Annotated in this window: 110 protein-coding genes, 1 tRNA gene and 1 riboswitch (1 of these 112 cut by a window edge); of the genes, 58 read left to right on the forward strand and 53 right to left on the reverse strand. The window is 58.7% G+C overall.

Annotated features, from left to right (window positions below):
* Positions 1 to 106: 106 nt before the first annotated feature.
* Both HCG46_RS00285 and HCG46_RS00290 read right to left on the reverse strand, forming a co-directional pair.
* The gene (locus HCG46_RS00285) at positions 107 to 1,282 is read right to left on the reverse strand and encodes an alpha-D-ribose 1-methylphosphonate 5-triphosphate diphosphatase (RefSeq protein ID WP_168684009.1); all 1,176 of its coding nucleotides are present in this window, start codon (positions 1,280 to 1,282) and stop codon (positions 107 to 109) included.
* Positions 1,283 to 1,644: 362 nt separating this feature from the next.
* Positions 1,645 to 1,730 (reverse strand) — tRNA-Leu (locus HCG46_RS00290).
* A 220-nt stretch (positions 1,731 to 1,950) separates the two neighbouring features.
* On the opposite strand from HCG46_RS00290, the gene map reads away from it, so the two are divergent.
* From map to HCG46_RS00305, 3 genes are all read left to right on the forward strand, one after another.
* Positions 1,951 to 2,781, forward strand: a complete 831-nt coding sequence (gene map / locus HCG46_RS00295; RefSeq protein ID WP_023001049.1) for a type I methionyl aminopeptidase — start codon at positions 1,951 to 1,953, stop codon at positions 2,779 to 2,781.
* Between the two features lie 66 nt (positions 2,782 to 2,847).
* Positions 2,848 to 3,561, forward strand: coding sequence for a DNA repair protein RadC (radC, locus tag HCG46_RS00300; protein WP_023001048.1), 714 nt, complete (start codon positions 2,848 to 2,850; stop codon positions 3,559 to 3,561).
* Between the two features lie 172 nt (positions 3,562 to 3,733).
* Positions 3,734 to 6,013, forward strand: coding sequence for a bifunctional diguanylate cyclase/phosphodiesterase (locus tag HCG46_RS00305; protein ID WP_168684011.1), 2,280 nt, complete (start codon positions 3,734 to 3,736; stop codon positions 6,011 to 6,013).
* A 76-nt stretch (positions 6,014 to 6,089) separates the two neighbouring features.
* Here the strand turns inward: HCG46_RS00305 and HCG46_RS00310 are convergent, their stop codons facing one another.
* Both HCG46_RS00310 and ppdK read right to left on the reverse strand, forming a co-directional pair.
* Positions 6,090 to 7,046, reverse strand: coding sequence for a methylmalonyl Co-A mutase-associated GTPase MeaB (locus HCG46_RS00310; RefSeq protein ID WP_168684013.1), 957 nt, complete (start codon positions 7,044 to 7,046; stop codon positions 6,090 to 6,092).
* Positions 7,047 to 7,087: 41 nt separating this feature from the next.
* On the reverse strand, positions 7,088 to 9,760 hold the full coding sequence (ppdK, locus tag HCG46_RS00315) for a pyruvate, phosphate dikinase (protein WP_168684015.1): 2,673 nt from the start codon (positions 9,758 to 9,760) through the stop codon (positions 7,088 to 7,090).
* Between the two features lie 326 nt (positions 9,761 to 10,086).
* On the opposite strand from ppdK, the gene HCG46_RS00320 reads away from it, so the two are divergent.
* Both HCG46_RS00320 and HCG46_RS00325 read left to right on the forward strand, forming a co-directional pair.
* Positions 10,087 to 11,874 (forward strand): tetratricopeptide repeat protein, encoded by a 1,788-nt coding sequence (locus HCG46_RS00320; protein WP_168684017.1) that lies wholly within the window; start codon positions 10,087 to 10,089, stop codon positions 11,872 to 11,874.
* Between the two features lie 12 nt (positions 11,875 to 11,886).
* A complete protein-coding gene (locus HCG46_RS00325) occupies positions 11,887 to 12,768 on the forward strand; it encodes a 4-(cytidine 5'-diphospho)-2-C-methyl-D-erythritol kinase (protein WP_168684019.1) in 882 nt (293 codons plus the stop codon).
* Between the two features lie 96 nt (positions 12,769 to 12,864).
* Here HCG46_RS00325 and HCG46_RS00330 read toward each other — a convergent pair whose 3' ends face one another.
* Entirely contained in the window at positions 12,865 to 13,800 is a 936-nt protein-coding gene (locus HCG46_RS00330) for a polyprenyl synthetase family protein (RefSeq protein WP_205838387.1), read from the reverse strand.
* Positions 13,801 to 14,055: 255 nt separating this feature from the next.
* Between HCG46_RS00330 and HCG46_RS00335 the strand changes: the two genes are divergently transcribed.
* Entirely contained in the window at positions 14,056 to 14,292 is a 237-nt protein-coding gene (locus HCG46_RS00335) for a DUF2007 domain-containing protein (protein WP_055654874.1), read from the forward strand.
* Between the two features lies 1 nt (position 14,293).
* The gene (locus HCG46_RS00340; RefSeq protein ID WP_077292631.1) at positions 14,294 to 15,103 is read left to right on the forward strand and encodes a methyltransferase; all 810 of its coding nucleotides are present in this window, start codon (positions 14,294 to 14,296) and stop codon (positions 15,101 to 15,103) included.
* Positions 15,104 to 15,120: 17 nt separating this feature from the next.
* Here the strand turns inward: HCG46_RS00340 and HCG46_RS00345 are convergent, their stop codons facing one another.
* Together HCG46_RS00345 and HCG46_RS00350 are read right to left on the reverse strand one after the other, a co-directional pair.
* Entirely contained in the window at positions 15,121 to 15,393 is a 273-nt protein-coding gene (locus HCG46_RS00345) for a Usg family protein (protein WP_031269297.1), read from the reverse strand.
* 147 nt (positions 15,394 to 15,540) lie between these two features.
* Positions 15,541 to 15,888: a cytochrome c gene (locus tag HCG46_RS00350; RefSeq protein WP_168684021.1), complete on the reverse strand. Its 348-nt coding sequence runs from the start codon at positions 15,886 to 15,888 to the stop codon at positions 15,541 to 15,543.
* A 163-nt stretch (positions 15,889 to 16,051) separates the two neighbouring features.
* On the opposite strand from HCG46_RS00350, the gene HCG46_RS00355 reads away from it, so the two are divergent.
* The 3 genes from HCG46_RS00355 to HCG46_RS00365 all read left to right on the forward strand — a co-directional run bounded on the left by HCG46_RS00355 (position 16,052) and on the right by HCG46_RS00365 (position 19,488).
* Positions 16,052 to 16,984, forward strand: coding sequence for a MoxR family ATPase (locus HCG46_RS00355; RefSeq protein ID WP_023001036.1), 933 nt, complete (start codon positions 16,052 to 16,054; stop codon positions 16,982 to 16,984).
* A 50-nt stretch (positions 16,985 to 17,034) separates the two neighbouring features.
* Positions 17,035 to 18,249, forward strand: a complete 1,215-nt coding sequence (locus HCG46_RS00360; RefSeq protein WP_031269296.1) for a VWA domain-containing protein — start codon at positions 17,035 to 17,037, stop codon at positions 18,247 to 18,249.
* A gap of 360 nt (positions 18,250 to 18,609) precedes the next feature.
* Complete coding sequence (locus tag HCG46_RS00365) at positions 18,610 to 19,488, forward strand: hypothetical protein (protein WP_168684023.1); 879 nt, start codon at positions 18,610 to 18,612, stop codon at positions 19,486 to 19,488.
* 51 nt (positions 19,489 to 19,539) lie between these two features.
* On the opposite strand, the gene HCG46_RS00370 is transcribed toward HCG46_RS00365, so the two are convergent.
* Positions 19,540 to 20,019, reverse strand: coding sequence for a L,D-transpeptidase (locus tag HCG46_RS00370; protein ID WP_168685512.1), 480 nt, complete (start codon positions 20,017 to 20,019; stop codon positions 19,540 to 19,542).
* Between the two features lie 351 nt (positions 20,020 to 20,370).
* On the opposite strand from HCG46_RS00370, the gene HCG46_RS00375 reads away from it, so the two are divergent.
* Positions 20,371 to 20,985 carry a YceI family protein gene (locus HCG46_RS00375; protein WP_023001032.1) on the forward strand — a complete coding sequence of 205 codons (615 nt, stop codon included), beginning with the start codon at positions 20,371 to 20,373 and terminating at the stop codon, positions 20,983 to 20,985.
* A 77-nt stretch (positions 20,986 to 21,062) separates the two neighbouring features.
* Here HCG46_RS00375 and HCG46_RS00380 read toward each other — a convergent pair whose 3' ends face one another.
* A complete protein-coding gene (locus HCG46_RS00380; protein WP_168684025.1) occupies positions 21,063 to 22,166 on the reverse strand; it encodes a branched-chain amino acid ABC transporter substrate-binding protein in 1,104 nt (367 codons plus the stop codon).
* A gap of 323 nt (positions 22,167 to 22,489) precedes the next feature.
* Here HCG46_RS00380 and HCG46_RS00385 point away from each other — a divergent pair, with 323 nt between their 5' ends.
* From HCG46_RS00385 to HCG46_RS00400, 4 genes are all read left to right on the forward strand, one after another.
* On the forward strand, positions 22,490 to 23,017 hold the full coding sequence (locus tag HCG46_RS00385) for a flavin reductase (RefSeq protein WP_023001030.1): 528 nt from the start codon (positions 22,490 to 22,492) through the stop codon (positions 23,015 to 23,017).
* A 48-nt stretch (positions 23,018 to 23,065) separates the two neighbouring features.
* On the forward strand, positions 23,066 to 24,076 hold the full coding sequence (locus HCG46_RS00390) for a P1 family peptidase (protein ID WP_189640135.1): 1,011 nt from the start codon (positions 23,066 to 23,068) through the stop codon (positions 24,074 to 24,076).
* A 68-nt stretch (positions 24,077 to 24,144) separates the two neighbouring features.
* Positions 24,145 to 24,663 (forward strand): DUF3833 family protein, encoded by a 519-nt coding sequence (locus HCG46_RS00395; RefSeq protein ID WP_168684027.1) that lies wholly within the window; start codon positions 24,145 to 24,147, stop codon positions 24,661 to 24,663.
* 88 nt (positions 24,664 to 24,751) lie between these two features.
* On the forward strand, positions 24,752 to 26,239 hold the full coding sequence (locus tag HCG46_RS00400; protein WP_168684030.1) for a transporter substrate-binding domain-containing protein: 1,488 nt from the start codon (positions 24,752 to 24,754) through the stop codon (positions 26,237 to 26,239).
* Between the two features lie 73 nt (positions 26,240 to 26,312).
* Here the strand turns inward: HCG46_RS00400 and HCG46_RS00405 are convergent, their stop codons facing one another.
* Positions 26,313 to 26,894, reverse strand: coding sequence for an NAD(P)H-dependent oxidoreductase (locus tag HCG46_RS00405; protein ID WP_168684032.1), 582 nt, complete (start codon positions 26,892 to 26,894; stop codon positions 26,313 to 26,315).
* Positions 26,895 to 27,011: 117 nt separating this feature from the next.
* On the opposite strand from HCG46_RS00405, the gene HCG46_RS00410 reads away from it, so the two are divergent.
* Positions 27,012 to 27,629, forward strand: a complete 618-nt coding sequence (locus HCG46_RS00410; RefSeq protein ID WP_168684034.1) for a TetR/AcrR family transcriptional regulator — start codon at positions 27,012 to 27,014, stop codon at positions 27,627 to 27,629.
* Positions 27,630 to 27,684: 55 nt separating this feature from the next.
* On the opposite strand, the gene HCG46_RS00415 is transcribed toward HCG46_RS00410, so the two are convergent.
* A complete protein-coding gene (locus tag HCG46_RS00415; RefSeq protein WP_168684036.1) occupies positions 27,685 to 28,170 on the reverse strand; it encodes a YcgN family cysteine cluster protein in 486 nt (161 codons plus the stop codon).
* Positions 28,171 to 28,390: 220 nt separating this feature from the next.
* Between HCG46_RS00415 and HCG46_RS00420 the strand changes: the two genes are divergently transcribed.
* From HCG46_RS00420 to HCG46_RS00430, 3 genes are read left to right on the forward strand one after another with little or no spacing between them, the layout of a single operon-like run.
* Complete coding sequence (locus HCG46_RS00420) at positions 28,391 to 30,604, forward strand: PBP1A family penicillin-binding protein (protein ID WP_168684038.1); 2,214 nt, start codon at positions 28,391 to 28,393, stop codon at positions 30,602 to 30,604.
* Positions 30,601 to 31,281 carry a DUF1214 domain-containing protein gene (locus HCG46_RS00425; RefSeq protein WP_023001022.1) on the forward strand — a complete coding sequence of 227 codons (681 nt, stop codon included), beginning with the start codon at positions 30,601 to 30,603 and terminating at the stop codon, positions 31,279 to 31,281. Before HCG46_RS00420 ends, HCG46_RS00425 begins: the two co-directional genes overlap by 4 nt.
* Positions 31,278 to 31,841 carry an N- anchored protein gene (locus HCG46_RS00430; RefSeq protein ID WP_023001021.1) on the forward strand — a complete coding sequence of 188 codons (564 nt, stop codon included), beginning with the start codon at positions 31,278 to 31,280 and terminating at the stop codon, positions 31,839 to 31,841. Before HCG46_RS00425 ends, HCG46_RS00430 begins: the two co-directional genes overlap by 4 nt.
* Before the next feature lie 63 nt (positions 31,842 to 31,904).
* Here the strand turns inward: HCG46_RS00430 and HCG46_RS00435 are convergent, their stop codons facing one another.
* From HCG46_RS00435 to HCG46_RS00445, 3 genes are all read right to left on the reverse strand, one after another.
* Positions 31,905 to 33,587 carry a tetratricopeptide repeat-containing sulfotransferase family protein gene (locus HCG46_RS00435; RefSeq protein WP_168684040.1) on the reverse strand — a complete coding sequence of 561 codons (1,683 nt, stop codon included), beginning with the start codon at positions 33,585 to 33,587 and terminating at the stop codon, positions 31,905 to 31,907.
* A 549-nt stretch (positions 33,588 to 34,136) separates the two neighbouring features.
* Complete coding sequence (locus HCG46_RS00440) at positions 34,137 to 35,000, reverse strand: hypothetical protein (protein ID WP_055654906.1); 864 nt, start codon at positions 34,998 to 35,000, stop codon at positions 34,137 to 34,139.
* 62 nt (positions 35,001 to 35,062) lie between these two features.
* Positions 35,063 to 35,272, reverse strand: a complete 210-nt coding sequence (locus tag HCG46_RS00445) for a hypothetical protein (protein ID WP_031269292.1) — start codon at positions 35,270 to 35,272, stop codon at positions 35,063 to 35,065.
* Positions 35,273 to 35,464: 192 nt separating this feature from the next.
* Between HCG46_RS00445 and HCG46_RS00450 the strand changes: the two genes are divergently transcribed.
* Complete coding sequence (locus tag HCG46_RS00450; protein WP_168684042.1) at positions 35,465 to 36,622, forward strand: DUF2336 domain-containing protein; 1,158 nt, start codon at positions 35,465 to 35,467, stop codon at positions 36,620 to 36,622.
* A 58-nt stretch (positions 36,623 to 36,680) separates the two neighbouring features.
* Here the strand turns inward: HCG46_RS00450 and HCG46_RS00455 are convergent, their stop codons facing one another.
* The 3 genes from HCG46_RS00455 to HCG46_RS00465 form a co-directional block, all read right to left on the reverse strand.
* Positions 36,681 to 37,052 (reverse strand): DUF1491 family protein, encoded by a 372-nt coding sequence (locus HCG46_RS00455; protein ID WP_031285039.1) that lies wholly within the window; start codon positions 37,050 to 37,052, stop codon positions 36,681 to 36,683.
* Between the two features lie 101 nt (positions 37,053 to 37,153).
* Positions 37,154 to 37,879, reverse strand: coding sequence for a peptidoglycan-binding domain-containing protein (locus HCG46_RS00460; RefSeq protein ID WP_209009245.1), 726 nt, complete (start codon positions 37,877 to 37,879; stop codon positions 37,154 to 37,156).
* A 71-nt stretch (positions 37,880 to 37,950) separates the two neighbouring features.
* A complete protein-coding gene (locus tag HCG46_RS00465) occupies positions 37,951 to 39,651 on the reverse strand; it encodes a HAMP domain-containing histidine kinase (protein WP_168684046.1) in 1,701 nt (566 codons plus the stop codon).
* 297 nt (positions 39,652 to 39,948) lie between these two features.
* Here HCG46_RS00465 and HCG46_RS00470 point away from each other — a divergent pair, with 297 nt between their 5' ends.
* Positions 39,949 to 40,500 carry a DUF5330 domain-containing protein gene (locus HCG46_RS00470; protein WP_081713271.1) on the forward strand — a complete coding sequence of 184 codons (552 nt, stop codon included), beginning with the start codon at positions 39,949 to 39,951 and terminating at the stop codon, positions 40,498 to 40,500.
* A gap of 259 nt (positions 40,501 to 40,759) precedes the next feature.
* Positions 40,760 to 41,191 carry a SufE family protein gene (locus HCG46_RS00475; protein WP_168684048.1) on the forward strand — a complete coding sequence of 144 codons (432 nt, stop codon included), beginning with the start codon at positions 40,760 to 40,762 and terminating at the stop codon, positions 41,189 to 41,191.
* Positions 41,192 to 41,345: 154 nt separating this feature from the next.
* Here HCG46_RS00475 and HCG46_RS00480 read toward each other — a convergent pair whose 3' ends face one another.
* The 8 genes from HCG46_RS00480 to HCG46_RS00515 form a co-directional block, all read right to left on the reverse strand.
* Positions 41,346 to 41,762, reverse strand: a complete 417-nt coding sequence (locus HCG46_RS00480; RefSeq protein WP_006939826.1) for a MucR family transcriptional regulator — start codon at positions 41,760 to 41,762, stop codon at positions 41,346 to 41,348.
* Positions 41,763 to 42,078: 316 nt separating this feature from the next.
* Positions 42,079 to 42,423 carry a monovalent cation/H(+) antiporter subunit G gene (gene mnhG, locus HCG46_RS00485; RefSeq protein ID WP_023001011.1) on the reverse strand — a complete coding sequence of 115 codons (345 nt, stop codon included), beginning with the start codon at positions 42,421 to 42,423 and terminating at the stop codon, positions 42,079 to 42,081.
* The gene (locus tag HCG46_RS00490; RefSeq protein WP_023001010.1) at positions 42,420 to 42,776 is read right to left on the reverse strand and encodes a cation:proton antiporter; all 357 of its coding nucleotides are present in this window, start codon (positions 42,774 to 42,776) and stop codon (positions 42,420 to 42,422) included. The genes mnhG and HCG46_RS00490 overlap by 4 nt, the downstream gene beginning before the upstream one ends.
* Complete coding sequence (locus tag HCG46_RS00495; RefSeq protein WP_023001009.1) at positions 42,773 to 43,249, reverse strand: Na+/H+ antiporter subunit E; 477 nt, start codon at positions 43,247 to 43,249, stop codon at positions 42,773 to 42,775. The genes HCG46_RS00490 and HCG46_RS00495 overlap by 4 nt, the downstream gene beginning before the upstream one ends.
* Positions 43,246 to 44,835 carry a Na+/H+ antiporter subunit D gene (locus HCG46_RS00500; RefSeq protein ID WP_023001008.1) on the reverse strand — a complete coding sequence of 530 codons (1,590 nt, stop codon included), beginning with the start codon at positions 44,833 to 44,835 and terminating at the stop codon, positions 43,246 to 43,248. Before HCG46_RS00500 ends, HCG46_RS00495 begins: the two co-directional genes overlap by 4 nt.
* A gap of 5 nt (positions 44,836 to 44,840) precedes the next feature.
* A complete protein-coding gene (locus HCG46_RS00505) occupies positions 44,841 to 45,218 on the reverse strand; it encodes a Na+/H+ antiporter subunit C (RefSeq protein ID WP_023001007.1) in 378 nt (125 codons plus the stop codon).
* A complete protein-coding gene (locus HCG46_RS00510) occupies positions 45,218 to 45,637 on the reverse strand; it encodes a Na(+)/H(+) antiporter subunit B (protein WP_023001006.1) in 420 nt (139 codons plus the stop codon). Before HCG46_RS00510 ends, HCG46_RS00505 begins: the two co-directional genes overlap by 1 nt.
* On the reverse strand, positions 45,637 to 48,027 hold the full coding sequence (locus tag HCG46_RS00515; protein ID WP_168684050.1) for a putative monovalent cation/H+ antiporter subunit A: 2,391 nt from the start codon (positions 48,025 to 48,027) through the stop codon (positions 45,637 to 45,639). Before HCG46_RS00515 ends, HCG46_RS00510 begins: the two co-directional genes overlap by 1 nt.
* 417 nt (positions 48,028 to 48,444) lie before the next feature.
* Here HCG46_RS00515 and HCG46_RS00520 point away from each other — a divergent pair, with 417 nt between their 5' ends.
* The 3 genes from HCG46_RS00520 (at position 48,445) to HCG46_RS00530 (ending at position 50,953) form a co-directional block, all read left to right on the forward strand.
* Positions 48,445 to 49,422 (forward strand): diguanylate cyclase, encoded by a 978-nt coding sequence (locus tag HCG46_RS00520; protein ID WP_023001004.1) that lies wholly within the window; start codon positions 48,445 to 48,447, stop codon positions 49,420 to 49,422.
* A 166-nt stretch (positions 49,423 to 49,588) separates the two neighbouring features.
* A complete protein-coding gene (gene msrB, locus HCG46_RS00525; protein WP_062488456.1) occupies positions 49,589 to 50,038 on the forward strand; it encodes a peptide-methionine (R)-S-oxide reductase MsrB in 450 nt (149 codons plus the stop codon).
* A gap of 156 nt (positions 50,039 to 50,194) precedes the next feature.
* Positions 50,195 to 50,953: a transporter substrate-binding domain-containing protein gene (locus HCG46_RS00530; RefSeq protein ID WP_208984195.1), complete on the forward strand. Its 759-nt coding sequence runs from the start codon at positions 50,195 to 50,197 to the stop codon at positions 50,951 to 50,953.
* A gap of 43 nt (positions 50,954 to 50,996) precedes the next feature.
* Here the strand turns inward: HCG46_RS00530 and HCG46_RS00535 are convergent, their stop codons facing one another.
* Entirely contained in the window at positions 50,997 to 51,431 is a 435-nt protein-coding gene (locus tag HCG46_RS00535) for a helix-turn-helix domain-containing protein (RefSeq protein WP_023001001.1), read from the reverse strand.
* 140 nt (positions 51,432 to 51,571) lie between these two features.
* On the opposite strand from HCG46_RS00535, the gene HCG46_RS00540 reads away from it, so the two are divergent.
* Together HCG46_RS00540 and HCG46_RS00545 are read left to right on the forward strand one after the other, a co-directional pair.
* Positions 51,572 to 52,429, forward strand: a complete 858-nt coding sequence (locus tag HCG46_RS00540) for an SDR family oxidoreductase (RefSeq protein WP_168684052.1) — start codon at positions 51,572 to 51,574, stop codon at positions 52,427 to 52,429.
* Between the two features lie 151 nt (positions 52,430 to 52,580).
* Positions 52,581 to 53,816 carry an MFS transporter gene (locus HCG46_RS00545; RefSeq protein WP_168684054.1) on the forward strand — a complete coding sequence of 412 codons (1,236 nt, stop codon included), beginning with the start codon at positions 52,581 to 52,583 and terminating at the stop codon, positions 53,814 to 53,816.
* A 35-nt stretch (positions 53,817 to 53,851) separates the two neighbouring features.
* On the opposite strand, the gene HCG46_RS00550 is transcribed toward HCG46_RS00545, so the two are convergent.
* From HCG46_RS00550 to HCG46_RS00575, 6 genes are all read right to left on the reverse strand, one after another.
* Positions 53,852 to 54,442: a hypothetical protein gene (locus HCG46_RS00550; RefSeq protein ID WP_023000998.1), complete on the reverse strand. Its 591-nt coding sequence runs from the start codon at positions 54,440 to 54,442 to the stop codon at positions 53,852 to 53,854.
* Positions 54,443 to 54,595: 153 nt separating this feature from the next.
* On the reverse strand, positions 54,596 to 55,657 hold the full coding sequence (locus HCG46_RS00555) for an iron ABC transporter permease (RefSeq protein ID WP_168684056.1): 1,062 nt from the start codon (positions 55,655 to 55,657) through the stop codon (positions 54,596 to 54,598).
* A gap of 53 nt (positions 55,658 to 55,710) precedes the next feature.
* Positions 55,711 to 56,646, reverse strand: coding sequence for an ABC transporter substrate-binding protein (locus HCG46_RS00560; protein WP_168684058.1), 936 nt, complete (start codon positions 56,644 to 56,646; stop codon positions 55,711 to 55,713).
* 17 nt (positions 56,647 to 56,663) lie between these two features.
* Positions 56,664 to 57,437: an ABC transporter ATP-binding protein gene (locus HCG46_RS00565; protein ID WP_168684060.1), complete on the reverse strand. Its 774-nt coding sequence runs from the start codon at positions 57,435 to 57,437 to the stop codon at positions 56,664 to 56,666.
* On the reverse strand, positions 57,434 to 57,898 hold the full coding sequence (locus HCG46_RS00570) for a DUF1636 family protein (protein ID WP_353621802.1): 465 nt from the start codon (positions 57,896 to 57,898) through the stop codon (positions 57,434 to 57,436). Before HCG46_RS00570 ends, HCG46_RS00565 begins: the two co-directional genes overlap by 4 nt.
* Positions 57,828 to 58,106 carry a hypothetical protein gene (locus HCG46_RS00575; RefSeq protein WP_168684062.1) on the reverse strand — a complete coding sequence of 93 codons (279 nt, stop codon included), beginning with the start codon at positions 58,104 to 58,106 and terminating at the stop codon, positions 57,828 to 57,830. Before HCG46_RS00575 ends, HCG46_RS00570 begins: the two co-directional genes overlap by 71 nt.
* 106 nt (positions 58,107 to 58,212) lie before the next feature.
* A riboswitch (cobalamin riboswitch) is annotated at positions 58,213 to 58,426 on the reverse strand.
* 143 nt (positions 58,427 to 58,569) lie between these two features.
* Here HCG46_RS00575 and HCG46_RS00580 point away from each other — a divergent pair.
* On the forward strand, positions 58,570 to 60,654 hold the full coding sequence (locus HCG46_RS00580) for a S9 family peptidase (protein ID WP_168684064.1): 2,085 nt from the start codon (positions 58,570 to 58,572) through the stop codon (positions 60,652 to 60,654).
* Positions 60,655 to 60,858: 204 nt separating this feature from the next.
* Positions 60,859 to 61,257, forward strand: a complete 399-nt coding sequence (locus tag HCG46_RS00585; RefSeq protein ID WP_023000992.1) for a hypothetical protein — start codon at positions 60,859 to 60,861, stop codon at positions 61,255 to 61,257.
* Between the two features lie 4 nt (positions 61,258 to 61,261).
* Here HCG46_RS00585 and HCG46_RS00590 read toward each other — a convergent pair whose 3' ends face one another.
* Positions 61,262 to 62,188, reverse strand: a complete 927-nt coding sequence (locus HCG46_RS00590) for a LysR family transcriptional regulator (protein ID WP_168684066.1) — start codon at positions 62,186 to 62,188, stop codon at positions 61,262 to 61,264.
* Positions 62,189 to 62,287: 99 nt separating this feature from the next.
* On the opposite strand from HCG46_RS00590, the gene HCG46_RS00595 reads away from it, so the two are divergent.
* From HCG46_RS00595 to HCG46_RS00605, 3 genes are read left to right on the forward strand one after another with little or no spacing between them, the layout of a single operon-like run.
* Positions 62,288 to 62,596, forward strand: a complete 309-nt coding sequence (locus tag HCG46_RS00595) for a putative quinol monooxygenase (RefSeq protein ID WP_023000990.1) — start codon at positions 62,288 to 62,290, stop codon at positions 62,594 to 62,596.
* A gap of 6 nt (positions 62,597 to 62,602) precedes the next feature.
* Positions 62,603 to 62,821: a DUF2798 domain-containing protein gene (locus HCG46_RS00600; RefSeq protein WP_055654933.1), complete on the forward strand. Its 219-nt coding sequence runs from the start codon at positions 62,603 to 62,605 to the stop codon at positions 62,819 to 62,821.
* A 17-nt stretch (positions 62,822 to 62,838) separates the two neighbouring features.
* Positions 62,839 to 63,213 (forward strand): RidA family protein, encoded by a 375-nt coding sequence (locus HCG46_RS00605; protein WP_023000988.1) that lies wholly within the window; start codon positions 62,839 to 62,841, stop codon positions 63,211 to 63,213.
* Between the two features lie 195 nt (positions 63,214 to 63,408).
* On the opposite strand, the gene HCG46_RS28410 is transcribed toward HCG46_RS00605, so the two are convergent.
* From HCG46_RS28410 to HCG46_RS00625, 5 genes are all read right to left on the reverse strand, one after another.
* Entirely contained in the window at positions 63,409 to 63,720 is a 312-nt protein-coding gene (locus tag HCG46_RS28410; protein WP_209009360.1) for a GNAT family N-acetyltransferase, read from the reverse strand.
* Positions 63,642 to 63,899, reverse strand: a complete 258-nt coding sequence (locus HCG46_RS28415; protein WP_209009247.1) for a hypothetical protein — start codon at positions 63,897 to 63,899, stop codon at positions 63,642 to 63,644. The genes HCG46_RS28410 and HCG46_RS28415 overlap by 79 nt, the downstream gene beginning before the upstream one ends.
* Positions 63,900 to 63,927: 28 nt before the next feature.
* Complete coding sequence (locus HCG46_RS00615; protein ID WP_168684068.1) at positions 63,928 to 64,860, reverse strand: cytochrome c; 933 nt, start codon at positions 64,858 to 64,860, stop codon at positions 63,928 to 63,930.
* A gap of 143 nt (positions 64,861 to 65,003) precedes the next feature.
* Positions 65,004 to 65,459: a cytochrome c gene (locus HCG46_RS00620; protein ID WP_168685514.1), complete on the reverse strand. Its 456-nt coding sequence runs from the start codon at positions 65,457 to 65,459 to the stop codon at positions 65,004 to 65,006.
* A 206-nt stretch (positions 65,460 to 65,665) separates the two neighbouring features.
* Positions 65,666 to 66,268, reverse strand: coding sequence for a superoxide dismutase (locus tag HCG46_RS00625; RefSeq protein ID WP_023000984.1), 603 nt, complete (start codon positions 66,266 to 66,268; stop codon positions 65,666 to 65,668).
* 793 nt (positions 66,269 to 67,061) lie between these two features.
* On the opposite strand from HCG46_RS00625, the gene HCG46_RS00630 reads away from it, so the two are divergent.
* Positions 67,062 to 68,252: a YbfB/YjiJ family MFS transporter gene (locus tag HCG46_RS00630; protein WP_209009249.1), complete on the forward strand. Its 1,191-nt coding sequence runs from the start codon at positions 67,062 to 67,064 to the stop codon at positions 68,250 to 68,252.
* A 10-nt stretch (positions 68,253 to 68,262) separates the two neighbouring features.
* Here the strand turns inward: HCG46_RS00630 and HCG46_RS00635 are convergent, their stop codons facing one another.
* A complete protein-coding gene (locus HCG46_RS00635; protein WP_055656627.1) occupies positions 68,263 to 69,120 on the reverse strand; it encodes a branched-chain amino acid aminotransferase in 858 nt (285 codons plus the stop codon).
* 314 nt (positions 69,121 to 69,434) lie between these two features.
* On the opposite strand from HCG46_RS00635, the gene HCG46_RS00640 reads away from it, so the two are divergent.
* The 5 genes from HCG46_RS00640 to HCG46_RS00660 all read left to right on the forward strand — a co-directional run bounded on the left by HCG46_RS00640 (position 69,435) and on the right by HCG46_RS00660 (position 74,872).
* Positions 69,435 to 69,869 (forward strand): VOC family protein, encoded by a 435-nt coding sequence (locus HCG46_RS00640; RefSeq protein ID WP_168684070.1) that lies wholly within the window; start codon positions 69,435 to 69,437, stop codon positions 69,867 to 69,869.
* Between the two features lie 121 nt (positions 69,870 to 69,990).
* Positions 69,991 to 70,653 (forward strand): haloacid dehalogenase type II, encoded by a 663-nt coding sequence (locus HCG46_RS00645; RefSeq protein ID WP_023000980.1) that lies wholly within the window; start codon positions 69,991 to 69,993, stop codon positions 70,651 to 70,653.
* A 322-nt stretch (positions 70,654 to 70,975) separates the two neighbouring features.
* Positions 70,976 to 72,082, forward strand: coding sequence for a TRAP transporter substrate-binding protein DctP (dctP, locus tag HCG46_RS00650; RefSeq protein WP_023000978.1), 1,107 nt, complete (start codon positions 70,976 to 70,978; stop codon positions 72,080 to 72,082).
* 96 nt (positions 72,083 to 72,178) lie between these two features.
* Entirely contained in the window at positions 72,179 to 73,513 is a 1,335-nt protein-coding gene (locus HCG46_RS00655; protein WP_168684072.1) for a TRAP transporter small permease subunit, read from the forward strand.
* Positions 73,514 to 73,516: 3 nt separating this feature from the next.
* Positions 73,517 to 74,872, forward strand: coding sequence for a TRAP transporter large permease subunit (locus tag HCG46_RS00660; protein ID WP_023000976.1), 1,356 nt, complete (start codon positions 73,517 to 73,519; stop codon positions 74,870 to 74,872).
* A gap of 108 nt (positions 74,873 to 74,980) precedes the next feature.
* On the opposite strand, the gene HCG46_RS00665 is transcribed toward HCG46_RS00660, so the two are convergent.
* Positions 74,981 to 75,736 (reverse strand): outer membrane beta-barrel protein, encoded by a 756-nt coding sequence (locus HCG46_RS00665; RefSeq protein ID WP_168684074.1) that lies wholly within the window; start codon positions 75,734 to 75,736, stop codon positions 74,981 to 74,983.
* A gap of 180 nt (positions 75,737 to 75,916) precedes the next feature.
* On the opposite strand from HCG46_RS00665, the gene HCG46_RS00670 reads away from it, so the two are divergent.
* The gene (locus tag HCG46_RS00670; RefSeq protein WP_023000974.1) at positions 75,917 to 76,498 is read left to right on the forward strand and encodes a hypothetical protein; all 582 of its coding nucleotides are present in this window, start codon (positions 75,917 to 75,919) and stop codon (positions 76,496 to 76,498) included.
* A gap of 346 nt (positions 76,499 to 76,844) precedes the next feature.
* A complete protein-coding gene (locus HCG46_RS00675) occupies positions 76,845 to 77,066 on the forward strand; it encodes a helix-turn-helix transcriptional regulator (protein WP_023000973.1) in 222 nt (73 codons plus the stop codon).
* Here the strand turns inward: HCG46_RS00675 and HCG46_RS00680 are convergent.
* Positions 77,063 to 77,449, reverse strand: a complete 387-nt coding sequence (locus HCG46_RS00680; protein ID WP_055654947.1) for a YkvA family protein — start codon at positions 77,447 to 77,449, stop codon at positions 77,063 to 77,065. The two genes, HCG46_RS00675 and HCG46_RS00680, sit on opposite strands and share 4 nt — an antisense overlap.
* Positions 77,450 to 77,651: 202 nt before the next feature.
* On the opposite strand from HCG46_RS00680, the gene HCG46_RS00685 reads away from it, so the two are divergent.
* Entirely contained in the window at positions 77,652 to 77,921 is a 270-nt protein-coding gene (locus tag HCG46_RS00685) for a hypothetical protein (protein ID WP_077292599.1), read from the forward strand.
* An 18-nt stretch (positions 77,922 to 77,939) separates the two neighbouring features.
* On the opposite strand, the gene scpA is transcribed toward HCG46_RS00685, so the two are convergent.
* Positions 77,940 to 80,105, reverse strand: a complete 2,166-nt coding sequence (gene scpA / locus HCG46_RS00690) for a methylmalonyl-CoA mutase (RefSeq protein ID WP_075282405.1) — start codon at positions 80,103 to 80,105, stop codon at positions 77,940 to 77,942.
* Positions 80,102 to 82,114 carry a methylmalonyl-CoA mutase subunit beta gene (locus tag HCG46_RS00695; protein WP_168684076.1) on the reverse strand — a complete coding sequence of 671 codons (2,013 nt, stop codon included), beginning with the start codon at positions 82,112 to 82,114 and terminating at the stop codon, positions 80,102 to 80,104. The genes scpA and HCG46_RS00695 overlap by 4 nt, the downstream gene beginning before the upstream one ends.
* Before the next feature lie 509 nt (positions 82,115 to 82,623).
* On the opposite strand from HCG46_RS00695, the gene HCG46_RS28485 reads away from it, so the two are divergent.
* Complete coding sequence (locus HCG46_RS28485; protein ID WP_006939443.1) at positions 82,624 to 83,325, forward strand: helix-turn-helix domain-containing protein; 702 nt, start codon at positions 82,624 to 82,626, stop codon at positions 83,323 to 83,325.
* Between the two features lie 213 nt (positions 83,326 to 83,538).
* Here HCG46_RS28485 and HCG46_RS00705 read toward each other — a convergent pair whose 3' ends face one another.
* A complete protein-coding gene (locus tag HCG46_RS00705) occupies positions 83,539 to 83,946 on the reverse strand; it encodes a DUF4332 domain-containing protein (protein WP_023000968.1) in 408 nt (135 codons plus the stop codon).
* 44 nt (positions 83,947 to 83,990) lie between these two features.
* On the reverse strand, positions 83,991 to 84,383 hold the full coding sequence (locus HCG46_RS00710) for a DUF2780 domain-containing protein (protein ID WP_055656631.1): 393 nt from the start codon (positions 84,381 to 84,383) through the stop codon (positions 83,991 to 83,993).
* Between the two features lie 220 nt (positions 84,384 to 84,603).
* On the opposite strand from HCG46_RS00710, the gene HCG46_RS00715 reads away from it, so the two are divergent.
* The 6 genes from HCG46_RS00715 (at position 84,604) to HCG46_RS00740 (ending at position 92,122) form a co-directional block, all read left to right on the forward strand.
* A complete protein-coding gene (locus tag HCG46_RS00715) occupies positions 84,604 to 86,163 on the forward strand; it encodes a helicase HerA-like domain-containing protein (RefSeq protein WP_023000966.1) in 1,560 nt (519 codons plus the stop codon).
* Between the two features lie 8 nt (positions 86,164 to 86,171).
* Positions 86,172 to 87,119 (forward strand): cation transporter, encoded by a 948-nt coding sequence (locus tag HCG46_RS00720; RefSeq protein ID WP_168684078.1) that lies wholly within the window; start codon positions 86,172 to 86,174, stop codon positions 87,117 to 87,119.
* A gap of 132 nt (positions 87,120 to 87,251) precedes the next feature.
* Positions 87,252 to 89,144, forward strand: a complete 1,893-nt coding sequence (locus tag HCG46_RS00725; RefSeq protein ID WP_209009250.1) for a mechanosensitive ion channel family protein — start codon at positions 87,252 to 87,254, stop codon at positions 89,142 to 89,144.
* Positions 89,145 to 89,293: 149 nt separating this feature from the next.
* Positions 89,294 to 90,682 carry a dipeptidase gene (locus HCG46_RS00730; protein ID WP_168684082.1) on the forward strand — a complete coding sequence of 463 codons (1,389 nt, stop codon included), beginning with the start codon at positions 89,294 to 89,296 and terminating at the stop codon, positions 90,680 to 90,682.
* Between the two features lie 103 nt (positions 90,683 to 90,785).
* A complete protein-coding gene (locus HCG46_RS00735; protein ID WP_023000962.1) occupies positions 90,786 to 91,367 on the forward strand; it encodes a TIGR00730 family Rossman fold protein in 582 nt (193 codons plus the stop codon).
* Positions 91,368 to 91,531: 164 nt separating this feature from the next.
* Positions 91,532 to 92,122, forward strand: coding sequence for a DUF1131 family protein (locus HCG46_RS00740; protein WP_023000961.1), 591 nt, complete (start codon positions 91,532 to 91,534; stop codon positions 92,120 to 92,122).
* Positions 92,123 to 92,342: 220 nt separating this feature from the next.
* Here the strand turns inward: HCG46_RS00740 and HCG46_RS00745 are convergent, their stop codons facing one another.
* Positions 92,343 to 93,380 carry a phytanoyl-CoA dioxygenase family protein gene (locus HCG46_RS00745; protein WP_168684084.1) on the reverse strand — a complete coding sequence of 346 codons (1,038 nt, stop codon included), beginning with the start codon at positions 93,378 to 93,380 and terminating at the stop codon, positions 92,343 to 92,345.
* A 176-nt stretch (positions 93,381 to 93,556) separates the two neighbouring features.
* On the opposite strand from HCG46_RS00745, the gene meaB reads away from it, so the two are divergent.
* Both meaB and HCG46_RS00755 read left to right on the forward strand, forming a co-directional pair.
* Positions 93,557 to 94,555, forward strand: coding sequence for a methylmalonyl Co-A mutase-associated GTPase MeaB (gene meaB, locus HCG46_RS00750; protein WP_145903473.1), 999 nt, complete (start codon positions 93,557 to 93,559; stop codon positions 94,553 to 94,555).
* Complete coding sequence (locus HCG46_RS00755; RefSeq protein WP_168684086.1) at positions 94,552 to 95,163, forward strand: peptidase C15; 612 nt, start codon at positions 94,552 to 94,554, stop codon at positions 95,161 to 95,163. The genes meaB and HCG46_RS00755 overlap by 4 nt, the downstream gene beginning before the upstream one ends.
* A gap of 231 nt (positions 95,164 to 95,394) precedes the next feature.
* Here the strand turns inward: HCG46_RS00755 and HCG46_RS00760 are convergent, their stop codons facing one another.
* Entirely contained in the window at positions 95,395 to 95,973 is a 579-nt protein-coding gene (locus tag HCG46_RS00760; RefSeq protein ID WP_023000957.1) for a TetR/AcrR family transcriptional regulator, read from the reverse strand.
* 203 nt (positions 95,974 to 96,176) lie between these two features.
* Between HCG46_RS00760 and HCG46_RS00765 the strand changes: the two genes are divergently transcribed.
* Together HCG46_RS00765 and HCG46_RS00770 are read left to right on the forward strand one after the other, a co-directional pair.
* Entirely contained in the window at positions 96,177 to 96,650 is a 474-nt protein-coding gene (locus HCG46_RS00765; protein ID WP_023000956.1) for a YHS domain-containing (seleno)protein, read from the forward strand.
* A 199-nt stretch (positions 96,651 to 96,849) separates the two neighbouring features.
* Positions 96,850 to 98,220 carry a TIGR03808 family TAT-translocated repetitive protein gene (locus HCG46_RS00770; protein ID WP_209009252.1) on the forward strand — a complete coding sequence of 457 codons (1,371 nt, stop codon included), beginning with the start codon at positions 96,850 to 96,852 and terminating at the stop codon, positions 98,218 to 98,220.
* Between the two features lie 239 nt (positions 98,221 to 98,459).
* Here HCG46_RS00770 and HCG46_RS00775 read toward each other — a convergent pair whose 3' ends face one another.
* Positions 98,460 to 99,260 (reverse strand): arginine deiminase-related protein, encoded by an 801-nt coding sequence (locus tag HCG46_RS00775; RefSeq protein ID WP_168684088.1) that lies wholly within the window; start codon positions 99,258 to 99,260, stop codon positions 98,460 to 98,462.
* 45 nt (positions 99,261 to 99,305) lie between these two features.
* Between HCG46_RS00775 and HCG46_RS00780 the strand changes: the two genes are divergently transcribed.
* The gene (locus tag HCG46_RS00780) at positions 99,306 to 99,722 is read left to right on the forward strand and encodes a GNAT family N-acetyltransferase (RefSeq protein ID WP_209009254.1); all 417 of its coding nucleotides are present in this window, start codon (positions 99,306 to 99,308) and stop codon (positions 99,720 to 99,722) included.
* Between the two features lie 115 nt (positions 99,723 to 99,837).
* On the opposite strand, the gene HCG46_RS00785 is transcribed toward HCG46_RS00780, so the two are convergent.
* A complete protein-coding gene (locus HCG46_RS00785; protein ID WP_062488426.1) occupies positions 99,838 to 100,866 on the reverse strand; it encodes an asparaginase in 1,029 nt (342 codons plus the stop codon).
* Positions 100,867 to 100,901: 35 nt separating this feature from the next.
* Positions 100,902 to 102,080, reverse strand: coding sequence for an aminotransferase (locus tag HCG46_RS00790; protein ID WP_168684090.1), 1,179 nt, complete (start codon positions 102,078 to 102,080; stop codon positions 100,902 to 100,904).
* A gap of 179 nt (positions 102,081 to 102,259) precedes the next feature.
* Here HCG46_RS00790 and HCG46_RS00795 point away from each other — a divergent pair, with 179 nt between their 5' ends.
* Positions 102,260 to 104,044, forward strand: a complete 1,785-nt coding sequence (locus HCG46_RS00795) for an SPFH domain-containing protein (protein ID WP_023000950.1) — start codon at positions 102,260 to 102,262, stop codon at positions 104,042 to 104,044.
* A gap of 23 nt (positions 104,045 to 104,067) precedes the next feature.
* Here the strand turns inward: HCG46_RS00795 and HCG46_RS00800 are convergent, their stop codons facing one another.
* From HCG46_RS00800 to HCG46_RS00810, 3 genes are all read right to left on the reverse strand, one after another.
* Complete coding sequence (locus HCG46_RS00800; RefSeq protein ID WP_168684092.1) at positions 104,068 to 104,760, reverse strand: transporter substrate-binding domain-containing protein; 693 nt, start codon at positions 104,758 to 104,760, stop codon at positions 104,068 to 104,070.
* A 46-nt stretch (positions 104,761 to 104,806) separates the two neighbouring features.
* Positions 104,807 to 105,550 carry a hypothetical protein gene (locus tag HCG46_RS00805; RefSeq protein WP_152506248.1) on the reverse strand — a complete coding sequence of 248 codons (744 nt, stop codon included), beginning with the start codon at positions 105,548 to 105,550 and terminating at the stop codon, positions 104,807 to 104,809.
* A 237-nt stretch (positions 105,551 to 105,787) separates the two neighbouring features.
* Positions 105,788 to 106,456, reverse strand: coding sequence for an ABC transporter substrate-binding protein (locus HCG46_RS00810; protein WP_209009256.1), 669 nt, complete (start codon positions 106,454 to 106,456; stop codon positions 105,788 to 105,790).
* On the opposite strand from HCG46_RS00810, the gene HCG46_RS00815 reads away from it, so the two are divergent.
* The 4 genes from HCG46_RS00815 to HCG46_RS00830 all read left to right on the forward strand — a co-directional run.
* On the forward strand, positions 106,449 to 106,853 hold the full coding sequence (locus HCG46_RS00815) for a hypothetical protein (RefSeq protein ID WP_145903475.1): 405 nt from the start codon (positions 106,449 to 106,451) through the stop codon (positions 106,851 to 106,853). The two genes, HCG46_RS00810 and HCG46_RS00815, sit on opposite strands and share 8 nt — an antisense overlap.
* 74 nt (positions 106,854 to 106,927) lie before the next feature.
* Positions 106,928 to 108,466, forward strand: a complete 1,539-nt coding sequence (locus HCG46_RS00820; RefSeq protein ID WP_077293569.1) for a SulP family inorganic anion transporter — start codon at positions 106,928 to 106,930, stop codon at positions 108,464 to 108,466.
* A 172-nt stretch (positions 108,467 to 108,638) separates the two neighbouring features.
* Complete coding sequence (locus HCG46_RS00825; RefSeq protein ID WP_168684097.1) at positions 108,639 to 110,453, forward strand: adenylate/guanylate cyclase domain-containing protein; 1,815 nt, start codon at positions 108,639 to 108,641, stop codon at positions 110,451 to 110,453.
* A gap of 116 nt (positions 110,454 to 110,569) precedes the next feature.
* Positions 110,570 to 111,635, forward strand: partial view of an adenylate/guanylate cyclase domain-containing protein gene (locus HCG46_RS00830; protein ID WP_209009258.1) — the 5' portion only. Its footprint extends 761 nt past the window's final position; 1,066 of the gene's 1,827 nt are visible here — the first part of the coding sequence; the start codon lies at positions 110,570 to 110,572; its stop codon lies beyond the right edge, outside the window.

Consider the following 111,635-nt stretch of genomic DNA (forward strand, 5'->3'; position numbering starts at 1 on the left):
CACCCCACCCCGTCCATCATGCCATGGCTTGATCATGGCATCCAGGCCGTGACCTCACCACACGATCAGTCCCCCAAAAGGCAACGCACATCGAACAGTCGAATGATCAGAGCACCCGCTGTCCGTTCCGCCAGGCCTGCTTGATGAAGGGATGTCCGTTGAGGACGCCGACGTGAAGCAGGTCGGCGCGTTTTCCTTCTGCGATCTCGCCTCTGTCTGACAGTCCGGCAACTTCGGCCGGCGTTTTTGAAACCATCCGGATAGCTGCCGGAAGGTCGGCGTGGAACGCATCGTCCAGCCCCACAAGAAACGCACAGTCGAGCAGCGAGCGCGGGACGTAGTCCGAAGCCAGGATGTCGACGAGATCTTCCGCCAACAGTGCGCTGACCGCGATGTTGCCCGACTGGGATCCGCCGCGAATGACGTTGGGCGCACCACCGACGACGTGCATTGCGTGGCTCTTGGCCTTGCGGGCTGCCTCCAGTGTGCACGGAAACTCCGAAACGCTGATACCCTCGCCGAGGGCTTCGTCGATGTGTTCCAGTTCCGTATCGTCGTGACTGAGCAGCGGCAGCTTGTATGCATGCGCCAGCGCGACCACAGCCGGACGAACCTTCGAGCTGATTTCATCGGAGAAGTTCAACAGTTCCTGCGTCTCACGCTCGGCAACGGCACGTGTTTCGCCCGTGTCGGCCATGCGGCGGTGAATATAGGCCTCGACGTCCTTGCTCTGGCGTCGGCCCGGCAGGTGTTCCATCACCGACACCATGCGCACGATGTCCTTGCCGATGTTTTCTTCCGTCAGACGCGTGGTCTCGCCATCTGTAATCTCGCAGCGCAGGTGCACCAGATGCTCCGACTTGAGCATGCCTCCGGACTGAAGCGTTTCCAGGGCGTCGATCATTGGCGCCAGGATTTCGCGGCGCTCCGGGTTCTTGATCGTCGCCCCCACGCAGAGGCTGTCGAACACGGTGGTGATGCCGCTGCCGATGATCTGAGCATCATGGGCCATCGCCGCTCTGAGCGGATCCCAGCGCACATGTGCACGCGGAAAGACATGCTTTTCGAAGTGGTCGGTGTGAATGTCGACCAACCCCGGCAGCAGGTAATCAGCCTCGAGATCGAACCCGGCTTGCGGCGCGCTGCCCTGATCCACCGAGACGATCCCGCTTTCGGAAAAGGCAATGTGACCGTCGACGACTTCATCGGCGAGCACCAGCCGGGCGTTTTTCAGAACTGTCAGGGCACTGCCGGAGGGCACGCGATTGTCGGCATAAGTCATGGAAACTCCTTCCGGCGAGCAGGTCGAACGAATTCAAGGATGGCCCGGTAGCGGACCGCAATGAGATATGACTCCGCGAGAGCGGGAGTGAACTGGGGCCGGAAGCAAACGCGTTTCCGGTTGATCGACCGATGATCTAGCGCTCTTTCGGGCGCAAATTGTGACAGTCGTTCAACGGATCCGTGACAATCCGGAAAAATCTGCAGATTGCAGGCGAAGGGATGGATTAGCAGGGTCGGACACAAAATCTGCGCTCAACCGGCTGGAAAGGCAAGAGCACAGGGAAGAATGACAGGTCAGAAAGGGAACCTCGAACCAGGCCGCCGCTCAAGTGGGCCAAAGGCCGGTAGCGCAACAAACCATGGTGCGGGCGACGGGACTCGAACCCGTACAGCCTAGGGCCGAGGGATTTTAAGTCCCTTGTGTCTACCAATTCCACCACGCCCGCTTTTCCCTTCCCCTAGCTCTCCTGCCCGAAAAGCGCAAGAAGGCACTGCCGCTTTTCAGCGCACAGGCGGGAAGTTTCCACGTCAGCCTGATTTTGCGGGAACAGAAGCTGGAAAATAGACGCTTTGGGCGGTATGAGAACAGGTAACGGATAATTGGTGCCGAACAGGGCCTTGTGGGCTTAGAATGGCACCGGATAATTGTGAGACACGGTAAACCCCATGGTCAGCTATATCGACGCTTCGGAAGCCCCTTTGAAAAACACGGGTCAGGTACGTTTGTACGGCCCTGAAGATTTTGAAGGCATGATGCGCGCCGGACAGCTGACCGCAGCCTGTCTGGACGAGCTGGCCGACATCGTCAAACCGGGCACGACCACCCAGGAAATCGACGACTTCGTCTACCAGTACGGCATGGATCACAACGCCATTCCGGCGACGCTGAACTATCGCGGCTACACCAAGTCCTCCTGTACGTCGATCAACCATGTCGTCTGTCACGGCATTCCCAACGACAAGGCTCTGCGCGAGGGCGACATCGTCAACATCGACGTGACCTTCATTCTGGACGGATGGCACGGTGATTCCAGCCGCATGTATCCGGTCGGCCAGTTGAAGCGCGCTGCTGAGCGCCTGATCGATGTGACCTATGAATCGCTGATGCGCGGTATCGAGGCTGCCAAGCCGGGCAACACCACCGGGGACATCGGCGCTGCCATCCAGACCTTTGTCGAGGCTGAACGCTGTTCGGTCGTACGCGATTTCTGCGGACACGGTCTTGGTCTTCTGTTCCACGACACCCCCAACATCCTGCATTACGGGCGTCCTGGCGAAGGTGTTGAACTGAAGCCGGGCATGATCTTCACCATCGAACCGATGGTCAATCTGGGCCGCCCGCACGTGAAGGTTCTCAGCGACGGCTGGACGGCCGTCACGCGGGACAGGTCCCTGTCCGCCCAGTTCGAACATTCTATTGGCATCACGCCTGAAGGCTGCCAGATCTTCACCACGTCCCCCAAAGGCATCCACAAGCCGGGCCTGCAGACGGACTGATTGTTCGGCCTGAGGTCCGTTTACCGGCGATGCACCGTCATCTGACAGCGGCTGACGCAGGAGCTCATGAAAGAGACGACGACCGCCAGTGAAGCACCGGCCGCAACCGGCAGCGACCACAAGGGACACCGCCAGCGGCTGCGGGAACGATTTCGTAAAACGGGCGAGCAAGGTCTCGCCGATTATGAACTCCTGGAATTCCTGTTATTTTCCGCCCTGCCCCGCCAGGATACAAAGCCGATCGCCAAAGCGCTGCTTCAGCGCTTCGGTTCCTTTCCGGCAGCCCTTGCCGCCCCCCGGGAACGGCTCAAGGAAATCCCGGGGTTGTCCGACATCAGCATAGATGCGCTTCAGGCGGTGCATGCATCGGTCATCCGCTTTCACAAGGCCGGGCTGGAAAAACGGCAAGTGCTCGACAGCTGGCAGAAGGTCATGGACTACCTGCAGGTTTCCATGGGGCTGGCCCCGGTAGAGCAGTTCAGGATCCTGTTTCTCGACAAGAAAAATGCGCTTATCGCTGATGAGGTTCAGCAGACAGGCACGGTCGATCACACCCCGGTCTATCCACGCGAAGTGATCCGGCGCGCCCTGGAGCTTTCGGCAACGGCCCTGATCCTTGTCCACAACCACCCGTCGGGCGATCCGACCCCATCACGCGCCGACATACAGATGACCAAGAAAATCGTCGACATTGCCGGCCCACTCGGGATCGAGGTGCATGACCATATCATCGTTGGCCTGCGTACAAACGTCAGCTTCCGCAGCTTACAGCTGATTTGAGTTGCCAGAGCAACGGACAGGCCAAGTCTTGGGGGCCGTACAGCTAAGCTCTTTAAGACTGTTTGCAAATCCGGATCGGGAGTTTTGAGACTTTACCCTTAATTTACTTAGAATTTGCGGCATTCCTTAACCCAGATCGACAATACTCGGGCCAAAGAAATCGGGCTCGTATATGTACAATTCGTCTAAAAACTCCGGCGGACAGATAGCAAACGCGATCATTATTCCGATGGTCGTGATCGTCATGATATCCGTTGTCGGTATTTTCGGCCTGTTGCACTGGTCTGCCCGCCTGTCGGACGAAACCGCCGTCGAATCCCAGAACAAGCTCATTTCCGGCGCTTTGCAGCTGACCCAGAATTACATGGTCAAGCAGCAGAACGGCGTCGTGATCTGGGACGAAGCCTATCACCGGGTCAATCAGATCAACCCCGACGAAGGCTGGATCTACAACAACCTGATGCACTGGCTGTTCCAGAACCACGGTTTTTCCAAGTCGATCCTGATCAACCGCGATTACGGCGTGCAATATGTCTACGCGCAGAACCACACCAACCAGTGGATGACGCAGGAGCTGCTTCAGGAACTGAAGCCGGCCGTTGCCAAGGTGCGCGCCCGCTACATCATTTCCTTCCGCCGCACACCATCCGGGCTCTACAGTTTCATTCCGCAAAGCAGCGACGCGCGCCGGTCGATTGCCGAAACCGGGCTCGTCTCCCTGGCGGGCGAACCATATCTCTTCAGTGCCGCCGCCATCATGCCGCAGATCCAGTCGATCTCCCGGGTCCGTTTCCCGCCGTCAGTGCTGGTAAGTCTGGTACCCTTGCGGGGTGAAAAGCTGACGGAAATCTCGGAAATGTCTCGCCTTGACGGGTTTGTTCTCGCCAACAACCAGACCCAGCGCGATGGCGTCGGCAGGTTTCAGCTGAAGTCCCCGCTTGGACAGGATGTCGGCCTGATCGCCTGGCAGACAACCGAGCCCGGCAGCCAGATGATACGCCGGATCAATCCGTTCCTGGCCTTGGCGGCGTTCATGATTGCCGCCGTGGTCATCGCCGTGACCATCTTCACCCGCCAGATGACCAAACGTCTTGCACGCAGCGAAGCCAAGGCAGTTCACTCCTCGCGTCATGATGCCCTGTCCGGCCTGCCGAACCGCGCGCGGTTCCATGCACTTTTGACGGACACGTTGGACGAAAGCGTTGCCAAGGGAACGAACACGGCCGTCGTCTACATCGACCTCGACCATTTCAAGGACATCAACGATACGCTTGGCCATTCCGCCGGCGACAAGGTGATCACTGCGGTCGCCCAGAGACTGCAGCGCGTCATTCCCGAAACCGGGATCGTTGCGCGCATCAGCGGCGACGAATTCGCGATGGTCATCAAGAACTGCGAAGACGATGTCTGGCTGGAATACATCCTCGACCAGGTGCAGGACGAAATCGGCCGTCCGATCATGATCGGGCGCCGTGAACTTCACGCCAGCCTCTCGATGGGCGCAGCCATTGCCCCGCGCGACGGCAACGATCCGGACGAGCTGCTGCGCAAGGCCGATATCGCGCTTTATGATGCCAAGGCAAACGGCCGGAACCGCCGTTCCTTCTTCGAACCGAACATGGAACATCACGTCCAGTCAAAGGACCGGCTGTCCCGCGAACTTCGGCTGGCACTCAAGAACGACGAACTGACACTTGCCTACCAACCGCAGTCCGACACATCGGCCAAGCGGATCGTCAGCGTTGAAGCGCTGGCCCGCTGGACCAAGGAAGACGGCACCGTCATTTCCCCGGCGCAGTTCATTCCGGTGGCCGAGGAAACCGGCCTGATCAACGAACTGGGTATCTGGGTGCTCAACAAGGCCTGCGCCAAGGCGCACGAATGGCCCGGCATCACCGTTTCGGTCAACGTTTCGCCAAACCAGTTCAAGCATCCGCGGTTCGTCGAAAAGGTGATGGCGATCCTTGCCGCCAACAACCTGCCGCCACAGCGCCTGGAAATTGAAGTCACCGAGAGTGTTTTTGCAGGCCGCAACGATTCGGTGCTGAAGGCCCTGCGCAGGCTGAAGAACCTGGGCGTGAAGGTTGCGCTCGATGACTTCGGCTCAGGTTATTCCAGCCTCAGTTACCTGCGCCGCTTCCCTTTCGACACGCTCAAGATCGACCGGGATTTCGTTTCCGACATGAACGGCAATGCCGAAGCCGAGGCCATTCTGGTATCGATCATCCAGCTCGGCAAAGCGCTTGGCATGACCATCGTTGCCGAAGGCATCGAGACGCTGGAACAGATCCGTTTCCTGCAGGCACACGACTGCAACCGAATGCAGGGCTACTACATTTCCCGGCCGCTGACGGACACCGCCCTGACGGCTTTCCTGGACGAATTTCACCGCGTCGGTACGCCCGGTTACGGTACAGACCTGAGCTACCAGGTACGCGCGGCGGAAGCTTGACGACACTTCGTACGGGCAAATGCCTGCCCGTCAGCCCTACGGTTTGTTCAGGAACGACCTGGAAACGCTACCAGGCTCAAAGACCGAGCAACGGACGGAGCCTGGCGGCAAACCCGTGAAAGCTCGCAAAGGGAGCCGTCTCGGCCAATGTCAGCCAGTCCTGCTCTACCCTGGCAGCCAGCTTCAGGCCAGCGTGACCGAATTCCGCACGCACCATATCCTTGAACCAGGCAACATGCTGCGCTTTGCGTTGGCGTTGCAAGGCCTCGCCTGACGCGATGTGCGCATGGTGGCGCGTCCAGTGGTCAACCAGATCATCAACACCGCTGAGGGTTTGCGCGGAGACTTCGCACACAGGCACCTTCCACCCTGCAGTGCTGTCGGTATCGCTCAATGACAGGGCGCCCGCGACATCCGAGGCAGCCCGACGGGCGAGCACACCCATATCTGCCTTGGTGACAGCCACGATATCCGGCAGCTCCATGATGCCGGCCTTCATGAACTGCAGACTGTCACCCGATCCGGGCTGGATACACAGAACAACCGTGTCGACAGCCTGCTTCAGGTCCCCTTCCGATTGTCCGATACCAACGGTTTCAACGATCACGCAGTCGCACACGCACCGGAGAACGGCAATTGCCGCAACTGCATGATCGGAGAGGCCCCCGAGGCGATCTCGCGCCGCCATGGAGCGGACGAAGACGCCATCGTCGGATGGATCGGTTTTCAGGCGGGTTCGGTCACCCAGAAGGGCACCACCGGTCACCGCGGAAGACGGATCAATCGCAAGTACAGCCACAGTCTGCCCTGCCGTCCGGCACGCGTTGATGAGCGCGTCGGTCAGACTTGATTTGCCGACGCCGGGCGGACCGGTGAGGCCCAACACTTTCGCGGTGGCTTCACCAGCGGCCGAGTCCAGAAAAGCCGCGGTTTCGGCATCCTCCGCATGGCTTTCCAGCCGGCTGAGAACCCGCGCGAGCTGCCTCTTGCCACCCGCGCGCAAGGTGTCCAGCTTGGGGTAGGCATCGCTCACACCGCACTCCCCTTGGCCTCGACCGGAGTTTTCCGCCCCATTCAGCTTCCGGACTTGAACTTCAAGGCCGCCTGAGCTGCCGCCAGGCGGGCAATCGGCACACGGAACGGCGAGCAGGAGACGTAGTCCAGACCGACGCCTTCGCAGAAGGAGATCGAGGCCGGATCACCGCCATGCTCCCCGCAAATGCCAAGCTTGATGTCGGGACGGGTCGACCGGCCGCGTTCAACGCCGATCTTGATAAGCTCACCCACGCCTTCCTGATCGAGAGAGACGAACGGATCCTGCTCCAGCAGGCCGCGCGTCTGATACGTCCCCAGGAAGGAAGCCGCATCATCGCGCGAGATACCGAAGGTGGTCTGCGTAAGATCGTTGGTACCGAAGGAGAAGAACTCGGCAGACTGTGCGATTTCCGCCGCTTTCAGGGCGGCGCGCGGCAGTTCCACCATGGTGCCGATCTGGTATGTCAGTTCCGCTCCGGTTTCGCTCATCACGGCTTTTGCCATGACCTCGATGCTCTGGCGTACGAGGTCGAGTTCTCCCTTGAGGCCGACCAGCGGAACCATGATTTCCGGAACCACCGGTGCGCCGGTTATCTTGGCAGCCTCGACAGCCGCCTCGAAGATGGCCCGGGCCTGCATTTCGGCGATCTCCGGATAGGAAACCAGCAGACGGCAGCCGCGATGGCCGAGCATCGGGTTGAATTCTTCCAGTGCCAGCGCCCTGTCGCGAAGCAACTCCGGATCGGCACCCATGGCTTTTGCGACGTCCGCCAGTTCCTCTTCCGATTTCGGCAGGAATTCGTGCAGTGGCGGATCCAGCAGACGGATCGTTACCGGCAGGCCGTGCATGATTTCGAAGAGATCGGTAAAGTCCTGCCGCTGCATCGGCAAGAGTTTTGCAAGTGCTGTCCGGCGTCCGGCTTCGGTCTCGGCCAGAATCATCTCGCGCACGGCAATGATGCGCTCGCCTTCGAAGAACATGTGCTCGGTGCGGCAAAGGCCAATACCTTCAGCGCCGAACTCCCGCGCAACCTTGGCGTCTTGCGGCGTTTCCGCGTTGGTGCGCACGCGCATGCGGCGCACCTTGTCGGCCCAGCCCATCAACGTGCCGAAATCGCCGGAGAGCGTCGGCTGAAGCATCTCGACCTCACCAACCAGAACCTGTCCGGTGGCTCCATCGATGGTGATGATGTCACCTTCCTTCAACTGCCGTCCGGCAGCATTGATCACACCGTTGCGATAGTCGATCCGCAGCATCCCAGCCCCGGCGACACAAGGCTTGCCCATGCCGCGCGCCACCACGGCCGCGTGGCTTGTCATGCCGCCCCGGCTGGTCAGAATACCCTCGGCCGCATGCATGCCATGGATGTCTTCCGGGCTGGTTTCCACGCGAACAAGAATGACCTTGCGCCCTTCCGCCTTGGCTTTTTCCGCCTCGTCGGAGGAAAAGACGATGGCACCGGATGCAGCCCCGGGAGAGGCCGGCAGGCCGGTCGTGATCACATCGCGCTTTGCTTTCGGATCAATTGTCGGGTGCAGGAGCTGGTCGAGCGCAGCAGGCTCCACGCGGCCAATGGCCTCTTCCTCACCCAGCAGCCCTTCGGCAACCATGTCGACCGCGATCTTCAGCGCCGCCTTGGCGGTGCGCTTGCCCGACCGGGTCTGCAGCATCCAGAGCTTGCCCTTCTCGATCGTGAACTCCAGGTCCTGCATGTCCCTGTAATGGGCTTCCAGCTTGGCACAATAGGTCTGGAATTCGGCAAATGCCTCCGGCATCAGCGCTTCCAGCGACGGGCTGGAAGACCCGGCCCCGATGCGGGCCTTCTCGGTGATATCCTGCGGTGTCCGGATGCCGGCAACCACGTCCTCGCCCTGTGCATTGACCAGGAACTCGCCATAAAGGGCGTTTTCGCCAGTGGAAGGGTTCCGGGTAAAGGCGACGCCGGTCGCAGAGCTCTCGCCCATGTTGCCGAACACCATGGCCTGAACGTTGACGGCAGTTCCCCAGGAGGACGGCAGATCGTGCAGGCGGCGATACGTCACGGCACGCGGCACCATCCAGGAACTGAAGACCGCGCCAATCGCGCCCCAGAGCTGCTCTTGCGGATCCTGCGGGAACGGCTTTTCCAGTTCTTCTTCCACCAGCGCCTTGAACTTCTCGATGATGCCCAGCCAGGCATCCGCATCGATTTCGGTATCGAGCGTCAGTTCGTTGCGTTCCTTATACTCTTCCAGAATTTCTTCAAATTCATGGTGGTCGAGGCCCAGCACCACGTCGGAATACATCTGGATGAAGCGACGGTAGCTGTCGTAGGCGAAACGCCTGTCTCCCGCCTCTTGCGCGATCGCTTCGACTGTCTGGTCGTTAAGGCCGAGGTTCAGGACGGTATCCATCATGCCGGGCATGGAAACACGAGCGCCGGAGCGGACGGAAACCAGCAGCGGCCGTTCCGGGTCACCAAACTTGCGGTTGGTCGCCTCGCCGACCTTCTCGAGCGCTTCGGCAACCTGTGCCGTCAAAGCGTCCGGATAGGATTTTTCATGCTCGTAGTACCAGGTGCAGACTTCCGTGGTGATGGTGAAGCCCGGTGGCACGGGCAGACCCAGGCTGCTCATTTCGGCCAGGTTTGCGCCCTTCCCACCGAGAAGATTACGCATATTCGCTGCACCTTCTGCAGCGCCATTGCCGAAACTGTAGACCCACTTGGTCATCTGATACTCTCCTCGCCTAGTTCGGTCTGCGGCGTCTCGCGCGCAGCCAACTCGCATTATCATTCCGGCAGCAATCGGGCCGCACCGGCACCAGATCTTTTTGCACCGCACATTCCTGCTACGGCAACTGCTTGTCTTCAAGCCCTTTTTCAGCGAAACCGGTTATGATTGGTCGTAAGTCTTAGCATTTCCGACGTTGAGCAAAATCAAAAGGATTTAAACCCGCAGAAAGTTATCCCGGGCGCCTTGCCGGTCAGCCTTAAAGACGCCATTGTCAAAGGTAATAAGCAGTAAACCCACCAGATTCAGGGACAGAAGTGCGAACAATGATGACAAATCCGACCGGTGCCGTTTCGATCAGGGATCGCAGTCCTCTCCGCCGGAAACTGCTTGCGCTGGTCAGCGTGCTCGCCCTTCTTCCCGCTACCGCACTTGCCGAAACGAGCACCGAACCGGAAACACTTGGCACACCGTCCGATCTGCCGTTCACGCTGTCCGGCAGCTACCTTTCCGGCCGCCTCGCCGGTTTCCAGAAAGACTACGCCCAGGCAGCGGCGTTTTACGAAGAAACCCTGGCCGCCGACCCGAGCAATACGATGCTGCTCGAACGCACCTTCCTCCTGAAGTTGGCCAACGGCGATGTCGAACAGGCCGTTGTCTACTCCAAGGAGCTGGAAAGCGCCGGTCTGCAGAATTTCCTCGCACAGCTGACGCTCGGTGCGCAGGAGATGCTGGACGGCCGCTATGAAAAGGCCAACGAAGAACTTGAGCGGGGCCGCAACGGCCCGCTCGCGCAGCTTTCCATCGGCATCTCCCGCGCCTGGACGCTTTATGGCAGCGGCAAGATCGACGAAGCCGTCGCGATGATTGACGGACTTGAGGGACCGGACTGGTTCGAAGTGTTCAAGTCCACCCACAAGGCACATCTTCTGTTTGCCGCCGGGCGTAACCAGGAAGCACTGGAAGCCGCCGAGAGCGCCTATGCCATCGACCAGGGTGCCTTGCGCGTCGTGGACGCCTACACCCGCCTTCTGGCCGCCAACGGACGCCAGAAGGAAGCACTTGATGTACTCGATCAATACGATGCGCAATTCCGCGGTCACCCCAAGCTTGACCAGACCCGTGAGGCTATCAGCAGCGGTGAGATCATTCCGCCGCTCGTTACTGATCCGGCAGCCGGCATGGCGGAAATCCTCTATGGCCTTGGTGCCGTAATCGGCCGCGATGGCGGTGAAGAGCTTTCGACCTCCTATCTGCAGCTTGCGCTCTACCTCGATCCGAAGGCCGAATTTGCAGCCATTGCTCTCGGCAGTGTCTTTGAGCGGATGGAGCAGCCGGAACGGGCCATCGAAGCCCTGATGATGGTGCCCGATGACAGCGTGCTGAAGCGCGAAGCCGAAATCCAGGTTGGCATGAACTACAATGCCCTGGAGATGGTGGATGAAGCCCGCAGCCATCTGGAAGAGCTTATCAAACAGGATCCCTCGGATCTTGAAGCCGTGATCGCACTTGGCAACATCCTGCGTGCACACGAAATCTACGAGGACGCCGAGGCAACCTATACCAAGGGCATCGACACCATTTCCGAACTGCAAAGTCAGCATTGGCTGATGCTTTATTTCCGCGGTATCGCCCGGGAAAGACTGGGAAAATGGGAACTTGCCGAAGCCGACTTCCGCAAGGCGCTTGAACTCAACGAGGATCAGCCACTCGTGCTCAACTATCTCGGCTATTCCCTGGTCGACCAGGGTCTGAAGCTGGATGAAGCCCTGGGCATGATCAAGAAAGCCGTCGAACTGCGGCCAACAGACGGATACATCGTCGACAGCCTTGGCTGGGTTTATTTCCGTCTTGGTCGCTACGAAGAAGCGGTGAAGGAACTCGAGCGGGCTATCGAGCTTCGCCCGGCGGATCCGGTCATCAACGATCACCTGGGCGATGCCTACTGGATGGTCGGTCGTCGCAACGAGGCAAGGTTTCAGTGGAACCACGCCCGCGACCTGGGTCCGGACGCAGAGGAATTGCCGAAAATTCTGGAAAAGATTGCCGAAGGCCTGAAGGAGGTTCCGGGAACGGATGCCGCCAAAGCCGAGACCGGCAAAAACGGCGGCTAACCGGACACACCCATGGCCCTCGCCTCAAAGTCTTCCCCCCGGGTGGAGCTGGCCCGGGCCAAGGTGAATCTGGCACTGCATATTACAGGTCGGCAGCCGGACGGCTATCATCTGCTGGATTCGCTCGTGGTCTTCCCCCAGATCGGCGACAGACTGGCGATAGAAGCTGCCGGTGAGCTCGACCTGCAAGTTGAAGGCCCGTTTGCGCGAGACCTGACGGGCCCGGTCGAAGAGAACCTTATCCTGAAGGCCGTGCGCAGCTTCGCCGAAAAGGCCGGTATTGATGTTCCACAAGTTCGCCTGACACTGACCAAACGCCTGCCTGTCGCTTCCGGCATCGGTGGCGGCTCCAGCGATGCCGCTACCACCTTGCGCCTTCTGGAGGACTTCACCGGCACCTATCTAGCCGAGGAAGAATTGCACGCGCTGGCGCTGACGCTTGGGGCGGATGTACCGGTTTGTCTGTTCCCGGAACCCCAGATCATGCGCGGCATCGGCGGCGACCTGAGTGCCGGTCCGGACCTTCCGCCTTGCGGTATCGTGCTTGTAAACCCGAGGGTCGGCGTATCCACTCCGGAAGTCTTCAAGTCCATGGAACAGCGGGACAACGCTCCCATGGATCTCATGCCGGAAAAGTTTGAAACGCTGGCCTCGCTGGTCGCCTATCTGGCAAGCTGCCGAAACGATCTGCAGAACCCGGCGAAAGGTCTGTGTCCTGAAATCGGTCAGGTTCTGTCCGAACTTGAAGCCGATACCCGCATCGACCTTGCAAGGATGTCCGGCTCCGGTGCGACCTGCTTCGGCCTGTGTGAGTTGAATGCCGCCATGGACGTCGAACGTGCATTGCGCAGCAGCCATCCCGACTGGTGGATCGCCTCCGGGCCGCTCTCCTGACAAAACGCAGAGTTGGCTTTTAGAAAACAAAGAAAAAGCCGCCATTTCAAAAATGGCGGCGTTTCAATTTCGTCAGAAAACAAATACTTGTAAGCGTTAGCTCACACGCGAGATGCAGAAGGCAACAGCATCACCCAGCGCATCGCTGTGCGCACCGGACGGCAAAGTGTCCAGTGCAGCAAGAGCCTTGTTGCCGTAGTCCTTCGCCCGCTCGACCGTTTCAGACAAGGCGTCGTATTTCTTCAAAAGCTCGATGGCCTGTTCCAGATCACCATCCTGGATTTCTTCGCCTTCCAGGCAACGTCGCCAGAAGTCGCGGTCTGCATCAGTGCCACGGGCAACGGCCAACACCACCGGCAGTGTGATCTTGCCTTCTCGGAAATCGTCGCCGACATCCTTGCCGAGATCTGCGGAAGAGCCACCATAGTCGAGCGCGTCGTCAACTAGCTGGAACGCATAGCCGAGTTCCATGCCGTAGGTCCGCGCGGCCCGCTTCATTTCGACTGACTGCCCGGCAATCACGGGGCCGACTTCGGCAGCAGCGGCAAACAGAGCGGCGGTCTTGGCCTCGATCACCCGCAGATAGTCTGCTTCGGTCGTGGCGATGTTCTTTGCAGCGCCAAGCTGCAGCACTTCGCCTTCGGCAATGACTGCGGATGCCGTGGAGAGGATGCGCAGCGCTTCCAGCGAACCGACATCGACCATCATCTTGAAGGCCTGTCCGAGCAGATAGTCGCCGACAAGAACACTTGCCTGGTTCCCCCAGAGCTTGCGCGCTGCAAGCTTGCCCCGACGCATGTCGCTTTCGTCCACGACATCGTCATGCAACAGCGTGGCGGTATGCATGAATTCCACGCTGGCCGCCAGCGTGACATGACCATCGCCCTGGTAGCCGAACATCTCGGCACAGGCCAGCGTCAGCATCGGCCGGAGCCGCTTGCCGCCTGAGGAAATCAGGTGTTTGGCGATTTCCGGGATCAATTCAACATTCGATCCTGCCTTCGACAGGATCAGATCGTTGACCTCGCCCATGCCGCCGGACACCAGATCAACGAGCGACTGAATGCTCGGACGGCGCGGCTGATCGTCTGTATAAGTTGCAACAACGGCCACTAATGGCACTCCCTGAATATTTGTGCGGACAATATGTTGCGAACGCCTTCGGGGCAAGCCGCCAATCCATTGACAAACTGTTGAAATGCCGCAATCAGCTGGTTTTGCTGTAAACGGGTCGGATGAGGCTTTCTGTTCGACCGCAGGACATGGACTGCTAACGCCGGGAATCTTATGGAAGAACTAGTCAGAACAAACGATCCCGTCCTGATTTCCTTTCTGGAATCGATTCTTGAAGATGCCGGCATCAAACATTTTGTCGCAGACGGCAATATGAGCATTCTGGAAGGTTCGCTGGCCATGATCCCGCGCCGCATACTTGTCGATTCAGACCAGATCCAGATGGCGCGCAAGCTGGTGCGAGACGCCGGTCTGGAACATGAACTGCGCCCGGAAAGCGGCCGGGCCTGACATGACTTCGCCGACGGACAGCACCGAATGCACATCACAGGAAACGACGCATGACGCCTTTCTGGGTGGCAAGGTCTATGTGCATCAGCCCAAGCGTGGCCGGCACAGGGCAGGCCTCGACGCGGTCTATCTGGCGGCGGCCCTGCCGGATGGTACCCGGGGACATGTCATCGACCTTGGCGCGGGTGTCGGAACCGCCGGGTTTTGCGCTGCGGCGCGCTTGCCGGATATTCGGGTAACGCTGGTTGATATAGACGAGACCGTGCTCGCCCTCGCCCGTCGCGGCCTTGAAGACCCCGCCAATGGCGCGTTTTCCAGCCGTGTCTCCCTTCTGGAGGCTGATATTACGGCCAAGGGAAGTGCGCGCCACGCAGCCGGTCTTACCCCCGCAATGGCGGACCATGCCATCATGAACCCGCCCTACTATGAGGCGGACCGCTTCCGGGCATCGCCCAACAGTGCTCGTGCCGGCGCGCATATGCTCGATGACCGGGGACTGGAGCCATGGGCGAAAACAGCAACGGATATTGTCAAGGAAGGCGGCAGCCTGACCGTCATCTTTCGGGCAGACGGTCTGCAGGAACTGTTGAGCGTTCTCAAGGGCCGGTTCGGCGCAATTGAAGTGATTCCGCTTCGTCCGAGACAGGAAGCGGCAGCAACACGTGTTCTGCTGCGCGCCATTCGCGCCAGCAAGGCCCCCTTGCGGCTGATGCCGGGGTTCGTATTGCATGAGGGGGACGGATCCGAATTCACCCCTCAGTCAAAAGCTGTCATGCGTGATGGCAAAGGACTTGGCCTCAGCGCGCGCTGATTCCTGTCCCGCCTATCTCAGTGCACCACGATTTCTCCGTCCGCGTAGCGGAAATCAACCGGCGAGATCAGGGTCTGGTGAGCAACGCGAACGGAATGGATGCGACCTTCTATCTCCCGTTCCCAGAACACAAGAAACCTGGTCAATTCGGGAAATTTCGGCGCCAGGTCTTCCGTCTGCCACAGGAAACTCTGCAGCAACTTCGGATGATCAGGCAGACGGTAGAGGATTTCCGCCGTCATCAGTCCATAGCCGAGAAGGCGTTTTTCAAAGTCAGAGCTGGTTTTCATGCCAATCCTTTCTTCTGTGCAAAGAAAGATTGTCACGGAAATCTGGTTAACCAAACCCGACTTTTGGATATTTACTGTTTAAAAACAGCAATTTAGCAGCACTCGACAGGCACTGCTAACAACAGGAGCCTTGGGCCGAAAAAAGCATCATTTCACTTGGATGGTGGTCAGATACCCCAGAAAGGCGTCGATGTCATCCGGCTCCAGCGCGAATTCCGGCATGTTGTCATGTGCCGTCACGATGCCTTCCGCCAATGGTTCTTCCAGGCTTTCCAGCGGATACCGGCTGGAAAGATCACGAAAGGCGGGCGCACCGGCCTGTGCACTCTGGTCGTCCCGGCCGACTGCATGACAGGTAGCACAATGGATTTCCGCCAGCTCCCGGCCGCTCGCAACGCTCACCGGATCCGTCGGATAAGCTCCGTCAGAAGCCAGGGCAGACGATGCTGCAAACAGGATGACGGCGACACCAAAAAACGGTTTGCTGCGCAACACTCTACTTCCCTCCCTTGAATCAGTTTCGCTTTTATAGAAGGTTCGAAAACAGAAACCCATTAGGGGGAACACGGTGGCCACGAAAAATGTGCCTTCAACACCAATGTTCTCGACGCCAGTATCTCTATATAACCGGGATCACCACCCGTTCACCGGAGGAAACATGAACCAGCTGCCGGCTTCCATTGACGACACTCTCGCCCTGATGGATCAGGCGGGCTACGTGGCCGACCGGTCGCTTGCCACCGTTCTGCATCTGGCCCTGAAGATGAAACGCCCCCTGTTTCTGGAAGGCGAAGCCGGTGTCGGCAAGACGGAAATTGCCAAGGTCCTGTCGTCGACCCTCGGAAGAGACCTGATCCGCCTGCAATGCTATGAAGGCCTCGACGTCGCCTCAGCGGTCTATGAGTGGAACTACCCCGCTCAGATGGTCGAAATCCGTGTCGCGGAAGCAGCCGGCGACACTGACCACTCCGAGCTTTCCAAATCGATTTTCGACGAACGCTTCCTGATCAAGCGCCCCGTGCTGCAGGCGCTCGAACCTTCGCTGGCAGGCGCGCCGGTGTTTTTGATCGACGAACTCGACCGGGCGGATGAAGCGTTCGAAGCCTTTCTTCTGGAAGTTCTGGCCGATAACCAGGTGACGATTCCCGAGCTCGGCACCGTGAAGGCAGCAGAGCCGCCCATCGTCATCATCACCACCAACCGCACGCGTGAAATTCACGATGCCCTGAAGCGCCGCTGTCTCTACCACTGGGTCGACTACCCCGATGCCGAGCGCGAGCTGGAGATTGTCCGCCGCAAGGTTCCCGGCGCCGCCCAGCGCCTTGCAAGCGAAGTGGTTGCCTTCGTGCAGAAGCTGCGTGCCGACGAGGATCTTTTCAAGCAACCCGGTGTCGCCGAAACGCTGGACTGGGCGACAGCTCTTTCAGAACTCAACGAAATGGCGCTCGATCCGGACATGGCATCCGACACGCTTGGCGTTCTGTTGAAATACCAGGACGACATCGAACGCGTCCGCGGCTCCAAAGTGCGCCAGATGATCGACGACATCCGCAAGGACGCTCCGCACCAGCAATCCATGCCGGCGGTTTGAACAGGTGACAAGACAACAAGGGGCCCATCGCACTCATCCGGGAGGCTGCAATGACACCCTCTCCTGAGTTGCGATCGCGGATCACGGACAACATCGTCTATTTCGCGCGAACGCTGCGCAAGGCGGGCGTTCCCGTCGGCCCCGCCTCCGTGGTGGATGCAGTTGCGGCCGTGGAAGTCTCCGGCATCGAAAGCCGTGAGGACCTCTACTGGACACTGCATGCGGTCTTCGTGCGCAAACGCGAACAGAAGGTGCTGTTCGACGAGGCTTTCCGGATCTACTGGCAAAGCCGTGGATTGATCGAGAAGATGCTGGCGATCCTGTCGCCGGTCGCCCCGCCCAGAGGTGAGCCTGAAAAACCGAAGGCCGGCCAGACACGGGTCTCGCAGGCGTTTCAGGCAGCGCAAGAGCGGGTCGCAGAGGAAACCGTTCCCCAGATCGAAATCGATGCAAAGTTCACCGTCTCCGGCAAGGAATTGCTGCAGACCAAGGACTTCGCGCAGATGACGTCGGATGAAATTACCGAAGCCAAGCTGGCGCTCAGGGCCATGACAATGCCTTTGGACAAGATCAGGCTTCGTCGCCTCAAACCGGCGTCCAGAGGAAAAGTCGATCCACGCCGAACCTTGCGCGCCTCCATGCGGGCCGGTGGTGACATAATTGACCTGAAGTTCCGCAAGCCGGCGGAAAAACGGCCGCCGCTCGTCGCCCTTTGCGATATCTCCGGAAGCATGAGCCAGTACTCCAGGCTTCTGCTGCATTTTCTGCATGGTCTGACCGTGGAACGGCGGGATGTACACACATTCCTGTTTGGCACCCGTTTGACGAACGTCACGAGACAATTGCGCATGAAGGATCCTGACGAGGCCCTGGAAGCTTGCTCGTCAGGTGTCGAGGACTGGTCGGGTGGCACCCGCATCGCCTCTGCACTGCATGATTTCAACCGGCATTGGTCTCGCCGTGTCTTGTCGGGACAGCCGACCGTACTGCTGATCACCGACGGTTTGGAGCGCGATACGGACGAGGATCTTGAGCGGGAAATGGACCGGCTGCACCGCTCTTGCCGTCGACTAATCTGGCTTAATCCCCTGCTGCGCTTCGAAGGCTTCGAAGCAAAGGCAAAGGGTATCCGCGCGATGCTGCCGAATGTGGACGAATTCCGAGCGGTTCATTCACTCGACGCGGTTGCCGATCTTGTCGCTGCGTTGTCGGGTTCAGGCGGTCGCGACAGCAGTGCCAATCCGAAGCGTTGGCTGAAATCGTAAGTTTGGTAGCCCATTGCGCAGACGTGTCCAATTGACACTCAAAAGTCTGGAAGACGGCACCTGACTGGCCTGGTTTCATGCAGGCTGGAAGCAGGTGATTTTCTGCTTCAAAATGACGGCATGAACAAAGAGACCCTGCCAGCTTCGTGTTGGGGCACTAGAAGTTGACAGGGTCATTTGAGAGGTCGTTTGCAGGCCTCGGACCCACCATATATTCAATTTCATGAAACTAAATGCGACATGCTGCCTCTGCGGCAGGGTGTGCGCTGCCGCATGAACTTGACCTCGAAAACGCGATTAAACTGCGCTACACTTTTGTGGTGTGAAACAGACGTTACTTCTTGAATTTTCTGCCGCGTTATGACCAGGAACAATAATCAGGATCTCGACAAAACAGTCTACCATCAAGTGATTGGCTGTTCGCTTCTGCTCGTCATCCTGTTTGGTCTCGGACACAACGTCTATCTTTCTTCCGGCGATCCCTTTTCCGGCCCAAAGCCGTCTACTCATCCAATCACGGCACTTGGTTTTCTCATTCTGGCCGGAGCTATCTTCTTTCGTCTGCAATGGGCGCGCTCGGTCTGGCTCAGGGGTACCCTGTGCTGCCTGATGATCCTGCTCTCGGGCCTTCGTATTGCCGAGGCCCTGTTTCCGGATCAGATCACTCTATTTGCCGACAGCTGGCTGTCCCATTCCCTGGAATCGATCAATATGTACGGCCGGTTCTCGATTGAAACGGCTCTCTTCCTGTTTTGCTGCTTCAGTTTCGAGCTTTCCCAGGAACGGCATACTGTCGTCAGGCTGCTCCTGGTATCTGTTTGCCTGGCCGTATTGTCCTTCGGCTTTGCGGAAACAGTCTATGCGTTCTTTCTGTGGGGGAACGAACTGTCGATGATCACGCAATTCGGCATGTGGCTGGTGTCGGTAGACCTCCTGGTCCAGATGCGCAATCAGGCTCCTTTCCAGAGCGTGATGCAACCGGGTAGGTCAAATTTCTACCGCCAGTTCACCGCACTTGCTCTTTATCTGCTGCCCATGATCATCGGCACGGTCGTGCTTCATAAAATGCAGATTTCCCCCTCCGAGCAGGCCCCGTTCGAACTGTTCTTCGCGGGAACAAGCTGCCTGCTGCTGGGTGTCGTCCTGATGCTGGGAACCTATCTGGACCGGAAGAAACCCCCGGAAAATGCCTGGTCGGCACCGTCATCCGGACGCAATGGCAAGCGGCGGGACAGGTAAGACTGATCTCCTCGCCAGTTACCGGCTAGCCAGCGAATGCACCTGGCTGGTTCACGGCAATGCCACCACAGGCGTTCGAACCGTTACCCTTTGAAACAGGTCCTCGATGTCGTGGTTGGCCATCCGGATGCAGCCATACGAAACCGCGCGCCCGATGGAGCCCGGCCGGTTGGTGCCGTGAATGGCGTAGTTACCGTTGGACAGCGTCATGGCGGCAACGCCCATCGGGTTGTTGGGCGCGCCACCGCGAATGACCGTCGGCAAATGCGGAAAGTCTCGACGGACTTCGTCCGACGGCGCCCAGTCGGGCTTCACGTATTTAGCCGTTATGAATGCCTGTCCGGTCCAGGATTTTTGCCGTTTGCCGACTGCAACCCTGTAGCGGATCGCCCTGTTGGCGCCGAGCACAAGATAAAGCCGCTTTTCGGAATTCTTTATGACGATTGTTCCGGCGCGAAAGCGGGCATCCGAGAAGCCTACCACTTCGGCGGCATCAGCAGACTTTGGCGGAACACTGATTGCAACAAGCATCATCAAAGGAATGAAAACGCGGAACAAGGAGACCAGACGCATTACAAACTCCATGCAGTTGCGCCGAGATTACCTTGCCCCTTCCCTTGAAAGAACCGGGACAGGCCTATTTTCTTACCAAAAGGTTAATCAGCACTCCAACGTGAAGAGACAATACGGCCAGCCAACTGGTATCTGAGGGTGAGCGAATACCGGTCGAACAATCGCATCTTTGCCTGTGACAGGCGTCACCGCGTCTGACGGAGCCTCATGAGATAGTGCGTCCATGGCTCGAAGAGAGAGCCTGAGTTTAAAACTTGCGGAACATGGCCGCACCAGTTGCATCGTTGATCTTGTTCAAGGACCTGTCGAATGACCCAAACATCTGCCACGACACGCGGCTTCAAACGCCCCTTTCGAAAAACCGTCGCAACCTTCGCCTGTCTTGTCGCACTCGCCGCGGCACCTTTGCCTTCATTCGCCGGATCTTTGACTGGCACCTACCTGCTGTCACCGGCTCAACTGGCCACCGGCTTTTCTGTCCGGGTCCTCGGACGAGGCCCCGTCACGGGTGAATTCAAGACCGTATCCGGCAAGATGACACTGGACCAAAACCGCCCGGAAAAGAGCCAGGTGGTCGTGAAGGTCGACCTGAGAAGTGTTCACACGAACAACGACAAGGTCACAGGTTTTCTGAAGAGTTCGGCCATGTTTGATGTCGCCAACCACCCGGTGGCCACATTCCAGAGCACCCGGGTTCATATTACCGGCCAGAACACGGCGGAAGTTGAGGGTGTCTTGAACCTTCGCGGAAAGCAGAAACGCACCAAGCTTTCGGTGAAGATTACCGACAGCAAGGCCAACGGTCAGGTCGGATTCGAAGTGTCAGGCGGGTTTTTCCGCAGCCTCTACGGCATGGATGCCGGTTTGCCGATCTACGCCGACAAGGTCAATCTCGAGATCAGAGGCACCGGAAAACGTAGCTGACCTCCACCATTTGCCTTGTATTCCTGAGAAGCACGCGTGCCTGCAAGGGCCGCGTGCTCTTGCATTATGGGGCAGATCTAGCGGGTTAGTGGCACACCATTGCGCCACTCATAGACAATGTAGTCCGGCAGATTGCTGTCACCGTTGCCGTCGAAGGTTACATCTCCGAGCACCGTGTCGAAGGTTCCTTCCTGAAGAGCAGTCGCCACGCCTTGCAACGCCGTACCACCAGTGACCTCGACAGCCTGTGCCCAGGCCTGAATTGCGGCATAGGTCGTCAATGTGAAGCGATCCGCGGAACCTCCCGCCGCTTCCAGATCAGCAACCAGTTCCTGCGCTTCGGGGCGATCCCGGGGGATCTCCGGATAGGTCAGCAAGGTTCCATTCCCCGCCTCACCTGTTACGGACCAATAGTCTTCCGTCATCAGTGCATCACCGGCCACCAGCACCGCGCCCAACCGCTGACGGTCCATCTCCAGCTTTATCAGCCCCGCTTCCGGGTGATAACCGCCCAGGTAAACAACATCGACAGCCTGAAGCTTCAGTTGCGACACGAGGCTGCGGAAATCGTCACCGCCTGCGTCAAACCCCAGCGCCATGCTCTCGCTGGTTCCCAGCTCGTTCACGACCGCCTTGACCGCGTCAGCAAGACCTTTGCCGTAAGCTGTCTTGTCATGCAGAATTGCAATTCGTTTGTCGCCGAATTCATTCACCAGCAACTTGCCGGCCACGTCCGCCTGCCGGTCATCCCTCGGGGCGAGACGAAAAATGCCTTCGCCTTGCCGCTCATCGGTGAATTTCTGCAAGGTCGTTGCCGGTGACATCTGAACGATCCCCGCTCCGGCATAGACTTCAGAGGCTGCAATAGAGCTGCTGAAACAAAGATGGCCGGCAACAAAGACAACGTCTCTGCCGATCAACTGGTTGGCCACGGCCACAGCCTGGTCCGCATCACAACCATCGTCGACGGTTTCCAGCACCAGTGTCTCGCCGTTGACCCCGCCGGCCGCATTGAGGTCGGCAACCGCCTTTTCCGCGCCGATACGCATTTCTTCACCGAAAGCAGCAAACTGCCCTTTCATCGGCCCGGCAACAGCGATCCGGATGTCGGCGACAGCAGGTGTCGCAACGACGCTGTAAGCCAGGAGGCCAGCACTGGCCAGAAACTGCTGAAAGGTCATTCGTCTCCCCAAGATCCGGTGATCGCCCCCTACCCCTAGCGCGGCCCGGTCCGCAGCTCAATCCGCACTTGTGGCGTAAGTGGCAAATGCGGAACACCTGCCCCATATGAATTCATGAGCTTTCCGGCCCAAGACTTCGGTTGGATGGGTTTACGAGACCTTCCCACGCGCGTTCATAAGGTGTTGACCTTGAAATATCAGAAAAACCCGTCTGCCTCGTGTCGAGCACAGCATGGTCTAGGCATCCCTTCCGTGGCCGCCTAAACTCCCGTCCGCGTCCGACAGACGAATGATTCCCGCTGAGCCGCCCAGGAGCCGACTTGATGTCCCCAACCTCTTCAGAATCCGAAGACCAGGACAGGCTTCCCCTGGAGACCGCCATTTTTCGGGAAGCCATGAGCCGGATTGCTGCAGCCGTCCACGTGGTGACAACTGACGGCCCCGGCGGCCGCATGGGTGCAACCGTCTCGGCTGCCTGTTCGGTCAGCGACGAGCCCGCCAGCATTCTGATCTGCCTGAACAGGAAAACACGCATCCATGGCGCAGTTCTCGAAAACCGCTGCTTCTGTCTCAACACGCTCAGCGACGATCACGAGGAAATTTCCGACACCTTTGCCGGGCGAGACAAGCTGGACATGCCGCAACGGTTCGAGAAAGGTGACTGGACAAGTCTGGCCACAGGCTGCCCCGCCCTCGACAGCGCGCGTCTCAGCGTCGATTGCGAAGTCTATTCAGTCACCGAAATGGGGACGCATTCGATCATCGTCGGCACCGTGACCGACCTTCGGATGACCGATCCCGGCAAATCCCTTCTCTATGTCCGCCGCGGCTACAAAAGCCTCGACACCTGACACGCAGCCGATCACACTCCTTATCGTCCACCTTCAATCGAGGACCGTCTGCCCATGGCCGGTTTACGCAACCTGATCACCGATGTCCCGGGCCTCAAGGTCGGCAATGCTTCCGATCTCGAACTGAAATCCGGGGCGACCGTGCTCGTACCGGACGAACCCGCGGTCACCTCGGTGGCCATTCACGGCGGTGCACCTGGCACCCGTGAAATCGCGCTCCTGGAGCCGGAGCAGACCGTCGAGAAGATCGACGCCATCGTGCTGGCCGGTGGATCCGCCTTCGGTCTGGATGCCGGTGCAGGTGTCCAGGGACGCCTTGCCGAACTGGGTTACGGGTTCCAGGTCGGCCCGGTCCGCGTTCCGATCGTACCCACCGCCATCCTGTTCGACCTCCTGAACGGCGGTGACAAGAGCTGGGGACAGGCGGCGCCTTACCGCGATCTCGGCCGGTCTGCACTTGATGCAATCGGCCATGATTTTTCCCTTGGTTCCATCGGTGCCGGCACCGGAGCCACCACCGCAAATCTGAAAGGCGGCCTCGGGTCTGCCTCCCATGTACTGGAAAACGGCATCACGGTCGGCGCCATTGTCGCGGTGAACGCGCTTGGGCGGGCAACCGTGGGGGACAGCGCGCACTTCTGGGCGGCGCCGTTTGAAATCGGTGATGAGTTCGGTGGCCTGGGAATGGCGCATCCGCTGCCGCCGGACAGCATCACGGTCCGCACCAAACTTGACGGCCTCAAGGCCGGTGCCAACACCACGATCGCAGCTGTTGCGACCGATGCCATCCTGACCAAGGGCGAAGCGAAACGCCTCGCGGTCATGGCGCATGACGGTTTGGCGCGGGCTCTCTGGCCCGCCCACACTCCGCTTGATGGCGATCTCGTCTTCGCCCTCTCCACGGGCCAACGCCGAATGGAAAACGGACTGGAAGACATGGTTCAGCTCGGTGCGGCAGCCGCTTCGTGCCTGGCACGTGCCATCGCCCGCGGCGTCTATAATGCGTCCCCGGCAACCGACGATCCGGTCCCAACGTGGCGAGAGCGGTTCGGAAGCTAGTCACCAGATCCGGCGCGCGCCGACCTGCGTAAACTGGGCAGATTTTCCTGAAGGAGGTTCTGCCCATCATGACCCGCGTTCACCGTTTTCTGCTTCTCGCCATGTTCGCCACAGGTGTCGCTGCTTCTGTTCCGGCCGACGCCAAATCCCTGGTGCTGGAAGAATTCTTCCGCGGGAAAACGGTGGGCAAGGGCGTTTTTGAAAGCAAGATCGCCGGTGTCTACCGACCATTCACCGTCACGCTGACAGGAACCTGGAACAGCAAGACCTTTACGCTCCGGCTTCGCGAGGACTTCGTCTACGAAGACGGCGAACGTGATACCAAGACCTGGTTCTTCCAGAAGGTTGCCGAAGACCGATACATCGGCCAGAGAGCCGACGTGCTGGGTCCGGCAAACGTTCGTACAGATGAAAATGGAGACCTTCGTTTCTCCTACGTCGCGAGCCTGGAGACTGAGAACGGGCCATTGCTGCTGCGTTTTGACGACACGCTGACACAGGTCGACAGCAACACGGTCAGAAACACCGCCAAGGTCATGAAAGCCGGGATTACGGTCGGTACGGTTTCGCTGACATTTAAAAGGTAAAGCTTCCAGGGTTCAGGTACGACTTGGCGCTTGATCGGGAGTGATTTCAAGCTTTTACTCTGCGGATGAAATTGTCCGTGGGGGCTTCATGATACCGATCCGGCACTTCCTGCCACATCTCCTGAACCTGATGTTTTCAATGGCTCTTGTGGTAGCGAGCCTCGCAAGCCAGTCAACCTTGGCAAGCGCAATGGGCACGGGCCTTGCCGAAACGCTTGAGAACAAACTGCTTGAACCGTTCGACGGCGACTTCGACGCCTTGCTCAAGCGTGGCTACATTCGGGTCCTGATCCCGTTTTCAAAGACCGGTTACTTCATCGACAAGGGCGTTCAGCGCGGCAGCTCGGTTGATCTCATGACCGAGTTCGACAAATACCTGGACAAGATCCACGAGAAGAAGGCGAAGGATGCAAAGCTCGTACTTGTTCCGACCCCGAGAGATCACTTGTTTTCAGATCTTGCCGCGGGCAAAGGCGACATCGCGATCGGCAATCTGACCATTACCCGCGAACGGAAAGATCTGGTCGCCTTTTCCTCCCCTTTGCTGAAGGATGTGCACGAAGTACCGGTCACCGCCGCAGGGGTCGCCGACCTTCCCTCACCTGAAGCCCTGTCAGGTCAGACCATTCACGTCCGTGCTTCGTCTTCCTATTATCAGAGCCTCAAGGCACTTAACGATACACTCGGCCAAAAGGGCGCCAAGCCGGTCGACATTGTGACCGCTGACGAGCACATGGAAGACGAAGATCTTCTGGAAATGGTGTCAGCCGGCGCCATTTCCATGGTGATCGTGGACCAGCACAAGGCCAAGCTCTGGCTGGAAGTTCTGGACGGCCTGAAGATGCATCCCTCGGCAGCCGTGCGCACGGATGGAGAGATTGCCATAGCCGTTCGCAACAATGCGCCGGAGCTCCTGAAGGAAGTCGATGCCTTCGCCGCCACCGTGACAAAAGGCACCCTGCTCGGCAACATCATCCTCAAGCGATATCTGAAAGAGGCCGACTACCTCCGGGACATGCGCAGCGCGGACTACAAGAACGACCTCGCCAGTCTCCAAACCATTTTTCAAAAGTACGGCGACGAGTATGAGATCGACTGGCTTTTGATCGCCGCGCAAAGCTTTCAGGAATCACGTTTCGACCAGAAAGCGCACAGCCGCGCGGGTGCCGTTGGACTGATGCAGATCAAGCCGGCTACGGCCAAGGGCGACCCGATCAACATCAGCGGCATTGATGCAGATCCGGACAAGAACGTTCAGGCAGGCGTCAAATATCTTCGGTACCTTGCCAACCAGTATTTTGCCGGTCTTCAGACACGGGATGCCAACCAGACCTTCTTTGCGCTTGCAGCCTACAACGCCGGCCCCAGCCGGTTTGCCAAGCTGCGCGAGAAAGCCAAGCAACAGGGCTTTGACCCGGACAAGTGGTTTGACAACGTCGAATGGATCGTGGCTTCCGAAATCGGCCGGGAACCTGTCGATTACGTCGGCAACATCTACCAGTATTACGTCGTTTTCTTCAACGAACAGCAGCGTCGGCAAACGGAAGCCGCCGAGAAGGCGGCAGCCGGAAACTAGGATCTTTCGCGGGCCACATGAGGACGTTCAACGAAGGCCGTTTGAACGTCCACCGTGACCGATGCAAAACGCTTCAGGCAACCTTGCGACCAAGGGCAGCGGCCCGCGCCAGCATCTTCCGCTTTGCATCGTCGCTCGAGCCGCGGATCGGCGAGAACATATGGTAGCCTTTGGGCTTGAGACCGCAGAAATCGAGGATCTGCTTCTCGGTCTGCTTTTTGGCACCGGCACCGTAAATCCAGGTGAAGTACCAACCCGGTGTGTCGGAAGTCACCAGAACCTGCGCGGTACGGCCCTTGAGCAGTTTCTCAGGCAGAGGTTTGCCTTTCACGTATTGAAAGGACATGCCCGGCAGCAGGATCCGATCAAACAACCCCTTCAACCTGCCCGGCAGACCGCCCCACCACAGTGGGTGCGTGAGCACGAAATGTTCACACCACAGGATATCCTGCCACAGTGCTTCGAGGTCAGGCTCCAGAGGCTTCGCATCCTTGAAGGATGACACTCCGAAATCCGCGTCGAAGTTCAGGTCGGCCAGATGCCTGACCCGCACTTCGTTTCCACCCTTTTGCGCATGATTTGCATATTCCGCCGCGAGGGCGCCGCCAAACGTGTCCTTGGCCGGGTGTCCTTCCAATACCAGTACTCTTGCCATGTCCAACCTTGTGAGCTTGCAGGCGTCAAACGCCAAAATTGACCTTGGTCATTTTTTGACATTCCGCATCACATCCGTCAAGATATTTTTTGACCACGGTCATTTTAACGGAAAATCATGACACGCAAACCACAACAGCGGAGCATTGCCACAAGGGCACGGGTCCTGGCTGCCGCACGCGATCTCAGTCAAAAACACGGATTGGACCTGGTTACCGCGGAAGCGGTTGCTCAGGAGGCAGGTGTCGCAAAGGGGACCGTGTTCTCGCATTTCGGCGATATGGACGGCCTATTGTCCTACGTGCTGCTGGACCGGCTGAATGCCCTGCGTGCAGCAACGTCCGACGAAGCAGCAGAACCCGACCAATTGTCCGACCCTGTCGGACTGCTGACCCGGCGCATGATGGCGCTGATCGACGTCATCACCGACAGCCCGACAATCCTGCGGTTGTTCCTGGACAATATCGGCGTGACCAAACCCAATTGCGCTGCTGAATTTGTCGAAACTCTGGACGCCCTCGATGCGGAACTGGAGAATTTCCTGACGTTCTGGCAACAGGAGGCCAGCCTGAAGCCGGAGCTGAGGCAGGACCGGTCACCAAAGGAAATGGTCGATGGCCTGATTGCCTTCATGATCCATGGAGCCATCCTGGTCAAAAGCCATCAACTGACTGACCGGGCGGAACTGGAACACCGGCTCCGCCGCCATGTCGAGGCTTTCCTGATCAGACAATGAGAGTGATCAAAGCTGGCTCGAATAGTGTGACTGCATCTTGATCGGCAGGGTTAGCTCAACCCTTCCGGTCTTCCGGCATTTCCCCCGGCCAGAACACGACGTGGTTCTCGTAGTCTTCAAGGGCTATGCCGTCTTCGGGGATCGTCCGCCCGCGAACGGAAATGCCCGCCTGATGGACTGTTTCAGGATCTCCCGACACCAAAGGATGCCACCAGTAGAGATCCTTGCCTTCCCGCACCAGCCGATAGGCACAGGTTGGCGGTAGCCAGGTCAGTGTCCTCACCTCACCCGGTGTGAGCTGAATGCAGTCCGGCACGATGGTTGCCCTGTTGTCGTAATCCTTGCAGCGGCAGCTGGTGCCATCAAGCAACGTGCAGGCAACATCCGTCCAGACGATTTCGCCGGTGTCCCAGTCCTCAAGCTTGTTGAGACAGCAGCGTGCGCAGCCGTCGCAAAGCGATTCCCACTGGGACTGCGTCATGTCTTCCAGTGTGCGGGTTTTCCAGAACGGAAGCTCGCGTGAGGTATCGTCCACAATCATGAAGTCTTGTGCGCCTTTCTTGGGCCGGAACAATCGGCGCCTATCATGCTACAGGCTGTCGGGCAACCCGGGCGAAAAAACGGGCTGTTTTTCCTCAATGAAATTGCAAGAACTTTAGGTAAACTGTTCCAATGAAAGGGGCACGTTGGCAACCAGTTTGCACGACCTCGAAAAACGGCTAGTTTGGGCCGATCCTTTTTGATCCGGAGACCTTGTTCGCGTGACGGACAAACCGCAATCAGATGATGTCGAAACCGGCAATCCGCCGGCGCAGAAGCCGCCGAAAAAGCGCAATCGTATTCGCCGCTTTTTCCTGGCGGTCGATGCCCTTATCGACACGGCCCTGTGGAAGAGCGGAACAGCTATCCGCCGGGTATTCGAAGGCTATGACGCCTTCTTGCGGCGGTTCCGGGCCAAGGGAATCTGGCGCGTTCTTGCCGAGCTTTCGTCTGACGGTCTGACTTACGGTCTTGCCGGGTTCATCGTGGTACTGGCCTTCGCCCAGCCAGCCTTCGAGGCAACGCGCTATGCCGACTGGAAGACCACGGACGATTTCGCGGTGACCTTCCTGGATCGCTTCGGCAAGGAAATCGGCCGGCGCGGCATCGTTCTCAACGACAGCGTACCGCTTGAGGAAATTCCAGACTCCCTGATAAAGGCAACGCTCGCCACCGAAGATCGCCGTTTCTTCAGCCACTTCGGGATTGATTTTTTCGGCACCTTCCGGGCCATGGTCGAGAACGCGCGCGCAGGCGGTGTTGTCCAGGGCGGTTCGACGCTCACCCAGCAGCTGGCCAAAAACCTCTTCCTGACCAACGAGCGCAGTCTCAGCCGCAAGATCAAGGAAGCCTATCTGGCGCTGTGGCTGGAAGCGAACCTTTCCAAGCAGGAAATCCTGAAGCTCTATCTCGACCGCGCCTACATGGGCGGCGGCGTCTTCGGGGTGACGGCTGCTTCCGAATTCTATTTCAACAAGAATGTGCGTGAGCTGACGCTTGCCGAAAGTGCCATGCTGGCAGGTCTCTACAAGGCACCGACCAAATACGCCCCACACATCAACCTGCCTGCAGCCCGCGCGCGTGCCAACGAAGTCCTGTCCAACATGGTACAGGCCAGTTTCCTGACCGAAGGCCAGGTGATCGGCGCACGCCGTAATCCGGCCCTGGCTGTCGACAGGTCTCAGGAACAGTTGCCGGAATACTTCCTCGACTGGGCACTTGAAGAGGTCAAGAAGCTTGCACGCCGGTATCCGGCACTCGCCCGCGACCGCATTGTGACCGTACGCACCACACTGGACCCGGCGCTGCAGCGCCAGGCGGATCTGGCCGTGGAAACCGTGCTTCGGGAAAACGGAAATTTGCGCGACGCTCGCGAAGCGGCGATGGTTTCGATGATCCCGGACGGGGCCGTCGTTGCCATGGTCGGTGGCAGTTCCTATGGCGAAAGCCAGTTCAATCGTGCCGTCAACGCGCTGCGCCAGCCAGGATCCTCGTTCAAGCCTTTCGTCTACATGACGGCTTTCATGAACGGTTATACCTCGGACAGCGTGGTCTCCGACCGGCCGGTCTGGATCGGTAACTGGTCGCCCAAAAACTATTCCAGAAGCTACCGGGGCGCTGTCACGCTGAAAACCGCGCTCACCAAGTCCATCAACACCATTCCGGTGATCCTTTCCCTGGATTTCGGCCGGCAAAAAATCATCGATACGGCGTATCGCATGGGCCTGACCCACGAACTGGAAAACTCCGTATCGCTGCCTATCGGCTCTTCTGAAGTCTCCGTCATCGACATGGCATCGGCCTATTCCGTTTTCGCCAATGGCGGAACCAAGGCAGCGGCCTATGCGGTTCTGGAGATCAAGAACAGCGCCGGCAAGGTTCTCTACCGGCGTGAACGCGACGAGCCGCCTGCAGTTCGTGTCCTGCCGGAGGAGAAAGTGCAGGAAATGAACGAGATCCTGGTCAATGTGGTTGAGGCCGGCACGGCCCGCCGGGCGCAGATCGACGGTGTGGTCGCAGCCGGAAAGACCGGAACCACGAACGCTTACCGCGATGCCTGGTTTGTCGGCTACACCGGCAACTTTGCCACGGCCGTCTGGTTCGGCAACGACGATTTTACGTCCACGCGGCGTGTCACCGGCGGCAGCCTTCCTGCCATGGCCTGGCAGAAATACAACGCCTTTGCCCACAATGGCATCGAGCTTGCCCGGATGCCCGGTGTCGATCCGGAAAGCCTGCCGCGACTGGCCCGAACCGCACCGGCAAGGCTGGCTACAGACACCAGCGACACTGCGCAGCCACGGGTCCTGAAACGGCGCACCCAGGATCTCCTCTTGCAGATCGGTCAGGATCTGCGCCTGCTGCTTGAACAAAAGAGCGCCGATGCCGCCCCTGCTCAAGGGCCTGCCAACACCGATGTCGCGGCGGTGCAATGAGCGATACAGGATTCCGGCCCGCACATGGCGAGGCAGACTGGTATGACGAAAGGCTTCCCCGTGCCATCCGCTCGCATCGGGGAAATCCTTTTCGCACGCTCGCCACGGTGACGCTTGTCGTCGTCCTGGCCTCCTTGCTCGGCATAAGCTCCGCCTATCTGATCATCGAGCGGGAACAACCGCTCAATGCGGTCACCATCGGCCCGTGGCACGCCTATCCGAAAGCCGGCACCTCCGAAGCCGATCCCTATTCCGTGGCGATCTACACAAGAGGCGCCGTCATTCCCCTGGCATCGGGCGAAGGGCTTGCTCTGGTCGCGCGCGAAGACAGCAACGGCCACCAGCTTGATCCGACATGTGAGTACCGTATCGCAGGCCAGACCCCGTCTGCACGGCTCTGGACCATGACCGCGGTCGATGGCCACGGCCACCTGGTCAAGACGATGTCCGGCCGGGTGAACCTTGCAAGTGACGCCTTGCTGCGAAACGCGGATGGCACTTTCGAGATCGTCGCCGCCACCCGCCCCCACTCCGGCAACTGGCTGCCCCTGGCGAGCGATGCAAGGGCCGCCGACGGTCTGCGCTTCGTGCTCAGGGTCTATGACGCTCCGGTCACGACCGGTGCAGCCCTAGATGGCGTCAGCATGCCCACCATCGACAGGTTGGGCTGCCCATGACCCTTTCTTCACGTTTTTCCCTGTCGGTTGGCCTGCTGGCCACGCTGTGTCTTGCTGCTATCATTCACATCCTGGTGGTGCTGAGCATCCCCCAGAACGTTCTGCACAGTGCCTATGACAACATCGGCAACCACGGACCGGACCGGCAATTCAATCTGCTGCCGGATGTCCACCCCGGCGAGGAGGCCCTGCCCGATCTCGATCCGGCCATGAAACACGCTGCCTGCCGGTTTCAGCTCGCCGACGGGCCGGTTCTCTTCGATGCCAGCATTCCGGTACCCTTCTGGTCCATAGGACTGTTCAACGCGGCTGGAGAGGCCGTCTACAGTCTCAACAACCGCACCGCGGGTGCCGAGCGCCTGTCAATGCTGGTGCTGACCACCGAACAGCTGTCGATCCTGCGGGAGAACCCGCCGGAAAACCTGGAAGATCTCATCGTCATTGAAACGGAAGAGCCGCTAAGCGGTTTTGCGTTGTTGCGGGCCTATGTGCCCCACCCGACCCGGGCGGACAGCATCGACCGCGCTCTCAGGGCCGCAAGCTGCGGCTCCATTCGCTAAGATACCTGCAATGATGAAAAACGGTCAGGCCGGGACGCTGTCACGCCCCGACGCCGCAACTGGTCACGATATCGGAGAAACCGCGTTCCGCAGGTGAGAAATATCGTTGTCGGGCATACCGGTTGCAATCGTCTGCTGCTGACCGTAGCTGGAACTATTGCCGACCGGTGCAGCCTCATTGAGCGGTGACAGCGGACCGAGCGCCTCGAACAGATCTCCCAAAAGATCCTTGTGACGCTTCCACCGACCGATCGATGATCTGAACATCGGCTTCCGCACCTGGAGATTGGAGAACGTCGTCACGGGACTGTCGCCGTTATAGAACTCCAGGCATTGCTCTTCCCAGTCCATGCCTGTGCACGCCAGCAGCGCCTTGCTTTCCTTTTCCTGGTTATGAACCAGGTCTTCGTAGGAAAGCGTGTGGATGCGAACCGGCAGAACCTTTTCCCAATGTTTCATCAGACCGTCATAGGCAACGAAATAACTGCCCAGTGACTTCTGTGTCATGGCGTAGTTGTGCGCGGGCGAAAGCGAATGCGACAGGAGCGAAACGCATGTGTCCGCAGGACAGCGAACGCAATGGATGAAAGCCGCTTTCGGAAACAGAAGGCTCATAAGCCAGAGCACTTCGAAATTATGCGGCATCTTGTCGGTGACACGATCTGCCCGCCGATCGATTGAACTCAGTTCCGCAAGGTACTGCCGTGCAAACTGCTTGAACTCACGCGGCCCGAGGCTCTTCAACCGGTTTTCCAGGGCAGCACTTGGCGCCCCCCGCAAACCCAGGTCCTGCTGCAGCAAGCGGAAATACGGAATTTCCGCACCGCTGGCGATGCGCGAGTGCCGGCTCACGATCTGCTCGGCCAGGGTCGTGCCTGAACGCGGCATGCCGAAAATGAAAACCGGCCGCTCCGAGGGATCCTCAAATTCCGTCCGTTCGGCGAAAAATGCCTCGTTGAACACGTCCTTCATGAAGGCGATGCGCTCTTCATGGGCTTGCTGATCGAACGACTGGTAGCGCAACCGGCGAGCGGAGCGGTAATGCTGGGCAGCGCGCGCGGTGTCTCCCAGGTCGTAGTGGATCTTGCCGGCCGCCCAATGCAGGTGAGCGTGCTCCGGCGCAGGCAGTGCGCTTGCCTGTTTCAACAGGTCATCGATCTTGGCAAGTTCAGCCGGTTCTTCCCTGTAGGTGCGTGCCATCGCCAGGCAGTGAAGGGCCGAGGGCAGTTCCTTGCCCAATGCGATGGCTTTTTCGAACCAGGCGACAGCCTCGTCGATCTGGCCGACAGTGATATCGAGCTGGCCCATGCCGACAAGGGCATAACCATTTTCCGGATCGATCGCCAATGCACGCTGAAAGCTCTGTCGTGCCAGCACCGGCTGACGCTTGAGCGTGTAGAGGTCACCAAGATGGGCGTGGAAATCAGCGGCTTTAGGCGCAAGGGCCACGGCTTTTTTCAGCGATTTCAGCGCGCCGGCCAGATCGCCAGCGTTCATGAGGGCCAGACCGAGCAACTGATGCACCTGCGGGTGCTTGCCAGCCTTTCGCTCAGCCTTCCGCAGCATCTCGATAGCAAGCCCCACGTCACCGTTCTGGTAAGCAGCAATGCCCAGCGAAAAATTTGCCTGCGGATTTTTGGGGTCGAGCTTCAGTATCTCCTCAAACATGCTGAGCGCGATTCCAATGCGTCCGGCATGTTGATGGGAGAGCGCTTCTTTGACGAGAAGCGTGATGTTCGGACTCATTCGACCACCTTCAGGTTCCCGGGAGTGACTACCCTGTAAACTAAACGGTTTAGTTCGACGCCTGAAGAACGGCAAGCCACAAAACCCCTTCAAAGACATCCTTTTGCCGGAAAAACGACCAAAATTAGGCTAAGAGCTTGTGATCACGTCTCTTTTTTCAGTGTTCACATTTTTTTGCATTGCAATAAACAAAACTTATGCGCGCATGCCCTAAAGGCAAGTCAATTTGACAAAAAGTGAAGCAGATCAAGTAAAACGAGATTTTGGTTGTTGTGGTTTCGTAAAAAAATAACACTGAGCGGTATCGTTTAAAAATTTTGAATACGCTTAGCTTACGAAACAAATTCTCATCGGTTTCTTGTAAAAGAACCCGTCCAGAAGTCTTCTCAAAGATGTTTTTTCAGACCTTGAACGACCGCGCATCCAGCCTGTGGAAAAGCAGTACCGCCTTTACAGCCGAAAATGTATCCGCGCATCAGTAGATCTGACGTGGGCAGAATATAGCACTCAATAAAATGTCAGAATTCAGGCCTGAAATTCGGAAGCGGGCTATTTCACGACCGGCGCGCGTTCAGTTCCCCACCCGGTATAGATCCGGGACCTGCGAACAGGCTTGTCGTCCCCATAACGCTTGTCCGGATCGCAACCGGCTTCGGCAATGCGAACCTGGCCTTCCAGTTCCCGAATGGCGTTATTGACCTTCCAGACGCGATCGCGGGTCGGCGTTTCGATCTCCAGTCCGTCGAGCGCCTTCTTGTAGGCGATGATCCGATACCGCAGTGCCTGACCGACCCATTTGATCATCACCCGGTTTTCCCAGACGCGCGCCTTCGCGCCCTCATAGGTTTCCTCGGACTTCACCGGCTTGTTCTGCAGAACTCGCAGCCGTTCATCGTCAGCGGCCTTCACACGCAAAGCCACTTCGCAGAAAGGCATCACCAGCTCCGCATCGCCGGATGCGTCAGCGGCAATCTTGTCGTAGCGGGCATCGGAAGACTGGAATTTGTCTGAGCGCAGATAGATCAGATAGAGATCAGGCGGCACGCGCCCCTCAACTTCCGGAAGAACGCGTGTTCGCGACAGTTCAACCATGGTCCCACCGATCCAGTCCTTGGTCCATGGCGGACGGATCAGCGTCCAGCCGCGGTTGCGCATCAGCTTTTCGTCGTTCGTATAGTTGAACTTGGAAACCGGATCACCGCGCAGGCGCGCTGCTTCGTCGCCCGCCGCCGGCATCACCCTGTCATGAATGACGGAAGGCCTGGCACGATCAAAATCCCCTGTCGGGCGCGTACAGGCAGCAAGGCTGACGGCAATCAGCACGGCAGCGACGGCAATGGCGCCCTGCCCTGATCTGCGACCGCTCTCCGCGAGGGATGCGGTGGCGGATTGTTCCGCTTTGCCTTTGCCCATCGGGCGCTTCTCCAGGCCGCTAAAAAGAAACTTCTCCTGCGCGGCTGGAGAGGCTTGGACCGTCAGTCCTTGTCGGAGCCAGCAGGTCCGGCCGCTTTTCCGATGGTCGCGATTCGTGCGGCAAGATCAAGGTCATGGCGCTCGTACCGGACACCTGGGAAGAGGATAACTTCTCCAAAGGTCTCTCGGCTTGCCATACGGCGCTGATTGGAACGATAGCCCACACGTGCTGCGGGGCGTTGAGCTGATGTAAAGTCCAACAAGGTGCCCATCGTCTCCTCCTTCGGTTCCGATCTCCCCTGACGGCGTATTACCGGCGGGGAACGGTCAAACGGGCGACGCATTACTTCCTGCTCTTCATTAAGAAGCTGTCAGGGTTAACAGCATGCTAACGCTTTTCCTGCAATTTGAACGAAGCAAGTTCCTCCGGTGGTCCGGTCTTTCGTATTTTGTAGACGGGTGTCATGCGCCAAACCCAACATTTCAGTCAGTCTTTGCCGAATTCCGCTTCTCCGGACAAATCCGCGTCCACAAAGGGCGATGATCGTGGTGTCCTTCTGGCCGCAAGTGAGCTGTTTGCCGGACGCACTCGGCATGATGTTGAAGAAAAACGCATTTTTCTGGAGTTGGCGTCAAACTTCCTGCCTAAAACCTCACTGCCGGACAGGCGCCGGATCGCAAATCTGCTGGCTGCGCATCCGGAAATTCCCGACGACCTCCTGACGCAGCTCGCATCCGACGAAGACGAACTGACGGCCTATCCGGCCCTTCGTTACAGTCCGAGGCTTTCTGTGGATCTCCTTTTGAAGGTTGCGGAGGCTGGTCCGGATTCCCTCCGCAAAGCGGTCGCCAACCGGCCATCCTTGCGCGAATCGGTGATCACGACATTGTGCGAACACGCCGGAGCCCCTGTAATCCGTATCCTTCTCGACCGGGAAGACGTCACCCTGACACAAGCTCATCAGGCAAAACTCAGTTGTCGTAGTGACATCGTTGCCACTCTTGGTTTAGAATTGGCAGGTCAGGACGCATTAAACCCGGATGGACTTATGGGACAATTCCTGCATTTACCAGCTCCGCTCAAATCGAAAGCTATCGCCGCGGCGGAGATGACCAGCCTGGTCAAACAGGCACAAACCCCTGGTTCCGCAACTGACAGGCGCACGGACACCGCGCGCCTCAAATTGCGGGACGCACTGGTGAGCGAAGCCCTTTTCCAGCAGCGGTCCCGTTTTGCGGATCTCCTGGGCCAGGGGCTCGGACTGCCACAGACCACTTGCGATCTGCTGATGCATGACGATCAGGCCGAAGGTCTGACCGTTGCATTGAAAGCGCTTGGTATGTCGGCATCCGAAGTCACGACCGTGATGATCCGCATGCTGGGTGAAAACCTGTCACTGGAAAGACTGCGCGGCCTGCTGCGCCTCCATCGCACGCTCAGCCAGGGCGCTGCCGAGGTGCTGGTCGGACAGTGGATCCTGCATGACCAGGTCACTCAGCCCGTATCTGCACAGCTTGACTCGCAATATCAGGAAGGTTCGCGCCGCGATGCGGCGACAACGGACGGACAGAAGTTTGGTTTCGCTCAAGCCGAAACCACTCGCAAGTCGAACCGTTCCTGAGAATACCCGCTCAAGCACTGTGTTGCGGGAGGGCTGAACGCCCATAATTAAATCTGCACTAAAAGCGGAAGAGGTTTGTGTCGGGCTTCGGCTCATCCTGCACCAAGGGCAGGTCAATCCTGCCATCGCGTGCTTCGATGTCCACCAGCCAATAGTCCGGATCCATTCGCGCTTCGCTTGCCAGCCGCGCGTCTATCGTTTCCCTGTCCGCCCGTTCGAAGACACTTTCGAACAAGCGCCCCTGCGGCAGACTGCTGAACATGGCTTGCGGCGCCGGGCCATAGAAGTCGAAGCTACCGTCAAGACGGTCCACACAGATAAAGACCGCACCGGCTTCGGGAGCCCCTTTCCTGGAAACAGCTGCAAAGCCGCCCTCGCCGAATACGCGTCGGACCAATGCACTGACGAAAAACTCAGATGTAACCCGCATGCTGACCGCCTCTGCCGAACCCGCCGGCACTCCCGAAGATGGAGAAGGAAGGCCCTGCTCTACGACAGCTGCGCTTACGCGGCAACTCGCCGTCCGGCAATCTAGCCGGACAGCGACCGGCCACTGACCATTTCCAGGCGCTCGATGACCTTGGTGCCGGGTTCCCCCGTCAACGGCAGGCCCCTGTCAAATTCAAACCGCCGGATGGCAGCGGTGGTGTTGGCTCCCATCACGCCGTCCGCCTTCAGTGGACCATAGCCGAGTTCTGACAATGCCTGTTGGATCTTCATCAACTTCGGATCGGACTCTACACCGGCATCGGCACTGTCGTCGGCACCGGCATCAAGGACTTCAGCGCTGTCTTGTCTTGTCGTACCCGAGAACCCGGGCTTCGGACGAGGCACGGGACCATTCACGGACGTTACGGGGCTTTCTCCCTGCATCAGCACCAGAGCAAGCAGCGCTTCCGTTGCCTCTCCGGTCTCGATCTGTCCGGCGTGACGTTCAAAACCACGGATGGCACGCTCGGTCGCCGGGCCGTTCAGTCCGTCCAGTGGCCCTTCGTACAGGCCGATCTTGCGCAGGGAAATCTGCAGGTCGAGCACAAGGGTGGAGATCTCCTGCACCTGAAGCCCGGGACTTCTGCCATCCGGTTCCGGCAGCTGCATGGTATCCGGTCGATCTCGTGTCGTGAACAGCGGCGCGGGATGCCGGCCAGGCTGCAGGCCGACCGCATTGGCCACGATCAGGCATGCCGTCAGCCCCATCACCACAGTACCACCCGCTGCGACAGGATTGTCGAGCGCCATATGACCGGCTTTCGCCATCAGGGATTCCGACGACTTTGTTTGCTGCGCCTTGGTCTGCTTTGTCGTTTTCTTTGCTCTTGCCATTGCGCCTATGCCGATCTTGCCAATTGCTCGACACGGAGCACCTCGCCGGTCCGACCGGCGCTCTGCTGCGCTTGCGTCCGAAGCGGCAGGGTCACAGTCACGCTTTCCCCCTGCCCCAGAATGGTCTGAACAGTCAGGCTGCCGCCCATGCGCTCCAGAAGGGCCCTGGAAACGCCCAGCACGGTTGCCGCGGCCTCGGCACTCCAGCAAAGGCTGGACTGGCGGTTCTTCACCGAAAACACATAGTCGGTGTTGCCTGTACCGAGATCGACACCAACGCTCACCACGGCGCCAGCCTCGGAAGTTTCCACCATATCCACCAGCAGGAAACACAGCGCCTGCCGCAGCAATTTTCTGTCGGCAGCAACCAGCGGACTGTCCTGGCCGGGCTCCATTTCCAGAGCAACACCGCGACGCACGGCCACTCTTGCGACCATGTCCATGCATTGAACCAGACAGGCTTCGACATCAACACCGGTAATCTCCGGTTCGCCGGGAGATCTGTCGGCCGGAACCAGATCCAGAGCCGCAGTGAGCGAGGCCAGGCCCCGTTCGCCGGTTTGCCGCAGGGACTGTACCGCCAACTTGAGCACAGGATCGGAGGAATCACGCCCCAGGCGCTCGAGACGTTCGGATTGCGCCAGAATGTCCGACAGCGCCTGCGAAGCCTCAACGCCCGCCGTTTCAAGCATGTCCCGCGAAATTCGGTCCGCGCGTGCGCTTCCGTCTGTGGCGGATCCCGCGGTCTTGCCTGCCGACGGCTCGATGGGTTCAAGAGGACGAAGCGTCAGCAGAAGTGCCGCACCGTTTGCAGATGACGGGCTGTTCTGCCGGCTGGCACGCAGTTGTACTTCCAGACGCCGGTAGTCGGCCTGCCCTGCTTCTCCCGGACGATTTGCGCCAACCCTCAAACGTGCCTCGAAGGTTCTTGTGGCGCCACTCAAACGGGCTTCGGAAAGACAGGTCAGATAAAGCGGCCGGTCTGCAACGTGAAGGCGCGGAAACAGCCAGTCCTCCCCGCTTTCGACCGGCAGGTGCCCGAGCACATCCTTCACCGGACCACCAATGACCTTGAGGCCACCGTCAGGCCCGAGTTCACAATAGATGTCGGAGACACTCTGACTGATCTGGAGGCGTCTTTCCTCCGTTGCCCTCACAACTTTTTGCGCAAGAGACCGGTCAAGCGCGATCCGGAGCGACAGCAAACCGACATAAAGCAGAGCCGCCAGGGTCGCAAACGGCGTCGCCAGCCCTGGAAATCCGGAAGCCGGAAGGACAGGCAGCGGAAGAAACATCAGGGCAAGGACCAGGGCACCGCAAAGCCCCGTCACGGCGAGTGCCGTCCGCCGGCTTGCTGCGAGCGCAGCCTCCATCGGCGGCACCAGCAACCAAGCCAGCGCAAAGGACAGCGCACCACCGGTAACCGCGCAGACGCCGGCAACAAACACCGCGAACAGGGAAGCAGAAAGACCGGCAGCCTTGGACAGCGCCCCCGACTGGGACAGATAAAGCGCCAGAGGCCATTGGCTCAGCATCCAGGCGAGCGCGAGAAGAGTGGCTGCCTGAGGCGGCCCGGCCAGCGCCAGATGCAGTGGCAGTACCACCAGAGCCGCAGCGCCGCTGACGAAACAGCTGAGCAGAAACGAACGATGCAACGGTGCAAGAAAAGGATCGGAAGCAGCTTCGGGATGAATCATTCCATCCACGCGAGCCACCCAATGCCCCCAGATATTTTGCATGTTTTTCAGAAGGTTACGCAATCTACTCTACCACACAACAATCGCGGAAACATCCGCTCGCACCTTTTGTACGGCCATTGTCGGTTGCAGCACTTAAGGAACGATAAAGGATGAATCCAAATCGCGTTTTTTTCCGAAAAACCCATTGGCCTCAATATCTTGACCGGAATTAGCTAAAATTTGAATCAATATTTCAGAAAATACGATTTAAATACCTGATTTATTTTATGAAAATTGGCTTTTCCCGCTCAACCGGGGATTCTCATGTCGCTGGTAATGTGCCCTCATAACAAGCGTGCCAACGGCACAAAGGCACGCAAGACAGAACAGACTATGGGTAGCGACATGTTCTTTCTCTTGAGGACGGCCTTTTGGCTCACCTTGGTGCTCGTCCTGATTCCCCTCGGGTCAGATCAGGAAGACACTTCGACGGAAAACATCGATCCAGTGTCGGCCTTCCTGGCGGCACAGGCAACGATGTCGGACATCGGCGGCTTTTGCGGACGCAATCCGCAGGCCTGCGAAACGGGAGGCGATGCACTGACGGCAATCGGCAGCCGCGCACGCGACGGCGCTCGGATTGTCTATGAGTTTCTCGACACGCAGATTGCCGAGAAATCGGGAAGCGAACAGCTGGTGACCGGCTCGACGCCCGTACCGAGTGCTGGCACGACGTCCGGCCAGCCTTCAGGCCAGGAACCCCAGGTTTTCGCCGGCACACCATCTTGGCAGCCGGTCTTCGATAACGTCTCTTCCAAAGAGGCAGTGCTTGGGCCGGTGCCACGGCCCAAACCACGCTCAGGCCAAAAGACCTGAGCACACTGGTCGTTCAAGATCCTACGACCTCCTGGATCTGAAAACGGCCGATTGCGCCCCCGCTGGAGCGCTGCTGCACGGCAGCAACGCAAAGACGGCTTCACTTCAGCGGATTGTTCCGCTGCGCCGCAGATGGAAAGCTGCCCATTTCATCTGCGGCGTATCTTTATTCTCCCCCCCTCTCTCGCACCTGCCGGCATTTGCACTTTGCCGCTCACGAGTTATATGAAGGCGGACAAGACCTTCAAAGACCGGTGCCATGACCACAACCTTGAGCGAAATCCTTGAGACGTTTGATTTTCTCGACGACTGGGAAGATCGCTACAAATACCTCATCGACCTTGGCAAGGAGATGCCTGATCTTGCCGACGCCGAAAAGACCGATGCCAACAAGGTGCGCGGTTGTGTGTCGCAGGTCTGGCTGATCACCTCTATAGACAAGACAGGCGACGGCACACCTGTGCTCACCTTCCGGGGGGACAGCGATGCGCTTATCGTGCAAGGGCTCGTGGCCATCGTCACCTCGTTGTTCAGCGGCAAGACCGCGCAGGACATTCTTGACACCGATGTCGAAGGTATTTTTGCCAAACTGGGTCTGCAGGAGCACCTGACACCGCAGCGCTCCAACGGTCTCAAATCGATGGTCGGACGGATCCGCAGCGACGCGCAAGGAGCTCTGGCAGCAGCCTGAGAGCCCTTCAATTTGATCACTCTGTTCTTTCGGCAAGTGCTTCAGTTGCGCTCACACCGAGCGCCATCCGCAATCAGCTGAAGATCTCCATCACAAAACAAAAAAAGAGCTGCCCATGGGCAGCTCTTTTGTACTTCGACCTGGGCCGAAGGATTTACTTGGAGCGCTTGCGCTGCTGGCCGAGGCCCATCTTCTTGGCCAGTTCCGAACGGGCAGCCGCATAGTTCGGTGCAACCATCGGGTAATCGGCACCCAGGTCCCACTTCTCGCGGTACTCTTCCGGGGTCATGTTGTAGTGCGTGCGCAGGTGGCGCTTCAGCGACTTGAACTTCTTGCCGTCTTCCAGGCAGATGATGTAGTCCGGCATGACCGACTTCTTCACCGGCACAGCGGGCTTCAGCGGCTCCGGCTCCGGCTCGGTGGAAGTGCTGGCAGTTCTTTGCAGCGCGCCGTAAACTTCGTTGATCAGGCCTGGCAGATCTGTTGACGCAACGGTGTTGTTGCTCACATAGGCTGAGACGATGTCTGCCGTAAGATCAATCAGATTCGCATCCACCGGACTGTCAGTCATATTTCACCCGTTCTCTACTGATTTCAAAATTAGCTTTGTGGTTTACCTGCAAAAAATGTCTGCCGAAAGCGGAACTAGAAATTCAGTTACTTGCGGGCCCAGAAATCAAAAACGATTCTACTTTGCAGGCAATCGTCACAGCCTTATATCGCCGCTTTCGTTGAACGACAACCCCGTAATTCAAATAAAAATCGATCAGAAGCAATAAAAATCAAATTGTACAAATATTGGCTATACCTAACGCACCTATTTCGACAATGAACCGATAGTATTGTCAGGAAATCTGTCTTTCAGGACCATTGCCGCACACCATGCCTCAGCTTTTCGGCCGGACAGTTTTTGCAAGGGCATCTTCCTTGGTATCGGCACAGGGACGGTAGCCGGCTGCGTATGCAGCTTTTGCCAACAAATGAGCCGAAATTGGGGCGGTGAGCAGGAAGAATACGACTCCGGCGATTGCCCGTGTGACAACGGCCAGATCGCCAGCATGAACTGCCAGCGCAAGCAACATCACGCCCGACCCCAGAGTACCCGCCTTGGAGGCCGCATGCATTCGCATGTAAACATCTTTCAGACGGATGATGCCGATCGATGCGACCAGTGCGAAGGAAGCACCGACGACCAGCATGATACCGGTGATGATTTCAACGGCAGCATTCATTGTCCCGCCTCCCTGCGCTTAATGCTCTCTTCGACTTCGTCCATGATCGTCTTGTCGCCGGCAAGGCCGCGGTTCAGGACGAAGCGTGCGAAAGCGACGGTTGCCAGGAAGCCGACGAGGCCGAGCGTAATCGCAATGTCGATGTAAAGATAAAAGCCGGTGGAAACGCCGATGGCCGCGATAAAGCCGATCCCCACCGCGACCAGCATGTCCAGGGCGACAACACGGTCCGGAAGGCTCGGTCCCTTGACCGTCCGCACGACGATGATGATGAAGGAAATCGTCAACAGAGCCAGCGCGATCTTGACGCTGATTTCGAGGAAACCGGAAGAAAAGGTCTCAAACGGTGTCATCTGAACACCTCCAGGATCTTGCGTTCAAAACCGTTCTTGATGTCGTCGATCGTGGCTTGCGGGTCAGGCACGTCGATACAGTGCACATAAAGCGTCTTCCGGTCGTCGGAGACATCAACGGACAATGTGCCCGGCGTCAGGGTGATCAGATTGGCCAGCATCGTGATTTCAAAATCCCTGTCCACTGTCAGCGGAAACGCGATGATGCCCGGCTGCAACTTGATCTTCGGCTTGAGCACGATGATCGCAACCCGCCAGGCCGACAGCACCAGTTCATAGACGAAGAGCACAGCCAGACCGAAGCCCTTGGAGACCCGCTGGAAATAGGCGGCAGTACCGACCTGTTCCCGGATCAGGTAAAGCGCGCCGAAACTGAGCACGAAACCGAAGGCCAGATTGACTTCAGAGAAGCTGCCCGTGACAGCTCCCCAAGCCAGCATCAGAAGAATGTTGATGAGAAAGAGACTGGTCATCCCTGGCCCCCAAAGACTGAACGCAGGTAGCCGAGCGGTTCAACAATGCCGCTTGCCCCTCGCGTTGAAAGCTCCAGCATCCATTCCGGCTGCAGGCCGAAATAGACAACAAGCGCAGTCAGAATGCCGAGTGGCAACCAGACTGCGGCTCCAGAAAGTTGCGCGCCGCCCTCGCCCGTCACGGCAACTGCCTGCCCGTCAGTAGTGCCTTCAGGTCCACCACGCCAGAAGGCGAAGATCCAGACCCGGCCCATCGCCATGGTCGTCAGGAACCCGCTGACAAGAATGGCAGCACCCAGCCAGGTCCGGCCGTCTGCGAAGGCCGCATCCACAAGAATGACCTTGGGCCAGAAACCGGAGAATGGTGGCAGACCCGAAACGGCAAAACCAAGTACCAGGAATACGGCTGCGAACACCGCACTCTTTTGATAGAGCCCACCCAGCTGCCTCAGGTCGTAAGAACCACCCATCATGTTCATGATGCCCGCTGCCATATAAAGCGCCGTCATGACGATGATCGAATGGACCGCGTAGAAAATGGCACCCGAGACTGCCAGCGTCGAACCAACGGCAACACCGGCGAGCATCGACCCAATACCGGCAATGACCACATAGCCGAGCAGCCGCCGTACTTCACTCTGCGCCAGAGCTCCGATCGCCCCTGTCAGCAGGGTGGCGATGGCAACCAGCGCGATCACATCGGCCATATAGCCGCGGGAGGCCGGCAGGATCAGAACAAAGATGCGGATCAGCGCATAAACGCCGACCTTGGTCAGAAGGCCTGCAAATACCGCCGACACCACCACATTGGGCGTGTGGTAGGACGCAGGCAGCCAGAAATTGACCGGGAACGCGGCCGCTTTCATGGCAAAGGCGAGGAAATAGAGCGCGGCAACCGTTGCCAGTGTGCCGGAAGCCGGATTTTCCAGGGCGGCAACCTTCATGGCAAGGTCTGCCATGTTGAGCGTGCCGAAAATTCCGTAAAGCAGACCTGTCGCGATCAGGAAAAGGTTCGTGCCGATCAGGTTCAGGACACCGTATTTGACCGCGCCGTCAAGCTGGATCCTGTCGTTACCGAGGACCAGAAGCCCGTAGGACGAAATCAGCAGAACTTCGAACCAGACATAGAGGTTGAACACATCCCCGGTCAGGAACGCGCCGCAAACGCCTGTCATCAGCAGTAGCAGGAATGGATAAAAACCATATCTGCGTCCTGTGCTGTCAACGGTGGCAGCGCCGAAAACACCCGCACAGAAGGCCACGATTGAGCCGATCAGTGACAGCGTGACACCAAGCGTATCCACTGTGAAGGCAATGCCGAACGGCGGCAGCCAGCTGCCCATCACCATGGTAATGACACCATGATCGAGCACCCGGATCAGCAGGGCAAGGTTAGCCAGCACCAGCAGTGCCAGGAAACCTATGCCGACTTTCGGCTGCAGATCGGTGTTCTTGCGCAGCATAAGGCACAACGCACCGCCCAGGATTGTGATCAGCGAAGGCGCGACCACCAGCCAGTCACCCGCCGCAACGGGCGTAGTGACCATGGCCTGGGAAAGATCGACGGAAACGGAAGAACCGGCCATGTAGCTTAGTACCCTTGCGGCGGAGTTTGGTCGTGTTCGGGTTCGGCGATGCGCATTTCGTTGACTTCATCGGTGCCAAGTTCCTGGTAGGCCCGGAAGGCCAGCACCAGCAGGAACGCAAAGAACGAGAAGGAAATGACGATTGCCGTCAGCACCAGCGCCTGCGGCAGCGGATTGGCTGTCGCGGTTTCCGGAGCATAGAGATGTTCCGGAATGAGCGGCGGAACCTCGCGCGTCAGGCGCCCGTTGGTGAAGATGAGCATGTTCACGGCATTGCCCAGAATGGCGATACCCAGAAGAATGCGCACAAGCTGCTTGGACAGCATCAGGTAGACGGCCACGGTGAAGAACAGGCCAATCAGGATGACAACGCCGGTTTCCATCAGTCGGCCTCCCTTTCTTCAAGCGCCAATGCAATGGAGCCGATGGCACCCACCACCACCAGGTAAACGCCAATGTCGAAGAACAACGGCGTCGACAAGGCGATCTCCACGCCGAAAACATGTACCTCCAGCCACTGGCTGGTCATGAAGGCCTGCGCCTTGAATATCGACGGGATGCCTGCCACAGCCGCCAGGAACAGTCCGAAACCGGAAACCCCCATCGGGTGGAACACGATGGCGCGGCGAACGGAAGCAACACCGCAGGCGATACCAAAAATCGCCAACGCCGATGCGGCAATCAGGCCGCCGATAAATCCACCACCCGGCTCGTTGTGGCCGCGCAGCAGCACAAAGATCGAAAACAGGACCATCAGCGCGGACAGATAGGGCGCAATGGTGCGGAAGATGATCGTACGCATCAGTGAGCCTCCCCAGTCTGGGCCGGTGTGGGCGGTGCGACCGTCTTCGGTTTCTCGATCGGTTTTTCAGGCTTCGTCCGCACCCGGATGAGCGCCAGAACACAAAGCCCGGCCAGAACCACCACGGCGATTTCACCCAGCGTATCAAAGCCGCGGAAGTCGACGATGATCACGTTGACGATATTCCGGCCATGGGCAATGGAGCGGCTGAACTGGGCGAAGAAGTCGGACAACCGGCTGTCGAAGGGCTGCTGCGTGATTGCAAGCAGTGTCAGCGTCAGGCCGAGACCGACACCGATCGCGACGATCCCGGTGACAATCGCGGCAAGACCATGCCGGTGGTCACTGGGCGACAGGTTCAGTCTGGTCATGACCAGAGCAAGGATGACGACCGACAGCGTCTCCACCATGAACTGGGTGAAGGACAGATCCGGCGCGCCGAACATCATGAAGATCAAGGCGACTGCAAAGCCCTGGATGCCGAGTGACACGATGGCTGTCAGGCGGGTGTTGGCGACAAGTACGGCGATCAACCCGAAGAAGGCGATCAGCAGGATGCCCCATTCATAGAAGCGATAGTCGGGCATCTTCGGCATTGCCGGCAGGCTGTCCGTCAGGAAGCCCGGCAACAACACCGCAGCGCCCGTGAAGATGAAGGTCAGCATCATGTAGGTCTGCATCTTGCCGGACTGCAGCAGGCGGGTGATCCGCCAGGACAATCCGACAATACCGGCCACGAACTGGTCGAATCCCTTGTCCGGTCCCCAACCGATCGTTGTCAGGACAGAGCCGATCAGCCCACGCAGGCGGTCGATCTGAGTGAACAGAGCAATCCCGAGACCGATGGTGACCAGCGACAACAGCAGCGGCGCGTTGATCGACGTCGGCAACAGATGAAGTTCGATTTGCGTCGTCTTGCCGAGAAGTGAAGACAGGGTCGGCCCGATGAACAGTTCACCAGTCGTATGCGCAATCAGGGCCAGCCCGAGGCCGGTCACAGACAGGAACACCGGACCGGCGAACAGCAGAACAGGTCCCTCGTGCGCATGTTTCGGCGTTTCCACTTTCGGACCAAGGAAGGGCTTGATGGCAACCGCGGCGGCAATCACCAGCATCAAGGCATTGCCGATGACAGCAGTGATGGTGATGGGCAGACCGAGTTCCAGCCAGCCCCAGGTGCCGTAATAAAGTACTTCCTTGGCAATGAAGCCAATGAAAGGCGGCAGGCCGGCCATGGAAAGTGCCGCAAGACAGGCAGCTGCAAACGTGATCGGCATGGCCGAACGCAAGCCGCCCAGTTTCGTGATGTCACGCGTACCGGCTTCGTGATCGATCGTGCCGGCGACCATGAAGAGCGCGCCCTTGAACAGGGAGTGCGCGAGAAGATAGAGGACAGCGCCTTCGAGCGCCTTTTCCTGGCTGGTCCCGGTCAACATGACAAGAAGCCCGAGCGATGCCACGGTCGTGTAGGCAAGCATCAGCTTCAGGTCGGTCTGGCGCACCGCCAGGATCGTGCCCACCAGCAGTGTTATGCCACCGAACAGCGGCAGGACCGTTGTCCAGAGTTCTGTTCCACCCAGCAGCGGATGCATGCGCATCAACAGATAGACGCCGGCCTTCACCATGGTTGCCGAATGCAGATAGGCGGAAACAGGTGTCGGTGCTTCCATGGCGTTGGGAAGCCAGAAATGGAACGGAAACTGCGCCGACTTGGTGAAGGCGCCGCCCAGAACCAGCAGGAAGATCGGCACGTAGAGCGTGGTATCCTTGATGATGTCCGGCGAGGCCAGCAGCACCGACATCTCGATTTCGCCCGTGGCGGAGATAATCAGGATGAAACCGGCCAGCAGGGCCAGACCGCCGCCGCCCGTGACCACGAGCGCCTGCAGCGCGGCCCGGCGGGACGCGGCGCGCAGGTGATCGAAGCCGATCAGCAGGAAGGACGTGATCGACGTCAGTTCCCAGAAGATAAACAGTGAAATCAGGTTGTTGCCGAGCACGAGGCCGAGCATCGACCCCATGAACATCAACAGGAACGAGAAGAACCGGCCCTGTTGCGGGTGGCCTTTGAGATAGCCGCCGGCATACAGAATGATGAAGGTTCCGATGCCTGAAATCAGCAAGGCGAACAACGTCGACAATCCGTCGACATAGACGGAAAAGTTCACACCATAGCTGGGCGCCCAGGCCTTTGCCGCAACGAAGCTTTCCCCTTTTGACACGGGTTCGACGAACCCTGTGAAATGCAGGAAGATCAAGGCCGGCACGATAGCAAGCAGCCAGGCCGCATTGTGCTTGAACCAGCGGGTCAGAAAAGGCGCAACCACAGCCGCAGCAAAGGGCGCGAGGACGGCATAGAGAGTGGTGTCGTCGATCAAGGCTGGCGTCATGCTGATCTTTCGTCACGGTTTTTAAAGAAACGACGGAAACGGGCCTGCTCGAATCAGCCCCGATCCGCCGGATAATAACGGTCCCGATGGGTTATGACATGTCTTAGGCAGTTGAATTTACGTGTTCAAGCGTATGTCTGTCGATTTTCGGTAAATTCACCCGCGTCACATGAGCGCTTTTGTCAGGGGCAGGACTGACAAGTGGGGATCTCACAGATTTATTCTGTGCTGAAAACGTATCACGGCCGAAACTTGAGGTATCCGCGCCCGCAATACACCCGACAACATTCACACTCGGGTCAAACCACCTCCGTCTGCACCCAAGAAAGGCAGCTTGCCACTTGATTTCAAAGCGTGAATACCGTTCAGTTTCAATTCGGGAATGCGTTGCCACGGAATTCGAGCGAGGCACAGAAGATGGTGTTGGGTAGCAATAGGGATAGGCCTTCGGGAACGGATCTGCTCCGCCCGTCCAACATCGACTTTGAAACGCTCGTCAAACTTGGCAATGAAGCCATTGTTCTGATCGGTCTGGACGGCACGCCCGCTTTCATCTCTCCCGCAACCGAGCGCATGTTCGGATGGAGTGCGGACAAACTGGTCGATCACCTGAGCGACCTGGTCTATCTGGCCAGCCCGAACACCGATGCAGATCTTCTGCACCGGATCCTTTCCGGCAGCGGTGATGCCGACGCCCCCCTTCCCCATGCAGATCTTCAGCTCCGTTCCGCCTTCGGCCCGATGGTCTGGGCGGAGGTAACCACGCATCTTCTGGAAGATGCCGCCGGCAAGCCTTACGCATTCGCGGTCTATTTCCGCAGCATTTCCAAACGCAAGGAGCTGGAAAGCCTGCTGGATGCGGCAACCCAGACGGATCCGCTCACCGGACTTCTCAACCGCCGTGCCTTCGAGGATGGCCTGAAACGGGAATGGGCAATCGCCTTGCGTGAAAAGACCCACACCAGTCTGATCAAGGTGTCTCTCGACCGTTTCGAAGCTCTGGTGGAGCGGTTCGGACCGAGCGCTGCCGAGGATTGCCTGACCAGGGTAGCCGATACCCTGAAGGAGACCGCGCGCCGTCCGGCAGATATCGCCGCACGAACGGCAACGGCGGAATTTTCTCTCCTCCTTCCAAGAACTCACGAAATGGGCGCCGAGACTATCAGCGCGTACCTGCACGTAGCCATTCAGGACCTTGGCATTCCCAACCCGGAAAATACCGCCGGCAATGGCGTCATGACGGCCTCCGTCGGTGCGGCTTGCGCGGTCGTGGAACAGACGGGGGTCTCGGAAAGCTCGGAATTTCTCCTCGCCGCTGCCGAAAACTGCGTTTTTCAGGCGAGACAGGAAGGCGGTAACCGGGTGAAGACGTCCTTAAGCCACCTGGCTCGCTAACCTCGGACCTTTCACGGCGACAATCAAGAGCACCTTCCTATCCATGAACGGATAAAACACGGCCTGGCTCCGCAGGTGACGATTGACGAAACCGTTATCTGCTCCGGCTTGCAGCAACCTGTGCACGCCCCTATTTCTGGGAAAAACATCAGATAAGGAATGCCGAATGAGCGACGAAACCACCCGCCACGAAAAAGCATCTCCCCCCATCAGGAAGACCACCGCCGAATGGATGGAGCAGCTTACACCCGAGCAGTTCTATGTGACCCGTCAATCCGGCACCGAGCGCCCTTTCACCGGTCCCTACTGGGACAACAAGCTCATCGGCCGTTACGATTGCGTGTGCTGTGAAACGCCGCTGTTCATGTCGGATACAAAATTCGATTCCGGCTGCGGCTGGCCCAGCTTTTTCGAGGCAGTCGACCCGGATGCGATCCGGGAACTTGAAGACCAGTCCCATGGCATGATCCGAACCGAAATCCGTTGCAGCAGTTGCGACGCACATTTGGGTCACGTCTTCCCGGACGGGCCACCGCCGACAGGCTTGCGTTATTGCCTCAATGGCCATGCAATGAATTTCGTTCACGGCGGCCGGCCACCCGCCAAGTCAGAATAGACCGTTCATCTGCCCGCCTCGGCTACAGCTTCGGGGCGGGCAGATCTAATGCATGCATTAAAAAGCCCGTTTCAAGAATAGTTTCCAGTTTTAGATTTCAGTTACACACCCCTGATAATAATAGCATCACAAACTTCAAGAACATCGGGGTGGGACTTGTCTGTACTACGGAGTTTTGCTTGCACCTGCGTGCGCGCACTGGTTTTCGGCCTCGGCTTGGGACTTGCCGGCCAACCGGTCCTGTCTTCACCAGCCGCCGCAGAAGAGCTGGTCGCATTCACCGGATATCTGCCTCCTCTCTCCATCAATGAGCAGGAGAAGGGCATTGCAGTCGAGCTCATGGAGCTCGTTGCAGAAGAGGCCGGCCTGGATATCAAGATCCGCTTCGCCCCCTGGAGGCGCGCGCAGCTGCTGGCTGAAAACACGCCCGGTTCACTTCTCTTTACTGCTGCCTATTCCAGAAACCGCAGTGAGAAATTCCAGTACATCGCACCCCTGCTTTATACGGAAAGCGCATTCGTAACGCTCGACCAGCCGTTGGATACCTTTGAAAAGGCTATTGAGAGCGGCAAGGTCATCGGGGTGCATCTCGGCAGCCAGCGCAGCCAGATCCTCCAGCGGTTCGGTGTTCGCAACGTTGAGGAAATACCATCAGCCGAACAGATGAGCGTCATGCTCAAGACCGGCAGGATCGATGCCTGGTACACCATGTCTGTTCGGGCGAGCTACATGTTCCGCCAGCAGGGATACGACCCGGGAAGTCTCGTCATCGGCGCTCCGGTTACCCACGGCATCCAGTGGCTGGCGGCCAACAAGGATCTCGATCCGCAGATCAGAGGCCGGCTGTCAGCTGCCGTCTCCAGGGTGTGGCGCGATCCGAGATACTGGCAGATCGTCGACCGCTATACCCACTGACGTTTCATCTCCCCATCAAGGGCCGGAAAAACGCCTCAAATCGTTATTCCGCTGCCACGGCCTCCTCATGGCCGGACTTGGCGGACAGGATCCTGGCAATATTGACCTCGATCCAGTCAGCGAATTCTCGCACTTTCTCTGCAGCTTCCCGGCCGATCGGGGACAGGCTGTAATCGACATGCGGTGGCACCACCGGGTGGGAATACCGGTTGACGAACCCGTCGGCCTCCAATGTCTGCAGCGTTTGCGCCAGCATCTTTTCACTGACGCCGCCCACGGTGCGGCGAAGTTCTGAAAACCGCTGATCTTTTTCCAGAAGCGCAATCAGCACCAACACGCCCCAACGGCTCGTGAGATGCCGCAGGATTTCGCGTGATGGACAGTTCTGGTTGAGCAGTTCCCCCTGCTGCATCAATTCGGACAAGGGCGCGCCGCTGTTCAGCACGCACTTGGGGGTTATTTCTGCCGTATCACTCATCCTGTTTTCCAGTTTTTTGTCCGAGATCCGATAAATCTCAAAACTAACCTTTTTGTACGTACTAACAAAAAGTAAGTGATCCGTCTACATGGGCAGCATCCGATGTATTTTCGAACGATCAACCTTCAAGGAGAAACACAATGATCGCAGTCACGGGTGCCAATGGTCAGCTGGGCCGTCTTGTCCTCAAACATCTTGCCGGCCTCACCGCCGAGCCAGTTCGCGCGCTTGTCCGCTCACCGGAAAAAGCGGGCGATCTTGCCACGGACCAGGTTTCGGTGGTGAAGGCTGATTACGATGATAGCGCCACCCTGCCGGCTGCGTTGGAAGGTGTTGAGCGTCTTCTGCTGATCTCCGGATCGGAGGTCGGCAAGCGCGCACCGCAGCACAAGGCCGTCATCGATGCAGCCAAGGCAGCCGGCGTCCGTTTCATCGTCTACACCAGCCTTCTCAACGTTCCGCAGTCCAGCCTCCAGCTGGGTGTGGAACATGCCGAAACGGAACGGATGCTGCGCGAAAGCGGCATTGCCCATGCCGTGCTGCGCAACGGCTGGTACATCGAGAATTTCGGCGGCACTGTAGCGGCGGCCCTTGCCCATGGTGCCGTTGCGGTCGCTAGCGGTGACGGCAAGTTTTCCGCTGCTGGACGCGAAGATTACGCAGAAGCCGCAGCCCGCACCGTTGCCGGCAACGACCTGAGCACGCGAGCACTGGAACTTGGCGGATCACCTGCGTTCAGTCTTGCCGACCTGGCAGCAGAGCTCTCCAGCCAGTCCGGCCGTGAGATACCGTTCAACAACCTGCCAGAAGCAACCTATGCCGGCATCCTGGTCCAGGCAGGTCTGCCGGAAGGCTTTGCAAATGTCCTCGCTGATTCCGACAGAGGCGCGTCTCAAGGCGAGCTCTTCACGACTTCCACGGCCTTGGAGGACCTGATCGGTCATCCGACCCGCTCGTTGAGTGATTTCATCTCCGAAAGCCTGAAAGCGAACGCCTGACGTCCGCTAAACGTCTGCTCCTGCACGAAGGCGGCCCTTTCGCCTTCGTGCAATCATTTGAATTTGTGGTCGGTTGGTTCAAGGATATTTGTTGGTTCCCCATCGGCGAACCTGTTAGGCAGATGGTTCTGCACTTTCCCGGTACCCGATCATGTCCCTTGCCAACGCATCCGATCCATACGTCCAGGACGGGCCTTACGCCTGGTTCCGGTTGGCGATTTCGATTTTGCTGAGCACCCTTGGTGGTGCCGGCATGTGGGCGGTTGTCATCGTTCTGCCCGCCGTCCAGACGGATTTCGGGATTGATCGTGCCGGAGCGTCCCTACCCTACACCGCGACGATGTTCGGGTTTGCCGCGGGCAACTACCTGCTTGGCCGCGTCGTCGACCGCTACGGCATTGTCATACCCGTCATAGGCTCTGCTCTATCACTCGGTGCCGGCTTCGTTCTGGCCGCCTTTGCGCCGGATGTCTGGAGCTTCTCTCTGGCGCAGGGTCTGCTGATCGGTCTGGGCACCGCGGCCACATTCGGCCCGCTGATCGCCGATATCTCACACTGGTTCCTGAAACGGCGCGGTTTTGCCGTCGCCTGCGCCGCCTGCGGAAACTATCTTGCCGGTGTGCTCTGGCCATCGCTGATCCAGTGGAGCCTTGCGACGTCCGACTGGCGCCAGACCTATATCCTCATCGGCGTCATCTGCCTTGTCGCCATGGTGCCACTGGCCCTTTTGCTGCGCCGGCCTCCACCCGACACGTCCTTGAGCACCGGTACGGCCACGGCCCGTTTCGGTCGCCAGGACACCGGCCTGCCGCCTGCCGTCCTGCAGGCTCTTCTCGTGGTCGCGGGTCTTGCATGCTGCGTCGCCATGTCGATGCCACAGGTTCACATCGTCGCCTATTGCGTCGATCTGGGTTATGGCGTTGCCCCCGGAGCGGACATGATCGCACTGATGACCGGTGCCGGTGTCATCAGCCGGTTGGCATCCGGATATATTGCCGACAAGATCGGCGGTGTCATGACCCTGCTGATCGGTTCCGTGCTGCAATGCGCGGCGCTGTTCCTGTTCATTCCCTTCAACGGCCTGGCTTCGCTCTACCTCGTGTCCCTCATCTTCGGTTTGTCGCAGGGCGGCATCGTACCCAGCTATGCCGTGATCGTGCGAGAATACCTGCCGGCCCGCGAAGCTGGACAGCGTGTCGGCCTGGTGATCATGGCGACAATTCTCGGCATGGCCCTCGGGGGCTGGCTGTCCGGCTGGATCTACGACCTCACAGGCTCCTACCAGGCCGCGTTCCTGAACGGTATCGCCTGGAACTTCCTCAACATGGCGGTGATGATCTTCATCTTCATGCGCGGCAAGATGAGGCCGACGGGCGCAGCGGCTTGAGACTGTGGTTCCGATGAACGGCCAGAGGACGCCAGTTACTTCAGAACGCTGAAGTTGCTGGTGATCAACCAGATCTGCGACAGCAGGACAACGCTGACGAGACCGATGTGATAAGCGGACTTGCGGATCCTCGTCGCGGCCAGCACCAGCACGATCATCACGATCTGACGCACCAGATACGCGGTTCCAAGATCGTTGAAATAATCGATCCCCTTCAGCCGCGAGTCCACGATGTCGAGCACGAACATCAGGGCAAGCAAGCCGTAGATCCAGGTCTGCCTGGCGTGAAAATAATCCTTGTAGCTGGCGTATTCGCCCATCTTGTCCGGATAAAGCACGGCGGTAATAAAAAAGTAGAGTGCGGCAAAGGCGATGACGAACAGATAGCTTTCGAACGTCCAGACCTGAATGCGGCCAAGTGCGAATTCGAACCACCAGAAGTGAACGACGGACAAAAGCATGAACAACGACCACCCAAGGTGCACGCTGTAGATCTCTTCGCGTTGGGGATGCTGAACATACCGCGCGAGGCCATTGAGCAGCCGCGCAACACCCAACCCGATCACCATGCCGATGATGATCCGGATGTGGGTGAATTCCGCAAGATTGGTGGGAAGTTTGTCCATGTGGGTCCGTTTTGGTCTCGATAAAGCAACACTATACGAATGCTGCCTGATGGAAACCGTCGAGATCTGCCACAACGAACCTTGAGCCGCGCTCTGACCAGCGACCGTTCAACCTGGCCCGGTTGAACGGCCGGAAGCGGTCCATGCGAGGTTCTAGTGTGCCTGACCCGTGCGGGAGCGCAGGAGGAGCACGAAGAAAATGCCGCCAATCAGCCCGGTGACAATGCCGATAGGCATATCCTCCGGGGACAGGAGCGTTCGTGCGATGATGTCCGCCCAGATCAGAAAGATTGCGCCAAGCATCATCGATGCCGGCAGAACCCGGCTATAATTGCCCCCTACTAGGAAGCGGGCAATATGCGGCACCATCAGCCCGACAAAGCCGATGATGCCTGAAAAGGCTACCATCACACCGGTGATCAGAGCACCCAGCACAAATACCGTGAGACGGAAACGGGCAACCGGAATGCCGAGCGTCGACGCGGTTTCATCGCCGATGGTCATCGCATTGAGATCGGCAGACCGCAGCAGAAAATACGGCGCCACCAGCAGCAGAATGCCAAGCGGAAACGGCAGCTGAGCCCATTGGGCAAGACCGAGACCGCCCAGCATCCAGAAGACAACCGTATGCGTTGCCCTCGGATCTCCCAGGAAAATCAGGATATTGGCGATCGCCATGATGATAAAGGACACGGCCACACCGGCCAGCACCAGCCGGTCGGCACTGGTTGCAGATGCAAACCGCGTCACCCCGAGCACCAGAAAAGTTGCCGCCAACGCACCGGCGAATGCCATCAGCGGAACGGTCATCAGTCCCAAGAATAGACCAGTATGCAACAGCGCAAGAATGGCGCCAGCCGCTGCACCGGACGAAATGCCGAGCAGATGCGGATCGGCCAGGGGATTGCGCGTGACGGACTGCAGGGCGGCGCCGACAACGGCCAGACCAGCACCGACAAACCCTGCCAGCAGCGCCCGCGGAAACCGGATCTCCCAGACGATAGCCTCCCGGCCCTTGGACCAGTCCACGTCGAAATAGCCGGGCACCACGCCGTTGACGAGGACCTTGAAGACAGTGCTACCCGGGATCGGCACCGCACCTGCACCGATGGCGGCTACAATGGAAATAGCCAGCACCAGCGCGCCGGCCAGAAGCAATACCCCATTCCCCCGCAACCGGCGCAGGCCAGCGCTTTTGGCCGTGAGCAGGCTCATGCCGGTCTATCGTTTCTGCCTGCAACGGCAGTTCGAAGCATCTTCTGCAAGGCTCACTCTCCCCAGAACGCTTCGGTGAGCTTTCCGATGGCCTTGAGGTTCCGCGGCCCCGGGGTTGCCTCGACATAGTCCAGCACGACAAAACGGTCGTTCTTGACGGCTGCAATATTGGCCAGGGCGGGATTGTGTTTCATGAAGTCGCGTTTCTGGTCAGCCGTCACTTCGCCGTAGTTGACGATCACGACCATGTCCGGGTCTTTTTCCACCACGGTTTCCCAGTCGACGGTCGCCCAGCTCTTTTCAAAATCGTCCATCACGTTGACGCCGCCGGCTGCCTCGATAAGCGCTGTCGGCATGGCATATCGTCCGGCGGTGAACGGCTTGTCCTCGCCGCTGTCATAGACAAAGACCCGCAGCGGCTCTTCACCAGCAGGCACCGTTGCCGCGATCCGGTCCAGCTCCAGCTTGTAGGCCGCAACAAGATCGTGAGCTGTGTCTTCAACACCGAAGATCTTTCCGAGGTTGAGGAGGTCGTTATAGAGATCCTGCAGAGACGCCTTCGGCTTGTCGCCGATATGAATGCAGGATTCGGTCAGCTCGTAGACCTTGATGCCGAACGGCTCCAGCGTTTCAGGCGTCACTTCACCGCCCACCTTCATGCCGTAGTTCCAACCGGCGAAGAAGAAATCGGCATCGGCCCCGATCAGCACTTCCTTGCTCGGATATTTCGACGCGAGTTCGGGAAGTTCGGCAACGCCCTCACGCATCTCCGCGTCCAGCGTCTTCCAGCCTGAAATGCCGGTATATCCAACCATGCGGTCGCGCAGGCCAAGTACCAGCATCATCTCGGTCAGGTTGACGTCATTCGAAACGGCTGCTTTGGGCGGCGTGTCGAAGGTCACCGTGCGGTTGCAGCTTTCCACGGTCGTTTGCGCAATTGCCGGTACAGACAGAAAGGCGAGCGCGAGGCCCAGGGCAATTTTTTTCATTTTAAGTCTCCAGAAATTCAAAGATGGAAGGTCAGGTAGCGCTCGCGGCTGGCAGACAGTTGCTCCAGTCGGACCTGTACCGAATAGGCTTGCTCAATGTTGCCGGGGGTCAGCACCGTCTCCGGCATTCCCTGGGCAACCAGTCGGCCCTCATGCAACAGCAAGACCTTGTCACAGACACGGCTTGCCAGGTTGAGGTCGTGCAGGCTGGTGACAATGGTAATGTCCAGATCGGCAATCAGCTCGACGATCTCGAGCTGATGACGGATGTCCAGATGGTTGGTCGGCTCATCCAGCACCAGAAGCCTTGGTTCTTGCGCCAGCGCCCGGGCCACCATCACCCGTTGCCTTTCCCCCCCGGACAATGTTCCGAAGGCTCTTTTTGCATAGGACAGAAGATCCATTTTCCCGAGACAGTCATCGACGATCTCGGCGTCCCGCTTGCCTGCGCCGGCAATACCGGTTGCATGGGGACGCCGGCCGAGTGTGACGATCTCGCGCACGGTCAAGGCAAAGTCGGTCGGCTGCTCCTGAAGCACGGCGGCGATCGTTTTGGCAGCCTCCCTGGCACTGATGAGCCAGAGATCCGTGCCATCCAGAAGGATTTCGCCCGTTTTCGGTTTCAGGAAGCGATAGAGCAGCCGCAACAGGGTGGATTTGCCGGCACCATTTGCGCCGGCAATTCCAAGAACCTCACCGGCCGGCAGATCGAAGCTGAGCGGATGCAGAATGGTTTTGCCCTGCCCCGTCTTCCAGCTGACCTCCCGGACAAACAGATCGACCCCCGTCATGAGAACGCCGTCCCGTCAGCTTCCGAAACGATCATCGCTGCCGGAAGCCGGCCTTGCGATGCGCTCCAGCGCTTGCCGTGGCTTTCCTCGGTCACCTCGCATCCATTTTCAATCTGGCGATACCGATTGGCGTAGTCGACCAGGTCGTCGATGTCCGTATCGTCCTCAATGTCCCCAAAGAGGTAGATCGCCTTGTCGGTGGCCTTGAATGCCAGCGTGCAAGGTCTCGAACAGCTCTCCATGTCGGCTGTTCCACTGATTTCGAATTCGTCTCCAACGACAGGCACTGCCTGTGCCATTGCGCTCTTCAACTTGCAGATCAGTCCATATCCGGGATGGCAAGTCTGCCCATTGTGACGACAGGTCGTGCAGACAAATATCTTGTGCGGATCATTGCTCATGACGCGCCTCCACGGCTTCTGCCAGTGGACCGACAGGAGGCTGCGGAAAAGCAAAGGCATTGCTTTCCTCGTTGCACTGGGCACGGCCGGATCGGGTACGTTTGGCACAATCATCATGTAATGTTATTACATTACCCATGTTCTTGCTGACAACAGATTTTTGCAGCCCATCGGGAACCATCGCGCGTGCTGCGCGCGTCGCCAGCGGATCAGCCTCGGTCAGGAGGTTGGCAAGTCTTGAGAATTCAGCAGAAAATTTCCGGTTCATATCGCCCTCCGCGATTTCGCGGGGCAGTCAGGAACCGAATGTGCAACTTTGCCGGCAGGTGCCGATTGGCCATGTCACTCACTCCTCCGGGGCACCCCGCCCGGGTTAAGGTTTAAGGTGAAATGGCAGGTCTCCTGACTTGCGGGTCATTGCTTGCCTGATCCTTCCCGGGGTTTCCCCAGTGGCGCTTTCAGGTTTGCTCACCGCTCACAGTTGCGGGGGCAGTCACGGATTTGCAGCCTTTCGGGCTCGTCGCACCGTGTTCCCTTTTAATCCCGGTCCGGAGTTCGGAGTCGGGAACCATCTCTTCCTAAGTGCGCGAACGCCTGAAAAATGTCAAAGACTTTTGCGGGTCGCCGCTCTTGTCTGAAAGCACGACAGGATGGCCAGGAGGCGGAAACACCCTGCCGCCTCGGCAGTATTGACCCTTGCCTTCAAGGCTCAAAAATCTTACCTCCGATCCATGAAACAGGATGCCCTTCCCCCGCGCGCCGCAGCGCGCCCCCTCACCCTTGAGACCCACGGCATTACCCGCCAGGACGATTTCGCCTGGCTGAGGGCGGACAACTGGCAGGAGGTCATGAAAGACCCGTCCGTGCTGGATGCCGACATCCGCAGCTATCTGGAAGCGGAAAATGCCTATCACGAAGCGCAGATGGCGCCGACGAAGGCTCTGCAGGAGAAGCTTTTTGCGGAAATGCGCGGCCGCATCAAGGAAGACGACAGCTCGGTTCCTGCTCCCGACGGCCCCTTCGCTTACGGCCTCAAGTATGAAACCGGCGGCCAGCAACCGGTTTTCTTTCGCACCCCGCGTGACGGCGGCGCGGAAACGGTTCTTCTCCATGGCGACAAGGAAGCCGAAGGAACGGCATATTTCCGGATCGGCGGCGTCAGCCAGTCGACGGATCACAAGCTCATCGCCTGGGCCTATGACGACAAGGGCTCGGAATATTATTCACTGAAGCTGCGCGACGCCCAGTCTGCCAAGGATTTTGACTACGCCATCGAGGACACGGGCGGCGGCGGCGTCTTCTCGGAAGACAGCCGCTATGTGTTCTACGTTCGCCTCGACGCCAACCATCGGCCCTCGAAACTCTTCCGTCACGAAGTCGGTTCCGACCCGGCGAGCGACGTTCTCGTCTACGAGGAAAAGGATGCCGGCTTCTTCATGGGCGTCGGCAAGACCCAGTCCGGCGACACCATCGTCATCGACATTCATGATCACGAGACGTCCGAAGTCTGGATGATCCCAGCCACCGACCCGACCGCCGAACCGGTGCTTGTCGCAGAGCGCGAGACCGGTATCGAGTATTCCATCGACGATCACGGCGACACACTCTACATCCTGACCAACGCAGGCGGCGCCGAGGACTTCAAGATCGTCACTGCGCCGAAAGGCAATCCCGGCCGCGAAAACTGGTCCGATCTTGTGCCCCACAAGGCAGGATGCCTGATCCTGTCGCATTGCGTCTACAAGTCCTTCATGACGCGGCTGGAGCGCGAAGACGGCTTGCCGCGCATCGTGATCCGCCGGCTTGCAGACAACATCGAGCACTCCATCGCCTTCGACGAGGAAGCCTATTCGCTCGGCCTTGGCGGCGGCTACGAGTTCGACACGAGCACGATCCGCTTCACCTATTCCTCGATGACAACGCCATCGCAGACCTTCGACTACAATGTCGAGACCCGCGAGCGTGTTCTGCGCAAGGAACAGGAAGTGCCTTCCGGCCATGATGCGGACGACTATGTCACCCGCCGGTTGATGGCTCCCGCAGCCGACGGCGAAACCGTGCCGGTGTCTGTGCTCTACCGCAAGGACACCAGGCTCGACGGTTCCGCACCTCTGCTGCTTTACGGCTATGGTTCCTACGGCATCACCATTCCGGCGAGCTTCAACACCAACTGCCTGTCGCTGGTCGACCGGGGGTTCGTCTACGCCATCGCCCATATTCGCGGCGGCAAGGACAAGGGCTTCCACTGGTACAAGGATGGGCGGCGCGAGAACAAGAAGAATACCTTCAGCGACTTCATTGCCGCGGCAGACCATCTTGTTGCGGAAAACTTCACATCGCACGACCGTATCGTCGCTCAGGGCGGCTCGGCCGGCGGCATGCTGATGGGGGCGATTGCCAATCTGGCACCGGAAAAATTCGGCGGCATCATTGCCGAAGTTCCGTTTGTCGACGTTCTGTCGACCATGCTGGACGACACGCTGCCGCTCACGCCGCCGGAATGGCCGGAATGGGGCAACCCCATCACGGACAAGGCAGCCTACGATTACATCGCGTCCTACTCGCCCTATGACAACGTCGAGGCAAAGGCCTATCCGGCCATCCTGGCGGTAGGCGGATTGACCGATCCGCGCGTAACCTACTGGGAGCCGGCCAAATGGGTTGCCAAGCTGCGGGCAACCGGCACAGGTGACAAGCTGCTGATGCTGAAAACCAACATGGAAGCCGGTCATGGCGGCGCTTCCGGCCGTTTCGACCGGCTGAAGGAAGTCGCTGAGACCCAGGCCTTTGCCCTTTTGGTGACCGACAAGGCTTGACACCTCGTCAGACCCGAGGATTTTCCGGGCGTGCGGAGCAGTTCGCACGCCCGGGAACCTAAATTCCTTTCACACGCCCTTGCGGGTACCACCCGAGCGAACGTGACTTGATTTTGACCAAGTCTTCGGCTCATGTGAGAGTTGTTGCAAATCAATCAATTGAACGGTCCTGGACCGTACCGATGCTGTTCACTGGAGCCCGTGATGACCTGCTACCGCACACTTCCGCACCGCCTTGCTGATGGGCTGAAAAAGGGGTTGCGCCTGGTTCCGGTCATGGCCGCCACGCTGAGCCTTGCCGCATGCCAGTCCTACGACACGACTGGCGGCAATGTGGTGGAAACGCTGCTGTTCTCCCCTACCTTCACCAAGAACCGGCAGGACATTCCCAGCACCTACAACACAGCTTATGACTGCCGCACCTTTACCGGCAGCGGCTGGAAAGGCATTGCCGGTGGCAAGGTCTTCAATTTCAGTCAGAAATACATCATTTCCCAGGCCGGTTGCTTCAAGACTCAAGGCGAATGCAACGCATGGCTGGCGGTCATGTCCAGCTACATAGATCAGCCGCGCTACATCCGCTGCAATCCCTACACTGCGTAGGACATCAAGCGGATCTTGCAGGATCACGCTGGACGACAGTCCCCTGAAACACGGGAAGCGCTGCCATGAACGGTTCCATGTAATCAAGCAGGCAGCGCGCCCGGGCATTGAGCAGCCGCCCGGTGGGCCATACCGCAAAGATATCCCGTTGCTGGCCTTGCCAGTCTGCGAGCACAGGTGTGAGGCGGCCTGAAATCAGGTCATCGGAAATCTCGCTCGCAGGCAACAGAGCGAGCCCGTGACCATCGCCGGCCAGCTGCCGGGCAAGACTGATGTCATCGACAACGACACGCGCATCGACAGGCACGGTTTCGCGGCAGCCTGTTTCCCGATTTGTCAGTTGCCATTGCGGAAGCGTGGACACCCGCACCACCTTGTGCCGGCCGATCTGGTCCGGACTTTCCGGGGCACCCGCCTGTTCAAGATAAGCAGGCGCCGCAACGAGAACCGTTGCCACCACCCCGAGACGCTTCTGGTAAAGCCGCTCATCGGTCTGGGGTCCGGCTCGGAGGGCAATATCGACCTTGTGTTCCAGCAGATCCTTGTTCTCGTTGCTGAGCGTCAGCGTCAGCTGGATCTCCGGAAAGGTCTTGAGAAAATCTGACCACATGGGCTGCAAGATGCCGATGGAAATATTGGTGGGCGCCGCCACCTTCAACGCTCCCCGAAGACCGTGCAGATCGGTGCTTAACCCGTCCAATGTCGTCTCAGCGTTTTGAACCAGGTCGGCAAAGGCCTCGAAATACGCTTCACCCGCCACCGTCAGATCGAACTTCCGCGCGGACCGGAAGACCAGCTGCGTGCCTATGGTTTCCTCCAGCTTCGCCAGGCGCCGGGTCACCGTTGCCGCAGGCAATCCGAGATGCGCAGCAGCCTTTGCCAGGCTTCGATTACGCGCGATATGAACAAACAAGGCAATGTCGTCGAGCATGATTTCATTTTCAAAATTTAAACTCTCATTATTCGATATAGATTGAGATTAGAGAAATCAATAAGTCTGTCTTCGTCCTTAAACGCAACGGAGACACTCATGGGTAATTACTTCATCAGCGCTGGTATCGAACTGCAACAGGGTGCGGAGCGAACCAGGGCAGAGACGGAACTGCGCCGACTTGTGGCTGAAACCCAACACGAACCCGGCTGCAATTTCTTTGAAATCCGGCAGAACCTGCAGGATCCCGACAAGTTCACCCTTTGGGAGAGCTGGACAGACAAGGACGCCCTGGCCGCCCATTTCGAAATGCCGCACACCAAGGCCTATCTCGCGCAGAACCTGACACAGGTCAGCTACATTGAAGAACTGGGCGAAATCGGCACCAGCGAAGCGATCAAAAGGTAGTCAGTCATGAAGAACCGATTGATCGCGACGTTCCTGATGTCGCTGGGTCTGTCGCTCTTGATGTCGTGCTGGGTCACATTCCTGAACCTCGGCTGGAGCGACAGGTTCTTCTGGCAATGGATGAATGCCTTTCGCCTGGCATGGCCCGCTGCTGCCGTCATCGCCTTCTTTCTTGGCCCGCCCGTGCAAAGGGCAACGCTGTTCCTTTCAGCCCGCCTGCCGTAATCAGAAAAGGAAAAATAATGCCTCTTGCCCGACAGAATTTCGAGGAACTGGGCCTGCCGGCCGGCCCCTATACCCACGCCGTTCGGCATGGACAGACAGTCTATACATCCGGTTTCACAGCTTTCGGCACACCTGCTCAGGCCGATTCGGCCGGCCCACAAATCAGGGCGGTGTTCGCTCAGTTGAACACTATCGCCGCCTACTACGGAAGATCACTGAAAGATCTGGTGAAAGTAACCGTGTTCGTCACCGACATGACCGACTTGCCGGAAATCCGGTCAGCCCTTGCAGAACTCTATGAAAATGAGGTTCCTGCTAGCTCGCTGGTCTGTGTTGCCGCACTGTTTCACCCACAGCTGAGGGTCGAAGTTGAAGCGATCATTGCAACCTGATCGATGAACGACTTGCAACCGGATTGAGAAATACGTATTATCCCTTAGTTGAATAGCAATGGACCGGCTCTACAACTTTCTGGAGACACGCGTTCCAATTTATCGAATAACTGTGCACGGGCAAAACGACCCAATAATAAAAAGCGAAACTTGACCACCTGCTCGCAGGTGGTTTTGTTTGAAAGCGTCAGCTGTTTACCCGTTCAGTTGCTTTCTGAAGAAAACCGTCTCCAGGATCGGCGTATCGTAATAGGCGCCAACTTGCTCAAACCCCGCGGCTTCATAGAGCTTGATGGCACCCGTCATGCTTGGCAGCGTGTCCAGCAGCATCTCCCGGTAGCCGGCGGCAACCGCCGCTGCGATTACAGCCTCCACCAGCGCACCACCAACACCCTTGCCGCGTCCGTCCGGCAGGACGTAAAGCCGCTTCATTTCACACGCACCGTCTTTTCCGAACGCCCGCAGGCCAACACAACCGAGAACCGAGCCTTCCCCATCCTTCGCCAGGAAAAGCGCCCCGGACGGCGGCGCGTATTCCCCCGCAGACCTGCAAGCTCTTCTTCAAAGCCCTGGTAGGAAAGGTCGATGCCGAGCCAGTCGACATAGGCCCGAAACAGGTGCCGGATCGGCGCCAGGTCGTTTTCGGTTGAAACGGGTACGATCGAAATTTGCTGCGATTGAATCATGGAATGACAAAAGGTCCGCGTGGTGTCGTCAGTTGGCTGTCGGCGCAACGGGCGGGATGGCTTTCAGGTAGGCGGCGATCGCTTCACGATCACTGGCAGGAAGCTTGGCCATGTTTTCCTGAACATGCACCATTTCACCACCGACGGAATCGTATTCAGGCGTGAAGCCGCTTTCCAGATAATAGGCAATATCGCTTGCGCTCCAACTGCCGAAACCACCGTCTACCGGCGTAATGTCCGGAATACGGCCTTCTCCTGTGGGAGCCGGTGCGCCACCGAGCCATTTCGCCAGATCCAGTCCCCCTGCAAGATTTCGAGCCGTGTGGCATTCACCGCAGTGGCCGGGCCCTTCCACCAGATACCGCCCGCGGTCCCAAAGGGCAGCGTCGACCTCGTTCCCGCTTGAAGGGGCGGCTATGACGGGTGACGGATCGAGGAACAGCCGTTTCCACAGCCCCAACCCCCGACGGATATTGAACGGAAAGCCGAGCTCATGAGGTGGCGTCTTGCCGTTGACGGACGGCAGCGTTTTCATGAAGGCAAATAGATTGCCGATGTCTTCGCCAGACATGCGGGCATAGGAAGTGTAAGGGAACGCCGGGTAATAGTTTTGCCCGTCCGGTGATGTGCCATGCGTCATGGCGTTGGCGAAATCAGCAAGCGACCAGGCTCCGATACCGTCTGCCGTGCTGGACGAAATGTTCGGGGCAACAAACACCCCGAACGGCGTCTCCAGGCGAAGGCCTCCGCCAAGCTTCAGCTTCTCGTCTCCCGCAGCACCCTTGGCCGCATGGCAGGACGTGCAACCGCCGGCCCAGAATACAAGTTCCCCTTGCGACGCATCCCCTTCCGCAATGGCGGCAAGCTGGGCTTCGCTCAGCTTCGTCGGCGCGGACAGGAACCAACCCGCACCTGCCGCAACAACGGCAAGAACGACGAGGACGATGACAGCCTTTTTCATGAGGTCTCCCTGGGTCTTCCTGGCACCGAAACGCCAAAACAGCGGCTCTTCAACCCGGACAGGGTGAAAAGCCGCTGATCTGTCTCACAGTCTGGAGCCTGCCTGTTGCAGTCTGTGTGCGGTAGACCCCGGAATGCCGCCGGTCAGTTTTTCTTACGGTAAGTTTCGTGGCACGATTTGCAAGAGCCGAACACGGGCCCCATCGCAGCCTTGAAAGCCTCGACATCCGCAGGACCGTCCTTGCCGGATGCTTCGAAGGCTTTTAAAGTCGCGTCCGCAAACTTGGCCAGCTCAGCGGAAAATCCGTCCGGATTTTCCCAAATGGCGGCAGCGGCACCGGTTTCACCCTGATCGGAACCTGCAGGGAAATAGTCTCCGAATGTCAGGGCTGCTGCATTCATCGTTGCGATGGCAGCCTTACCGGCAGCAGGAGAATAGGCGATCTCCCCTTTCATCAGGCCTCCACCGAGCCCGGCCGCCGCGCCGACCGACGACATGATGGCCTGCCGGGTCGCAATCGGATCGTCAGACGCCTGAGCAATGGAACCGGCAAGGCCAATCCCGGCCGCAAGACCCAATACAACAGCCGATTTGATCATTCGCATCGTTCTCTCCCTCTCGTGGAAATTGCCTTCGGCAATGATTCACCAGTGCGAGTACAGCCCATGTACCGCTCGGTCTGAAAATCACGGTCGCGTGATGTGCGCCATGTTCGGTGAACACAGCGTCAACGCTGACGAAACAGCCAAACAAAAAACCCCGGCCTGTTCAGGCCGGGGTTTCGCAAAACGGGATGTTTCCCGAATTACTTCGTTGCAGCTTCGTACATTTCCAGCACGTAGTCCCAGTTGACCATGCTGTCGATGAAAGCTTCGAGGTACTTCGGACGCGCATTGCGATAGTCGATGTAATAGGAGTGTTCCCACACATCGCAGCCGAGAATCGGCGCTGCGCCGTGTACCAGCGGGTTTTCACCGTTCGGGGTCTTCATGATTTCCAGCTTGCCGTCCTTGACTGCGAGCCAGGCCCAGCCGGAGCCGAACTGGCCAACACCTGCGGCGATGAAGTCGGCGCGGAACTTGTCGAAACCACCAAGATCACTGTCGATAGCGGAAGCCAGCGCACCCGGAAGCGAGCTGCCACCACCGTCTTTCTTCATCCACTTCCAGAAGTGAATGTGGTTGTAGTGCTGACCGGCGTTGTTGAACAGCGGAGCGTTCTTGCCGAAGCTTTCCTTCACGATTTCTTCCAGGGACTTGCCTTCCAGGCCGCTGCCGGCGAGCAGCTCGTTGCCTTTGGTGACATAGGCCTGGTGGTGCTTGTCGTGGTGAAACTCGAGAGTTTCAGCAGACATGTAAGGGGCCAGCGCGTCATATGCATACGGCAGGTCAGGCAATTCGAAAGACATGACAATCTCCTTAAAAGGTCGGTGACCGGCGGCGACATGCCTGCCTCAAGAATGAATGCAGGAACGGCCGCGTCGAGCGGCAAAATAGGATTGCTGGGCCGTCACGGCAAGCGCCGATCCCCAAAATAAAGAAATTTTTTCTTTTTATTTTAGGACGTACGATCTGCCATTGACACTTCCCACGAGGGGAACGCGTCCACGCGGCTGCAGTTGCGCCATTCACGGGAATGTGATCAGTAATTTTCGAAAGAAAAACATCGTCATTTTTAACGAAAACACTTTAATAATATAGAATTACATAATAATATTCAGATTATTTCGATCATTATCTAATTTATATCTAGCATGACACTAAATATCAAATAGACAATTTCACTTACTTTCTCAAAAGACATTCTCCTTGCCACCACCATCACCTCTCAAGCCAGTCTCTGAAACGGCAATGCTCTTGGCGAATGCTAAAACAACTGGATTTGATGATTTAACGACAAGACCGCGACTACCCGAACAGTTGCTACGGTGGAGCATGGTTCATTGCGACTGTATCCATAAGGCCTGCATGACCTGGGTTCCCGGTTCCAAGGTCCAGTGCGAACCAATGCCCTGCGAAAGGCAATGCGCACCAATACTCGTCTTGTCGCCCCTGGTGTCCGCACCGGAAACTGATCGCCTTCACCCTACCCTAGACCAACCCAACCGGAACTCGTTCCCGGAAATGACAAAGCAGAGCGATCGTGCAAGATAGCAACGACTGCATGTCAGTTTTCAGCTATCGCCTCACGACCGGAACTCCATGTCACCCATCTCGCGCTCTCCTGCCGCATTGGCTTTCGGTGGTCTGCTCGCCCTTGCTGCCGCGATGGGCATCGGCCGGTTCGTCTATACCCCGATCCTGCCCTTCATGACCGACGGCCTGAAGTTGCCGCCTGATGATGCCGGCCTGATCGCGTCCGCGAATTTTCTCGGATATCTGGCCGGAGCTCTTGCCGGCGCCTCAAGGTCCCTGCCCGGCAATCCCCGGCTGTGGTTTCTCGGTGGGCTTCTTGCCAGCGCCCTGACCAGTGCCGCCATGGCGCTGACCACTTCCCTGTCTCTGTTTCTGTTGATCCGCTTCGCCAGCGGCGTCGCAAGCGCCTTTGCGCTGGTCTTTTCAACCAGCCTGATCCTGGAGCGGCTGACGGCAGCCGGTCGCGGCGGCTTGAGCGCCCTCCACTTTGCCGGGGTCGGCTGCGGCATTTCCTTTTCCGCTGTTCTGATCGCCCTTCTGGCGCATCTGGGGGCAGATTGGCGTGGGCTCTGGCTGGCCAGTGGCGCTGCCACGCTTTGTTTTCTTCTGGTGGCTGCATTTCTGGTGCCGTCCGAGCCGTCTCCCCAGCCGGTTACCACACCTGCGCAAAGCTCCCCCGACGAAACCCCGGCATCTCCGCCGGCATCTCCGTTTGGCTCTGCCAGTCGCATCCGCCTCATTCTGGCCTACGGTCTGTTCGGTTTCGGCTATGTCATCACCGCGACCTTCGTCAATACGATCGCACGCGCCAATCCGGCGCTTCAATCAACCGAAGCCTTCGTCTGGTTGACAGTTGGGCTGTGCGCTGCACCTTCAATTTACGTCTGGAACAGGATTGCCGCCCGCATAAGTACTCGAAAGGGCTTCGCTCTTGCCTGCGTGCTGGAAGCGGCAGGGGTTGCCTTGACGGCGGTGAGCACAGCGCCTGCGCTCTTCCTCTTCGGAGCAGCGCTCCTCGGGGCGACCTTCATGGGTATCACCGCGCTTGGCCTGATGGAGGCACGGCGCGAAGTCAGCCGGGACGGACCGGCAGCAATCCGTCAGATGCTTGCGGTACTGACGGCAAGCTTTGGCGTCGGGCAGATGGCCGGGCCCTGGGTTGCCGGCCAGATGCACCATCTGACCGGGTCCTTTACTGCATCATCCCTGGCAGCCGCCGCGGCGCTTGTGGTAGCCGCGGCACTGGTCGTCAGATGACACTCCCCACTCAGGCGTGGGAAAATTCCCAGTAGAGTTCTCTTGCGCGAGCCGCGATCGGACCCGGCTGCAGGTCGCGTTCCTCGATCCGCTTGACCGGCGTTACCTTGCTGTAGTTCCCGGTCGAGAAGATCTCGTCGGCTTCCAGGAATTCGCCATAGTCCATGGTGCGCTCGAAAACGTCATAGCCAACGGACCGCAGCAGCTGAATGACGCGCTGACGGGTAATGCCGTTCAGGAAGGTGCCGTTGGGAACCGGCGTGTGTACCTTGCCTTCCTTGGCCATGAAGATATTGGCCGATGTCAGTTCAGCGACATTGCCCAGCATGTCGCGAACGACCGCGTTGTCGAAGCCGCGCCCCTTGGCCTCCAGCATCGCTCTCGCATTGTTGGGATAAAGGCAGCCGGCCTTGGCGTTGACTGGCATGCATTCAACAGTCGGACGGCGGAATGGAGACAGCGTGATGCTCATCGCCGCATCCTTGGGTGCCATCGGCGCATCGAACAGGCACAGGCAGAACCGCGTGCTGTCCGGATCGCCCACGATCACCCCGGGTCCGTCACTTTCGACCCAGTACATGGGCTTGACGTAGATCTGCTGGTCACCACCGAATTTGGCGCAGCCTTCCTTGGTGAGCTCGACCATTTCACCAACCTTCATGGTCGGCTTCATGCCCAGCGCCACGGCACTGTCGTTGACGCGTTTGCAGTGTAGATCGATGTCCGGCATCACACCTTCAAAGAAGCGGGCGCCGTCAAAAACGCTGGAGCCGAGCCAGGAAGCATGTGTGCGCGGGCCCATGATCGGCGGATTGCCCTCGTGCCAAGTCCCGTCGATCCAGGTCCAGGTGTCACTCCATCCGCTCATGTCTCTTCCCTTTTCTGCGCTGCGGTTGTGCAGTCTGTCCGCCGAAACAACACCGCTCATCCCGGCAGGTCAATAGCTTACCGCGAAATTGAGGAAAGTTGCTGTCATTCTTCGCAAGATACGGTGATATCAGGATAAAAATCACCAAAACACCCACTTGAACGACATCAATTTTTCAAGTCGGGTTTTGCAATGACAAGATGTGGATCCCCTCACCGACCCCTGGCTTGGAAACAATGCCCCCGCCCGCGGACCATTGACTCTCGCCACACAAAGTTCACTATATGTTCCTGCTGCAATTTTGGGAGTTCAGTATGGAACAGCGCATTTCCGTGACGACGCTCGTGGTCGAAGACGTTGTCGAGGCACGCCGCTTCTTCGAAGACGGCCTGGGATGGCAGGTTCATTCCTCGCCAGGCCCCGAAGTGGTCTTTTTCCAGGTTCCCGGCAGTGTATTTGCCCTCTATGGCCGCGCCTCCCTGGAAGAAGAAATCGGACGCTCTGTCACCGACAGCCCCACCGGTGCGGTGACGCTCGCCTGGAACGGCAGGTCGGAAGCCGAGGTGGACACAAGCTTCCTGAAAGCGCTCGCCGCGGGCGCCCGATCGGTCAAGGAACCCCAGAAAGCCTTCTGGGGCGGGTATTCCTCTTACGTGGAAGTCCCCGGCGGTCACCTGCTCGAGATTGCCTATAACCCGTTTTGGCCGGTGGAAGAGGATGGCGCAATCTCCCTGCCTCCAGTCCAATAGCAGGGCACAATTGTTGTATAAGTCCTGCCTGCGACCTTTGTCGCAGATAGCTGCGCTTGACGCAGGAGGCCGCAGGCTGTTCTCTTCCGCGGTTTCGTGAAAGGGCTTGGAGGTCTTGAAGATGGCGCATGCAGCTTACGTGTTCGATGCGTATGGAACCTTGTTCGATGTGCATGCCGCCGTCCGCAAACATGCGGAGAAGCTTGGACCGGATGCCCAGAGGCTGTCGTCTCTCTGGCGGGAAAAGCAGCTTGAATATTCCTGGGTGCGTGCCCTCATGGGCAAGTATCTGGACTTCTGGGAACTGACCCAGCAAGGCCTGGACACCGCATTCGCCCTGGTGCCTTCCGCTGACAAGTCGTTGCGCGAAGATCTTCTCAGCGCCTACTGGGAACTTGATTGTTACCCGGAAGTGCCGCAGGTGCTGACCAACCTCAAGGCAACCGGCGCTAAAATCGCAATCCTGTCCAACGGGTCTCCGGCCATGCTCGAAGCTGCCGCCAAGGCCGCCGGATTGACGGAACTTTTCGACGAGATCTTTTCCGTCGACGCCCTTCGAACCTTCAAGACCGATCCGCAGGTCTATGAAATGGTCACGACCCATTTCCGGATCTATCCGGAAGAGGTTTCCTTCCAGTCTTCAAACCGTTGGGATATTGCCGGTGCTACCGCATTCGGGTTCCGTACCGTGTGGATGAACCGGATGGGCATGCCTGACGAATATCCGGACCTTTCTCCCAAGGCGGTTCTGGCGGATCTGACAGGGCTCGCCACACTCGGCTGACCTGACACCACTTCCCTTCAGGAAGTGGAGACAGCGCCAGCTTTGTGTTTCTCTATTTTCAAAACAGTTCCGGCCATTTTTTCCAAAAAGGAAAAGATGTTTTGAGCGTCCGGCAAGGTTGCAGGATTCTGTAAGTGTAATATCCTTCCCTTGGTTGGGAGGAAAAGAAGAGCGACAGACTTCCTCGAGGTCATCCCGAACCAGTTACAAAACAACTGCTTAAGAACACAAACAGCTGGTTTGTCTCCGCGAAGAAGAAGGGGCGTTGAAACACTCCCCGCGCGAGCGCTCATTTGCTCCCAGACCTATTTGGGAGGATACCATGAAACAACTTACGACACGCAGGCAGGCCCTGCGGACGCTCGCAGGTGCCGGCACGGTCGGAGCAGCGACACTCGCTGCGCCGCATATCGCTTCGGCACAAGGCCAGACGACGACCTGGAAAATCCAGACGTCCTGGCCAGGCGGTGCCGGTTTGCAGATCTTCAAGGACTGGTGCGCAACCATTGCCGAAAAGACAGGCGGGGAGCTCGCCTTCCAGCCATTCGGCGCCAACGACGTCGTGGGCGATTTCCAGCTGTTCGACGCCGTCAAGAATGGCGTTCTGGACGCGGTCAACCCGTTCACGATCTATGCGCAGGGCATCATCCCCGCGGCCACCTTCCTGACGAGTTATCCGCTCGGTATGCGCAACCCGCACGAATGGGACGTGTTCTACTATTCCCTTGGCGGTCTCGAAATCGCCCGTGAACTCTACGCCGCACAGAACATGATGTTTGTCGGACCGGTGCATCACGGCCCCAACATCATCCACTCCAAGGTGCCGATCCGCTCCATCGATGACTTCCGCGGCCGCAAGATGCGTCTGCCCGGCGGCATGGTCGCCGAAGTCTTCACCGAGATCGGCGCGGAAACGACGGTGCTTCCGGGATCGGAAATTTTCCCCGCACTTGAAAAAGGCACCATCGACGTCGCCGATTATGTCGGTCCGGCGGTCAACTATGCCCTCGGCTTCAGCCAGGTCACCAAATACATCTCCATGGGCCCTCCGGGTTTCATGTCGCTGTATCAGCCGGTCGACCTTATGGACATCACCGTCGGCATGGATGCCTGGAATGCGCTCAGCCCGCAGATGCAGCAGTTCGTCGAGATGGAAACACACGTCTATTCCGACATGCACCATGCAGCCATCCAGAAGGCAGACCAGGAAGCCTGGGCGAAGTTCGAGGCCGACGGCACCGAAATCACCCGGCTCAGCCAGGACGATGTCGAACTGATGACCGAAGTCGCCGTTCCGATCTGGTTCAACTATGCGAACCGGGACAAGGACAGCGCGCGCCTCTTCAAGATTCAGCTCGACTACATGATGTCCGGTTCACTCGGCTACGTCACGCCGGAGCAGGTCGAAGGCCTCGAACTCGACCTCTGATCCCAGACGACGTCTCGGGAAACGGACCCGCGCGGCCAGCCGCGCGGGTCCTGTTCAACTCAACAGGGGCTTGTTTCCCCTGGGGAAGGGAGAGGCATGCCTCATCTGGACTTTACCCTGCCGCATTGGGCCTATTGGCTGGGGCTGATCATCTTTCCGCTGATCGCCGCTGCCCTTGCCAAGCGGCCGAAGCCGACTGAACGGCGCTACTCGCTGGTGCTCGGCTATTTCATTCTTGTCACCGGCGGCATCCTGGGCCTGCATCGGCTTTACCTGAAAAGCCTGATCGGGCTGGTCTATATCCCGGTGTTCGTGCTGATCCTTTACGCCAACGCACAAAGTCAGGATGCGCGCGCGGTGGTCTCGGACATGGCCAACGCAGTGCGACAGGCCGAGCGGACGCTCGAGCGCGAAGGCGAAAGAGTGAAGACCGCAGAGGCCGATCTTCCTGCCTTGCGCCAAAAGCTCGCCGAGGCGGAAGCGCAGGCCGAAGAAGGCAGCTTTGCCAAGCGCCGCGCGGAACGGGATGTCCAGCGCGCCGAACAACGTGTCGAACAGGGCAAGACCCGGGTTGCGGAGGCCGAGGCAACTCTGGAGACCGCCCGCCCGGCTGCCGTAACAGCTCGCGAAACCCTCGATTTCTGGGGCAATGTTTCCAAGTACGCCTTCTGGCTCCTGCTTGCAGGTGTGGCGGTCGACGCACTCCTCCTGCCCCGACTGGTTTCCAAAGCAAACGAAAACCTGCCACCGGACCCGGAACTCAGCGAGGCGGAAAAGAAGCTCAAGGAGCTTGAAGAAGCCGAGCGCAAGGACGATGCGGATCACGTCTCTTCCGGCTGGACCGGCTGGATTGACCGGCTCTCGCTCTACTGTGGCGAGTTTGTCAGCTACTGGGCGGTGATCGCCGTTCTTGTCTACTACTTCGAGGTCATGAGCCGCTACGTCTTCGGCAGCCCGACCAACTGGGCTCACGAGGCGATGTACCTCATGTTCGGCATGCAGTACCTGATCGCTGGGTCCTACGCCATGCTGACGGAATCCCATGTACGGGTCGATGTCTTCTATGCGCCGCTCTCGCCGCGCCGCAAGGCAATTGTCGATCTATTGACATCCGTCTTCTTCTTCATCTTCGCCGGCACCCTGCTGGTGACTTCGTGGATCTTCGCGTTCGATGCCATCGCGGTTCCCTCCGGCAACTCGCTGGTATCTGACTGGGCACGCGGTGAAATCGGCTTCAGCGATGTCGTTGCAAGCTGGAACCTGGCCCAATGGACCGATCCGAACATCCGCTGGGGCGAAATCAGCTTCAACGAATGGGAAGTGCCGCTCTGGCCAATGAAGTGGGTCATGGTGCTCGGCGGGTTGCTGCTGGTGCTCCAGGGAATTTCCAAATTCGCGCAGGACATCCGCGCAGTGATGGGCAGGGCTTGATCGATGGGACTTGAAATCGGAATCGAGTGGCTGACACTCATCATGTTCGGCTCGCTGCTGGTCCTCTTGATGGCAGGGCTGCCGCTGGCCTTCGTTACGGGAGGGCTCGCCTGTGTGTTCCTGTTCGTCCTGGGTGACGAGCGGGCGCTCAACATCGTGCCGTCGCGCATCTTTCCGCTGATGACCAACTACCAGCTATCGGCAATCCCGCTGTTCATATTCATGGCATCGATGCTGGAACGGGCCGGCATCATCAACGACATGTTCGATGTCATCTACAAGGTGCTTGGCGGCGTGAAGGGCGGCCTGGCGGCTGCCACCATCATCGCCTCCACCGTACTGGCGGCCATGGTGGGTGTCATCGGGGCGGCGGTTGTCACGATGGGCATCATCGCCCTGCCCGCCATGCTGAAGCGAAACTACGATCCGAAGATCGCCATGGGCTCGATCATGGCCGGCGGAACGCTTGGCATCCTGATCCCGCCGTCGATCCTGGCAATCATCTACGCCGTCGTGGCCGAACAGTCCGTTGGTGAGCTCTTCATCGGCGCGGTCATTCCCGGCCTGCTGCTGTCCGGGCTCTACATCCTTTATGTGATCGTCAGCTGCATGATCGACCCCAGAAAAGGCCCGCCGATCCCGGAGGAAGAACGTATTCCGTTCAAGGAAAAGGTCCGGCTGCTGTCGAACATGTCCGCTCCGATCGCGCTGATCGTGATCGTGCTGGGCGTGATCTTCACCGGCGTCGCAACTCCGGTGGAAGCAGCCGGCATCGGCACCTTCGGCGCCATAGTCGTGGCCGCCATCCACCGCAATCTCGATTGGCAGACACTGCGCGAAGCCTCGCTGACCACCTTGAAGGCTTCGGCCATGGTGATCTGGATCATGTTCGGCGCGACCATCTTCGTTGGTCTTTATGTACTGGAAGGCGGTCAGCAGTTCGTGCAAGGCGCGCTGGAAGCCACCGGCCTCGGCCCCTGGGGCATTCTGATCATCATGCAGATCGTGCTTGTCGTCCTGGGCATGTTCCTGGACTGGGTCGGCATCCTGCTCCTGTGCGTGCCGATCTTCGTGCCGATCATCAAGGCGCTCGGAGCGGCCTCCTTCGGGCTCGACAGCCCGGACGATCTGGTGCTGTGGTTCGGTGTTCTCTATCTGGTGAACATGCAGATGAGCTTCCTGTCACCACCGTTCGGTTACGCACTCTTCTACCTGCGAGGCGTCGCTCCGGCGGACATTCCGATGACAGACATCTTCAAGTCTGCCCTGCCCTTCCTGGCGCTGCAGGTGCTTGGACTGGCATTGTGCATGCTGTTCCCCGGACTGATCACCTGGTTGCCGAACCTGGTCTACGGCTAGCAGAGCCCACAAAGACAAAGGGAAACGGCTGCGCTCAGTGGGAAAAGCGCAGCCGTTCCACGCTGCCGGACAAATGTGCCCGACAGGGTTGGCTTGTCAGGAGACAGATCAGAACGAACGGGAGAGCCCGATCATGAGCCGATGGTTACCGGCCGTCCGATCTACCTTCGCACCGCCATATCCGGCCTTCTCGTCCAGGATCCCGGTCATCGAGTAGTCGGCCCTGAGATGCCACGCATCCGTTACCGCAACCTCGACACCCCCGCCGATCACCGGACCAATCGAAACGGAGTTTCTCTCCGTCCCGTTCGCCTTGAGGCTGTGTTCTGTCGCAGCAATACCGAGGCTGAGATAAGGCATGACGTTGTTGATCGGCACGCCGACCCGGGCCTTGGCATTGATCGTCCACTTGGATCCTGTCTCGATGGTGCCCAGCGTTGGATGGTTGCCTTTTTCACGGCCGCCGAGATAGGCCGCACCGCCTTCGACACCCAGGACGAAGCGGGAGACTTCCCAGTTGTAGCCGCCGAAAAGACCGAACGCTGCGTCGACCCGTGAAAAATCCTTCGATCGACCGCCTGATTTGACGTCTGTCACGGTCTGCGAAACACCTGCTTCAAAGCCGAGATAAGGCCCAGCCCAGAGCGACTGCGGCGCTTGCGAATAGACAGGAGCGTCAAAAGTCTCCAGATCGGCAGCACTCGCCCCAACGACAAGCACACCAAGAACGGCGCACAGAACCAGCGGCTCCAACAGCCAGTGGCTCCGCAGAACACGCCTGATCACACCGGGGCGTTGCCTGGAGCGACCGCGCCCGATGGCCGGCGGCGCACGAAAAACATAATTGGCAAAGGAACTTACCATCAGTGATCTCACTTCATGTATGACAATCTCATCGCCTCACAAATTCAAAAAATTAATGTAAAACGATAATTTAAAAATTGATTGCAATAATTTTTTTGTCAATAGCAATGTTTTTGAATTTGTGTTTTCCCGACAGATGAACTAGATACGATGCCGCAATGACACGATGCGGAGTAACCGATGAGCGAACTTGAATGGGCGGAACGGGAGAAGCGGCTGACGCGGATCCGGCGTGTATCCGCGTTCATGAAATGGGCCGTCACCATCATCCTGTTGATCCTGCTGGGTCTGGGCGTGGTCGTCACGATCGGTATCGCCCTGCCGAACGAGTTGATGATCGGTGCGCAAGAAACATTTGATGTCGCCGATACCGAACGCATGCTGGGTGACATTCCGCAGGTGCAGCGCATCGGAATATCCATACTGGCAGCCATTGCCTTCAGTCTGCTGCTGGCGGTGGGCTGGAACATCCGTCAGGTCTTCAAGCGGTTTCAGAAGATGGAGTTCTTCTCGCCGAAGACGCTTGCAAACGTGTTTTCCTTCGGCATCTGGCTTATCGTGTTCGCGGTCTTCGACCTGATCAGCGATCCGATCGGCTCGGTCCTCCTGACCTATGACTTTCCCCCGGGCCAGCGCACCGTCGACATCAGTCTGGACGGTGGCGAGATCTTCTTTCTCGTCCTTGGTGCCTTGATGCTGCTGTTCGGCTGGATCCTTCGCGAGGCTGCCCTGATTGCAGACGAGAACCAGCAGTTCATTTGAGGTGGACCATGGAGCGTTGCGAATGCTGAACATCAATGGCGTTGCCTGCCCCCGGCAACTCGGCCTCATGCACGGTGGCACCGAGGTGGGCAGATGTCTTCAGCCCCCGCACCTTCTCTCAGCCTTTGCAAGCAACAAGGCTCCCGGTCATCCACGGCCAGTCGCGTTTGCGCGCCGGAAGCTTTCACAAGAACAAAGGATTGTTGACGCCGTGGCTGATGGCAGTGAAATATCAGGCATGATTCTCGGGACACTCATGCCTTGCTCATCTCTCTCTTGCGTAAGGCCGTCCAGCTCGCAGAAGAAAATCGAAAAATAAGCAAGCGACAGCGCCGGGGGTCCCTTCATGCCCATCATCATTGAACTGGACGTAATGCTCGCCCGCAGGAAGATGCGGTCCAAGGAGCTTGCCGAACGCATTGGCATCACCGAGCAGAATGTTTCGCTGCTCAAGTCCGGAAAAGTGAAGGGTGTCCGTTTCGAGACCCTGGAAAAGATCTGCGACGTGCTCGACTGCCAACCCGGCGACATTCTGATTTACGAGCCCGAAAAAACTCCGGAAGATTAGACAGAAACACGCCGCCAGAACCACAAAAGTGCAGCCAACGCCGCACCGATCCAGATCAGTAGAACCAGGATTGCCGCCATTTTGCTGGCAGGCAGCTTTTCCGATCTCCTGTCAGCTTCCACCCGGCAGTCCTCCATCACCTGCGGTGGAATGAGCTTCACCACCAGGTAGATGCCGAGCGGCACGAGAAGCAGATCGTCGAGATATCCGATCACCGGAATGAAATCCGGAATCAGGTCAATGGGTGACAGAGCATAGGCTGCGGTTGCGATGGCCAGGGCCTTCGCATACCAGGGAACCCTCGGATCCCTTCCAGCCAGATAAAGGGCATGGAGATCTCGCTTGATGCGCTTTGCCCAGGTCTTGATGGTGTCCTTCAGCATGTCAGCCCGCGTGAATTGGAAACAGTCCCTGCGACACGGCACGCCCTGGGTGGTGTCGGTCGGAAGGTCATCGGACCCGAAACACCTTCCAGTCCTGCGCAAGCTACGCTGCCTAGAACATCCTCCGTAATTTCAACAGGTCCGACGGAGCGAGCGGTCTCTAGCCATGACGCGATCAAATTCCCCCCTTGAAGGCAGGCCGGTGCCTGCAACAAGAGCGCGGCTGCGATCAGGCAAGCTGCTCAATCTGGACAGCACGCACCTGAGCGAATGCACGCTTTACGACCTTGAGAACGGCGACATCGGCATCGTCGTTCAGGACCCGGACCTGCCGGTGCCGGATCGGGTGCTGATCGATGACGACAAGGAACTGACCCGGGTCTTTACGGAAATCCGTTGGCGCATGGGTCCTTACCTCTTCGGCATGTACCTGGAACCACCGGTCCCGGTGAGCAAGTTCCAGGATACCTGACGACTGCCGACACGGGCCTTATTCAGCTGCTTCAGCGGAGCCATATCCCAATTGCTCGTTGAGTTTGCCGATCAAACCGATGGCCGCTTCCGCAATCACGGTTCCCGGTGGGAAGATCGCCGCTGCCCCGGACTTGTAGAGTTCGTCATAATCCTGTGGAGGCACGACACCGCCAACGACGATCATGATGTCTTCCCGGCCTTCTTCCGCCAGTGCCCGCCTCAGAGCCGGCACCAGTGTCAGATGGCCCGCCGCCAGCGATGACACGCCGACCACGTGAACATCGTTTTCGACCGCCTGGCGAGCAGCTTCTTCCGGGGTCTGGAACAAGGGCCCGATATCAACGTCGAAACCGAGATCGGCGAACGCCGAAGCAATCACCTTCTGACCGCGGTCGTGTCCGTCCTGCCCCATCTTGGCGACCAGGATACGCGGTCGACGGCCATCGTTGTCTTCAAAGGCTTCCACCAGCTTCTGGACTTTCTCGATGGTTCCGGACATGGCTCCGGCCTCCCGTTTGTAGACACCGGCAATCGACTTGATCTCGGCCTTGTGCCGGTCGAACACCTTCTCCATTGCCAGAGAGATTTCACCCACGGTTGCCTTGGCCCGTGCGGCCTTGACCGAAAGGTCCAGCAGATTGCCGTCACCGGATGCGGCACATTCGGTCAACGCTTCCAGGGCGGCCTGGGTCTCGGCCTCGTTGCGCTCTTCACGCAGGCGCTTGAGCTTGTCGATCTGGGCGGCGCGCACCTGGGCGTTGTCGACCTTCAGAACGTCGATCGCCTGTTCGCTTTCCGGCTTGAACTTGTTGACGCCGACCACGGTTTGCGCACCGCTGTCGATGCGCGCCTGTGTCTTGGCGGCTGCTTCCTCGATCCGCAGCTTCGGAATGCCCTTCTCGATAGCCTTCGCCATGCCGCCAAGCTCTTCCACTTCGCGGATGTGCGCCATGGCCTTCTCGGCAAGGTCTGCCGTCAGCTTCTCGACGTAATAGGAACCGCCCCAGGGATCGATCACCTGCGTCGTGCCGCTTTCCTGCTGCAGAAACAGCTGCGTGTTGCGGGCGATACGTGCTGAGAAATCGGTCGGCAGAGCCAGCGCCTCGTCCAGCGCATTCGTGTGCAGCGACTGCGTATGCCCCTGCGTTGCCGCCATGGCTTCCACACAGGTTCTAATGACGTTGTTGAAGACGTCCTGTGCCGTCAGCGACCAGCCAGAGGTCTGCGAATGGGTGCGCAGCGACAGGGATTTCGGGTTTTTCGGCTGGAAGTTTTCTTCCATCAGGGTCGCCCAGATCAGGCGCGCGGCACGCAGCTTGGCAACTTCCATGAAGAAGTTCATGCCGATCGCCCAGAAGAAGGACAGCCGCGGTGCGAACTGGTCGATGTCCATGCCGGCGGCGACACCGGCGCGGGCATATTCGATGCCGTCGGCAATCGTATAGGCCAGCTCCAAATCCGCCGTCGCCCCCGCTTCCTGCATGTGGTAGCCGGAAATGGAGATCGAATTGAAGCGCGGCATGTTCTGGGACGTGTATTTGAAGATGTCCGAGATGATCCGCATGGAGTGCTTGGGCGGATAGATATAGGTGTTGCGGACCATGAACTCCTTCAGAATATCGTTCTGAATGGTGCCTGAAAGGTCCTTCTGGGCAACGCCCTGCTCTTCCGCCGCCACGATGTAAAGCGCCAGCACCGGCAGCACTGCGCCGTTCATGGTCATGGAGACGCTCATCTTGTCCAGCGGAATGCCGGAAAAGAGCGTACGCATGTCATAGATGGAATCGATCGCCACCCCTGCCATGCCGACATCACCCGAAACACGCGGATGATCGCTGTCGTAGCCGCGGTGCGTGGCAAGGTCGAAGGCCACCGAAAGGCCCTTCTGACCGGCCGCAAGGTTACGCCGGTAAAAGGCGTTTGAATCTTCGGCCGTTGAGAACCCGGCATACTGGCGCACTGTCCAGGGCTGCTGGACATACATCGTCGGGTAAGGACCGCGCAGAAACGGCGGCAGGCCCGGCCAGGTATCCAGATGTTTCAGTCCCTCAAGATCCTGCGCCCCATAAACAGGCGGCACAACGATGTCTTCCGGCGTTTGCCAGCTCTCCTGCGAGCCGGCGTCCGCAGCCTTCACGATTTTCCGGAACGGCTTGTCAGCGAAATTCGGGATCCTGCTCATGATTGGACCTCCAGATCTTTCGGCTGGCCCCCTTGTTGGGTCTCCAGCCGGTCAAATGCATCCTTCAACAGTGCAAGCAGATCGCATCCGGCAAAGACAAAAGCGTCCACACCGGCTTTGCGATAGGCATCTTCCCGGCCTCCAGGGCGCCCTGCAAGGTAGAGGTAATCCACCCCTGCCGTTTTCAGGGCTTGAGCTGCCTCTTCCGCCTGCGCCTCGTAAACATCGTCCGTGGACACGAGACAGGCGAGCATCGCCCCGCTTTGCCGGAAGGCCTCAATGAGATCTTCAAGAGAACCATAGACAGCCGGTCCGACGGGTTTCAACCCGCCCGCCGCAAAGGCGTTTGCCGTCCAGGTGGCTCTCGCCGAGAACTGGGCCAGACTGCCGAGAGACGCCAGGAATACCGCTGGCGTTGTCGACGCGGCCTGCTCGAAGGCTTCTGACCTGCTACGAAGCTGCTCGAAGGGCTCCGCTATCCGGGCCGTTTCCAGCTTCGGAAGGGAATAGTCGCGCGGCAGAAGGTCAAGCCGCATGCCCAGCTCGCTCAGGGGCACTCCCTGAAGGGCAAGCTTGCGCAGGGTCGCAAAGCGCTCGCCGTCTCCCGGTTCCGGCAGGTCCTCACGCGGTGCGCTCACGCCTGCGAGATCTTCCTTGCTCGACTTCAGCCCCGCAACAGGCTTTTCAGCAAGGTCCGGGAACTCGCTTACGCCGGTGATCGGACGCTTTCTTGTGGCGATGTTCTTGGCAAGACCGGCCCTGGCAGCCCCGATACGATCATGCACGAGGCCCGTGCGCACCGCCTCGAACAGGCCACCGGCCGCCTCGATTTCCTGGAAGAGGCTCCAGGCAGCCTCGCAAACTGTATCCGTCCGGTCTTCAATGGCGCCAGAGCCGGCGGCCGGATCGGTCACCTTCGCAAGGTTGCTTTCTTCCAGAAGGATAGACTGCGTATTGCGCGCCAGCCTGCGGGCAAAGCCGTCGGGCAAACCGACAGCCAGCGTATGCGGCAGGACACAGACACTGTCTGCACCACCGACACCGGCTGCAAAGGTTGCCACCGTGTTGCGCAGAAGATTGACCCAGGGATCCCGGCGAGTCAGCATTCTGTAGGAAGTCGACATATGCAACGGCAGGGCCGCTTGCGGCAGTCCTGCACCGTCCAGTACCGACGCCCAGAGCGAGCGGATCGCGCGGGCCTTGGCAATGGTTCCTATCTGGTCGGCTTCCGCGATCAGGCTGAACGAAATTCTGTCAGCCCATTGTTCGGGCGCCAGTCTCGTGCCTTCCAGCAAGCGCATGTGAGCTGTGGCGGAAGCCAGAACAAGCGCAAGCTCCTGCGCAGGCGTTGCCCCCGCTTCGTGCCATATGCGGCCATCGGCCTTCATTACCCGTGCCGGGCTGCCAAAATCATGCGCTGCGACCACAAGATCGCGGAAATGCCTGTAGGCGTTTTCCATGTCGGCAAGTGCAACACCATTGACTGCCACCCAGCCATAGGGATCGATCCCCGCCGTCAGGCGAACGCTTGCCGGATCGATCTTGCGCTTTTCGAGCAATGCCAGAATGGAGGCGAAAATCTCGACATTTTCCCGTCCCGCCTCAAAGCGCAGGTCTATCAGATCCAGTTCGACGTCTTTCAGGAGGCGGTCGACACCGGATAGATCGTCTACCCGGATGCCATTGCCGTATGATGCAGCAGCACCGCGGAAAACCAGGTCAAGGCCGCTCGCGCCACCCTGCAGATCTTCCAGAATTTGTGCGTTTGCGGCAGCAGGATCGGGAATGTCGACCCGCTGGACCACGGACCAGTCGCCTGCGGCAGCCCGAAGGGCGCGCGCCGGACTGTCTGTCCTGCGCTCATAAAGCGGCGCGATATCCAGTCCATCTTCGGTTTTCCCGTAAAGCTTCTGCCGGGCACTCCCCTTCAGGGCCTTGTCGACGGCAGCCCACCAGGCCTCCGCGTCGGCAGAATAAAAACTTTCAGGTCCAGTAAAGCTGTTCGGCATCGCACGTACTCCCTGGCCCCGTTTTAGTCCCTGGGCCCGAAGCTTGGCAACTCAGCAGAATGGGTAAGGATTTGAAGTTCACAAGGTCTCGGACAGTTGAATCAGGTGAAACCGGGAGCCAGTTCCGACTTGCGATTCGCTCGTAGAATTAATTAGACGCGCAAAATAAAAATTTATCTACAAATTGCGTTTTTCGACTTACACTTACGAAGACGTTAAACACTTCTCAGAAAGACAATTTGGCCTCTTCTAGGCGCCAACTTGTCAATTTTTTGGCGGAATAAGCTAAATTTGCCAGTTTTCCCTATTGGTACGATCATCAATTGTATTGTAGCGTATAGGTGCTGACGCATGGGAAATTCTACCCTCATAAGAAATGCGCGGCGTCCGGATCCGACACTTACCTGAATAGGTTTGGCGGGAACGGGTTTCACCCATCAGCGGATGTTCCGGCTCGCGTACGGACATCCGCAAAGACGCGGCCACCCAAGCCGCAAAGGATGTGCACAATGCTTGATCAAACGGAATTGAAGAGCAAGCTGAGAGCAATCTCGGAAGCAAATGCCGCCCATCATGTTCTCGATATTTTGGAATCGAACCTTCGCCGCATGGGGGCGACGCATATCCTCATTACCGGCCTGCCGATGCCGAACCGCCCGATCGACAACCTCGTTCAACGGTTCCGGTGGCCCGATCAACGCAATGACGGAATTGAAAGCACTTCGCTTTCTGCAAATGACAGCGCCTTGATGCTTGGCCTCGGCTCCAACCGGGCTCGCGTCTGGACAATCTCCGCCGGTGACATGGAACATTCCGACCTTCTGGCGTCAGCCGGGGAAGGAAGTCAGGTTCTCGTGATACCAGTGACGGAACTCTATCCTTTCCAGGCATTCGTGTTCGCAAGCGGCCCTGCTCTTCAGGTCAACAAATACGATCTTTCCAACCTGGAAGCACTTGCAGCTGCCGCCTTCTCGCGCCTGCGCGAACTTGGCGTGATTTCCGGACAGCGACCGGGCGCATTGTCGACCCGTGAGCGCAAGGTTCTGGAACTGACGGCCTATGGCAAGACAGCCGGCGAAATTGCAGACGTGCTCGACATCTCCCAGCGGACTGTCCACGCTCACCTGCAGAATGCCAGTGTCAAGCTGAACGCTTCCAACAAGACCCACACCGTGGTCGAAGCGCTTCGTTACGGCCAGATCAGCGTGTAACGCTGCTTCTGCAGCCAACAGCTTCCAGGGGCTAACAATAGGCGCACTTCGGTGCGCCTTTTTTGTTTTGGCGCGGATGCAAAACAACATGGGTCAGATGAGACCACGCCAGGCACGCACGCCGGGCAACAACGTCAAAATGCCAATCACCAAAAGGAAAAGGCGCGCTTTCCGCACGCCTTTTTTGACATTTCATTTTTCGGCTTGCCGACCTCAGTAGGTCATCATCGGCGGCAATTCCTTGGCCTGATCGACCCATTTGGTGACCTGGCTTTCACTCGGGACCTGGCGAACAAGCTTCTTGGCTTCGTTCACTTCCTGCATCTTCTCCGCAAGGTTGGCGGCATTGCGATGCTTCAGTTCCTTCACCGTGTCGACGCCGGCAGCTTCCAGGAGTTCGGAATATTCCTCACCAACGCCGCTGATGCGCATCAGATCCGCCATGTTGGCCCATTTCAGGATCCGCTTGCCGTCGATGCCGGTTTCTTCTTCCAGCGCCTTGCGACCTTTCGGGTCCTTCGCACGCTCCAGATAAGCTTCCGTTGTCTTGATGCCGACTTCACCCAGCTTTGCAGCATAGGTTGGGCCGATACCTTCGATTTCATCGATGGAATAAGACATGCGCTCAGAACTCCCTAATCAACCGGCAACCGAACCTGGGACAGTCAGACGATCTGGCTCAGTCCCGGAATTTGTGAAACCACTTCATTCACAACATCGTCCCCTGCTTTTTCCTTAGCATAGGAGACGAGTTCTTTGACAACACTTTGCACGCCATCCATGTCGAGGCCCGCATTTGTCAATTCATTGAGCGCCGCCATAGCCCCCATGCCGCCGCCCATCATGCTTCCAAGACCGCTCAAAAACCCGCCGCCGGAACCGGCCTCCGCACGCGCATCGACAAGATCCTTCGCTCCAGGCAAAGCGTCGAAGATGAGCTGCATCTTGTCTTCCGGACCTTCCTTGTTCAAGAAGCCCAGAATGATGCCGATGGCGTTCTTGGCGACATCTTCCTCGATGCCTGCTGCCGCCATGATCCGCTGGATGAGCTCGTCCATGAAAATCTCCTGATCAAATGACTGACGCCCTGTCATCCGGCGCCCGTTTGGCTTCTCTATACAAGTCTCGAGGTGCCCACGTCGATGGGCAATGTCTTTTCTGCTCGACTATGCCGCATGCAGCCCGCACGCTCGTCCAATGCCGCCCGGCAACAGAATGTTTCAATCTGGCAGCGAAAGGCTCTAGGCTGCGGCAAGATGCAGGGATTCGGGGGTAATCGTGACGGTAAAAGACAGTATTTTCATCGGTGCCAGCACCAGGGAAGAAACCCTCACGCTCAAGCTCGCAAACCGCCACGGCTTGATTGCCGGAGCAACAGGCACCGGCAAGACCGTTTCACTCCAGATCCTTGCCGAAGGCTTTTCCAAGGCCGGTGTTCCCGTGTTCTGCGCCGATATCAAGGGCGACCTGTCCGGACTTGCAACCGCGGGTGTTTCCAAGGACTTTCTTGAAAAACGTGCCAGCGATGTCGGGATCGCCGACGAATACACCTACGAAGCGTTCCCCGCGGTGTTCTGGGACCTGCTCGGCGAGCAAGGCCATCCGATCCGCACCACCGTTTCCGAGATCGGGCCCCTGCTCCTCGCCCGACTGCTGGAACTCAACGATACGCAGGAAGGTGTACTGAACGTCCTGTTCGAGCTGGCCGACGATGAAGGCCTGCTGCTGCTGGATCTGAAAGACCTCAGGGCAATGCTTGCCCACGTGGCAGAACGTGCCTCCGAGCTTTCCACGATCTACGGCAACGTTTCCAAGGCGTCCGTCGGGGCCATTCAGCGTAGGCTTCTGGTGCTGGAGCGCCAGGGCGGAGAACACTTCTTCGGAGAACCGGCCCTCGACATCCGTGACTTCATCCGCACCGCACCGGACGGCCGGGGCGTCGTCAACATCCTCGCTGCGGACAAGCTCATGTCCGCCCCCCGGCTCTATGGCGTCTTCCTGCTCTGGATGCTGTCTGAACTCTTTGAGGAACTGCCCGAAGTCGGTGATCCGGAAAAGCCGAAGCTGGTGTTCTTCTTCGACGAAGCCCATCTTCTGTTTTCCGATGCTCCCAAAGCACTTATCGAGAAGGTGGAACAGGTAGTCCGGCTGATACGTTCCAAGGGTGTCGGCGTCTATTTTGTTACTCAGAACCCGCTGGACGTACCGGAGACCGTGCTTTCCCAGCTCGGCAACCGCATTCAGCACGCCCTGCGCGCGTTCACGCCGCGCGACCAGAAGGCTGTCAGGGCCGCTGCGGAAACGTTCCGTCCCAACCCGGATCTCAACACCGAACGGGTCATCACGGAACTCGGTGTCGGCGAAGCACTGGTCTCGACCCTGGAAGGCAAAGGCATTCCGTCCGTCGTTCAGCGCACGCTGATCCGTCCGCCCTGTTCGCGGCTGGGTCCCGTCACTCAGGCCGAACGACGGGCCTTGATCCAGTCCAGCCCCGTTTTCGGCACTTATGAGCGCACCCGCGACCGGACGTCGGCTTACGAAGTCCTGATGGGGCGCGCGCAGGAAGCGCAGAGACAGGAACAGCGGCGTCAGGAAAAGGAAGACAGCTACGCCAGGAAACATGGCGAGCCACGGCGCTCGCGATCCGGTTTTCAGCTGCCCGACTTCGGACGCGATGACAGGCCGCGTCAGGAAAGCCGGGAACGGCGCAGCAACCGCCGTGGCCAGCGTGACACGGCCCTGGAAGCCGGGCTCAAGTCCGCAGCCAGAAGTCTCGGCTCCTCGCTCGGCCGTGCGCTGGTTCGGGGCCTGCTCGGTTCGCTGAAGAGAGGCAACTAGACAAAGCGATGCCGGCAACCGCGGCCCAAAATCTGGAGACCGAGCGCAAGGCGCTTGTCATCGGCAAATGGGCCAACCTGTTCATGGCCGTTGCTGGCCTTCTGACCGCCTGGGTATCCCGGTCCGACGCCATGCTGGTGGACGGTCTGTATTCGGCGGTCAACTTCATCTCCGCCATTGCGGCCGCTCGTATCGGGGCAAGGGTTGGCCTGCCACCAACACGCTCCAGACCCTGGGGACACGATTTCGACGAGGTGCTCTATGTCACCTTCCGGAGCCTCATCCTCATTGGCGTGCTGGTCTTCGCAGCCTTTGTCTCCATCTCGAAAATCTGGACCTTCTTTTCCGGAGGCGTTGTCCCGGAACTGGTGTTTGGTCCGATCGCGGTCTACGCAGTCGTCATCGTCAGCATCTGCCTTGGCCTTGCATTCAACTTTCACCGTGCCTACCGGAAAACCGGCAAGCGCAGCGCCATCCTGAAGACCGAAGCCCGCGCCGCCCTGATCGACGGCGCGCTCAGCGTCGGATCGGGAGCAGCCCTTCTGTCGCTGCCCTATCTGGAAGATACGGTTCTCGGACCATTTGTCCCGATCGGTGATGCCGTCATCGTTCTGGTGTTGATCCTGGCGATCATCTGGCAGCCGCTTTCGACCTTCCGCACGACGCTGGCAGACCTTGCCGGCGTCAGCGCCCCCAGCAGCACCTATGCCAAGGTCGCCCGGACCGCCCGGGACCTTGCCCGCGAAAAAGGCTATCGCCTGCATCGGGCAGCTGTCCTTCAGGCAGGGCGCATGCACTGGGTGGCCGTCTATCTCGACCCCGAAAAACCCGTTCGCGCCGAAGACATAGACACGTTCCGCGACATTCTCTCCGCCCGGCTGGAAGATGTCATCGGGCCTGCAAGGGTGGAAATTGTCCTCACCGCAAGCGATTACACCAATCCGGTTCAGGAGTGATGCGCCCCCCGTTTTCCCCTGAGTAACAGGATAGTTACCCCTTCCCGTTAAGGCTGCAATCGAAACAACGGCAGACGGGGCAACATGCGTTACCGAGAAAACCGGCCACAACCGCAATACAAAGCTGAGTGCTTGCAACAGCGCCTCTTCGGTTCGGCCCTGCAATTGCTTTTCCTGCTGTCCCTGGTTGCTGTTCTCCTGACCGGCGCGCCGATGGCCGGTGCACAGGAGCCCGGCGCAGCCCCCACCAGTACGGAAGAGCGGGCAGGATCACTGGATCAAAATCGGGTGGCACGCGCCCGGGAGTACCTGCGCGACAACCCGATTTCTCCACCCGACACGTCCAGTCCGCGTGCGACACTGGAAAGCTTCGTCTACATCATGAACGAAGTGAACACGCTCTGGATGTCGGTTCGGGACAGTTATGATGACAGCAACCGGTTGTTCCTGTCGGACAGCGAAGAGGAAAAACTGGTTCTGGTACGTGCGCTTCTTTCAAAAGCCGCGCAGACTTTCGACCTCAGCGGCATTCCCGTGACTTCCCGGGAAAATGCCAGCGTCGAGATTGCACTGCAGCTTCAGGAGATCCTGGACCGTATCCCGGCGCCGCTTTTCGAAGACATTCCCGGCTCGCCTGCAGGCAGCTCGCGAAAGGTCGGCAACGCGGCGGATTTGCCTGACCATTGGACCATTCCCGGCACCAGCATCAACCTGCTGCGCCAGGATGAAGGGGAACTGCGCGGACAGTACCTGTTTTCCAGGTCCTCCGTTGAGCGCATTCCTGAAGACTATGCAGTTGTACGGGTTCTGCCCATCACCGCGGATCGCGGGGAAGACCTCTTTGAATACTACACCTACACCCCCGGCAACCTGATTGCACCGCTCTGGTATGACGTCATTGAAGCCGGGCCTGACCTGCTTCAGTATCATTTTGCCGACCAGGCGTATTGGCAGTGGCTGGCACTTGGAGGACTTCTCGTCTTCTACGCGGTTGTGTTCGGATATTACGTTCGCTGGCGCAGGTGGCGTGCGGTCTCCGTGAACGAAGGTACCCGCATCGTCCACGCGATCCTCAATCCGGTTGTCGTGATCCTTGCCGCAAGTCTCTTCCGCTATGTGTGCGAAGATCAGATCAACATCACAGGCATGCCTTTGGTGGCAGTCGGCACGACAACGACAGCCATTATCTGGTCTGCGACCGCCTGGATGGTCTATCAGCTTCTGCAACTGTTCTACGTCTGGTTTTCCAGCAGTGCCGGGGCTGCAAGAGACGGACTTGACGTCAGCCTTCTGCGCACCGGTTTCCGGGTTTTCTCCCTTGCCATCGCGCTGATCGTGCTCGGGTATGGCGCAACTCAGATCGGCATTCCGATCTACGGTGTCATCGCCGGTCTCGGCGTGGGCGGTCTTGCAATTGCCCTTGCCGCCCAGCCGACAATCGAAAACCTGATCGGCGGTATCATTCTCTATGCTGACCGGATGGTGCGCGTCGGCGAGTTCTGCCAGTTCGACGATCTGGCGGGCACCGTGGAATCCATCGGCATCCGTTCAACCCGTATCAGGGCGCTCGACCGAACACTCATTACCGTTGCCAATGCCGATCTCGCCAAACGAAAGATCATCAACTACAGCTATCGCGACCAGTTTCACTTCCGACACAAGCTCAAACTGCGGTATGAGACGAGCCCGGCATCGCTGAAGCGCGTTCTGGCAGCGATCCACGACTATCTCCTCGCCCACGAAAAGGTAATCGAAGATCCGCTTCGCGTGCGTCTGATCGGTTTTGACGATTACGCTGTCACGGTCGACGTCTATGCCTATGTGCAGGCAACCACCGTCGCAGCGTTTCAGGAAATCCAGGAAGAACTGCTCTTCGGCATAAGGGAGATCGTCGAGGCCAACGGATCTGAAATCGCCTATCCCTCCTCGACCGTCTATCTGTCGCAAGACAAGGGTCTGCAGGACGAACAGACGGCCGGTGACGCAGCACCTGCCACCGGCGAGAAAGAGATCCAGGCCGCCTGATGGATCGGCGGCCGGCGCTTTGCGGGCCGTCTTCTGCTTCCTGAATAAGCAATTGCGCTACGCGCGCCGATATGGCCTGTTAGGGCCTTCTCACATTGCCCGAGTCCATCGGGCCTGCTCCTATCTGTTCAAAAATTCAAGGATCCGTCATGAGTTCCATCGACAAGGTCTTGGCGCGCATCGATGCCAATCTCGACAACAGCCTCGACCGACTGTTCGACCTCCTCAAGATCAAGAGCATTTCCACCGACCCGGCTTTCAAGGCTCCGTGCCGTGAGGCTGCTGAATGGCTGGCAAAAGAACTGAACGACATCGGCATTGAGGCATCGGTACGCGACACGACCGGCCATCCGATGGTTGTCGGTCACCGCAAGTCCGGCAAGCCGGGACCGCATGTCCTTTTCTACGGCCACTACGACGTTCAGCCGGTCGATCCGCTGAACCTGTGGAAGCGCGACCCGTTCGACCCGGCCATCGAGACAAAGCCGGACGGCAGCAAGATCATCGTTGCCCGCGGTTCCGCGGACGACAAGGGCCAGCTGATGACCTTCGTGGAAGCGGCCCGCGCCTACCTGGAAGAAACCGGCGATCTTCCGCTCGACGTGTCGATCCTGTTCGAAGGTGAGGAAGAATCTGGTTCGCCGTCGCTTCATCCGTTCCTTGAAGCCAACAAGGACGAATTGTCCTGCGACCTTGCGCTCGTGTGCGACACCGGCATGTGGGACGCTGAAACACCGGCAATCTCCATCATGCTGCGCGGCATGGTCGGCGACGAGATCATCGTCAAGGCTGCCAGCCGCGACCTGCATTCCGGCTCCTATGGTGGCTCGGCTCAAAACCCGAACCACATCGTCGCTTCGATCATTGCCGGCCTGCACGATGAGAACGGCAAGGTGACCCTGCCCGGTTTCTACGACGGCGTCATCGACATGCCGGAAGAAGTCACCAAGATGTGGGACGAGCTCGGTTTCTCGGTCGAGGAATTCCTCGGCGAGGTCGGCCTGAAATATCCGCGCGGTGAAAAGGACCGCATGCCGCTTGAACATCTCTGGACCCGCCCGACCGTTGAAGTGAACGGAATGTGGGGCGGTTACCAGGGTGCCGGTTCCAAGACCGTGATTCCGGCCGAAGCACATGCCAAGTTCACCTTCCGCCTTGTCGGCGATCAGGACCCGGACAAGGTCCAGGAAGCTTTCCGCGCCTACGTGCGCTCGAAGATCCCGGCAGACTGCACGGTGGATTTCATTGCCAAGGAAGGCAGCCCTGCCCTCAGGCTCGACTTTGCGATGCCTGCGCTGGAAAAGGGCAAGACAGCCCTCAAGGCGGAATGGGACAAGGATGCTGCGCTGATCGGAATGGGCGGTTCGATCCCGATCGTGGGTGATTTCAAGCGCATGCTGGGCATGGATTCGCTGCTGATCGGCTTTGGTCTGGAAGATGACCAGATCCATTCGCCGAACGAAAAATACAACCTGACCAGCTTCCACAAGGGCATCCGTTCCTGGGCCCGGGTTCTGGACGAGTTGGCCAAAGACTGACCTTGAAGATGACACGCGGGCCCACGGGCCCGCGTGTCATGGATCGAACACGATCAAAATTCCTGAGGGCAGAGCCTGCCACCTCAGCGACCGGAGAACAGACATGAAATCCATTTGCGTCTTTTGTGGCTCCAGCTACGGCGCTCTCGAGGCATATGCGGATATTGCACGCGAAACGGGACGCGCCATCGCCGAACAGGGCTACACGCTTGTCTATGGCGGCGCCAAGGTCGGCCTGATGGGCACCGTTGCCGACGCGGCACTTGAAGCCGGCGGCAAGGTGATTGGTGTGCTGCCGCGATCTCTTCAGGACAAGGAAATCGGCCACGAGGGTTTGAGCGAACTGCATCTCGTGGATTCGATGCATGAGCGCAAGGCGATGATGGCAGACTTGTCCGACGCCTTCATAGCCCTTCCGGGCGGCGTTGGTACGCTCGAAGAAATTTTCGAAGTCTGGACCTGGGGCCAGCTCGGTTATCACAAGAAGCCCTGCGGTTTCCTCAATGCCGAAGGCTATTACGATCACCTGATCGCCTTCCTAGATCACCAGACAGAGCAGGGTTTCACCAAACAGGTGATGCGCGACATGGCGCAGATCGCCAGTTCTCCGCTGGATATGATCCGCCAGTTCGAAAACTATACGCCCCCTTCCGCACCCAAATGGATCAACCGGGACGAGACCTGACAGGCACGCTGAAACGCAAGCCTTGATGCCCCTGCGGCAGTTGCCTGCAACTTTCGGGAACTGTCCACAGGGGGCATCGCTCTCTTTGCAAACAAGACGTTACTTGGTAAATCCCGTATCGCTTCTGCGCACTTCGGCGCAGCCCAATCAGCCCGAGTATCATCATGCGTCTAACTGCTATCGGTTTTGCCTGCCTTTTCGCACTTACGGGAGCGGCCTGCGCACCGACGGCGGATCTGGACGGCACATCCGGGCGCCTGGTGCGGACATCCAACATCACGCTGGTGCAAATCGCTGAAGATCATGTCGGCGGCATTACCGGTGAAACCCAATACGGCCAGAAAGCCATTGAGGCAGCCCTGCCCGGCTTCACCACCGAAGGCATTCAAACCGCCAACGAAAACTCCACCGAGTGGGCACTTGCAGCTTTCAACAGTGACGGCTTTCAGGTGTTGCAGGTGTTCAAGGGTCAGAACGGCAAGGTCCGCACCGTCCACGGTGTGACACACCACTTGCAGGGCCCGAACGGCGAACGGATCGGCATGACCTTTTCGGAAATCGGCTCCTCACGTGCCGATTGCCGTGTCGGCCAGAACCTGTGGCGCGGCATGGCAATCTGCCATTCCGATGGCCATCCGAACGTGGAACTGGTCTACGCGATCCCGGGCTACGACGGCCCGTTCGACCGCCTTCCGGCTGAAAACGACCTGTTCGATGCACAGCTACAGCGGATCCTCTGGACGCCGAAGAGCTGACGGTTACGCGGCCGGCCAGGTTCATTCCGACAGATCACCCCCAATTTCCCCCTCATCCTGAGGAAGCGCGAAAGCTCTGTCTCGAAGGATGGGCGGCACACTCTTGAGCAAGTGTCCCATCCTTCGAGACCCACCTGATGGTCCTCCTCAGGATGAGGTTGGATGGGAACAATTGACTATCGGATCTTTGAAACGAAGAAATCAGAAGACACCTCAGCCCTCACACATGCGGCTGCGAGCGCACCATGACTTCGCCCACCTTGCGCCACACGTTGCGCTGCTTCAGCGTCTTTTCAGCCACATCCGCAAGATCCATCAGAACCGGCATGCCGCGGTCCTTCAAACCCGGCATGGATTTGAGGTCGCCGCCGGTCCACGGCAGGAACGGATTGCGGCGCATGTGCCAGTGGATTTCCGAACGGACTGTCGGTTTGTCGGACGGCGTGCGGCCGTGAAAGGCAAAGGTATCGGCCACGATCAACGTGTTTTCCGGCACCGCCATCTTCTTGGGCTGCGGCAGGCCAAGGGAGGCAAGCTCATCCGCCTTGATCCGGAAAGACCCGCTGGCATGGTGGGACCTCAGGTCCTTGGCTGCGCTCAGGGAGCATTCGTACTCCCATTCCAGCCGCTCCTTCGTGAGCTTGTGTGAGCCCGGCACGAAGAAGAAGGGCCCGTCGTCCTCGCCGACGTCCTGCAGGAACAGCCAGGCCTTGGACGTCGCGTGGAACGTATCTGCATGGGCATCGGACTGCGGATCTTTTTTCTTCACCTTCAACGGTTCCACCAGGACCGTCTGAATGAAATTGAGAGGCTGTCCACCCTGCGAGGCGGCATAGCGGATCATGTTGATCGCACGCGGATCACGCACCGCCTGAGCCAACGCAGCGTTTTTGCGCAACACCTCCGGCGGCAGCAAGGTCATCCGCGTCACCGCCTGGCCCTGACGCATCTCCCGCGATTCGAACGGCTGGTTGAACACTTCATCCTTGAGCTGGCGGAAAGTTTCTTCCGGAAGGAAGTTCTTCACCAGGAAATAGCCGTTCTCATCGAAGAAAGCCTGCTGGTCCCGATCAACCAGATGCGCCAGCTTTGCGCGTCTGTGTGCTGCAAGATCGGCCGCAAGCTGCACTCTTTTCTTGTGCAGGCCCCAGGTATTCAGCCTCTCGCTTCCCAGAAGCGGATTCTTGCGCGGAGACTTGTCGGTTCCGGCGAGACCCAGAACCCAGAACGGGGCTTTCAGATAGGACAAGGGTGTCATGCAGCACCAAAAATGAATTTCATCGAAGTGGCGTGTATCTAACACGTTTTTGCCTGCGGGTTTCAATGTTTCCATCCGTTTCGGCGCTGTTTTGCGCCGTCAGAACGCGTCGCGAATGCGTCTTCACCCTTTGGCGGCAGTGACCTTTGCCGAATCCTGCGCTAACACCTTGAGGCATGATGACAACGGCACGAAATCTCGACCCCGCGAAGCTGGCGGACGGTCTGAAAGCCGGACAGCGCGCTGCGCTTGCCCGCGCCATCACGCTTGTGGAATCGCGCAAGCGCGAGCATCGCCGCCTTGCCCAGCATCTGATTCAGGAACTGCTGCCTCTCACAGGCAAGGCTCTCAGGGTCGGCATCACCGGCGTGCCAGGTGTCGGCAAGTCCACGACCATCGACACGCTGGGATCCAACTTGACTGCCGCCGGGCACAAGGTCGCCGTTCTGGCGGTCGATCCGTCATCCACCCGTACCGGTGGGTCGATCCTGGGTGACAAAACTCGAATGGCGCAGCTTGCGGTGGATCAGAACGCCTTCATCCGCCCATCGCCTTCCGCCGGTACACTTGGCGGGGTCGCCGCGAAGACGCGCGAGACCATGTTATTGTGCGAGGCCGCCGGGTACGACGTGATCCTTGTTGAAACCGTCGGCATAGGACAATCGGAAACCACGGTTGCCGACATGGTCGACTTCTTTCTGGTCCTGATGCTGCCTGGCGCCGGTGACGAGCTTCAGGGCATCAAGAAGGGCGTTCTTGAGATCGCCGACATGATCGCCGTCAACAAGGCCGACGGCGACGGCGCTACCCGTGCCCGTACCGCTGCCTCGGACTATCGCGCAGCCCTGCATATTCTTGCTCCCAAGTCGCCCACATGGACCCCGCCTGTCATCACGGTGTCTGGCCTCGCCAACGAAGGGCTGGATCACCTGTGGGAGCAGATTACGGTGTTTCGCGAGCGCATGCAGGCCAGCGGTGAATGGCATCAAAAACGCAGCGGACAACAAGTCGCCTGGATGTGGGACATGCTTCAACAGCGCATGATGGAAGCCCTGACATCGAACACGCGTACCGCCGACCGTCTCAAATCCCTGGAGGAGGAAGTGCGCGGCGGCAAGACCGCTGTCTCGCTCGCGGTGGACGAATTAGCGACCTTGATGGGGCTTGGCGAATGAACACTTCAGGACGCAAGACTGTTCTGGTGACCGGTTTTTCACCGTTCCCCGGGGCACCCGTCAATCCGACGGAGCGCCTCATGAGACGGCTCGCCAAACGCATTGGGGCGCATCAGTCAGGTGTCGACTTCGTCTTCCATGTCCTGCCGACAACCTGGGCAGGGCGTGAGGATGTCACAGACCGGCTCCGCACCACCCTTTCGCCAGACGCCATCGTGCACTTCGGCGTCGACGGGACACGGCGAACGATCAATATTGAAACAAGGGCCGTCAACAAAGCCGTGCGCGTGCGTCCGGATGCGTTGGGCAGAGCACCGGCGAGGCCGGAACTGGCAATCTCTCAAGAGCGCGCGCGGAGCTCAACCCTGCCTGCCAGGGCCCTGCGCGATGCTGCGCTTGCCGCAGGTGCGCCCACACAGCTTTCCACCAACGCCGGAACCTATCTCTGCAATGCCACCTTATGGGATTCCATCGGTTCGGGCATTGCCAGCATCTTCGTTCACGTTCCGGCTTTGCCGAAAGGTCCGCGCGATACGAGACCGGCCTACCCTGTCATCGAGGAAGCCGCGGTCCGCATTCTGCGCGAACTGGCAAGGCGTCTGCGATAGGGGGAGGCTCGGGACACTCTCCTGAAGAACTTTCCCCTCATCCCATCTCCCTCATCCTGAGGAAGGCTGAAAGCCCGTCTCGAAGGATGGGCCGCTTGCTCCCGAATGTGTCGCCCATCCTTCGAGACAGCACTTCGTGCTTCCTCAGGATGAGGTGGTATTGGGTTATCTGAAATTCAGTATTTCGCGGCTTCAGAGTCCCCGAGCTTCAATATACCACCTGCCCCTGCCTCAATGCACACGGCCAAGCAGTCTCTCGACCTGGCGGATGCAGTCGGCCGCCATGTCGGCGGACAACCCCGCCCGGCCGAGAACCCGCAAGCCGAAATAGGCTGTCAGTACGCCGCGCGCGGTGCCGCGAGCTTCTGTCCCCTCAAGCCCATCGTCCTGAAGCGCGCGGTAAAAACCGTTTTCCAGACGCCTTGTCATGGCCTGCAGCCTTGCCTCTGCCTCTGCGCCCCCCGCCTTGTCGACCAGGGCATTGCACAGAAAGCAGCCAAGCCTGTCGCCATCTTTCTGGGCGAGGTCGGCAATGCGGCCGAACAGGGCAAGTATCCGGTCCCGCCCTGCCCCTTCTGAAGGGTCACCTAGAAAAGCGACCGTGTTGCTGACAACCTGATCGTTGTACCTGTCGAGTGCCGCCAGATAGACCGACTGTTTGTCCTGGAACGCCTTGTAGAAAGAACCCTTGGTAATGGCCATGGCATCGAGCAGTTCGGACAGCGAGGCTTCGTCATAGCCAACGTCCCAGAACAGCTCCATGGCTTTTTCCAATGCCTCATCGGCGTCGAATTCCCGAGGTCTTGCCATGCGTTCTCCCGTCAAGCCACTTCACGAAAAACTCAACCGCGTGTCACGCGCTTGTGTTTTGTACCATTCGGTTCCTAACTCTATTTAGGAACCACCGGCAGGGTTGGTCAAGTGCGACCGATTAGGAACCAATCGGTTCCTATTTCAAGATCGCTTGAACACGTCTTTGCCGGACCAATTCAACCCCTTGGGAGTGTCTTCAGATGTTTGCAAACCTCATTCGCGGCTCAGTTGCCGCCCTGGTCGTCGTCACCGGGCTTGTCTCCAGCGCTTTCGGTGCCGGTTTTGACGTCAACGCCACCATCACCGGCCTGGCCCTGCGCGGTGTCGATCCGGTTTCCTATTTCGTCAATGGCGCTCCGCAGGACGGCGACATTGCCATTACCGAAGTTCACAACGGCGCCACCTACCGTTTCGCCTCTGAAGAGAACCGCGATCTCTTCAAGCAGAACCCGGAAAAATATCTTCCGCAATACGGCGGTTTCTGCGCCTTCGGTGCTGCCATGGGCGTGAAGGTCGATGGTGACCCGGACCTGTGGAAGATCGTCGACAACAAGCTTTACCTGAACCTCGCACCGTCGATCCAGGAACGTTGGAACAAGGACGTACCGGGCTTCATTTCCAAGGCTGACGAAAACTGGGTTGGTCTGGAAAGCGTCGACCCGAGCAGCCTCTAATCGCCTCTGACCGGTCTCTTCTGCCCCTGTAGACCGGTTACCTGACCGGCCAGGCCATGTGCCTGGCCGGTCTCTTTTTTTCCGCCGGTTAAAGCGTGTGATCTCGCAAATGCCAATCCGGCACGGCTCTTGCGATTTCAGCCATAGACACTTGAGACGCATCCCAATCCGGGACGTCGGAAAGCAATTGGCCGGATCGATGACACGTAATCTTTCAAAACTGAACCGACGCGCGTTTCTTGCCGGGACAGCATTGTGTCTTTCCGGGACAGTCGCCACGGCCCAGATGAAGGTTGCAGACCTGCGCGGTTCTATCGACTCAGAGGATCTTGGCCTTCTGCCCAACGCGGCAGATGACCAGACCGCTCAATTCCAGAATGCCGTCAATCGTGCCGTTGAGCGTGGTCGCGCGCTGTTCCTGCCTGCCGGCACCTATCCGGTCGCCAATCTGCGTCTTCCCTCTGGCACATTGATTGTCGGGGTTCCCGGCAGAACACGGCTCGTCTACCAGGGCGGCGGCGGTCAGTTGATCCGTGCCGAGGATGTTGCCAATGTCGGCCTGACCGGGATTACCTTCGATGGCGCCAATCGATCCATCGGCGATTTCACCGAGGGCTTGCTACATTTCATCAACGTCAAGAACGTCACGCTGGACAATTGCGAGATCACCGGTTCTTCCAAGATGGGACTGTTGCTGGACCGCTGTTCAGGCCGGGTCGAAAATTGCCGGATCTCCGGTGCCGCAGAAGCGGGACTGCGCTCGAACGAGGCCAACGGCCTTGCCATAACCGGCAACACGGTGACCGACTGCGCCAACGGCGGCATCTGGGTGCACCGCTGGCGCGAAGGCGAGGACGGAACCATCGTTTCCGGCAATCGGGTGGAACGTATCGGCGCCCGCTACGGCGGCACCGGCCAGTTCGGCAACGGCATCAATGTATTCCGCGCTCATGGCGTCATGGTTTCCAACAACCGCGTGGCGGATTGCGCCTTCTCCGCAATCCGCTCCAATGCAGGTTCCAACGTCCAGATCATCGGTAATTCCTGCCTGCGCTCCGGAGAAACGGCGATCTATTCCGAGTTCGGTTTCCAGGGAGCGGTCATTGCCAACAATATCGTTGACGGCGGCACGATCGGCATATCCATCGCCAACTTCATGGATGGCGGCCGTATGGCGGTCTGCTCCAGCAACCTGATCCGCAACATCAAGAAGGAAGGCCCCTACCCGCCGGAAGTGGCCGGCTTCGGCATCGGCATTGCCGTTGAAGCGGATACGACATTGACCGGCAATGTGGTGGAGGGCGCACCGAAATTCGGCCTGATGCTCGGCTGGGGCCCCTATATGCGCAACATCGCAGCCTCCCAGAACGTTGTTCGGGACTGCGGCACGGGCATTGCTGTCACCGTGGTTGATGGCGCGGGCGCTGCCGTCATCACCAACAACATCGTTCAAGGTTCGCAACAGGGCGCGATCAACGGTTACCGCTGGCTCGAAAAAGCGACCGGTGAACTGAACAATGTTTCGGAATTCGACAATCTCACCGTTCACGGCAACCAGATAGCCGCCTGACTGACCCGACCGACCGGCACAAACGCGCTCGTCCTCAGAGACATCCCGTCGACCGCTCTCTCCACAACTCAGGTTAAAACCTTACGAGCGGAAACGGCGTGGATGCGATGGTCAAGCCATGGCATGACAATGGAGTTTGAAAGCCAGATACTTCTCAATGAACTCATCCCGAGAACGCACTTCCGCGCATTCCCAGGATCGAGACGAACAGGTTTTTGACTTGCAAAGCTCTGGAGCAATCAGTCCAGGGCAAACCGCAGTGACAGGCACGACAGGCCACCATCGACCTTGCGGGCTTCGTGGGTCGGCAGGACGACGGTCGTGAAACCGGCCGCCTCGATGGCTGCCAATGTCTTCGGGTAGCCTTCCGGCACCATCACGACATCATTCACACGGATGACGTTGGCGGCGTAATCTTCCCCTTCCGGAACGACCACGATTTCCCGGTCACCGAAAAAGCCGCTGTCTGCCATGACCTTGGTCGCCAGGATGACGCCGTCGCCAAGAGTGGAACAGGCTGTCTTGAAATGCAGCACGCCATCGGGCGTCTCGCAGACTTCGGCCTTGTACCCCCACTCGCCCAGCAATCCGGCAAAGGCATCAGCGCCCTCCCGGTCGGTGCGGGCGGACAGGCCGATCAGGATGACGTCATCGAGCATCAGGACATCGCCGCCGTCGACATGACCGTTCCCCGGCAGGTCGACAACCTTGGCGAACCGGCTTTCCAGCGCCGCACGGATCTCCGCGCCTTCGCCTTCCCGGCTGGCCGTGCCCGGCCGAAGCTGGATGGCGCCTTCAGGCAGGCAGAAGGCAGGATCCTCGACAAAACAACTGTCCGGGTAGGTTTCAAGCTGCGGCAGAACGTCGACCGTCAAGCCGGCTTCTTGCAAGGCCGAGACATAACGCTCATGTTCTGCCCTGAATTTTTCGCCACTCGGGTTGCCCGTGTCCACCGCACGGATGCCGTCGGCCACGCTGTCGGCGGGCGTGCGCGTGATCGCGTGGGTGAAACGGAAAGACAAATCGGGACGATGTGCCATGAGACAACTCCTGTGACAGAACCAAGCGCTCAACCAGCCATCCGCATGGCCAAATTGCAAGACGTCCCGGCCCTGAAAACATGCATCGACAGGGCCTATGCACCGGTAAAATCAACCTTGCCAGACCTGCCGGACGTCTCTTCCGGCCTGGAGGAAGACATCGGGCAAAACCAGGTCTTCGTTGCCGAAACGGATGGCCGTATCGTCGGCTGCGCAATCCTGGGTCTCCACGGCCAAAGTGCTCATCTCATGAACATAGCCGTCGATCCGGATATCAGGGGCATGGGCATCGGACGTCTGTTGATGGAAGCCGTAGAGGTCTTCGCCAGTGAGAGTGGAGCCACCGAGATACATCTGGCAACCCATGTCGCCATGCCTGAGAACGTTGCTCTTTACGCGCACCTGGGCTGGAGTGAAATGGAAAGAAACGGCAACAAGGTACTGATGAAAAAAGATCTTTGAGCCAGATCACAAGCGCTCGTCACACGCCTCTGCCTCAAGAGCCGAAAAAGCGGCATCTGAAACCAGACGGAAACAGGTGAGAGCCAGGAATGAAGCCTGAGAGTGCGCCGGCTTGTTAAGGCAGCGCTGCTTTCAACTCGGTCAGGAACTCTTCGCGCGGCTTGATGTGTCCGGCCTGGATACCGACCCGGGTCAGGATCGGCGGGTTCACCAGGCCGTCAAGCAGAGCTGCCTCATCATCGTTCAGCTCCAGCATCGCTTCCAGAACGGTTGCCATCATCACTTCGGACGCCCGGGTTGCTCCGTCGTCGCATTTCAGCGCGACACCGAAACCAAGCTCGGGAATGGAAGCACAGAAGACACCTTCGGCTCCGGTCTTGACGAACACTCGGCCACGGAAAGCTTCCATCACCCTGGTGCAGAAACGGCCTGTCCCGGCAACCATGTAAGGTTCGTTGATGCAGGCATCAAACAGCCGTTCGGCAGCCTCTGCCCGAAGCGGCTCCAGCCCCTCACCGGTTCCGAAGGCGGCAAAGGCGCGCGCGAAGCTGCGCAAAGGTGAAGCGTAGGTCGGGATTGAACAGCCGTCTGTTCCGCAGACATCCTCGGACAGAGTGTCGCCGGTCATCTGCTCCATCACGTTGCGAACTTCACGTTGCACAGGGTGTTCCGCGTTCACATAGCCGCGTGTCTCGACACCCATCACCTTTGCCAGGCCAAGGAAACCGGCATGTTTGCCTGAGCAGTTGTTGTGCAGGCCGCAGGGCGATTCATCAGCCAGGATAAGTTTGGCTGCATCTTCCATCCGCTGGGGCCACTGCGGGCCGCACTCGAGATTGTCTTCGGCAAGGCCTGCCTTCATCAGCATGACCCGTGCCGAATTGGCGTGAACTTCCTCGCCGTTGTGAGACGCACAGGCAAGTGCCAGTTCGGCATCTGAATAGTCGAGCGCTTCCGCCGCTCCCGATTCAACCAGGGGCAATGCCTGAAGTGCCTTGATGGCGGAGCGCGGAAACACCCGGGCTTCCACATTGCCGATACCGAAAACCAGCTTTCCGGCGCTATCGACGATGGCAATGCTGCCCCGATGCAGGCTTTCGATCACGGTGCCGCGGGTGACGTCGACCAGAGCCGGATTGTCCATGAAGTTTCTCATTTCCAAGGTTTCACACTATCAGGCTAAGCGGATTCGGCCCGGGCCGCAGTCAAAAATGCGGAAAGACGGGCGAGCGCTTCATCGATTACGGCATCCTGCTTGCAGAAGCAGAAGCGAATGTAGCCTTCAGGCGCATCCGATCCATAAAAGGCAGACACGGGAACTGCCGCAACACCGGCGTCGGTGACCAGGGTTTCACACGCCTCGACATCAGTCCGTCCAAGCCCCAGCCCTTCGAACCCGCAAGTCAGGAAGTAGGTTGCATTGCAAGGCAGAACGGAAAAGCCGAGGGCGGCAAGGCCTGCCGCCATGCGGTCGCGCTTTGCGGCAAGGTCTTGCGACAGGCCATCGTAGTAGCTGTCGTCCTTGCGCAGGCCATAGGCAACAGCCTTTTGCAGATGTGGCGGTGTCGTGAAGGTCACCCACTGGTGCGCCTTGGCAATCGGGTCCATCAGCGCGGCAGGCCCGGTGACATAGCCAACCTTCCACCCGGTGAGCGAGAAGGTCTTGCCCGCAGAGCCGATCCGCACCGTGCGCTCGCGCATGCCGTCCAGCGTCATCAGCGGTGTGTGCCGGTGACCGTCAAAGACGAGGTGCTCGTAGACTTCGTCACAGATCGCATAGGCATCATACTGGCGGCAGAGAGAGGCGACCAACTCAAGCTCTTCGTCTGAAAACACCTTGGCCGTCGGGTTCATCGGGTTGTTGATGAGAACTGCCTTGGTCTTGTCGGAGAAGGCTGCCTTGAGAGCTTCAGCATCCAGCGACCAGTTGGGCGGAGTCACCCGGACGCGCACGGGAATGCCGCCGGCCTGCTTCACCAGCGGCAGGTAGCAATCGTAGAGCGGTTCGATCAGCACAACCTCGTCACCCGGGGATACCAGCGCGAAAATGCAATCCGCCAACGCCTCGGTCGCACCGGAAGTCACCATCACTTCGGTTTGCGGATCGACCTCGAGACCGTAGAAACGGCGATTGGCCTCGGCAACGGCCTGGCGAAGGTCCGGTATTCCCAGCATAGGCGGATATTGGTTCGGCCCCTGCAACAACGCATCAGCCGCCGCCTGCCGGATATCCACCGGCCCGTCGACATCTGGAAATCCCTGTCCGAGGTTCACGGCCCCATGCGCCATAGCCAAGCGCGACATGGTCTCGAACACGGTGGTGGCAATGCCGGTGAAGACCGGATTGGTCGGCTTCATGGTTCCTCCCGAGCGTCTTTTCGCCGGTTCTAATCCTACCCGCGTTTGCCGTCGAGCTTTTTCATTTGACCGAGGCCCAGGCGCAGTTCGACCACCACATGTCATATGAGTGTCGTTGACTCAGTCCATCACCCGCAGTCAGATAGGTTCCGCATCGGAACCTTGGCGGAGGAAGCGTGATGCTCGGCGTGATTATTGGAATTGTGGCAATCCTTCTGGGAGCCAGCATCATTCTTCGACGAGCCGGAGTTCCCGCCGGCGGTCACAGGCTGGTTCAAATTTTTTCGAGCCGGTTCATGGGCATCATTCTGGTGCTGATCGGCGGCTTCATGCTCCTGTCCTCTTCCTTCATCTTGGTGGACGCCAACAGTGTTGGTCACCTGAAGAGGATCTATGCGTTCGAGGAGTTGCCTGAGGGCCGCATCCTTGCCCTGGACGGCGAAAAAGGCCCGCAGGCCCAGATCCTCGGGCCCGGCTTTCATTTCATTCCGCTTGTCCGGGTGCTCTACGATTTCGAGGAATGGGACGTCGTCACCATTCCCGAAGGCTATTATGGCCAGTTGACCGCACTCGACGGCGACGCCATGCCCTCCGGCATGTTCATGGCACCGGCAATTGCAGATGCGGATGTCGGCGACATGCTGAAGGCCGACAGCTTCCTGACAAAGGGCGGTCTGCGCGGACCGCAGGAAACGGTGCTGAAGCCCGGACAATACCGTCTGAACCGGTATCTCTTCGACATACGCCTCGATGAGAATACCAACGCGACGATTATCCCCGCCGGGCACGTGGGTGTGGTCAAGTCCAATGTCAGTCAGCCCGGCATCAATTGCATCGAGGAAGAAGTCTCTGCCTCCTCTGTTTCCCGCGAGGCGCTTACCGTTCCCCTGGTACCCAGAGGCTGCGTCGGCATCTGGAAGGACCCGCTCTTCCCAGGGGCCTATTACCTCAACCGGCAGGCCTATGAAGTGACGCTGGTCGATACCCGCGTCCAGACCTGGGAATACAAGGGAGGCTACGTAAAACGCATCATCGATCTCTCGGTCGATCAACAGGGCAATATCCAGCAGAACGAACGGTCCGTGCAGGAACAGATCCCCAGCGACGCTGCCGACCGGGCGGTCTACGTCAAGGTGGAAGGTTGGGACATCCCCCTGGAACTGCGCGCCCTCGTCCAGGTCGACCCTGACAATGCACCCGTGGTCGTCGGCTCCGTCGGCGGACTGGAGGAGATTGAAAACCGCATCCTGACACCGGCCATCCGCTCGATCGTGAGGAACGTCGCCGGTGCCTCGATCCGCGTGCAGGACAAGAATGCCGACGGGACGCCGGTGCAGCCTGCGACCTACACCGTGCGCCCAACCAAGGTTCTGGATCTCATCGAAAACCGCGATGCCCTGGAACAGACCATCGAGCAGCAGATCAAGATCGAAGGCAACAAGGCCGGCGTCGACATTCGCGAGATCCGTCTCGGTGAACCGGCCATCCCGCCGGAACTGCTGGTCTCCCGCCTGCGCGTGCAATTGGCCGATCAGCTTTCCACCGCCTACGAACGCGAAACGGATGCGCAGCAAAAACGCATCGAAACGGAACAGGCACGTTCCACGGCGGACGAACAGCCCCGTCTGGTGGAAGCACAGATAGCTGTGCAGGTGGCCAATCAGCGCGAACAGGAACGCGCTGCCCTTGGCCGCGCCGAGCGCCAGTATCTGGAGGAACTTGCCCGAGGCCAGAGAGCGCAGGTCGACGTTCTCGGCCAGGACCGCGTAGCCCTGCTGCAGGCGCTGGAGAAACTGCTGACCTCGCTGGAACGCAAACCGGAGCTGGTCGGCCTCGTCGGCAAGCTTGTTCCCAATACTGTTGTCGGTGGAGACAGCGGCTTTGCCGGTGCGGCCGCCCTTCTCGGAGCAAGCCTGGGCCAGGCCCAGCAACCGGCAGCTAACCGGACATCCGGCGGGCAGTAGTCCGGATCAGCGGATTGGCCCGCCTAGCTCGGGCCATCCCCGGTATCCTTGTCCTTCTCACCCAGGACGGCGCGCAAGGCCTCCTCCACCCGAGGCACCAGATCCCGGTGCCGCTCGTGAAGGTAATGATAGAAGGCATATTCCTTGCGGCTGGACGGGAGAGAATAAGCATCCTCAAGACCGAACCTCTCTATCATCTCCTTCGCCCTCAACTCGCGGACGAAAACCAGATCGAGCCGCTTCTGTTTCAGCATGAGAAACAGCTGCTCCGGTTCTTCAGCCGACCAGACCTCTGCAAACCCGCTGGCAGCCATTTCGCCAAAGACAGCCCCGCGCACATGCCCTGCCCGCAGGGATTTAAGATCCTCCAGGGATTTGTCCTTCAGGTCTGCGCGGTTGGTGTAACCGTAGGCCACAACAGAAAGCAGCGGCACATCCACCCTGACGAGGGTGGGATAACGGTCCCCCACAGAGCCGATCCGGATCACTTCACCATCGGTTTTGCCGGAGGTGGATTCCACCAGAGCCCGGCTTGGCGTGTTTTCGACAATCTCCAGTTCGATCCCAAGCCTCGAATAGGCTTTCTGCAGATAACCGACCGCCACCGGGGTCAAACCGGGAGCCTCAAACCCGGACAGCACAATTCTCTCGCCCGCGGAAGCGGCAGTAGCCAGAAGGAACCCGGCCAGCAGACAGATGAGCCTCTTCGTGCGCATATGTTCCTCGCAGCGTCTCGTCGGCCGTGCAGCCTGCGTAAAACCTTCAGCTCAAGCCGGTCTTGTGCAGAACGTGTCCATCTTTCTCCGGCGTCGTCTCACCGACACCGTCGGTTTCCTCACCCACTGGCACCGCCAGCATTCTTTTCAGAACTGCTTCGATCCGGGGCACCAGATCCGCATGTTTCTCATGCAGATAATGATAGAATGCGACCTCCTGCAAAGACGGTCGCAACGGGAAGACACCCACCAGTTTCCGGTCGCGGATAATGCGCCGCCCCGTGCCCTCCCCGGCAATGACAAGGTCGATCCGGTCTCGCTGGAGCATCTCGAACAATTGTTCGGGCGTATCTGCGGTCCATACCTCGGCAAACCCATCTGCCAGTTCAGCGGCGAACCGTGCGCCCGCCACATGGCCAACCCGCAAATGCTGGAGCTGCTTGAAGGACTTGCCACGAAGCTGAGGCTTGTTCGCATAGGCGAAGGTCCGAGCCAGGATAATCGGAACATCGACACGCAAAAGGCTGCTGTGATCGGCTTCGATGGTCCTGATCCGCACCAGTTCACCGTCGGTCTTGCCGGAAGCTGAATCCAGCAGTGCCCTGCGAGGGCTGGTGATAATCGTCTGGATGCGGATGCCCAACTCCCCATAGGCCTGACTTAGAATACTCTCGGCAACGGGGGTCAGGTTTGGGGCTTCAAAACCGGACAGCTTGAGAACGTCCTGTGCCCGGGCGCTGGACATCAGAAGAAGAACGCTCAGCATGGCGCAAAACATGAGCCGATGCATTCCGCCCTCCTTAAGCTGCCTGCACGACAATTTCGTTCACAACAAGCCGTTTGACTGCGGCCACGTCCTCCGCAGTCCCGTATCTAGAGCAATAACCCTACGGGACAATCTGCAGACTTTCCAAGCTGATTGCAATGCGGTTGTACAAGCTATTATGAATAACCAATAACGTGCGCTTGCATGTCTCTCCTTCTGCCAGTCAGGAAAAGACTTCAAGGATCAGAGGAGTTGGCAACGCTAGGAGTGCGAGCCGTAATAGTCCTCTGCAATCTTGTCGATGAAGCCTTCGTCGACAAGCTCCTTGATGACACGGTTCAGTTCATCAAGCTTTGCCGCCCAACCCGATTTCTTGGAAACACCGAGATACAGGTCGACCGAGTTTCCCGGATTATACGGCGCCTTTTCAATCTTGTCGGCGAACCCCTGGCGTTTGATCAGGTAATCCACCTGGCAATCCGTACCGATCATGATACCGAAACGCTTCTTCATCAGCATGTCGATCAGGATCTGCTCCTGCGCAACGCCGACCTTGTCCAAAGACCGGTCCTTGTCGAACCTTTCGAAGTAGGCCGAATGCAACACGTAGCCGACCTGGTATGGCGCCAGGTCTTCGTAGCTCCGGATCTTATCGGCCTGTCCCTTGAGGGTGTAGAAGGCGGTCGTGCATCTGAAGTAAGGCGTATCGGTATAGGCGATATATTCCGCCCGGTCCGGACGGAAAGCCAGCCCGGTCATGACATCGACGCCGCCCCCTTGCATTTCGGTGAGCGCCCGCCCCCAGGGCATCTTGGCAATCCGGAGTTCGGCTTCTGTGCGCCTGGCAACTTCGTCCATCAGGTCCAGATCCAGCCCGATGAAGGTATCTCCCTCCGAAATCCGGAAGGGCGGCCAGTCATCGGTGGCCATGATCATCTCGTCCGCGTGTGCGGCGCCTGCTGACACCGCAAGCAAAAAGGAAAAAGCAACGCAACAGATACGAGAAATTGACACAACAACAACCCCAAATAATCAGAGAATTAAAGTTGTTACCCAATTTCATCAAATATTATCGCTCGTATTATTGCAATATCGTAAATTGTATCCAGAAAGAACTAACCCTTCTTCCTTAACGGAAAACTCCTGTCATACACGCGCTTTACTGGCTCAACAGGCAACCATCGAACCTTTATCAAGGAAGAACCCCGGTCAACGCATGGCTGCTCCTGCCTGGCCCGCCTTGCTGCGTTGCAAAAAATCGATTAGAAGGTGGCAACTTGATCCAGGTCAAAAGTGGAAATCCGGGCAGGGATTGGCGCTGACCTAAAAAACCACACCAAATATCCGGAGCAGCCCGTGTCAGCACGCGCGGAGGCCGTTGCGCCTGAACAACCGTTGAAAATGGATGCGTCCCGCATCAAAACCGAACTTCTGGCCGGGCTTACAGTTGCCCTGGCGCTCGTTCCCGAAGCCGTGGCCTTTGCCTTTGTTGCCGGCGTCAATCCGCTGGTAGGTCTCTATGCGGCGTTCTTTGTCGGTCTGATTACGGCCTGTATCGGTGGTCGTCCCGGCATGATTTCCGGTGCGACCGGCGCACTGGCCGTGGTGATGGTCTCCCTCGTCAGCCAGCACGGGGTGGAATACCTTTTCGCCACCGTCGTGCTGATGGGCCTCATCCAGATCGTGGTGGGCTTGCTGAAGTGGGGCAAGTTCATCCGCATGGTGCCCCATCCGGTCATGCTTGGTTTCGTCAACGGCCTTGCGATCGTGATCTTCCTTGCACAGCTCGGCCAGTTCAAGGTTCCAGATGGCGCTGGCGGACTGACATGGATGGAAGGCTCCCAGCTGTATCTGATGCTCGGCCTGATAGCCCTCACCATGGCTGTTATCTGGTTCCTGCCCAAGATCACATCATCTTTCCCCGCGCCGCTTGCAGGCATTCTGGTTGTCTCCGCGCTCGTGCTCGGCTTCAACCTCGACACCCGCTCGGTTGGCGATCTCGCCTCGATCGCCGGCGGCCTGCCGGATTTCCACATTCCCATGGTGCCGCTGACGCTCGACACATTGCAGATCATCCTGCCTTATGCCGTGATCCTGGCAGCCATCGGCCTCATTGAATCCCTGCTGACGTTGAACCTCGTGGCCGACCTGACGGGCACCAAGGGCGGCGCGTCCAAGGAATGCCTTGCACAGGGCACGGCAAACGTCGTGACCGGCTTTTTCGGTGGCATGGGTGGCTGCGCCATGATCGGCCAGTCCATGATCAACGTGAAATCCGGTGCACGTACCCGGATTTCCGGCATTGCCGCAGCTCTTTTCCTGCTGTCCTTCATCGTCATCGCCTCGCCCTTGATCGAACGGATCCCGGTCGCAGCCCTGGTCGGCGTAATGTTCATGGTGGTCATCGGCACCTTCGCGTGGACCAGCCTGAAGATCATGCACAAGATCCCGCCGATCGACGCACTTGTGATGGTCATTGTCACCTGCGTCACCGTTTATTCGGATCTCGCGGTCGCTGTTGTTGTTGGTGTGATCATTTCCGCGCTTGCTTACGCCTGGAATGCAGCCAGCCGGATCCGTGCACGTATCGGCACCAGCAAGGAAGGCTGGAAGGTCTATCGTCTGACCGGCCCGCTGTTCTTCGGCTCCACCACTGGCTTTGCCGATCTCTTCGATCCGTTGAACGATCCCGAGGACGTCGTCGTCGACTTCATCGACAGCCGCGTGGTCGATCATTCCGGCCTGGAAGCAATTGACGCCCTCGCCTCGAAATACCTTGCTGCTGGCAAGCGCCTGCACCTGCGCCACCTCTCGCCGGACTGCAAAAAGCTGCTGGCCAAGGCTGGCGACCTTGTCGAAGTCTCGGTCCTTGAAGATCCGGATTACGAGATTGCCGTGGACTACGGTCACACGTTCGACCGGGCAGAAAAGACCACCTGACGCAAGCTTTTCCAAGCGCGAAAAACCAAGACCCGCACGGTTTCGCCGTGCGGGTCTTTTTGTATCTGAAACAGGTTTCAAGCTTCCGGTGCAGTTCCCCGATTGCTACGCGCGGCGTAATTTGAAAGAGATATCGGCTTACGACAACACAGCTCACAATCGGGACGTCACGGTGCCAGCACGCAGGAAACTCTTCATCACACCGACCCTTGCCTCCGTCATCGGCAGTTTCGTGCTGGTGACCGCGGCTGCGATCCTCTTCATCCAGGCCGTCACTTCTTCGGAAGTCGTCAGGAGAATGGGCGGTGAGTTGGTCGATATCGGCATGGATGCAGCCGAAACGGCGTTTGTCGAACAGCTTCATGCCATCACGGAAACTGCCGAATTCACCCGGCTGACCTATGAGCGCAAGGAACTGCCGGTCGACGACCCCGATCTCATCCTGTCTTACCTTTACGGTGCACTCGCCCCGATGGAGCAGGTCTCCTTTCTGGTTCTGGTAGACGAAAATGGCGAAGGCGTTGATGTCGACAGAGGCGATGCGGACGGCAAGCTGATGGGTGGCAACGTCAACCTGGCGAAGGATATTCCGATCCTGGTTCCCCTGGCGGAACGCGCGAAAAAACAGTCTGGCGCTTACTGGAGCGAGCCGTTCTACATGCCGAACCGCGAGCACACCTATTACGTCTTTGTACGCCCGCTGCATGAAGGCAAGACCTACCGTGGCAGCCTGATGATCGGCATGTCGCTCGACAGAATGTCCGAGATCACCTGGCACGTTTCGACAGACGACATAACCGTCTTTCTCATGAAGGAGGGATCAGACGAAATTGTTGCCCATCCCGACCTTCACAAATCCTTCGATGACCTGACAGCAGAAATGCCTCTTCTGAATGTCGATCGTTTGCCCGATGCCTTTCTGGCCGGCTTCAAGGACATGCCGAGGGTCAAGAATGAGTCCTTCGACATTTCCGAGAAACTGGCTGTCTATTCCGGCACTGCCCCTGACGGCGCCGCACGGTTCGTGATCCTTGAACAGAAGAACGAAAACCTCTTGGGTCTTCCGGTCAGGATCGGTGTTCACTTTCCTGCCGAGTACCTTGACCAGCCGCTGAAACAACTGCTGATGGCGCTACTTGTTGGTGGCGGACTGCTCGTGCTGTCACTGCTTGGCGCGGTTTTGCTGGCGAGACGGATTGCAAGACCGGTTCAACGTGCTTCGGTCGCGGCAAGAGAAGTGGCGGGCCTGAACCTTTCGACCGTAGCCCCGCTGCCTTCCAGCATCATCCGGGAACTGGACGACCTGTCCAAGGGCTTCAATGCCATGTTAGGCGGCTTGAAAGCCTTCAATCGCTACGTTCCGGGCACACTTGTCAGGAAACTTCTGAGCGAAGGCCGGGCGGATGCCCCGCCGGAAGAAAGGGAGGTTGCGGTGCTGTTCACCGACATCGCCGGCTTCACCTCTGCCTCCGAAGGCATGACGGCAACCGAAACCGCTGCCTTCGTCAATCATCACCTGTCCCTGCTCGGGGCCGAGATCACAAAGGAAGGCGGCACCATCGACAAATACATCGGCGACAGTGTCATGGCATTCTGGGGCGCACCGGAGCGGCTGGAAAATCCGGCAGAGCCTGCGGCCCGTGCGGCAATTGGCATGGCCCGGGCCATCCGGGAGGACAACATTGCACGCGTTGCCCGCGGTGAAGCGCCTGTGCGTATTCGCATCGGCCTTCACATGGGACCGCTTGTCGTCGGTGACATCGGCGCACCGGAGCGGGTCAACTACACGGTCATCGGCGACACTGTGAATGCCGCTTCCCGGCTGGAGAGCCTCGGCAAGGAGATCGACGGTGACGCCGATGTTGTGATTCTCGTCTCCAGCGAGATCGCCAAGCGTCTCGACAGCAGCATCGAGCAGGAGGCCATCGGACTGCACAAGGTCAAGGGTAAATCGGCAGCGGTCGAGGTCGTTCGGCTGCGTGGCTAGCACCGAGCCGATCATCCGTTGCAATCCTCACGGTTTCATCCGGTCTCCCGCGCTTTGCCTCGCCACGTTATCAGGGTATGGGTATTGCGTCGAAATTCAGTACGCAGGCCAAGCACTTGCCCTTTAACAGGCGCCTTCACATCACGCCGACGCTCACGACGGTCATCGGTGGTTTTGTCTTCATCACCGCAGCGATTGTCCTTATCGTTCAGGCGGCCACGTCGGAAAAGGTCGTGCGCAACCTGGGCGGCTCACTGATCAACTCGGGCATGCACTCCCTGGAGCAGGCCTTTTCCGCCCAGATAGAAGCCGTCGAGGAAGCAAGCTCCTTTACCGCGGCAGCTCTTTCCACCGGCAGCATCCTGTTGCGCCGTCCTCAGGAAGTCGCCGACTACATGTTCGGTGCGCTGTCGGCCATGGAGCATGTCTCCTTTGTCATCGTCGCCGACAGGAACGGCAATTTCATCCAGGTCGACCGGGGCCGTGCTGACGGAATTCTCGTACCCCAATTCGTGCCGAAGACCGACGAAACGCATGCCCTTGCGGGTTTGATCTCGTCTTCAAGGGACAAGACAGCCCCCTTCTGGTCTGGCCCGGCCTTTTATCCTCAGCGCCAGCACACCTATATCGCTCACGTTCAACCGATCCTGTCCGACGGCCCTGACGGCAGTGATTACGAAGGCCTCGTCCTGATGGCCATGTCCATGGAGCGCTTGTCGGAAGTCACAAGCGACATCTCCACCGGACTGGTTCAGGTGTTCATGATCAACCCGCAGACCTACGGTCTGATTGCTCATCCTGCGTTGTCGGAGGTCTTCAACCTTCTGTCGCCGACAAGTCCGCTGATTGGACTCGAGAACGTCCCGGACACTTTTTTGCAAACCCTCAAATCGACTGAAACAGTCGATGCATCAGGATACGGGATACGCCAGGGACACGAAATGCGTGCCGGCTATGATGCCCTTGGCAACAAGCGGTTTGTCGTCCTCCAAAGCCCGGACCTCGGCCCGACAGGGTTGCCGATTTCAATCGGCGCCCATTTTCCGGCGGAGGTTCTCGAGCAGCCGCTTGAGCAATTGAGCGATGCGATACTGATCGGCATCGCCCTTCTCGGACTGTCGCTGATCGGCGCCGGCTTTCTTGCCCACCGCATCGGCCAGCCGATCCGCCGGGCAGCGCTTG

Origin of the sequence: Labrenzia sp. PO1, from assembly GCF_012273635.1 — a bacterium.
In the GTDB taxonomy this organism is placed as follows: Bacteria; Pseudomonadota; Alphaproteobacteria; order Rhizobiales; family Stappiaceae; genus Roseibium; species Roseibium algicola.

Excerpts from the sequence above, each read along its gene's own strand:
- HCG46_RS00710 (WP_055656631.1), bottom strand. The coding sequence starts at position 84,383 with ATGGACGAGCTCATCCAGCGGATCATGGCGGCAGCAGGCATCGAGGAA.
- HCG46_RS28415 (WP_209009247.1), bottom strand. The coding sequence starts at position 63,899 with ATGATTCAATCGCAGCAAATTTCGATCGTACCCGTTTCAACCGAAAAC.
- HCG46_RS00520 (WP_023001004.1), top strand. The coding sequence starts at position 48,445 with ATGGTGTTGGGTAGCAATAGGGATAGGCCTTCGGGAACGGATCTGCTC.
- HCG46_RS00565 (WP_168684060.1), bottom strand. The coding sequence starts at position 57,437 with ATGACGGGGGTCGATCTGTTTGTCCGGGAGGTCAGCTGGAAGACGGGG.
- HCG46_RS00760 (WP_023000957.1), bottom strand. The coding sequence starts at position 95,973 with ATGGCAAGACCTCGGGAATTCGACGCCGATGAGGCATTGGAAAAAGCC.
- mnhG (WP_023001011.1), bottom strand. The coding sequence starts at position 42,423 with ATGAATGCTGCCGTTGAAATCATCACCGGTATCATGCTGGTCGTCGGT.
- HCG46_RS00455 (WP_031285039.1), bottom strand. The coding sequence starts at position 37,052 with ATGCGGGTTACATCTGAGTTTTTCGTCAGTGCATTGGTCCGACGCGTA.
- HCG46_RS00440 (WP_055654906.1), bottom strand. The coding sequence starts at position 35,000 with ATGGGCAAAGGCAAAGCGGAACAATCCGCCACCGCATCCCTCGCGGAG.
- HCG46_RS00500 (WP_023001008.1), bottom strand. The coding sequence starts at position 44,835 with ATGGCCGGTTCTTCCGTTTCCGTCGATCTTTCCCAGGCCATGGTCACT.
- HCG46_RS00640 (WP_168684070.1), top strand. The coding sequence starts at position 69,435 with ATGGAACAGCGCATTTCCGTGACGACGCTCGTGGTCGAAGACGTTGTC.
- HCG46_RS00370 (WP_168685512.1), bottom strand. The coding sequence starts at position 20,019 with ATGCTTGTTGCAATCAGTGTTCCGCCAAAGTCTGCTGATGCCGCCGAA.
- HCG46_RS00510 (WP_023001006.1), bottom strand. The coding sequence starts at position 45,637 with ATGCGTACGATCATCTTCCGCACCATTGCGCCCTATCTGTCCGCGCTG.
- HCG46_RS00285 (WP_168684009.1), bottom strand. The coding sequence starts at position 1,282 with ATGACTTATGCCGACAATCGCGTGCCCTCCGGCAGTGCCCTGACAGTT.
- HCG46_RS00425 (WP_023001022.1), top strand. The coding sequence starts at position 30,601 with ATGAGCGATACAGGATTCCGGCCCGCACATGGCGAGGCAGACTGGTAT.
- HCG46_RS00695 (WP_168684076.1), bottom strand. The coding sequence starts at position 82,114 with ATGCCGAACAGCTTTACTGGACCTGAAAGTTTTTATTCTGCCGACGCG.
- HCG46_RS00545 (WP_168684054.1), top strand. The coding sequence starts at position 52,581 with ATGTCCCTTGCCAACGCATCCGATCCATACGTCCAGGACGGGCCTTAC.
- HCG46_RS00480 (WP_006939826.1), bottom strand. The coding sequence starts at position 41,762 with ATGACTGACAGTCCGGTGGATGCGAATCTGATTGATCTTACGGCAGAC.
- HCG46_RS00635 (WP_055656627.1), bottom strand. The coding sequence starts at position 69,120 with ATGAGCGGATGGAGTGACACCTGGACCTGGATCGACGGGACTTGGCAC.
- HCG46_RS00395 (WP_168684027.1), top strand. The coding sequence starts at position 24,145 with ATGACCCGCGTTCACCGTTTTCTGCTTCTCGCCATGTTCGCCACAGGT.
- HCG46_RS00365 (WP_168684023.1), top strand. The coding sequence starts at position 18,610 with ATGACCAGGAACAATAATCAGGATCTCGACAAAACAGTCTACCATCAA.
- HCG46_RS00625 (WP_023000984.1), bottom strand. The coding sequence starts at position 66,268 with ATGTCTTTCGAATTGCCTGACCTGCCGTATGCATATGACGCGCTGGCC.
- HCG46_RS00375 (WP_023001032.1), top strand. The coding sequence starts at position 20,371 with ATGACCCAAACATCTGCCACGACACGCGGCTTCAAACGCCCCTTTCGA.
- HCG46_RS00600 (WP_055654933.1), top strand. The coding sequence starts at position 62,603 with ATGAAGAACCGATTGATCGCGACGTTCCTGATGTCGCTGGGTCTGTCG.
- HCG46_RS00320 (WP_168684017.1), top strand. The coding sequence starts at position 10,087 with ATGATGACAAATCCGACCGGTGCCGTTTCGATCAGGGATCGCAGTCCT.
- HCG46_RS00785 (WP_062488426.1), bottom strand. The coding sequence starts at position 100,866 with ATGGACAATCCGGCTCTGGTCGACGTCACCCGCGGCACCGTGATCGAA.
- HCG46_RS00755 (WP_168684086.1), top strand. The coding sequence starts at position 94,552 with ATGAACACTTCAGGACGCAAGACTGTTCTGGTGACCGGTTTTTCACCG.
- map (WP_023001049.1), top strand. The coding sequence starts at position 1,951 with ATGGTCAGCTATATCGACGCTTCGGAAGCCCCTTTGAAAAACACGGGT.
- HCG46_RS00475 (WP_168684048.1), top strand. The coding sequence starts at position 40,760 with ATGACCACAACCTTGAGCGAAATCCTTGAGACGTTTGATTTTCTCGAC.
- HCG46_RS00800 (WP_168684092.1), bottom strand. The coding sequence starts at position 104,760 with ATGCGCACGAAGAGGCTCATCTGTCTGCTGGCCGGGTTCCTTCTGGCT.
- HCG46_RS00355 (WP_023001036.1), top strand. The coding sequence starts at position 16,052 with ATGAACCAGCTGCCGGCTTCCATTGACGACACTCTCGCCCTGATGGAT.
- HCG46_RS00540 (WP_168684052.1), top strand. The coding sequence starts at position 51,572 with ATGATCGCAGTCACGGGTGCCAATGGTCAGCTGGGCCGTCTTGTCCTC.
- HCG46_RS00400 (WP_168684030.1), top strand. The coding sequence starts at position 24,752 with ATGATACCGATCCGGCACTTCCTGCCACATCTCCTGAACCTGATGTTT.
- HCG46_RS00605 (WP_023000988.1), top strand. The coding sequence starts at position 62,839 with ATGCCTCTTGCCCGACAGAATTTCGAGGAACTGGGCCTGCCGGCCGGC.
- meaB (WP_145903473.1), top strand. The coding sequence starts at position 93,557 with ATGATGACAACGGCACGAAATCTCGACCCCGCGAAGCTGGCGGACGGT.
- HCG46_RS00780 (WP_209009254.1), top strand. The coding sequence starts at position 99,306 with ATGGCCAAATTGCAAGACGTCCCGGCCCTGAAAACATGCATCGACAGG.
- HCG46_RS00630 (WP_209009249.1), top strand. The coding sequence starts at position 67,062 with ATGTCACCCATCTCGCGCTCTCCTGCCGCATTGGCTTTCGGTGGTCTG.
- scpA (WP_075282405.1), bottom strand. The coding sequence starts at position 80,105 with ATGAGCAGGATCCCGAATTTCGCTGACAAGCCGTTCCGGAAAATCGTG.
- HCG46_RS00555 (WP_168684056.1), bottom strand. The coding sequence starts at position 55,657 with ATGAGCCTGCTCACGGCCAAAAGCGCTGGCCTGCGCCGGTTGCGGGGG.
- HCG46_RS00680 (WP_055654947.1), bottom strand. The coding sequence starts at position 77,449 with ATGCTGAAGGACACCATCAAGACCTGGGCAAAGCGCATCAAGCGAGAT.
- HCG46_RS00795 (WP_023000950.1), top strand. The coding sequence starts at position 102,260 with ATGCTCGGCGTGATTATTGGAATTGTGGCAATCCTTCTGGGAGCCAGC.
- radC (WP_023001048.1), top strand. The coding sequence starts at position 2,848 with ATGAAAGAGACGACGACCGCCAGTGAAGCACCGGCCGCAACCGGCAGC.
- HCG46_RS00330 (WP_205838387.1), bottom strand. The coding sequence starts at position 13,800 with ATGGGCGAGGTCAACGATCTGATCCTGTCGAAGGCAGGATCGAATGTT.
- msrB (WP_062488456.1), top strand. The coding sequence starts at position 49,589 with ATGAGCGACGAAACCACCCGCCACGAAAAAGCATCTCCCCCCATCAGG.
- HCG46_RS00325 (WP_168684019.1), top strand. The coding sequence starts at position 11,887 with ATGGCCCTCGCCTCAAAGTCTTCCCCCCGGGTGGAGCTGGCCCGGGCC.
- HCG46_RS00810 (WP_209009256.1), bottom strand. The coding sequence starts at position 106,456 with ATGGCCACCGATGACTGGCCGCCCTTCCGGATTTCGGAGGGAGATACC.
- HCG46_RS00435 (WP_168684040.1), bottom strand. The coding sequence starts at position 33,587 with ATGAGTCCGAACATCACGCTTCTCGTCAAAGAAGCGCTCTCCCATCAA.
- HCG46_RS00620 (WP_168685514.1), bottom strand. The coding sequence starts at position 65,459 with ATGATCAAATCGGCTGTTGTATTGGGTCTTGCGGCCGGGATTGGCCTT.
- HCG46_RS00430 (WP_023001021.1), top strand. The coding sequence starts at position 31,278 with ATGACCCTTTCTTCACGTTTTTCCCTGTCGGTTGGCCTGCTGGCCACG.
- HCG46_RS28485 (WP_006939443.1), top strand. The coding sequence starts at position 82,624 with ATGCTTGATCAAACGGAATTGAAGAGCAAGCTGAGAGCAATCTCGGAA.
- HCG46_RS00580 (WP_168684064.1), top strand. The coding sequence starts at position 58,570 with ATGAAACAGGATGCCCTTCCCCCGCGCGCCGCAGCGCGCCCCCTCACC.
- HCG46_RS00805 (WP_152506248.1), bottom strand. The coding sequence starts at position 105,550 with ATGCATCGGCTCATGTTTTGCGCCATGCTGAGCGTTCTTCTTCTGATG.
- HCG46_RS00305 (WP_168684011.1), top strand. The coding sequence starts at position 3,734 with ATGTACAATTCGTCTAAAAACTCCGGCGGACAGATAGCAAACGCGATC.
- HCG46_RS00705 (WP_023000968.1), bottom strand. The coding sequence starts at position 83,946 with ATGTCTTATTCCATCGATGAAATCGAAGGTATCGGCCCAACCTATGCT.
- HCG46_RS00335 (WP_055654874.1), top strand. The coding sequence starts at position 14,056 with ATGGAAGAACTAGTCAGAACAAACGATCCCGTCCTGATTTCCTTTCTG.
- HCG46_RS00340 (WP_077292631.1), top strand. The coding sequence starts at position 14,294 with ATGACTTCGCCGACGGACAGCACCGAATGCACATCACAGGAAACGACG.
- HCG46_RS00345 (WP_031269297.1), bottom strand. The coding sequence starts at position 15,393 with ATGAAAACCAGCTCTGACTTTGAAAAACGCCTTCTCGGCTATGGACTG.
- HCG46_RS00645 (WP_023000980.1), top strand. The coding sequence starts at position 69,991 with ATGGCGCATGCAGCTTACGTGTTCGATGCGTATGGAACCTTGTTCGAT.
- HCG46_RS00720 (WP_168684078.1), top strand. The coding sequence starts at position 86,172 with ATGCCGGCAACCGCGGCCCAAAATCTGGAGACCGAGCGCAAGGCGCTT.
- HCG46_RS00670 (WP_023000974.1), top strand. The coding sequence starts at position 75,917 with ATGAGCGAACTTGAATGGGCGGAACGGGAGAAGCGGCTGACGCGGATC.
- HCG46_RS00770 (WP_209009252.1), top strand. The coding sequence starts at position 96,850 with ATGACACGTAATCTTTCAAAACTGAACCGACGCGCGTTTCTTGCCGGG.
- HCG46_RS00665 (WP_168684074.1), bottom strand. The coding sequence starts at position 75,736 with ATGGTAAGTTCCTTTGCCAATTATGTTTTTCGTGCGCCGCCGGCCATC.
- HCG46_RS00490 (WP_023001010.1), bottom strand. The coding sequence starts at position 42,776 with ATGACACCGTTTGAGACCTTTTCTTCCGGTTTCCTCGAAATCAGCGTC.
- HCG46_RS00560 (WP_168684058.1), bottom strand. The coding sequence starts at position 56,646 with ATGAAAAAAATTGCCCTGGGCCTCGCGCTCGCCTTTCTGTCTGTACCG.
- HCG46_RS00445 (WP_031269292.1), bottom strand. The coding sequence starts at position 35,272 with ATGGGCACCTTGTTGGACTTTACATCAGCTCAACGCCCCGCAGCACGT.
- HCG46_RS00735 (WP_023000962.1), top strand. The coding sequence starts at position 90,786 with ATGAAATCCATTTGCGTCTTTTGTGGCTCCAGCTACGGCGCTCTCGAG.
- HCG46_RS00730 (WP_168684082.1), top strand. The coding sequence starts at position 89,294 with ATGAGTTCCATCGACAAGGTCTTGGCGCGCATCGATGCCAATCTCGAC.
- ppdK (WP_168684015.1), bottom strand. The coding sequence starts at position 9,760 with ATGACCAAGTGGGTCTACAGTTTCGGCAATGGCGCTGCAGAAGGTGCA.
- HCG46_RS00590 (WP_168684066.1), bottom strand. The coding sequence starts at position 62,188 with ATGCTCGACGACATTGCCTTGTTTGTTCATATCGCGCGTAATCGAAGC.
- HCG46_RS00380 (WP_168684025.1), bottom strand. The coding sequence starts at position 22,166 with ATGACCTTTCAGCAGTTTCTGGCCAGTGCTGGCCTCCTGGCTTACAGC.
- HCG46_RS00740 (WP_023000961.1), top strand. The coding sequence starts at position 91,532 with ATGCGTCTAACTGCTATCGGTTTTGCCTGCCTTTTCGCACTTACGGGA.
- dctP (WP_023000978.1), top strand. The coding sequence starts at position 70,976 with ATGAAACAACTTACGACACGCAGGCAGGCCCTGCGGACGCTCGCAGGT.
- HCG46_RS00765 (WP_023000956.1), top strand. The coding sequence starts at position 96,177 with ATGTTTGCAAACCTCATTCGCGGCTCAGTTGCCGCCCTGGTCGTCGTC.
- HCG46_RS00410 (WP_168684034.1), top strand. The coding sequence starts at position 27,012 with ATGACACGCAAACCACAACAGCGGAGCATTGCCACAAGGGCACGGGTC.
- HCG46_RS00415 (WP_168684036.1), bottom strand. The coding sequence starts at position 28,170 with ATGATTGTGGACGATACCTCACGCGAGCTTCCGTTCTGGAAAACCCGC.
- HCG46_RS00790 (WP_168684090.1), bottom strand. The coding sequence starts at position 102,080 with ATGAAGCCGACCAATCCGGTCTTCACCGGCATTGCCACCACCGTGTTC.
- HCG46_RS00535 (WP_023001001.1), bottom strand. The coding sequence starts at position 51,431 with ATGAGTGATACGGCAGAAATAACCCCCAAGTGCGTGCTGAACAGCGGC.
- HCG46_RS00745 (WP_168684084.1), bottom strand. The coding sequence starts at position 93,380 with ATGACACCCTTGTCCTATCTGAAAGCCCCGTTCTGGGTTCTGGGTCTC.
- HCG46_RS00495 (WP_023001009.1), bottom strand. The coding sequence starts at position 43,249 with ATGACCAGTCTCTTTCTCATCAACATTCTTCTGATGCTGGCTTGGGGA.
- HCG46_RS00595 (WP_023000990.1), top strand. The coding sequence starts at position 62,288 with ATGGGTAATTACTTCATCAGCGCTGGTATCGAACTGCAACAGGGTGCG.
- HCG46_RS00775 (WP_168684088.1), bottom strand. The coding sequence starts at position 99,260 with ATGGCACATCGTCCCGATTTGTCTTTCCGTTTCACCCACGCGATCACG.
- HCG46_RS00655 (WP_168684072.1), top strand. The coding sequence starts at position 72,179 with ATGCCTCATCTGGACTTTACCCTGCCGCATTGGGCCTATTGGCTGGGG.
- HCG46_RS00460 (WP_209009245.1), bottom strand. The coding sequence starts at position 37,879 with ATGGCGAAAGCCGGTCATATGGCGCTCGACAATCCTGTCGCAGCGGGT.
- HCG46_RS00360 (WP_031269296.1), top strand. The coding sequence starts at position 17,035 with ATGACACCCTCTCCTGAGTTGCGATCGCGGATCACGGACAACATCGTC.
- HCG46_RS00550 (WP_023000998.1), bottom strand. The coding sequence starts at position 54,442 with ATGGACAAACTTCCCACCAATCTTGCGGAATTCACCCACATCCGGATC.
- HCG46_RS00575 (WP_168684062.1), bottom strand. The coding sequence starts at position 58,106 with ATGAACCGGAAATTTTCTGCTGAATTCTCAAGACTTGCCAACCTCCTG.
- HCG46_RS00660 (WP_023000976.1), top strand. The coding sequence starts at position 73,517 with ATGGGACTTGAAATCGGAATCGAGTGGCTGACACTCATCATGTTCGGC.
- HCG46_RS00820 (WP_077293569.1), top strand. The coding sequence starts at position 106,928 with ATGGATGCGTCCCGCATCAAAACCGAACTTCTGGCCGGGCTTACAGTT.
- HCG46_RS00615 (WP_168684068.1), bottom strand. The coding sequence starts at position 64,860 with ATGAAAAAGGCTGTCATCGTCCTCGTCGTTCTTGCCGTTGTTGCGGCA.
- HCG46_RS00405 (WP_168684032.1), bottom strand. The coding sequence starts at position 26,894 with ATGGCAAGAGTACTGGTATTGGAAGGACACCCGGCCAAGGACACGTTT.
- HCG46_RS00515 (WP_168684050.1), bottom strand. The coding sequence starts at position 48,027 with ATGACGCCAGCCTTGATCGACGACACCACTCTCTATGCCGTCCTCGCG.
- HCG46_RS00385 (WP_023001030.1), top strand. The coding sequence starts at position 22,490 with ATGTCCCCAACCTCTTCAGAATCCGAAGACCAGGACAGGCTTCCCCTG.
- HCG46_RS00450 (WP_168684042.1), top strand. The coding sequence starts at position 35,465 with ATGCGCCAAACCCAACATTTCAGTCAGTCTTTGCCGAATTCCGCTTCT.
- HCG46_RS00675 (WP_023000973.1), top strand. The coding sequence starts at position 76,845 with ATGCCCATCATCATTGAACTGGACGTAATGCTCGCCCGCAGGAAGATG.
- HCG46_RS00505 (WP_023001007.1), bottom strand. The coding sequence starts at position 45,218 with ATGGAAACCGGCGTTGTCATCCTGATTGGCCTGTTCTTCACCGTGGCC.
- HCG46_RS00470 (WP_081713271.1), top strand. The coding sequence starts at position 39,949 with ATGTCGCTGGTAATGTGCCCTCATAACAAGCGTGCCAACGGCACAAAG.
- HCG46_RS00585 (WP_023000992.1), top strand. The coding sequence starts at position 60,859 with ATGACCTGCTACCGCACACTTCCGCACCGCCTTGCTGATGGGCTGAAA.
- HCG46_RS00570 (WP_353621802.1), bottom strand. The coding sequence starts at position 57,898 with ATGCCTTTGCTTTTCCGCAGCCTCCTGTCGGTCCACTGGCAGAAGCCG.